Source organism: Cupriavidus gilardii (assembly GCF_017598945.1).
Lineage (GTDB): Bacteria > Pseudomonadota > Gammaproteobacteria > Burkholderiales > Burkholderiaceae > Cupriavidus > Cupriavidus gilardii_E.
The window spans coordinates 55,940-170,873 of record NZ_JAGFTW010000046.1 but is presented as its reverse complement, the minus strand read 5'-3'; the positions used below and the strand labels follow the sequence as shown (position 1 = coordinate 170,873).

General features: G+C 66.7%; 102 protein-coding genes (2 of these 102 cut by a window edge). 43 read left to right on the top strand and 59 right to left on the bottom strand.

All coding sequences use genetic code 11. From position 1 onward, the window contains the following. From J5T34_RS17855 to J5T34_RS17830, 6 genes are all read right to left on the bottom strand, one after another. Positions 1-584, bottom strand: the beginning of a protein-coding gene (locus J5T34_RS17855; protein ID WP_208581339.1) for a 4-aminobutyrate--2-oxoglutarate transaminase. It extends 679 nt beyond the left edge of the window; only the first 584 of its 1,263 coding nucleotides appear in the window; its start codon is at positions 582-584; the stop codon falls past the left edge of the window. Positions 585-687: 103 nt separating this feature from the next. Further along, complete coding sequence (locus J5T34_RS17850) at positions 688-2,352, bottom strand: ABC transporter ATP-binding protein (RefSeq protein ID WP_208581337.1); 1,665 nt, start codon at positions 2,350-2,352, stop codon at positions 688-690. 11 nt (positions 2,353-2,363) lie between these two features. After that, on the bottom strand, positions 2,364-3,203 hold the full coding sequence (locus tag J5T34_RS17845; RefSeq protein ID WP_208581335.1) for an ABC transporter permease: 840 nt from the start codon (positions 3,201-3,203) through the stop codon (positions 2,364-2,366). Further along, positions 3,200-4,204: an ABC transporter permease gene (locus J5T34_RS17840; RefSeq protein ID WP_208581333.1), complete on the bottom strand. Its 1,005-nt coding sequence runs from the start codon at positions 4,202-4,204 to the stop codon at positions 3,200-3,202. Before J5T34_RS17840 ends, J5T34_RS17845 begins: the two co-directional genes overlap by 4 nt. An 88-nt stretch (positions 4,205-4,292) precedes the next feature. After that, on the bottom strand, positions 4,293-5,897 hold the full coding sequence (locus tag J5T34_RS17835) for an ABC transporter substrate-binding protein (protein ID WP_208581330.1): 1,605 nt from the start codon (positions 5,895-5,897) through the stop codon (positions 4,293-4,295). Between the two features lie 76 nt (positions 5,898-5,973). Beyond that, positions 5,974-7,320 (bottom strand): ArgE/DapE family deacylase, encoded by a 1,347-nt coding sequence (locus tag J5T34_RS17830; RefSeq protein ID WP_208581329.1) that lies wholly within the window; start codon positions 7,318-7,320, stop codon positions 5,974-5,976. A gap of 134 nt (positions 7,321-7,454) precedes the next feature. On the opposite strand from J5T34_RS17830, the gene J5T34_RS17825 reads away from it, so the two are divergent. Both J5T34_RS17825 and J5T34_RS17820 read left to right on the top strand, forming a co-directional pair. Further along, the gene (locus J5T34_RS17825; protein ID WP_208581327.1) at positions 7,455-9,050 is read left to right on the top strand and encodes a PLP-dependent aminotransferase family protein; all 1,596 of its coding nucleotides are present in this window, start codon (positions 7,455-7,457) and stop codon (positions 9,048-9,050) included. Positions 9,051-9,134: 84 nt separating this feature from the next. After that, positions 9,135-10,565 carry an FAD-binding oxidoreductase gene (locus J5T34_RS17820; protein WP_208581325.1) on the top strand — a complete coding sequence of 477 codons (1,431 nt, stop codon included), beginning with the start codon at positions 9,135-9,137 and terminating at the stop codon, positions 10,563-10,565. Positions 10,566-10,619: 54 nt separating this feature from the next. Here the strand turns inward: J5T34_RS17820 and J5T34_RS17815 are convergent, their stop codons facing one another. The 3 genes from J5T34_RS17815 to J5T34_RS17805 all read right to left on the bottom strand — a co-directional run bounded on the left by J5T34_RS17815 (position 10,620) and on the right by J5T34_RS17805 (position 14,859). Then, positions 10,620-12,104, bottom strand: coding sequence for an MDR family MFS transporter (locus J5T34_RS17815; RefSeq protein ID WP_208581323.1), 1,485 nt, complete (start codon positions 12,102-12,104; stop codon positions 10,620-10,622). Between the two features lie 314 nt (positions 12,105-12,418). Continuing rightward, on the bottom strand, positions 12,419-12,919 hold the full coding sequence (locus J5T34_RS17810) for a helix-turn-helix transcriptional regulator (RefSeq protein ID WP_208581321.1): 501 nt from the start codon (positions 12,917-12,919) through the stop codon (positions 12,419-12,421). A 119-nt stretch (positions 12,920-13,038) separates the two neighbouring features. Continuing rightward, complete coding sequence (locus J5T34_RS17805; protein WP_208581318.1) at positions 13,039-14,859, bottom strand: methyl-accepting chemotaxis protein; 1,821 nt, start codon at positions 14,857-14,859, stop codon at positions 13,039-13,041. Between the two features lie 945 nt (positions 14,860-15,804). Here J5T34_RS17805 and J5T34_RS17800 point away from each other — a divergent pair. The 7 genes from J5T34_RS17800 (at position 15,805) to J5T34_RS17770 (ending at position 21,659) form a co-directional block, all read left to right on the top strand. Continuing rightward, positions 15,805-16,134: an RNA chaperone Hfq gene (locus tag J5T34_RS17800; RefSeq protein ID WP_208581316.1), complete on the top strand. Its 330-nt coding sequence runs from the start codon at positions 15,805-15,807 to the stop codon at positions 16,132-16,134. A 200-nt stretch (positions 16,135-16,334) separates the two neighbouring features. Next, the gene (locus J5T34_RS17795; protein ID WP_208581314.1) at positions 16,335-17,525 is read left to right on the top strand and encodes a FliC/FljB family flagellin; all 1,191 of its coding nucleotides are present in this window, start codon (positions 16,335-16,337) and stop codon (positions 17,523-17,525) included. Between the two features lie 134 nt (positions 17,526-17,659). After that, positions 17,660-19,108, top strand: coding sequence for a flagellar filament capping protein FliD (gene fliD, locus J5T34_RS17790; RefSeq protein ID WP_208581312.1), 1,449 nt, complete (start codon positions 17,660-17,662; stop codon positions 19,106-19,108). Between the two features lie 21 nt (positions 19,109-19,129). Then, positions 19,130-19,588, top strand: a complete 459-nt coding sequence (gene fliS / locus J5T34_RS17785) for a flagellar export chaperone FliS (protein WP_208581310.1) — start codon at positions 19,130-19,132, stop codon at positions 19,586-19,588. Positions 19,589-19,590: 2 nt separating this feature from the next. Beyond that, entirely contained in the window at positions 19,591-19,923 is a 333-nt protein-coding gene (locus J5T34_RS17780; RefSeq protein ID WP_208581308.1) for a flagellar protein FliT, read from the top strand. Positions 19,924-19,992: 69 nt separating this feature from the next. After that, positions 19,993-21,375 (top strand): flagellar hook-length control protein FliK, encoded by a 1,383-nt coding sequence (locus tag J5T34_RS17775; RefSeq protein ID WP_208581306.1) that lies wholly within the window; start codon positions 19,993-19,995, stop codon positions 21,373-21,375. Continuing rightward, positions 21,372-21,659 carry an EscU/YscU/HrcU family type III secretion system export apparatus switch protein gene (locus tag J5T34_RS17770; protein ID WP_208581304.1) on the top strand — a complete coding sequence of 96 codons (288 nt, stop codon included), beginning with the start codon at positions 21,372-21,374 and terminating at the stop codon, positions 21,657-21,659. Before J5T34_RS17775 ends, J5T34_RS17770 begins: the two co-directional genes overlap by 4 nt. Before the next feature lie 72 nt (positions 21,660-21,731). Here the strand turns inward: J5T34_RS17770 and fliE are convergent, their stop codons facing one another. After that, positions 21,732-22,052, bottom strand: coding sequence for a flagellar hook-basal body complex protein FliE (gene fliE / locus J5T34_RS17765; RefSeq protein ID WP_208581302.1), 321 nt, complete (start codon positions 22,050-22,052; stop codon positions 21,732-21,734). 472 nt (positions 22,053-22,524) lie between these two features. Between fliE and fliF the strand changes: the two genes are divergently transcribed. The 8 genes from fliF (at position 22,525) to J5T34_RS17725 (ending at position 32,683) form a co-directional block, all read left to right on the top strand. Next, complete coding sequence (gene fliF / locus J5T34_RS17760) at positions 22,525-24,258, top strand: flagellar basal-body MS-ring/collar protein FliF (protein ID WP_208581300.1); 1,734 nt, start codon at positions 22,525-22,527, stop codon at positions 24,256-24,258. Next, a complete protein-coding gene (fliG, locus tag J5T34_RS17755; protein WP_208581298.1) occupies positions 24,248-25,240 on the top strand; it encodes a flagellar motor switch protein FliG in 993 nt (330 codons plus the stop codon). Before fliF ends, fliG begins: the two co-directional genes overlap by 11 nt. Beyond that, positions 25,233-26,177 carry a flagellar assembly protein FliH gene (gene fliH / locus J5T34_RS17750; protein ID WP_208581296.1) on the top strand — a complete coding sequence of 315 codons (945 nt, stop codon included), beginning with the start codon at positions 25,233-25,235 and terminating at the stop codon, positions 26,175-26,177. The genes fliG and fliH overlap by 8 nt, the downstream gene beginning before the upstream one ends. Next, positions 26,170-27,645: a flagellar protein export ATPase FliI gene (fliI, locus tag J5T34_RS17745; RefSeq protein WP_244259028.1), complete on the top strand. Its 1,476-nt coding sequence runs from the start codon at positions 26,170-26,172 to the stop codon at positions 27,643-27,645. The genes fliH and fliI overlap by 8 nt, the downstream gene beginning before the upstream one ends. Continuing rightward, positions 27,638-28,096 (top strand): flagellar export protein FliJ, encoded by a 459-nt coding sequence (fliJ, locus tag J5T34_RS17740; RefSeq protein ID WP_174106380.1) that lies wholly within the window; start codon positions 27,638-27,640, stop codon positions 28,094-28,096. Before fliI ends, fliJ begins: the two co-directional genes overlap by 8 nt. 15 nt (positions 28,097-28,111) lie before the next feature. Then, positions 28,112-29,572 carry a flagellar hook-length control protein FliK gene (locus J5T34_RS17735; protein ID WP_208581294.1) on the top strand — a complete coding sequence of 487 codons (1,461 nt, stop codon included), beginning with the start codon at positions 28,112-28,114 and terminating at the stop codon, positions 29,570-29,572. A 306-nt stretch (positions 29,573-29,878) separates the two neighbouring features. Further along, positions 29,879-30,544 (top strand): DNA oxidative demethylase AlkB, encoded by a 666-nt coding sequence (gene alkB / locus J5T34_RS17730; RefSeq protein WP_208581292.1) that lies wholly within the window; start codon positions 29,879-29,881, stop codon positions 30,542-30,544. A 288-nt stretch (positions 30,545-30,832) separates the two neighbouring features. Further along, positions 30,833-32,683, top strand: a complete 1,851-nt coding sequence (locus J5T34_RS17725) for a PhoX family protein (protein WP_208581290.1) — start codon at positions 30,833-30,835, stop codon at positions 32,681-32,683. A gap of 95 nt (positions 32,684-32,778) precedes the next feature. Here the strand turns inward: J5T34_RS17725 and J5T34_RS17720 are convergent, their stop codons facing one another. Both J5T34_RS17720 and J5T34_RS17715 read right to left on the bottom strand, forming a co-directional pair. Then, a complete protein-coding gene (locus J5T34_RS17720) occupies positions 32,779-34,986 on the bottom strand; it encodes an FUSC family protein (RefSeq protein WP_208581288.1) in 2,208 nt (735 codons plus the stop codon). 406 nt (positions 34,987-35,392) lie between these two features. Next, positions 35,393-36,088 (bottom strand): aspartate/glutamate racemase family protein, encoded by a 696-nt coding sequence (locus tag J5T34_RS17715; protein WP_208581286.1) that lies wholly within the window; start codon positions 36,086-36,088, stop codon positions 35,393-35,395. A 203-nt stretch (positions 36,089-36,291) separates the two neighbouring features. Between J5T34_RS17715 and argH the strand changes: the two genes are divergently transcribed. Continuing rightward, positions 36,292-37,830, top strand: a complete 1,539-nt coding sequence (argH, locus tag J5T34_RS17710) for an argininosuccinate lyase (protein WP_208581284.1) — start codon at positions 36,292-36,294, stop codon at positions 37,828-37,830. 74 nt (positions 37,831-37,904) lie between these two features. Here the strand turns inward: argH and J5T34_RS17705 are convergent, their stop codons facing one another. The 4 genes from J5T34_RS17705 to J5T34_RS17690 all read right to left on the bottom strand — a co-directional run bounded on the left by J5T34_RS17705 (position 37,905) and on the right by J5T34_RS17690 (position 41,409). Further along, complete coding sequence (locus J5T34_RS17705; protein WP_208581282.1) at positions 37,905-38,099, bottom strand: DUF1059 domain-containing protein; 195 nt, start codon at positions 38,097-38,099, stop codon at positions 37,905-37,907. A gap of 189 nt (positions 38,100-38,288) precedes the next feature. Next, positions 38,289-38,933 (bottom strand): 3-isopropylmalate dehydratase small subunit, encoded by a 645-nt coding sequence (gene leuD, locus J5T34_RS17700; RefSeq protein WP_208581280.1) that lies wholly within the window; start codon positions 38,931-38,933, stop codon positions 38,289-38,291. Continuing rightward, complete coding sequence (gene leuC, locus J5T34_RS17695; RefSeq protein ID WP_208581278.1) at positions 38,926-40,362, bottom strand: 3-isopropylmalate dehydratase large subunit; 1,437 nt, start codon at positions 40,360-40,362, stop codon at positions 38,926-38,928. Before leuC ends, leuD begins: the two co-directional genes overlap by 8 nt. 72 nt (positions 40,363-40,434) lie before the next feature. Beyond that, on the bottom strand, positions 40,435-41,409 hold the full coding sequence (locus J5T34_RS17690; protein ID WP_208581276.1) for a tripartite tricarboxylate transporter substrate binding protein: 975 nt from the start codon (positions 41,407-41,409) through the stop codon (positions 40,435-40,437). A gap of 163 nt (positions 41,410-41,572) precedes the next feature. Here J5T34_RS17690 and J5T34_RS17685 point away from each other — a divergent pair, with 163 nt between their 5' ends. Next, positions 41,573-42,499 (top strand): LysR family transcriptional regulator, encoded by a 927-nt coding sequence (locus J5T34_RS17685; protein ID WP_208581274.1) that lies wholly within the window; start codon positions 41,573-41,575, stop codon positions 42,497-42,499. A 40-nt stretch (positions 42,500-42,539) separates the two neighbouring features. Here the strand turns inward: J5T34_RS17685 and J5T34_RS17680 are convergent, their stop codons facing one another. The 4 genes from J5T34_RS17680 to J5T34_RS17665 all read right to left on the bottom strand — a co-directional run bounded on the left by J5T34_RS17680 (position 42,540) and on the right by J5T34_RS17665 (position 48,261). Beyond that, positions 42,540-44,000: an MFS transporter gene (locus J5T34_RS17680; RefSeq protein WP_432207680.1), complete on the bottom strand. Its 1,461-nt coding sequence runs from the start codon at positions 43,998-44,000 to the stop codon at positions 42,540-42,542. Further along, on the bottom strand, positions 43,997-44,827 hold the full coding sequence (locus tag J5T34_RS17675) for a ParB-like protein (RefSeq protein ID WP_208581272.1): 831 nt from the start codon (positions 44,825-44,827) through the stop codon (positions 43,997-43,999). The genes J5T34_RS17680 and J5T34_RS17675 overlap by 4 nt, the downstream gene beginning before the upstream one ends. Positions 44,828-45,060: 233 nt before the next feature. Continuing rightward, positions 45,061-46,200 (bottom strand): MBL fold metallo-hydrolase, encoded by a 1,140-nt coding sequence (locus tag J5T34_RS17670; RefSeq protein WP_208581270.1) that lies wholly within the window; start codon positions 46,198-46,200, stop codon positions 45,061-45,063. A 6-nt stretch (positions 46,201-46,206) separates the two neighbouring features. Next, positions 46,207-48,261, bottom strand: a complete 2,055-nt coding sequence (locus J5T34_RS17665; protein WP_208581268.1) for a S8 family peptidase — start codon at positions 48,259-48,261, stop codon at positions 46,207-46,209. A 114-nt stretch (positions 48,262-48,375) separates the two neighbouring features. Here J5T34_RS17665 and J5T34_RS17660 point away from each other — a divergent pair, with 114 nt between their 5' ends. Together J5T34_RS17660 and J5T34_RS17655 are read left to right on the top strand one after the other, a co-directional pair. Then, complete coding sequence (locus tag J5T34_RS17660) at positions 48,376-48,978, top strand: uracil-DNA glycosylase family protein (protein WP_208581266.1); 603 nt, start codon at positions 48,376-48,378, stop codon at positions 48,976-48,978. Positions 48,979-49,244: 266 nt separating this feature from the next. Beyond that, complete coding sequence (locus tag J5T34_RS17655; protein WP_208581264.1) at positions 49,245-49,769, top strand: YtxH domain-containing protein; 525 nt, start codon at positions 49,245-49,247, stop codon at positions 49,767-49,769. 94 nt (positions 49,770-49,863) lie between these two features. On the opposite strand, the gene J5T34_RS17650 is transcribed toward J5T34_RS17655, so the two are convergent. Next, complete coding sequence (locus J5T34_RS17650) at positions 49,864-50,835, bottom strand: Bug family tripartite tricarboxylate transporter substrate binding protein (RefSeq protein WP_208581262.1); 972 nt, start codon at positions 50,833-50,835, stop codon at positions 49,864-49,866. A gap of 416 nt (positions 50,836-51,251) precedes the next feature. Between J5T34_RS17650 and J5T34_RS17645 the strand changes: the two genes are divergently transcribed. Together J5T34_RS17645 and J5T34_RS17640 are read left to right on the top strand one after the other, a co-directional pair. Then, complete coding sequence (locus J5T34_RS17645) at positions 51,252-53,102, top strand: CocE/NonD family hydrolase (RefSeq protein WP_208581260.1); 1,851 nt, start codon at positions 51,252-51,254, stop codon at positions 53,100-53,102. A gap of 111 nt (positions 53,103-53,213) precedes the next feature. After that, on the top strand, positions 53,214-54,140 hold the full coding sequence (locus tag J5T34_RS17640) for a LysR substrate-binding domain-containing protein (RefSeq protein ID WP_208581257.1): 927 nt from the start codon (positions 53,214-53,216) through the stop codon (positions 54,138-54,140). A 95-nt stretch (positions 54,141-54,235) separates the two neighbouring features. Here the strand turns inward: J5T34_RS17640 and J5T34_RS24130 are convergent, their stop codons facing one another. Further along, complete coding sequence (locus J5T34_RS24130) at positions 54,236-55,126, bottom strand: nuclear transport factor 2 family protein (protein ID WP_347880666.1); 891 nt, start codon at positions 55,124-55,126, stop codon at positions 54,236-54,238. A gap of 154 nt (positions 55,127-55,280) precedes the next feature. Here J5T34_RS24130 and J5T34_RS17625 point away from each other — a divergent pair, with 154 nt between their 5' ends. Further along, the gene (locus J5T34_RS17625; RefSeq protein WP_208581254.1) at positions 55,281-56,183 is read left to right on the top strand and encodes a LysR family transcriptional regulator; all 903 of its coding nucleotides are present in this window, start codon (positions 55,281-55,283) and stop codon (positions 56,181-56,183) included. Positions 56,184-56,200: 17 nt separating this feature from the next. Here the strand turns inward: J5T34_RS17625 and J5T34_RS17620 are convergent, their stop codons facing one another. The 4 genes from J5T34_RS17620 to J5T34_RS17605 form a co-directional block, all read right to left on the bottom strand. Next, the gene (locus J5T34_RS17620) at positions 56,201-56,872 is read right to left on the bottom strand and encodes an alpha/beta hydrolase (protein ID WP_208581483.1); all 672 of its coding nucleotides are present in this window, start codon (positions 56,870-56,872) and stop codon (positions 56,201-56,203) included. Between the two features lie 154 nt (positions 56,873-57,026). Beyond that, on the bottom strand, positions 57,027-57,584 hold the full coding sequence (locus J5T34_RS17615) for a phosphotransferase-like protein (RefSeq protein WP_208581251.1): 558 nt from the start codon (positions 57,582-57,584) through the stop codon (positions 57,027-57,029). Positions 57,585-57,605: 21 nt separating this feature from the next. Then, positions 57,606-58,358, bottom strand: a complete 753-nt coding sequence (locus J5T34_RS17610; protein ID WP_208581249.1) for a hypothetical protein — start codon at positions 58,356-58,358, stop codon at positions 57,606-57,608. Between the two features lie 49 nt (positions 58,359-58,407). Then, positions 58,408-59,313, bottom strand: a complete 906-nt coding sequence (locus J5T34_RS17605) for a LysR family transcriptional regulator (RefSeq protein ID WP_208581247.1) — start codon at positions 59,311-59,313, stop codon at positions 58,408-58,410. Positions 59,314-59,447: 134 nt separating this feature from the next. On the opposite strand from J5T34_RS17605, the gene J5T34_RS17600 reads away from it, so the two are divergent. The 8 genes from J5T34_RS17600 to J5T34_RS17565 all read left to right on the top strand — a co-directional run bounded on the left by J5T34_RS17600 (position 59,448) and on the right by J5T34_RS17565 (position 66,846). Then, positions 59,448-60,446, top strand: coding sequence for a 2Fe-2S iron-sulfur cluster-binding protein (locus J5T34_RS17600; RefSeq protein WP_208581245.1), 999 nt, complete (start codon positions 59,448-59,450; stop codon positions 60,444-60,446). A 56-nt stretch (positions 60,447-60,502) separates the two neighbouring features. Beyond that, positions 60,503-61,756, top strand: a complete 1,254-nt coding sequence (locus J5T34_RS17595) for an aromatic ring-hydroxylating dioxygenase subunit alpha (RefSeq protein WP_208581242.1) — start codon at positions 60,503-60,505, stop codon at positions 61,754-61,756. Positions 61,757-61,758: 2 nt separating this feature from the next. Continuing rightward, on the top strand, positions 61,759-62,229 hold the full coding sequence (locus J5T34_RS17590; RefSeq protein ID WP_208581241.1) for an aromatic-ring-hydroxylating dioxygenase subunit beta: 471 nt from the start codon (positions 61,759-61,761) through the stop codon (positions 62,227-62,229). Positions 62,230-62,243: 14 nt separating this feature from the next. Beyond that, complete coding sequence (locus tag J5T34_RS17585; protein ID WP_208581239.1) at positions 62,244-62,591, top strand: non-heme iron oxygenase ferredoxin subunit; 348 nt, start codon at positions 62,244-62,246, stop codon at positions 62,589-62,591. A 109-nt stretch (positions 62,592-62,700) separates the two neighbouring features. After that, a complete protein-coding gene (locus J5T34_RS17580; RefSeq protein ID WP_432207682.1) occupies positions 62,701-63,384 on the top strand; it encodes a GntR family transcriptional regulator in 684 nt (227 codons plus the stop codon). A gap of 33 nt (positions 63,385-63,417) precedes the next feature. Further along, a complete protein-coding gene (locus J5T34_RS17575) occupies positions 63,418-64,095 on the top strand; it encodes a DUF2848 domain-containing protein (RefSeq protein ID WP_208581237.1) in 678 nt (225 codons plus the stop codon). Continuing rightward, positions 64,092-65,414, top strand: coding sequence for an amidase (locus tag J5T34_RS17570; RefSeq protein WP_208581235.1), 1,323 nt, complete (start codon positions 64,092-64,094; stop codon positions 65,412-65,414). The genes J5T34_RS17575 and J5T34_RS17570 overlap by 4 nt, the downstream gene beginning before the upstream one ends. Positions 65,415-65,508: 94 nt before the next feature. Continuing rightward, positions 65,509-66,846 carry an MFS transporter gene (locus J5T34_RS17565; RefSeq protein ID WP_208581233.1) on the top strand — a complete coding sequence of 446 codons (1,338 nt, stop codon included), beginning with the start codon at positions 65,509-65,511 and terminating at the stop codon, positions 66,844-66,846. Position 66,847: 1 nt separating this feature from the next. On the opposite strand, the gene J5T34_RS17560 is transcribed toward J5T34_RS17565, so the two are convergent. After that, positions 66,848-67,738: an AraC family transcriptional regulator gene (locus J5T34_RS17560; protein ID WP_208581230.1), complete on the bottom strand. Its 891-nt coding sequence runs from the start codon at positions 67,736-67,738 to the stop codon at positions 66,848-66,850. 93 nt (positions 67,739-67,831) lie between these two features. Between J5T34_RS17560 and J5T34_RS17555 the strand changes: the two genes are divergently transcribed. The 3 genes from J5T34_RS17555 to J5T34_RS17545 all read left to right on the top strand — a co-directional run bounded on the left by J5T34_RS17555 (position 67,832) and on the right by J5T34_RS17545 (position 69,829). Continuing rightward, the gene (locus tag J5T34_RS17555) at positions 67,832-68,377 is read left to right on the top strand and encodes a carboxymuconolactone decarboxylase family protein (RefSeq protein ID WP_208581479.1); all 546 of its coding nucleotides are present in this window, start codon (positions 67,832-67,834) and stop codon (positions 68,375-68,377) included. A 76-nt stretch (positions 68,378-68,453) separates the two neighbouring features. Continuing rightward, positions 68,454-69,158 carry a glutamine amidotransferase gene (locus tag J5T34_RS17550; RefSeq protein WP_208581229.1) on the top strand — a complete coding sequence of 235 codons (705 nt, stop codon included), beginning with the start codon at positions 68,454-68,456 and terminating at the stop codon, positions 69,156-69,158. A 380-nt stretch (positions 69,159-69,538) separates the two neighbouring features. Continuing rightward, positions 69,539-69,829, top strand: a complete 291-nt coding sequence (locus J5T34_RS17545; RefSeq protein WP_208581226.1) for an antibiotic biosynthesis monooxygenase family protein — start codon at positions 69,539-69,541, stop codon at positions 69,827-69,829. A 263-nt stretch (positions 69,830-70,092) separates the two neighbouring features. On the opposite strand, the gene J5T34_RS17540 is transcribed toward J5T34_RS17545, so the two are convergent. Both J5T34_RS17540 and J5T34_RS17535 read right to left on the bottom strand, forming a co-directional pair. Continuing rightward, positions 70,093-71,409, bottom strand: coding sequence for a hypothetical protein (locus J5T34_RS17540; protein ID WP_208581224.1), 1,317 nt, complete (start codon positions 71,407-71,409; stop codon positions 70,093-70,095). Positions 71,410-71,762: 353 nt separating this feature from the next. Beyond that, positions 71,763-72,200, bottom strand: a complete 438-nt coding sequence (locus J5T34_RS17535) for a bis(5'-nucleosyl)-tetraphosphatase (RefSeq protein WP_208581222.1) — start codon at positions 72,198-72,200, stop codon at positions 71,763-71,765. A gap of 262 nt (positions 72,201-72,462) precedes the next feature. Here J5T34_RS17535 and J5T34_RS17530 point away from each other — a divergent pair, with 262 nt between their 5' ends. Next, positions 72,463-72,723, top strand: a complete 261-nt coding sequence (locus tag J5T34_RS17530) for a hypothetical protein (RefSeq protein ID WP_208581220.1) — start codon at positions 72,463-72,465, stop codon at positions 72,721-72,723. An 80-nt stretch (positions 72,724-72,803) separates the two neighbouring features. Here the strand turns inward: J5T34_RS17530 and J5T34_RS17525 are convergent, their stop codons facing one another. The 4 genes from J5T34_RS17525 to pcaB form a co-directional block, all read right to left on the bottom strand. Further along, a complete protein-coding gene (locus tag J5T34_RS17525) occupies positions 72,804-75,440 on the bottom strand; it encodes a beta-glucosidase (protein WP_208581218.1) in 2,637 nt (878 codons plus the stop codon). A 599-nt stretch (positions 75,441-76,039) separates the two neighbouring features. Next, entirely contained in the window at positions 76,040-77,434 is a 1,395-nt protein-coding gene (locus J5T34_RS17520) for a class II fumarate hydratase (protein WP_208581216.1), read from the bottom strand. A 5-nt stretch (positions 77,435-77,439) separates the two neighbouring features. Further along, positions 77,440-78,426, bottom strand: coding sequence for a tripartite tricarboxylate transporter substrate-binding protein (locus tag J5T34_RS17515; RefSeq protein WP_208581214.1), 987 nt, complete (start codon positions 78,424-78,426; stop codon positions 77,440-77,442). 127 nt (positions 78,427-78,553) lie between these two features. Then, the gene (gene pcaB, locus J5T34_RS17510; RefSeq protein WP_208581212.1) at positions 78,554-79,927 is read right to left on the bottom strand and encodes a 3-carboxy-cis,cis-muconate cycloisomerase; all 1,374 of its coding nucleotides are present in this window, start codon (positions 79,925-79,927) and stop codon (positions 78,554-78,556) included. A 142-nt stretch (positions 79,928-80,069) separates the two neighbouring features. Between pcaB and J5T34_RS17505 the strand changes: the two genes are divergently transcribed. Next, the gene (locus J5T34_RS17505; RefSeq protein WP_208581210.1) at positions 80,070-80,804 is read left to right on the top strand and encodes a GntR family transcriptional regulator; all 735 of its coding nucleotides are present in this window, start codon (positions 80,070-80,072) and stop codon (positions 80,802-80,804) included. 183 nt (positions 80,805-80,987) lie between these two features. Here J5T34_RS17505 and flgL read toward each other — a convergent pair whose 3' ends face one another. The 11 genes from flgL to flgB form a co-directional block, all read right to left on the bottom strand. Beyond that, positions 80,988-82,214, bottom strand: coding sequence for a flagellar hook-associated protein FlgL (gene flgL, locus J5T34_RS17500; RefSeq protein WP_208581208.1), 1,227 nt, complete (start codon positions 82,212-82,214; stop codon positions 80,988-80,990). 34 nt (positions 82,215-82,248) lie between these two features. After that, on the bottom strand, positions 82,249-84,144 hold the full coding sequence (gene flgK / locus J5T34_RS17495; RefSeq protein ID WP_208581206.1) for a flagellar hook-associated protein FlgK: 1,896 nt from the start codon (positions 84,142-84,144) through the stop codon (positions 82,249-82,251). 303 nt (positions 84,145-84,447) lie between these two features. Beyond that, positions 84,448-85,455 (bottom strand): flagellar assembly peptidoglycan hydrolase FlgJ, encoded by a 1,008-nt coding sequence (gene flgJ, locus J5T34_RS17490; RefSeq protein WP_208581204.1) that lies wholly within the window; start codon positions 85,453-85,455, stop codon positions 84,448-84,450. A gap of 17 nt (positions 85,456-85,472) precedes the next feature. Next, positions 85,473-86,654: a flagellar basal body P-ring protein FlgI gene (locus tag J5T34_RS17485; protein WP_244259027.1), complete on the bottom strand. Its 1,182-nt coding sequence runs from the start codon at positions 86,652-86,654 to the stop codon at positions 85,473-85,475. 8 nt (positions 86,655-86,662) lie between these two features. Then, complete coding sequence (gene flgH / locus J5T34_RS17480; protein WP_174106467.1) at positions 86,663-87,352, bottom strand: flagellar basal body L-ring protein FlgH; 690 nt, start codon at positions 87,350-87,352, stop codon at positions 86,663-86,665. Positions 87,353-87,363: 11 nt separating this feature from the next. Next, a complete protein-coding gene (flgG, locus tag J5T34_RS17475) occupies positions 87,364-88,149 on the bottom strand; it encodes a flagellar basal-body rod protein FlgG (RefSeq protein ID WP_023264122.1) in 786 nt (261 codons plus the stop codon). 61 nt (positions 88,150-88,210) lie between these two features. Next, entirely contained in the window at positions 88,211-88,954 is a 744-nt protein-coding gene (gene flgF / locus J5T34_RS17470) for a flagellar basal-body rod protein FlgF (RefSeq protein WP_208581201.1), read from the bottom strand. 44 nt (positions 88,955-88,998) lie between these two features. Beyond that, positions 88,999-90,216: a flagellar hook protein FlgE gene (gene flgE, locus J5T34_RS17465; RefSeq protein WP_208581199.1), complete on the bottom strand. Its 1,218-nt coding sequence runs from the start codon at positions 90,214-90,216 to the stop codon at positions 88,999-89,001. A gap of 92 nt (positions 90,217-90,308) precedes the next feature. Beyond that, entirely contained in the window at positions 90,309-90,971 is a 663-nt protein-coding gene (gene flgD, locus J5T34_RS17460; RefSeq protein ID WP_208581197.1) for a flagellar hook assembly protein FlgD, read from the bottom strand. Between the two features lie 34 nt (positions 90,972-91,005). Then, the gene (gene flgC / locus J5T34_RS17455; RefSeq protein WP_006579133.1) at positions 91,006-91,413 is read right to left on the bottom strand and encodes a flagellar basal body rod protein FlgC; all 408 of its coding nucleotides are present in this window, start codon (positions 91,411-91,413) and stop codon (positions 91,006-91,008) included. A gap of 7 nt (positions 91,414-91,420) precedes the next feature. Continuing rightward, the gene (gene flgB, locus J5T34_RS17450; RefSeq protein ID WP_208581195.1) at positions 91,421-91,828 is read right to left on the bottom strand and encodes a flagellar basal body rod protein FlgB; all 408 of its coding nucleotides are present in this window, start codon (positions 91,826-91,828) and stop codon (positions 91,421-91,423) included. A gap of 363 nt (positions 91,829-92,191) precedes the next feature. Between flgB and flgA the strand changes: the two genes are divergently transcribed. From flgA to J5T34_RS17435, 3 genes are all read left to right on the top strand, one after another. Next, positions 92,192-92,899 carry a flagellar basal body P-ring formation chaperone FlgA gene (gene flgA, locus J5T34_RS17445; protein ID WP_208581193.1) on the top strand — a complete coding sequence of 236 codons (708 nt, stop codon included), beginning with the start codon at positions 92,192-92,194 and terminating at the stop codon, positions 92,897-92,899. Positions 92,900-92,990: 91 nt separating this feature from the next. Then, positions 92,991-93,299, top strand: a complete 309-nt coding sequence (gene flgM, locus J5T34_RS17440; protein WP_208581191.1) for a flagellar biosynthesis anti-sigma factor FlgM — start codon at positions 92,991-92,993, stop codon at positions 93,297-93,299. A 49-nt stretch (positions 93,300-93,348) separates the two neighbouring features. After that, positions 93,349-93,807 (top strand): flagellar protein FlgN, encoded by a 459-nt coding sequence (locus J5T34_RS17435; RefSeq protein WP_208581189.1) that lies wholly within the window; start codon positions 93,349-93,351, stop codon positions 93,805-93,807. Between the two features lie 440 nt (positions 93,808-94,247). Here J5T34_RS17435 and J5T34_RS17430 read toward each other — a convergent pair whose 3' ends face one another. From J5T34_RS17430 to flhF, 6 genes are all read right to left on the bottom strand, one after another. Continuing rightward, on the bottom strand, positions 94,248-95,228 hold the full coding sequence (locus tag J5T34_RS17430; RefSeq protein WP_244259025.1) for a lysylphosphatidylglycerol synthase domain-containing protein: 981 nt from the start codon (positions 95,226-95,228) through the stop codon (positions 94,248-94,250). A gap of 113 nt (positions 95,229-95,341) precedes the next feature. After that, positions 95,342-96,559 (bottom strand): cardiolipin synthase ClsB, encoded by a 1,218-nt coding sequence (gene clsB / locus J5T34_RS17425; protein ID WP_208581187.1) that lies wholly within the window; start codon positions 96,557-96,559, stop codon positions 95,342-95,344. A 141-nt stretch (positions 96,560-96,700) separates the two neighbouring features. Then, entirely contained in the window at positions 96,701-97,162 is a 462-nt protein-coding gene (locus J5T34_RS17420) for a flagellar protein FlhE (protein WP_244259024.1), read from the bottom strand. After that, positions 97,162-97,878, bottom strand: a complete 717-nt coding sequence (locus J5T34_RS17415) for an RNA polymerase sigma factor FliA (protein ID WP_208581185.1) — start codon at positions 97,876-97,878, stop codon at positions 97,162-97,164. The genes J5T34_RS17420 and J5T34_RS17415 overlap by 1 nt, the downstream gene beginning before the upstream one ends. 19 nt (positions 97,879-97,897) lie before the next feature. Next, positions 97,898-98,752, bottom strand: coding sequence for a MinD/ParA family ATP-binding protein (locus tag J5T34_RS17410; RefSeq protein ID WP_432207679.1), 855 nt, complete (start codon positions 98,750-98,752; stop codon positions 97,898-97,900). Between the two features lies 1 nt (position 98,753). Then, a complete protein-coding gene (gene flhF, locus J5T34_RS17405; RefSeq protein ID WP_208581182.1) occupies positions 98,754-101,261 on the bottom strand; it encodes a flagellar biosynthesis protein FlhF in 2,508 nt (835 codons plus the stop codon). A gap of 273 nt (positions 101,262-101,534) precedes the next feature. On the opposite strand from flhF, the gene J5T34_RS17400 reads away from it, so the two are divergent. Both J5T34_RS17400 and J5T34_RS17395 read left to right on the top strand, forming a co-directional pair. Then, positions 101,535-102,269 (top strand): hypothetical protein, encoded by a 735-nt coding sequence (locus tag J5T34_RS17400; RefSeq protein ID WP_208581180.1) that lies wholly within the window; start codon positions 101,535-101,537, stop codon positions 102,267-102,269. A gap of 39 nt (positions 102,270-102,308) precedes the next feature. Next, complete coding sequence (locus J5T34_RS17395) at positions 102,309-104,015, top strand: hypothetical protein (protein ID WP_208581177.1); 1,707 nt, start codon at positions 102,309-102,311, stop codon at positions 104,013-104,015. A 71-nt stretch (positions 104,016-104,086) separates the two neighbouring features. Here J5T34_RS17395 and flhA read toward each other — a convergent pair whose 3' ends face one another. Together flhA and flhB are read right to left on the bottom strand one after the other, a co-directional pair. Further along, positions 104,087-106,174: a flagellar biosynthesis protein FlhA gene (gene flhA, locus J5T34_RS17390; RefSeq protein ID WP_208581175.1), complete on the bottom strand. Its 2,088-nt coding sequence runs from the start codon at positions 106,172-106,174 to the stop codon at positions 104,087-104,089. Continuing rightward, a complete protein-coding gene (gene flhB / locus J5T34_RS17385) occupies positions 106,171-107,313 on the bottom strand; it encodes a flagellar biosynthesis protein FlhB (protein ID WP_208581173.1) in 1,143 nt (380 codons plus the stop codon). Before flhB ends, flhA begins: the two co-directional genes overlap by 4 nt. A gap of 22 nt (positions 107,314-107,335) precedes the next feature. On the opposite strand from flhB, the gene J5T34_RS17380 reads away from it, so the two are divergent. After that, the gene (locus J5T34_RS17380; protein WP_208581171.1) at positions 107,336-109,780 is read left to right on the top strand and encodes a hypothetical protein; all 2,445 of its coding nucleotides are present in this window, start codon (positions 107,336-107,338) and stop codon (positions 109,778-109,780) included. Between the two features lie 85 nt (positions 109,781-109,865). On the opposite strand, the gene cheZ is transcribed toward J5T34_RS17380, so the two are convergent. The 7 genes from cheZ to cheA form a co-directional block, all read right to left on the bottom strand. After that, on the bottom strand, positions 109,866-110,504 hold the full coding sequence (gene cheZ, locus J5T34_RS17375) for a protein phosphatase CheZ (RefSeq protein ID WP_208581169.1): 639 nt from the start codon (positions 110,502-110,504) through the stop codon (positions 109,866-109,868). Between the two features lie 10 nt (positions 110,505-110,514). Beyond that, positions 110,515-110,910 carry a chemotaxis response regulator CheY gene (gene cheY / locus J5T34_RS17370; protein WP_006577576.1) on the bottom strand — a complete coding sequence of 132 codons (396 nt, stop codon included), beginning with the start codon at positions 110,908-110,910 and terminating at the stop codon, positions 110,515-110,517. A gap of 81 nt (positions 110,911-110,991) precedes the next feature. Next, a complete protein-coding gene (locus tag J5T34_RS17365) occupies positions 110,992-112,068 on the bottom strand; it encodes a protein-glutamate methylesterase/protein-glutamine glutaminase (RefSeq protein WP_208581166.1) in 1,077 nt (358 codons plus the stop codon). Positions 112,069-112,089: 21 nt separating this feature from the next. Beyond that, positions 112,090-112,737, bottom strand: coding sequence for a chemoreceptor glutamine deamidase CheD (cheD, locus tag J5T34_RS17360; protein ID WP_208581164.1), 648 nt, complete (start codon positions 112,735-112,737; stop codon positions 112,090-112,092). After that, entirely contained in the window at positions 112,737-113,636 is a 900-nt protein-coding gene (locus tag J5T34_RS17355; protein WP_208581162.1) for a CheR family methyltransferase, read from the bottom strand. Before J5T34_RS17355 ends, cheD begins: the two co-directional genes overlap by 1 nt. A 93-nt stretch (positions 113,637-113,729) precedes the next feature. After that, positions 113,730-114,224, bottom strand: a complete 495-nt coding sequence (locus J5T34_RS17350) for a chemotaxis protein CheW (RefSeq protein ID WP_053824406.1) — start codon at positions 114,222-114,224, stop codon at positions 113,730-113,732. 72 nt (positions 114,225-114,296) lie between these two features. Then, on the bottom strand, positions 114,297-114,934 hold the end of the coding sequence (gene cheA / locus J5T34_RS17345; protein WP_208581160.1) for a chemotaxis protein CheA. 1,393 nt of this gene lie beyond the right edge of the window; the window shows 638 of its 2,031 coding nt (coding positions 1,394-2,031); its start codon lies beyond the right edge, outside the window; the stop codon is at positions 114,297-114,299.

Here is a 114,934-nt window from a genome sequence, read left to right as displayed (position 1 = left end):
TCGACGTCGGCCTTGAACAGGACCTGCAGCGCCTTCAGCGAGTCCTCGACCGACACGCCGTGCAGCTCGCACGGATACGGCGCGTGGTAGACCTCGCCCGGGAAGGGGCCGAAGCCGACCTTGTACGGCACGACCTTGCCGGTCAACGCCATGCCCATCATCGTGCGGCCGTGAAAGCCGCCGGAAAACGCGATCACCGCGGGCCGCCCAGTGGCGGCACGCGCGATCTTGATGGCGTTCTCGACCGCCTCGGCGCCGGTGGTGAAGAACGCGGTCTTCTTGGCCCACTGGCCCGGCGCGCGCTGGTTGATCTTCTCGGCCAGCTCGATATAGCTGGCGTAGGGCACGATCTGGTAGGCCGTATGCGTGAAGCGTTCGAGCTGCTTCTGCACCGCCGCCACCAGTTTTGGGTGCCGGTGACCGGTGTTCAGTACCGCGATGCCGGCGGCGAAGTCGATATAGCGCCGGCCTTCGACATCCCAGATCTCCGAATTCTCGGCCCGTTCGGCGTAGAAATTGCACATCACGCCCACGCCCCGGGGCGTGGCGGCATCCTTGCGGCGGACCAGTTCGGCATTCTTCATCGTGTTCTCCATGGGCTTCGGGTTATGCGCGCGGACGGCGTCGGTTTCGCGATGGCTGTCGCTGTTGCTGTCGCGGTCACCGGCCGGCCGGGCCAATGCGTGGTCATGCGGCGGCGCGGATCGCCTTGGGATCCCACTCCTTGCCGGGGATCGCGGCGATCAGGCGCTGCGTGTAGTCGTGGCGGGGCGCGTCGAAGATCTGGGCCGGCGGCCCCGACTCGACCACCTTGCCCTTGTGCATCACGATCACGTGGTGGCAGATCTGCGCCGCCACACGCAGGTCGTGGGTGATGAAGATCAGGCCGATATCGAGCCGCTTCTGCAGCGTGGCGAGCAGCTCCAGCACCTGGGCCTGCACCGAGACATCGAGCGCAGACACCGACTCGTCGGCCACCAGCAGCTTCGGCTCGAGCGCCAGCGCACGGGCGATGCCGATGCGCTGGCGCTGCCCGCCGGAAAACTGGTTCGGATAGCGGTCGAAGGCCGACGACTCCAGGCCCACCAGCTGCAGCAGCTCGCGCGCCCGGGCCTCCGCCCGCGGGCGGGGCACGCCGCTGGCGACCGGCCCGTCGCTGATGATGCGTCCCACGGTATGGCGCGGATTGAGCGAGGCGAACGGATCCTGGAAGATCATCTGCACGTCCTTGCGCAGCGGACGGAAGCGTCGTTCCGACAGCCTGGCAATGTCCTGGCCCTGGAACACCAGCTCGCCGCCGTCGATGTCGGTCAGCCGCAGCAGGCATTTGCCGATGGTCGACTTGCCCGAGCCGGACTCGCCGACGATGCCCAGCGTCTCGCCGCGCCGCACGGTGAAGCTGACGCCGTCGACCGCATGCACCACGCGCTTGCGCGAAAACAGCCCGCCGCCCGATACATAGGTCTTGCGCAGGTCGCGCACCTCCAGCACCGTCTCGGCGGCCTGACCCTCCGATTCGCCGCAGCGGCCGTGCGGCACCGCGCCGATCAGCCGGCGCGTATAGGGATGCTGCGGGTGATTCAGCACCTGCTGCGCGGTGCCCATCTCGACCAGCACGCCCTTCTCCATCACCGCGACGCGGTCGGCGATCTCCGCCACCACCCCGAAATCATGGGTGACGAACATCACCCCCATGCCCTTCTCGGCCTGGATGCGCTTGATCAGCGCCAGGATCTGCGCCTGTGTGGTGACGTCCAGCGCGGTGGTCGGCTCGTCGGCAATCAGCAGCGCGGGCTCCAACGCCAGCGCCATTGCGATCACCACGCGCTGGCGCTGGCCGCCGGACAGACGGAACGGGTAGCTGTGTACCAGCGTGGCCGGATCGGGCAGGCCGACGAACTCGAGCAGCTCCAGCACGCGGCGCATGCGCGCCTCGCCCGGATAGGCCTGATGCACGCGCATGACCTCCGCGATCTGGTCGCCCACGGTCATCACCGGGTTCAGCGCGGACAGCGGCTCCTGGAACACCATCGCCATGTCCTTGCCGCGCATCGACAGCAAGGTGGTTTCGTCCTGCATCAGCAGGTCCTTGCCCTGGAACAGGATGCGGCCGCTCTGCGGCTTCAGGTACGACGGCAGCAAACCCATGATCGCGTTGGCGCTCATCGACTTGCCCGAGCCCGACTCGCCGACGATGCACAGGATCTCGCCGGCATGCAGGTCGTAGGAGATATCGCGTACCGCATAGGGCCGGTCGCCGCCGGCGGGCAATGCGATGGTCAGATCGCGGATCGACAGCAGCGGCGCGGCGGCCGGATGGTGCTGGGCGTGCGGCATGGATTGAACAGGCATGGCGCGCTCCCTCATTCGCCGCGGCGGCGCAGCTGCGGATTCATGGCGTCGTTCAAGCCTTCTCCGATCAGGTTGATGGACAGCACCGTCAGCAGGATCGCCACGCCGGGCCACACGCTCATCCACCATGCCTCGCGGATCATCGTGCGGGCGGCGCCGATCATGAAGCCCCAGCTCATCATGTTGCGATCGCCCAGGCCGAGGAAGGACAGCGCCGATTCGGTCAGGATGGCCGTGGCGACCATGAACGAGGCCGACACGATGATCGGCGACATCGCATTGGGCAGGATCTGCGTGGCGATGATGCGCAGCGGCTTCTGGCCGATCACCACCGCGGCCTGCACGAACTCGCGCTGCTTCAGCGACAGGAATTCGCTGCGCACCAGGCGCGCCACCGGCGGCCAGGACACCACCGAGATCGCGCCGACGATCGAATAGATCGACGGATTGAAGATGGCGACGATCACGACCGCCATCGCCAGCTGCGGAATGGTCTGGAAGAACTCGGTGAAGCGCATCAGCGCGTCGTCGATGCGGCCGCCGCAGTAGCCCGCCACCGCGCCGATCAGGATGCCGAACAGCAGCGCGACCGCGGTGGAGATCACGCCGACCAGCAGCGACACGCGCGCGCCGTACAGCATGCCGGCGGTGATGTCGCGGCCCAGCATGTCGGTGCCGAACGGATAGGCAGGATCGGCGAACGGCTGCATCAGCGGATCGGCCACCATCAGCCACGGCGATTCCTCGTACAGCACCGGCGCGAACAGCGCGAAGGCGATCACGGCGAGCAGCACCAGGGCGCCGATCACCGCGCCGTAGTTGCAGCAATAGCGTTGCAGGAAGGCTTTCATGCGGTGGCTCCCTTGCCGCCGACCGAGATGCGCGGGTCGATGAAGCGATACAGCACGTCGGTCAGCAGATTGAAGAAGACGACCAGCGCCGAGGTCACGAAGAAGATGCCCAGCAGCAGCTGGTAGTCGCGCTGCAGCAGCGCGTCGAACATCAGCCGGCCGATGCCGGGCCACGAGAACACGGTCTCGGTCAGCACCGCGCCGCCGGCCATCTGGCCGAGCTGGATGCCGGCAAAGGTGATCACCGGCAGCAGCGCGTTGCGCAGCACGTGCACGCGGATCACGCGGTTGGCGGGCACGCCCTTGGCACGCGCGGTCTTCACGTAGTCCATGCCCATCACCTCCAGCATCGAGGCGCGGGTCAGGCGCACGTAGACGGCCATGAAGAAGCAGCCCAGCGAGATCGTCGGCAGGATCATGTGCAGCGCCACGTCCTTGACGCGCGCCATGCCGGTGTAGCCGGCGCCGATGGTCTCCATGCCGAACGCCGGCAGCCAGCCCAGCACCACCGAGAACAGAATGATCGCCATCAGCGACAGCCAGAACAGCGGCGTCGCGTACAGCAGCAGCGCGCCGGACATCACCGCGCTGTCGATCCAGCGGCGGCGGTTCTCGTAGCGGGTGCGCGCGGCGATCACACCGAGCAGCACGCCCAGCACGATCGAGAAGACGAAGGCCCCGCTCATCAGCAGGAAGGTGGCCGGAAGCCGGTCGACGATCAGATCCAGCACCGGCAGATGGTTGCGGTAGGAGTAGCCCAGATCGAGCTGCGCCACGCCTTTCAGATAGATGCCCAACTGCGTCAGCAGCGGCTTGTCGAGGCCGAACTGCTCGCGCAGCTGGCCGACGAAGGCGGCGTCGCCGGCGCCGGCCTCGCCCGCCATCACGGTGGCGGGGTCGCCTGGCGCCAGACGGATCAGGAAGAAATTGATGATGACCACGCCGAGCACGACCACGATGGCCTTGCCAAGACGCGATATCAGGAAGGAAAGAAAATTCACGGCAGGCTCCACGACTTCGTGGTGGCGGTCACCCTCTCCCCTGCCCCTCTCCCGCCAGCGGGAGAGGGGAAAAGACGGGGACGGCGGCTTAGTTCTTCTCGATCGAGACGTTGTCGAACGACTCGTTCAGGCCGATCGCCGTGGTCACCAGGTTCTTCACGTTCTTGCGATAGAGCGTGGGGAACTCCAGCTCGAACAGGTTGGCGTTGGCGACGTCGTTGACCAGGATCCGCTGCACCTCGCTATAGAGCTTCTGGCGCTCGGCCGGATCCATGGTGGCGCCCGCCTTGGCCCACAGTTCGTCCGCCTTCGGGTTGTTGTAGCCCTGCACGTTGGCGAACGGCGTGCCCTTGACGATATTGCGCGCCACGTACAGCCGTTCGACGCCCAGCGCCGGATCGCCGTACTGGTAGGTGTAGGTCGTGGTCAGGTCGAAGTCCCAGTTGCTGACGCGCGCCGCCCAGGTGCCGGCATCGGCCGACTCGATGCTGACCTTGAAGCCGAGTTGCTCCAGCATCTGCTTGGTGTACTCGTCCAGCCGATCCCAGTTCGCGCCGTACGAGGTGGCCAGGATCTTGACCGGGTACTGGCCGACGTTGACGCCGGATTCCTTGATCAGCTCGCGCGCCTTCTTCAGGTTGAAGTCCATGTTCGGCATGTTCTTGTCGAAGAACAGCGTGGTCGACGCGAACGGGCTGACCGCCGGCTTGCCCATGCCGAAGAAGATGTTGTTGACGATCATCTTGCGGTTCAGCGCATGCATGACCGCCTGCCGCACCTTGACGTTGTCGAACGGCGGCTTGCGCTGGTTCATCAGCATGCTGGCCATCGGCGAGAACAGTTCCCAGCCCTTGGTGGTGTACTCGACGTTGGGCAGCGCGCGCAGGCGCTTGACGTCGACGTTGTCGACATCGCCGCCGCGCAGCACCTGCACGTCGCCCTTCTCGAACGCCACCGCGCGCGAGGCCGAATCCGGAATCACGTAGAAGACCAGCTCGTCCAGATACGGCTTGCCCTTCTTCCAGTAGTTGGCGTTCTTCGCCAGCTTGATGTACGCGCCCTTCTTCCACTCCTTGAATACGAAGGGGCCGGTGCCGACCGGCTTCTGGTTGGCCGGGTTGTTGCGGTAGTCGGTGCCCTCGTACAGATGCTTGGGCATCATCGGCATGGTGCCGGTCTCGAACATCGAGATGAACGGCGGGAACGGCTCCTTGAGCTTGATCTCGACGGTGGTGTCGTTGACCGCGCGGATCGACGCCATGTACTTGTTCAGCACCGCGCGCGTGCGCACATGGACCTCGCGCAGCAGCTTGTCGATCGAGAACACCACGTCGGCCGAGGTGAACGGCTTGCCGTCGTGCCACTTGACGCCGCTCTGCAGCTCGAAGGTGTAGGTCAGGCCGTCGGGCGAGATCTTCCACGACTTGGCGAGCTCCGGCTGCGGCTTCAGGTCCGGCGTGTAGGTCAGCAGGCCCTGATAGATCTTGCCCGCAATGTACTGCGTCGGCGCCTGCGAATTGAGGGCGCTGACCAGGATCGGCGGCTCGGGCTGCACGATGCCGGACAGCGTGCCGCCGGTGGTCTGGGCGGCGGCGTTGCCCGCCGGCAGGGCGAGCGGCAACAGGGTCAGGCCTGCCGCCGCGATCGCCAGCGAAGCCAGGCGCTGTTGAAAGCGCGTCGTAACTCGTTTCATCGGCTCGTTTCCTTGTCGTTGTGAACAGCGGGTACAGATGGCACTGCGGAGGCACTGCGGAAACACTACGGAAGCACTAAGGACGGCTTGCTGCGGGCGCTGCGTTCTTGCGGTCGATCGGCTCGACGCCGCACCAGTCGTGCATGAACTGCGCGAGCGTCGTCGCTACACGCACCATGCTGTCGAGCGACACCGACTCGTCGATGCCGTGAATATTGCGGGCCACCGGTCCGTAGCACGTCACCGGGGTATCGAGCATCAGGCGGAAATGGCGCGCATCGGTAGTGGCGGTGGTCGCCTCGCGCTTGACCGGCTCGCCATGCACCTTGCGATGGGCCTCGGCCAGCGCCTGCATGCTCGGCACGTCCAGATCGAACTCGCAGCCCGGCGCATGGAAGCCCTCGTAGCGGATGGCGAGTTCGAGATTGCTGGCCAGCCGCGCGACGGTGGCGCGGATGCGCGCCTCGACGATGGCCTTGGTCTCGTCGATGTCCATATGCGGATAGAAGCCGATGCGCACGCCCAGCGTGCAGGTGCACGGCACCGACGAATTCCATTCGCCGCCGTGGATCTGTCCGAGGTTGAAGTTGATCGGATGCGCGTGGTCGCGATACACCGGCGGGCGGTTCTCCGGCCGGTTCCATTCGGCCTCGAGCTCGCGCAGGTCTTCCATCACGGCAACACCGGCCTCGACCGGATTGACGCCCGACGTCATATAGGCCGCGTGGGCCGGCTTTCCCGTCAGTTCGATGAACATCCAGTAGACGCCGACCTGCGCGCTCATCAGCCCCTCGCCCAGCGGCTCGGGAATGATCACGGTATCGAAGGCCGCCAGCTTGCCGGCGCCGACCGCGCTGCGCAGCGCGGCCACGGTGGCCAGCGCGCCGTTGCCGGTGTTCTCTTCCTCGAGCACCGCGTTGAAGCCGACCGCGCCGGCCGGCTGCACGCCCAACGCTCGCAACGCCTTGAACGCGGCCAGCGCGCAGACCATGCCGGCCTTCATATCGCCGGAGCCGCGTCCATAGAGCCAGCCGTCCTCGACCACCGGCGTGTACGGCGGATTGCGCCACATCGATTCGGGGCCGGTCGGTACCACGTCGAGATGCCCGTTGAACAGCACCGAGCGTCCGCCCTTCGATGCGGGCCGATGCGTGGCCAGCAGGTTGTAGCGGCCACCGTCCGGGCAGCACGGCGGCGAGAACAGCGGCAGATGCCTGATCGCGTCGGCGCGCAGCTCGATCCGTTCCGATGCGAGTCCCAGTTCGCGCAAGGCCCCCTCGATGAAGTCGGCCGCGGGTTGCTCCTGTCCCGAAGGGCTTGCCGCCGCAACGAAACCGGACAGCGTCTCGACCATATAGGGCAACAGCGAACGCACGGCACCGGCGATGTCGGTGGTGCTGAGTTGGCTTGCCGAATCTTGCATGAGGGCTCCTTTGGAACGCCGGGCTGCGGGCGCCCGATGAGAAAACTGCTTGCACCGGCACGCGATGGGTGGGAAATTAGCGCACAGTTGGCACCATAGATAGGTCCATATTTGCCGTTTTTGCTGGAGCCATTTTGAAAGCGTCCATTCTTTCCGAGCTGTTGCTGCAACGGCTGGAACGGCCGACCGACGGCCTCGCCGACAAGGCCGGTACGCATATGAACCGGCAGGTCTATCAGATCATTCGTCAGGAAATCCTTGCAGGGACTATCCCCGCTGGCTGCAAGCTGCCGGCGTCGCGGATGCTGGCCAAGGAAGTGGGGGTGTCGCGCAACACCGTGCTCTATGCCTACGAGCAGCTGCTGGCCGAGGGCTATGTCACGGCATCGACGGGAAGTGGCACCTTTGTGTCGCACACCTTTCCCGACCATAGTGCGTTGAACAAGGTTGGAGGCGCCAATGGCACCATCACCGTGCCTGCAGCGCAGCAAAACCCGAACCGCTTTGCGCTTTCGCGGCGCGGCCAGCATCTGGTGTCGCATGCCGGTGCGTCCGATCGCCAATGGGGTGCATTCATGGCCGGCGTGCCCGACGTCTCGCTGTTCCCGCGCGCGGTCTGGACCCGCCTGCTGAACAAACATTGGCGCGAACCGCGCCCCGAGTTGCTGACGTACGCGCACAACGGCGGCCATATGCCGCTGCGCCGCGTCCTGGCCGAGCATCTCCGCCTGGCGCGCGGCGTACGGTGCGATCCCGAACAGATCATCATGACGACCGGCATCCATCAGGCCATCGACCTGATCGCCCGCCTGCTGGCGGACCCCGGCGACAAGGCGTGGATGGAGGATCCGGGCTACTGGGGCACGCGCAGCCTGTTGGCCAACTCGGGCGTGGAGCCGATCCCGGTGCCGGTCGACGGCGAGGGCATCGCGCCCGATGCGGCCACGCTGCAGAACCCGCCGCGCTTCATCTTCGCCACGCCGTCGCACCAGTACCCGCTCGGCACCGTGATGAGCCTGTCGCGCCGGCGCATGCTGCTCGAGTACGCGCGCCAGCGCGGCGTCTGGATCGTCGAGGACGACTACGACAGCGAATTCCGCTTCGAGGGCCGCCCGCTCGCCTCGCTGCAAGGGCTCGACGAGCACGATCGCGTGATCTACATGGGCACCTTCTCCAAGACCCTGTTTCCCGGCATCCGCATGGGCTTCATGGTGTTGCCCAAACCGCTGGCCCCGCATTTCGCGACCGGGTTGTCGGAGCTGTTCCGCGAGGGACAGCTGATCCAGCAGGCGGTGCTGGCCGACTTCATCGAGGAAGGCCACTACGCCACTCATATCCGGCGCGTGCGGCTGCGTTATGCGCAGCGGCAGAGCCTGCTGCGCGAGGCGATCGCCGAGCGTTTCGGCGCGGACTGGCCCACCTCCACGCACGAGGCGGGGCTGCATCTGGTCATGCATCTGCCGCCGGGCGCCGACGACCTCGGCATCAGCATGGCGGCACGCACGCAGGGCCTGAGCGCGCGGCCGCTGTCGCGCTACTACAGCGACGAGACGCAAGCGCGCCAGGGCCTGCTGATGGGTTATGCCTGCGTGCCCGAGGAAGAGATCGGGCCGGCGTTCCGCAAGCTGGCCGAGGTCATCGAACCGGCGATGGAGCATCTGGCCCGCACGCAGGCGCCGCGACGCGAGTCGACGGTGAAGATCAATCGCGAGGCGTGGAGCGGCGCGTGATCGCGCTGCCGAATGCTTGCGCCCTGCTTGTACCCTTCTTTTCTATCCACCCGATCCATTACGAGACCCTTGATGGCGAGCCCAATGACGCAAACCCAATCCGCGGCCGCGAGCCGCGACGCCCCGCTGTCCGAACTGGCCGCGGTGCTCGACCCCGCCGGCCTGCAAACCGGTGACGCCATCGAGACGCGCTTTCGCAAGGACTGGTACGCCCCGCTCGATCCGAATCCGCCGATCGCAGTGGCGAGGCCGCGCAATACCGCCGAGGTGTCCGCCGTGCTGGCGATCTGCCATCGCCATCGCCAGCCGGTGGTGCCGCAGGGCGGATTGACCGGACTGGCCGGCGCCGCGACGCCCGCGGGGGGCGAACTGGTGCTGTCGCTGGAACGGATGCGCGGTGTCGAGGAGATCGATGAACAGGCCGGCACCATGACCGTGATGGCGGGCACCACGCTGCAGGCCGCACAGGAAGCCGCGCGGGCAGCGGACTGGCTGCTGCCGGTGGACCTGGGCGCGCGCGGCAGCTGCCAGATCGGCGGCAATATCGCCACCAATGCCGGCGGCAATCGCGTGATCCGCTACGGCATGATGCGCGATCAGGTGCTGGGCCTCGAGGCGGTGCTGGCGGACGGCACCGTGCTGACGTCGCTGAACAAGATGCTGAAGAACAATGCGGGCTACGACCTGCGCCAGCTGTTCATCGGCAGCGAAGGCACGCTCGGCGTGATCACGCGCGCGGTGCTCAAGCTCGCGCCGCTGCCCGCCAGCACGCAGACCGCGTTGTGCGCGCTATCGCGCTACGAAGACGTGGTGCAGTTGCTCCGCCATGCGCAGCGCAAGCTGGCCGGCAGGTTGTCGGCGTTCGAGGTGATGTGGGCCGACTTCTACGAACTGGTCACCACACGCGTGTCCGGCGTGCGTGCGCCGCTGCCCGCGGGTCATCCCTTCTACGTGCTGCTGGATCTGCAGGGCGACGACGCGGGACAGGACGCGCCCGCCTTCGAGGCGATGCTGGAAACTGCCATGGATGCGGGCCTGATCCAGGACGCCGCGGTCGCGGCCAGCGACAAGGAAGCGCAGAGCTTCTGGCAGCTGCGCGACGCCGTGGCCGAGTTTCCGGTGATGTGGGCGCCCAACGCCGCCTTCGACGTCAGTCTGCCGATCGGCAAGATCGGCGAGTTTGCGCAGGCCCTGCGCCGCGCCGTGCTGGACCGATGGGCGGATGCCGAGCTGGTGAATTTCGGGCATGTCGGCGACAGCAATCTGCATGTCAGCGTCTATCTGCCCAATGTCGCGCTGGCCGACTTCCCCGAGCACGAGATCAGCGAGGTGGTCTATCGCGTCGTGCAGGACTTTGGCGGCAGCATCTCGGCCGAGCACGGCATCGGCACGCACAAGAAGCCGTTTCTGGGTTGCTCGCGCACGCCGGAGGAGCTGGCGGTCATGCGCCTGCTGAAGCGGACGCTCGATCCGCACCATATCCTGTGCCCGGGCCGGGTGGTGGATCTGGATTGAACGGCCGAGGGCGCGCCCCATGCAATGCCATGGCGCGCCCCGATGTTTCGACCGCTATTCGACGCTCGCCGCGGCCTTGACCGGGCTGCCGCGCAGCGTCGCCTCGCGCAGCCGCACGACGAGCAGCGGCGCCAGCAGCGATACCGCCGCGCTCGCCAGGAACAGCGCGCGGAAAGCGCGTTCGGCGGTCTGGCGCACCACCGCCGCCTCGGCGCCCTCGCCGAGCGACAGCACCTCGCGGAACAGATGCATCAGCACGTCCTCGCCGCCGGGCAGCGGACTGACCGCCATGCCGCTATGGCGCAGCAGCGCGATCAGCACGGTGGTCAGCACCGCAACGCCGACCGCGCCGCCCAGCATCCGCGAGAACGCCGTCAGCGCGGTGGCAACGCCGACCTGCTGCGGCGGCACCGCGTTCTGCGTCGCCACCAGCGCGCTCGGCAGCTGCAGGCCGATGGCCAGACCCAGCGCGACCATCACGACCGCGGTCAGGACCACCGCGCGCGGATCGACGAAGGCCAGCGCTGCGATCACCAGCGGCGCGGCCGCGGCGCCGATCAGCTGCAAGGGCTTGTAGCGGCCGCTCCAGGTCATCAGCCGGCCCGCGATAAAGGCACCGAACGGAATCGCCAGCGTCAGCGGCACCAGGCGCAGCGCCGCGCTGTCGGCCTGCGCGCCGCCCACCACCTGAAAGCGCAGCGGCAACAGCACCGACATCGCGATCAACTGGAAAAAGCACAGGAACAGCGTGATGCAGCAGATCGCCACCGTCGGCACGCGCAGCATCGCCAACGGAATCACCGGATCGGCCGCGCGACGCTCCTGCCAGAAGAACAGCAGCAATGCCACCGCGCCGGCCGCCAGCAAGCCGAGCGAGTCGGCGCGCCAGACATCGTGCCCCTGACCCAGGCGCGTCAGGAACACCAGCACGCCGGTCAGGCCGCCGCCAAACAGCAACGCACCGAGATAGTCGATCGGATGCTTGCGGCCGCCGCCGGCCGGCAGATGACGCAGCGCCCGGCGCACGGTCACCAGCGCCAACAGCGCCAGCGGCAGATTGATCCAGAAAATCCAGCGCCATGACAGGTAGTGCGCCAGATAACCGCCGATCACCGGTCCCGCCATGCTGGCCACCGCCCACACGCCGCTGACATAACCCTGATAGCGGCCGCGTTCGCGCAGCGGCACCACGTCGGCAATGGCGGCCTGCGACACCGAGATCAGACCGCCGCCGCCCAGCCCCTGCAGGATGCGCGCGACGATCAGCTGCGGCATCGTCTGCGCCAGCGCGCAGGCAATCGACGCCAGCAGGAACAGCACGATCGCGAACGACAGCACCGAGCGCCGGCCGAGCACGTCGGACAGCTTGCCGTAGATCGGCGTGGCCACGGTCGAGGCAATCAGATAGGCCGACACGACCCAGGCCATCACGTCGAATCCGTTCAGCCGCAAGGCGATCTCGGGCAAGACCACGGCCACGATGGACTGTTCGAGCGCCCCGAGCAGGATCGCCAGCATCAGGCCGAAGATGACCTGCATCACGGGCACCGGGGGCGTCCCGGTCGGCTCGCCGGGTTGGATGGGCTCAGGCGGAAGCGGTGACGCGGCGGGCGACGCCGGCGAACCGGCGGCAGCCGCAACGGAAGCAGCCGCGCCGGCAAGGCGCTGGCCAGAAAAAAGGGGAGCGGTCATCGGGCGGGCAACGAGAAACAAGACAGCCGGTGCACGACCACGCTGGCCGGACCGGCTTTTCTAATGAAGGACAGACGGCTATTGTAGGCGGTTGCTTAAAAGTGTGCCTTTCGGCGCGCTTTTACCCGCCCTTGCGGCCCTTGGTGCTGTCCCGCGAAGTTTCACGGTCTTGCCCATAGGCCGCCCCGCGTTGCCATCAGCGCGCGTGCCATCTGGCGCAAGTTTTTCCAGACCTCACGGGGCTTTCGATCGTGGCGCGAGGCCACTTCCGCCACCATCTTTGTCACCAGCTGCAGCGGCGCCTCGTCGAGGATTTGTGCGACCTGGGGCTGCAGTTCGTCGGGGACCTGGCCGGTGATCAAGGCATGCTCCAATGCCATTGGCGTCAGCTCGCCCGAATAACTGGTGTTTGCGCCTTTCGCGGCCATCCATACCGCGCGAGCGGGCCGACCGCGCTTCTGTTCTGGATCCGTGAGTTCCAACGACAGGCCGATGATTTCCACGAGAGGGCCGAGCGTGCCCAGGGTGACGTTGACGTGGCCGTGCTCGATGCCGTTCAACGTCTGTCGCGACAGTCCCGCCATATCGGCCAATTGCTGCTGGGTAAGACCCAGCTCTATCCGCTTGCGACGAATGGCATGGCCGAATAAAGCGACATTCATTTGGCGCCCTCCAATTGTGTCAAGTATAGACGACAAACTTGGGCGCCAAATTCTTGCGTCCGTCGCGCCGGCGGAGGGTCGCGCACCGCTGGGGCGCCTGCCTCGCGCCCCAACTCGTTTTAGAAGCTCTGCCAGTCATCCCCGCCGGCGCCCGGCGCTGCCGCGGTGGCCAGCGCGGCGGGCCGCACCGGCGCGCTACGAGACTTCGCGACGCTCGCGGCAACATGATCGGCACGAGAACCCGTAGCGGCGACCTTGCCAGTCGCGGCCGTCGCGCGCGGCGAGGCTGGGGCAGCCCGCTGCGCAGCCTTGGCCGTCAGCGCTGGCACGGCAAGCACCGGTTCCCGGGCCGATTCGGTGGCGCGCGGCAACGCGGCTGGCGAAGCCTCGACGCGGAACTTCGCCGCGTCCTGCACCAGCCCGGCGGCCTGCTGTTGCAGGCTTTCGGCGGCCGCGGCAGCCTGCTCGACCAGTGCCGCGTTCTGCTGCGTCACGCTTTCCATCTGCGCGATCGCGCGGTTCACCTGCTCGATGCCGGTCGACTGCTCGGCGCTGGCGGCGGAGATCTCGCCCATGATGTCCGTCACGCGGCGGACCGCTTCCACGATGCCGTCCATGGTGCCGCCGGCCTGTTCGACCTGGCGGGCGCCGACTTCCACCTGCTCGACCGAGCGGTTGATCAGCTCGCCGATCTCCTTGGCCGCCGCCGCGCTGCGTTGGGCGAGGCTGCGCACCTCGGCCGCCACCACGCTGAAGCCGCGTCCCTGCTCGCCGGCGCGCGCAGCTTCGACCGCGGCGTTCAGCGCCAGGATATTGGTCTGGAAGGCGATGCCCTCGATCACACCGATGATTTCGGCAACCTTGGACGACGACTGCGAAATGCCCTGCATCGTCTCCACCACGCTGCGCACGGTACGTCCGCCCTCGGCCGCCACGGCCGAGGCATTGACCGCGAGCTGGTTGGCCTGGCGGGCGTTGTCGGCGTTCTGGCGCACGGTCGAGGTCAGCTGCTCCATCGAGGCGGCGGTCTGCTCCAGCGAGGCAGCCTGTTCCTCGGTACGTTGCGACAGATCGGTGTTGCCCTTGGCAATCTCGCGCGTGGCGCCGTCGATCGCCCCCGAAGCGCTCTGAATGCCGCGCACCAGTACGGACAGTTCCGCGAAGGCGCGCTGCATCGCCTTCAGCATCCGGCCCATCTCGTCATTGCCGTTGGCGCGGATCGCAAAGGCCAGGTCGCCCTGTGCCAGCGCCTCCGCCGCCGCCAACGCCTGCCGCGCCGGCCCGGTGATCGAGCGCGTGATCGCCACGGCGAGTCCGACCGCCAGCAGGGCCGACACCGCGCCCAGCGCGAGCAGCAGATTGCGCGTGAACAGATAGTCGGCCTGGGCCTGCTGCACCGCCTCGACGGCCATCTTGCGGCCCGAGGCGATCAGCGTGTCCAGGCGCTCGAAATACGCCGCCTGCGCGGCCGGCAGCGTGACGATCAGCCCGGCACGCGCGGCGACGAACTCGCCCGCCTGCAGCTGCGTCAGCAATTGGTCGAGCTGGGTGTTATAGGCGGCGCGATGCTTGCCCAGTTCGTCGAAGACCTGTTTGAGCGCGGCATTGTCGGAGGCAGCGATCAGCTTCGACAGGTCGTCGAGCGTGGCGCTCATCTGCTTGCGGCGCTCGTTGACGCGGCCGACGTTCTGCTGGACCACGGCCGGATCCTCGGTCAACACCGCGTCCCGGACCATGATGCCGATGGCCTGCGCCCCCTCCTTGACGCCGTCCAGCTCCATCACCTTGAGCAGGCGCTGCTCGACGGTCGCCCGCATCGACGCGTTCATATCGCCAAGCGCGAGCAGGCCGAAGCCTGCCACCACGGCCAGCAGCGCAACCATCGCGGCAAAGGCCCCCGCCAGGCGCGCGCCAATGCCGAAATGCTTCCATCCTCCCATACCGCCCCCTTTCCTCTCGTAGTCGACGCCCGCGCGCATGCGCGGCGGTGCATCGCTAACGGCAGAAAGGGATGCTTTCTTGATGGGAGCGGATGGGCTGGGTGCCGGGTGTCGGCCGGAAATGTCCAGGGGACGAGATGGCAGGCATTGGTGCCACGCCCAAACGGAAAACAAGGGGCAAAAAACCCGTCAACTCCACCGATCGCCACGGCCGGGACAGGTGTTCAATTGACGCCGAGCATCCGGTATTCCGCCTGAGGCGGCGAGACGTCCGGCATTGCACAGGACGCGGGCACAAAAAAAGAAGCCCACGCGCGGGGTGCTCGTAGGCTTTCCAGGACTGCTAGAGCCGATTGGCTCGTGGCCGACTATAGCGGTGCTTAGATGAGGTGTAAATACAGTTTCCATCAGGGTAAATGCCGATAGTGACGCCTACTTTGTTTTATGAATAAAACAAGACAGGGACGTTGCAATACGCGACAAGATGTGCCGAGGTGAGTACGTACTCGGATGGAAACTGGCGTTTCATGTGGCGCAGGCCATCGCCGGCGCATCGGAAGCCACTTTACGCTTTGAACCGCTAGGTATATCGGCATTTGTACGCAAGCGCTTAATTAGAGGTTTACTTCTAGGCACTTGCCGAGGCTCCTTCGAACCCCGAGTTGTAAAAATTTGTTACTCTCCGGGCCGAAGTATTCCCCTTCTCTCCTGGCAGCACCGCCAGTCCGACCGTCGAGGCACAACATCCGCGAACCACAAGCGCCACGGCCGCAAGGACACGCGATGACTTCCCCCGCGCCGGTACCGAGAGCGAATGTTTCATCCCTCGCCATGATCAGGCTCTCGCCAACACGGATACCGTCACGCCGCATCCGCGCTGGTTCGTGCTCGATCCCCGTACCGTTGCCTGCCGACAGAACCCAATCGGGCTCGACCGGAGAAGTCGTGAAGTATCAGGAAATCAGAAGCATTCGCCCGGGCCGTCAGCTGCAGGACCGACAACTGGCGTTTCACCGCGCCAGCCGCCATCCGGTGGTCCTCCATCTGACCAGCGGCGTGCGCCTGCACGGGATCGTGGTCGGCGCGGACGCTTATATGGTGTTGCTCGGCGTGGCCCCGGGCGACCCGGCGCCCCAGATCGTCTACAAGCATGCGATCGCCGCGATCACCCCGGACAGTGCCGACGGACAACCGATCGAATTGCCCCGCGACGAGGTGCCGCCCGAGTTTGTCCGCCTCTTTACCCCCCGCACCCGGACCCGGCGGCGCGCCTGAGCCCCGCCGGCAGCCCCCACAAGCCTGCCCGCAGCCTTGCAATGACAGCTTTCCGCACCGCCGCCTGAAGATCACTCTAAACCTTTCGGCAGCCCGGTCGATAACCTTGGCAACGGAGGCACTTCACGCCCTGCAGTGCAGGCAGCCAACGTTACGGCACCCGCCGGAATGCGTAAAACATTGCAAATAGGAGTCGTACCATGGCGCAAGTCATTAATACCAACTCGTTGTCTCTGATGACTCAGAACAACCTGAACACGTCGCAATCGGCGCTGAACACCGCGATCCAGCGCCTGTCCTCGGGCCTGCGTATCAACAGCGCCAAGGACGACGCGGCTGGTCAAGCGATTGCCAACCGCTTCACCGCCAACATCCGCGGCCTGACGCAAGCTCAGCGCAATGCCAACGACGGCATCTCGCTGGCGCAGACGACCGAAGGCGCGCTGACGGAAGTCAACAACAACCTGCAGCGTATCCGTGAACTGTCGGTGCAAGCCGCCACGGGTTCGAACTCGAGCTCCGACCTGCAGTCGATCCAGGACGAAATCAAGCAGCGTCTGGAAGAAATCAACCGTGTCTCGGAACAGACCCAGTTCAACGGCGTCAAGGTTCTGGCCAAGGACACCAAGATGAACATCCAGGTCGGCGCGAACGACGGCGAAATCATCGCCATCGACCTGAAGGAAATCACCGCCAAGACCCTGGGTCTGGACGGCTTCAACGTGTCGGGCCCGAAGGGCACGCCGGCCGCTCTGGTCGCCGCCGACTACCAAGCCGCCTACGGCGCCACGACGCAAGTCACCGGTACCGCTGTGAGCGAAGCCAACGCTGGCGACCTGGCCTCGCGCCTGGGCGTCGCTGCCGGCAGCGTGGCCCTGGCCGCCACGGCCGAGAAGGACGACAACGGCAACTGGTTCGCCACCGTGACGATCACGGCCGCCGACGCGACCGAAGTCAGCACGCTGAAGGCCAAGGGCTTCGAAGTCGAAGCGACCGTGGCGAAGGAGTTCTACATCGCTCTGGACCCGCAATCGGCTGACCTGTCGACCCCGACCTCGGCTGCTTTCGCGATCGACACCGCCAACATCCAACTGGCCAGCATCACCTCGGGCGCGAGCTCGAACCCGCTGGCCAAGCTGGACGCAGCCCTGGCGGACGTCGACACGCTGCGCAGCTCGCTGGGTGCGGTGCAAAACCGTTTCGACTCGGTGATCTCGAATCTGGGCACCACGGTGACCAACCTGTCGGCTTCGCGTTCGCGCATCCAGGACGCTGACTACGCAACGGAAGTGTCGAACATGACCCGCGCGCAGATCCTGCAGCAAGCTGGCACCTCGGTGCTGGCGCAAGCCAACCAGACCACGCAAAACGTGCTGTCGCTGCTGCGTTAATTCGCAACGGCGCGGAAGCCCGGGCCGCAAGGCCCGGTTTTCCGCTGGGAATGCTTCGCAGGCAGTTCGCTGCCTGCAAAGCGTTTCTTGGGACGCGTTGACGTAGACAAGCTGAACAACAAAGGCAAAAGACTATGGCTACCATCTCCAACATCGGTGTCGGCTCCGGACTCGAACTCGGCTCGCTGCTCGAGAAACTCGAGGCCGCGGAAAAGACGCCGCTGAAGCTGCTCGAAACCCAGGCGTCCAGCTACCAAGCCAAGCTTTCCGCCTACGGCACGCTCAGCAGCGTGCTGTCCGCCTACCAGAGCGCCGCCAAGAAGCTGGCCGATGCCGCCACCTTCGGCGCCGCCAAGGCGGTGGCCGGTTCCACCGACATCATGACCGCCGCGGCAGGCTCCAACGCCGTGCCGGGCACCTACTCGGTCAACGTCACCAGCCTCGCACAGGCGCAATCGCTGGTCGGCACCAACGTCGCCAGCCAGACCACCGCGATCGGCACCGGCAAGATCACTTTCGAGTTCGGCGAGCGCCAGGGCTACAACGAAGGCACCGGCGGCTACACCGATCCGCTGGGCTTCACCGCCGATGCCGCGCGCACCAAGACGGTGGAGATCAAGCCGGGCCAGAACACGCTGCAGGGCATCCGCGACGCGATCAATCAGGCCAACGTCGGCGTGACCGCCAGCATCGTCAATGACGGCAGCGGCACGCCCTATCGCCTGGTGCTGACGTCGAACACGACTGGCGAAAAGTCCAGCATGCGGATTACCGCGGACAGCCCCGAACTGAGCAATCTGGTCGGCTTCGATCCGACCCAGGCGGCGCAACCGAGCGGCATGCAGGAGACGGTGCGCGCCACCAACGCCAAGCTGGAGATCAACGGCATCGACGTGGTCAGCCAGAGCAATACCGTTGCCGATGCGGCTCAGGGCGTCACGCTGACGCTGAACAAGACCGGCACCACCAGCCTGACCGTGACGCGCGACACCGACGCGATCAAGGCCGCGATCCAGGGCTTCGTCACCGCGTACAACAACATCCAGAACACGGCCAAGTCGCTGACCGCGTTCGACACGACCACCGGCAGCAGCGCCGCACTGAACGGCGACAGCACGCTGCGCTCGATCCAGACCAATCTGCGCAGCATGCTCAACGTGCCGCAGCCCGACGGCAAGGGCGGCACGATCACGCTGTCGGAAATCGGCGTCTCGTTCACCAAGGACGGCACGCTGCAGGTCGACGACAAGAAGCTGACCAAGGCGATCGGCGAGAACCTCGGCGGCGTGACCTCGATGTTCTCGCACACCACCGGCACCGGCGGCTACGGCAAGCAGATCACCGATGCCATCGACGACCTGAACGAAACCAACGGGGCGATCAAGATCGCTACCGATGGCCTGACCGAGAGCCTGAAGGACCTGGAAGACCGCTACGCGCAGGTCGAGGACCGCGTCAACACGACCATCGAACGCTACCGCGCGCAGTTCACCCAGCTGGACCTGCTGGTCAGCAAGCTCAATCAGACCCGCAGCTACCTGACCGAGCAATTCGCCGCGCTGGCCAACCAGACCAAGAAGTAACCAACGGCAAGGATCGCCATCATGTATGCGCGCCAAGCAATCAACGCTTATGCCCGGGTCGGCGTGCAGACCGGGGCGATGAGCGCCAGCCCGCACAAGCTGATCGCCATGCTGTACGACGGCGCGCGCTCGGCCATCGCACGGGCCAAGTTCCATCTCGATGCGGGCGACGTGCAGGCGCGCGGCCAGGCCATCTCGAAGGCGATCGACATCGTCGACAACGGCCTGCGCGCGGTGCTGGACCACGACACCGGCGGCGAGATCGCCGCCAACCTCGAAGCGCTGTACGACTACATGACCCGCCGCCTGCTGCTGGCCAATGTGCGCAGCGACGTCACGCTGCTCAACGAGGTCGACGCGCTGCTGGAAAACCTCGCCACCGCATGGGCGCAGATCGGCGAACCGGAAGCGGGCGACCATGCCGTGCAATCGGCGGCTCCGGCCCAGTCGGAAGCCGTTGCCGTAGCGCAGGAGAACTGATCATGCACGCCGTGTCTCCCACCGTGCTGAACTACGAGGAACTGCTGGTTCTGTCCGAGCAGATGCTCGAAGCCGCCGAGGCGGAAAACTGGACCGCGTTCAACGATGTGCAGACGGTCTACCTGGCCGTGGTGGACCGCCTGCGCGAGCTCGAGCACAACGTTCCGGTCTCGGCCGAAGAACGGATGCGCCGCCACGCGCTGCTCGACCGGATTCTGGCCTACGACGCCCGCATCCGCGACCTGATGCTGCCGCACCTGGCGCGCCTGGGCCAATTGCTGGGCGATTCGCGCCGCCGCCAGAACCTTTCGCACGCCTATCGCACGCTTGCCTGAGCCCATGCCGGGTCCCGCTGGCCGTCGCCGGCGAGCCGGTGACCCAGCGGACCATCCGGAACCCTCCCCATGACCGCGATCCATTTGCCGCCCGGTTCGCCGTCAGGGCAAAGCCTCGATGCCAACACGCTGCGCGCGCAGGTCTCGGCCAACAAGCTCGCCGCGCTGATTCCGACGACCAGTCCCGGCGGCGCCACGGTCCGGCAGTCCGACGGGACCTCCACCGGCGCGGTCGAACTGCCGGTGCGAACCGGTCCACAGAGCCAGGCTCCCGGCACCACGCCGGTCGGTTCCACTCGCGAAACCCTCAGCTTTGCCGCCCGCACCATCCTTACCTTGCTGGCCCAGGGCTCGGCAGCGCCGCTGCGCAGCGCCGGTCCGCTGTTGGCGGTACCGCCCACGCGCCTGCCCGAGGGAACCGCGCACGTGCGGCAGGCGCTGATGCACCTGGTGCAGGACAGCGGGTTGTTCTACGAATCGCATCTGGCGCAATGGATTGCCGGCGCACGGGGGTTGGCAAGTCTCGCCCGCGAGCCGCAGGCCGGAATCGGCCGGAATCCCTATCTCGGCGCCGGCGGCGCAGCGCATGGCAGTGCCGCTTCGGGTCAGGCACCCGCGACCGGGGCCTACGGACCGCAACCGGGCGCTCCGATGCGTCCTTCGGCCACCGCCCCCCTTCCGAACCTGCCCTCCGCATCGCCGTCCGACGCCCAGGCCCTGAGCAACGCGATCCAGGCCCTCGCCGCGGCCGAGCCCTCGCAAGCGGTGCTCGACGCCGCGTTGAATGCGGCCCGCTCCGCGGCCGGCACGGGCCCGGATGGTGCCGCCGAAGAACCCGCCGCGACGCCGGGCGACACCGGCGCCCGCACCGGCGACGCACCGCGCGGCGGCGAAACATCGCGCGCGCTGCAGGCAGCTGCGCAGGCTTACCAGGCCGCCGCCAACGACGCCGCGCGCCAGGCTGGCTCGCAGACGCCGAGCGCGGGCAGCGACGACGCACCGGCGCGGCCCGACGCGACGGCCAATATGGCGAAGACCGAAGCCGCGCCCGCCATCCATCCGAATACGGAAGGCATCGTGCGCCAGCAACTCGAACTGCTGGCCACCCAGCAGTTTCGCTGGGCCGGCGAAGCGTGGCCCGGTACGCCGATGCAATGGGATATCGCCGAACGCCAGCAGGAACATGGGTCCTCCGGCGAGCACGGCGACAGCGCGGACGAACGCACGTGGTCCAGTCGCCTGGTGCTGGAGTTGCCGCAATTGGGAACGGTGGAAGCCCGTCTGACCCTGACGCCTACGGGTCTGGAAACCCGCCTGGCCGTGCAGGAAGACCGCATCGCAAGGATGCTGGACGACGCGCAGGATCGCCTGCGCAATAACTTGGGCGCCCGCGGCATCGACCTGCTGCACTTCTCGATCCGGCGCGACACCGACGCGGAGGGCGCAGCATGAGCCAGCAGGACTCGCCCCGCGGCGCCGCCGTCGCACTGTCCTACCAGAAAAACGACGCGGCCCCCCGCGTGGTCGCCAAGGGCTACGGCCTGATCGCCGACTCGATCATCGCGCAGGCGCGCGAGGCCGGCGTCTATGTCCACGACTCGCCGACGCTGGTCAACCTGCTGATGCAGGTCGACCTGGACAGCCAGATTCCGCCGCAGCTCTATACGGCGGTGGCCGAACTGCTAGCGTGGCTGCATCGGCTGGAGGCGGATACGGGGATCGTGCGGATCGAGTAGCGACCGCCGAAGGCCAGATTCGGAATGCAAAAAGGCGACCGCAAGGGTCGCCTTCGCGGATAAGCGCGACGCTTACACCGCCATATTCATCACTTCCTGATACGCCATCGCCAGCCGGTTGCGCACCTGCACGCCCGTCTGGAACGAAATGCTGGCCTTCTGCATTTCAATCATCACGTCGTTCAGCGCAACGCCCGGCTTGCCGAGCTCGAACGCCTCGGCCAGGCCGTAGGCGCGTTCCTGGGCGCCGCTGATCTTTTGCAGCGAGCGCTGCAGTTCGCCGGCGAAGCCGGAAGCGGCGGCCGGAGCGGCCTGGGAAGTCGTGCCCGACGCGCTCTGCGCCAGGCCGCGCAGCTGCTGCAGCATGCCTTCGATGGAAGCAATCGAACTCATCGGTCTGTCTTTTCCGTGATTGGCGAGGTGCCGAAACGAGGTCGGCTCCCCTGAATTGGTCGAACGTTGGGTCGGCCGGGCGGGCATGCGCGCGCAATACGGGCGCCCTTTCCCATCCAGCAGCCGAAGCGTACCCGCCGCGTCCCGCCCGGAATAGGGGGAAATCGGACCGAAAAGCCTCCCTATTCCCCGGATTGTCTGTGCGCCCGGTGACCGATCATCGCTACCGTGCCGGGTCTGGCGGGCTGTCGCCTTGCCGCTCCCCATCCGCATCCCTGGTTTGCTGCCAGCGAATGCATTAACGACACCGGCGCCCCTTTGTTTAACTATCGCGGAGAGTACGCGTGTTTTGTCTGCTGCGTGATCTGAGCCATGCCGACACCGGCCACCGCCAGGGCGGCGCACTGCGCCCCCGGCAAGGTTCGCCCCTGCCCGGCCGGCTCGGCGGGTCGGCCAACACGGAGGCCCGCGCATGAATGCCGCAGCCGTGCTGGGCAACCGCTCGGAATTGATCGAGCGCTTCAAGGGCAATCCGCGCCTGCCGCTGATGCTCGGCGGCGCCGCGCTGGCCGCCGCGATCGCCGTCGGCGTGCTGTGGTCGCGCAGCCCCGACTACAAGGTCCTGTACAGCAACCTGTCCGAACGCGACGGCGGCGCGGTGATCGCGTCGCTGCAGCAGATGAACGTGCCGTACAAGTTCGCCGAGGGCGGCGGTGCGGTGATGGTGCCGGCCGACAAGGTCCATGAGATGCGGCTGCGGCTGGCGTCGCAAGGCCTGCCCAAGAGCGGCAATGCCGGCATGGAGCTGATGGACAACCAGAAGTTCGGCATCAGCCAGTTCGCCGAACAGGTCAACTACCAGCGCGGGCTCGAAGGCGAGCTCGCGCGCTCGATCGAATCGATCGCCGCGGTGCAATCGGCCCGCGTGCATCTGGCCATTCCGAAGCCGACGCTGTTCGTGCGCGAGCGCCAGAAGCCGACCGCCTCGATCGTGCTGACGCTGCATCCCGGCCGCGCCATCGACGAGGGTCAGGTCGCGGCGATCAGCCATCTGGTGTCCTCGAGCGTGCCGGAGCTGACGCCGAAGTCGATTTCGATCGTCGACCAGCATGGCAACCTGCTGTCCGGCAACGGCAGCAACGAGCGCATGCTCGATGCCACGCAGCTCAAGTATGTGCAGACGCTCGAGCGCACCTATGTGCAGCGCGTCGAGTCGATCCTCGCGCCCATCGTCGGCCAGGGCAATGTGAAGGCGCAGGTCACCGCCGACGTCGACTTCAATATCGTCGAGCACACCGACGAATCGTTCAAGCCGAACCAGGACCCGACCCGCGCGGCGATCCGCAGCCAGCAGACCAGCGAATCGAGCCAGCAAGGCGGCTCGCCGGTCGGCGGCGTGCCGGGCGCGCTGTCGAACCAGCCGCCGCTGCAGGCCGCCGCGCCGGTGGTCACGCAGCAGCCGGGACAGCAAGGACAACAGGGTCAACAAGGACAGCCGGGCCAGCAAGGCCAGGCCGGTCAGCAGGCCCAGGGCCAGCAGGCCGGCACCGCCAATACGCAGGCCGCGCTCGCCGGCGCGCAGGCGGGCCCGAGCAGCAACCGCCGCGACTCGACCACGAACTACGAGCTCGACCGCACCGTGCGCCATGTGCAGCAGGCCCCGGGCGGCATCCGCCGTCTGTCGGTGGCGGTGGTGGTCAACCATCGCCAGGTGGCGGGCGCGAACGGCAAGATCACCAGCGAACCGCTGACGGCCGCGCAGTTGGCGCAGATCGAGAACCTCGCCAAGGAGGCGATGGGCTTCTCGCCGGCGCGCGGCGACTCCCTCAACGTGGTCAACAGCCCGTTCACCTCCGGCGACGAGATCAAGCCCGAACTGCCGCTGTGGAAGCAACCCGAAATGATCGAGCTGGCCAAGACCGCCGCGCAATACCTGCTGCTGGCACTGCTGGCCCTGTTCGTGTGGTTCAAGGTGGCACGGCCGATCCTGCGCAAGTACACCGCGCCGCCGCTGCCGCCGCCCGCGGAGACCAACACGGCCGAGTCGGTGCTGCTGCCGGTCGAGGAGCAGCAGCCGGATCCGGAAGTGCTGCGCCTGACCGCCAAATACGAAAGCGATCTCGCCCTGGTGCGCGACGCCGCGCAACGCGACCCGCGTCTGGTCGCCAGTGTGATCAAGAACTGGATGTCTAGCGATGAACGGTGAGGGCTTGCAGAAGAGCGCCATCCTGATGATGTCGCTCGGTGAGGATGCGGCGGCCGAGGTGTTCAAGCACCTGTCGCCGCGCGAAGTGCAGACGCTGGGCTCGGCCATGGCGTCGCTGAACGCCGTCACGCGAGAAGAAATGGCGGCCGTGCTGGCCGAGTTCCGCAGCGAGACCGAGCAGTTCCTGGCGCTGTCGGTCGACTCGAGCACCTTCATCAAGAGCGTCCTGAACAAGGCGCTGGGCGAGGAACGCGCGCTGTCGGTGATCGAGGACATCCTGGAGTCGCGCGATCCGGGCAGCGGCATCGACTCGCTGAACTGGATGGACGCGAACTCGGTGGCCGAGCTGATCCGCGACGAGCATCCGCAGATCATCGCCACCATCCTGATCCATCTGGACCGGCAAAAGGCCTCCGAGGTGCTGGCGCTGTTCACCGACCGCCTGCGCAACGACGTGGTGCTGCGGATTGCCACCTTCGGCGGCGTGCAGCCGGGCGCGCTGCAGGAACTGACCGACGTGCTGACCAAGCTGCTGGCGGGCCAGAGCCTGAAGCGCAGCCGCATGGGCGGCATCCGCACTGCGGCCGAGATCATCAACCTGATGAACACCACGCACGAGGAGGCGGTGATCGCCGGCGTGCGCCAGCACGACAGCGACCTCGCGCAGAAGATCATCGACGAGATGTTCCTGTTCGAAAACCTGCTGGAAGTCGACGATCGCGGCATCCAGCGCGTGCTGAAGGAAATCGCCACCGAGTCGCTGATCGTCGCGCTCAAGGGCGCGCCGCAGGAACTGCGCGACAAGTTCATCCGCAACATGTCGACCCGTGCGGGCGAGATGCTGCGCGAGGACCTGGAAGCGCTGGGCCCGGTGCGCGTGTCGCAGGTCGAGGCCGAGCAGAAGAGCATTCTGCAGGTGGTAAGACGCCTGGCCGACGCCGGCGAGATCCAGATCGGAGCCGGCGACGATGCCTATGTCTAACCCTTACGCGCGGCAGGCGCTGGGCCACCCTCTCGGCGGCCCGCTCGACGGCGATCGCGCCGACGAACGCGACGACGGCTTCGGCGCGCGCTACGAGCCGCGCGGACAGGCCCGCCCCGCGGCGCCTTCCGCGCCCGCTGCGTCCAGCACGCCGTCCGCGGGTCTGAACCTGCGTGGCGGCCGCGACAGCGCCGGCTTCGAGTCCTTCGATGCGTTCGGCACCGACGCGCCGCCGCTTGCCGGCGGCCAACGGAGCGCCAAGGGCAACGACAACAACGGCTGGCGCCGCTGGAAGATGTCGGCCTTCGACGCGCCGCCGCCTCCGCCGCCCGCGTTCGAAGCCGAACCGGACGAGCCGGCGCCGCCGCCGATCGACTTCGCCGCACTCGACGCGATGCGCGAAGGCGCCCGCAAGGAAGGCTATGCGCAGGGCTACACGCAAGGCCAGACGCAAGGCTATGGCGACGGCCATCGCGAAGGCTATGCGCGCGGCCTCGAAACCGCGCGTCAGGAGGCCGCCCGTCTGCAGGAGCTGGCCACCACCTTCGCCGGCGCGCTGCGCCACATCGACGACGAAGTCGGCCAGACGCTGATCGCATTGGCGCTCGACGTCGCCCGCAAGCTGGTGCAGGACACCGTCGCCCACAACCCGGCCGTGCTGTTGCCTGCCGTCCGCGAGCTGCTGGCCAACGAACCGGCGCTGTCCGGCGCGCCCTGCCTGCTGCTCAATCCCGACGATGTCGAGCTGGTGCAGACGCATCTGGCCGGCGAGCTCGAAGCGGCCGGCTGGTCGGTGCGCCCCGATGCGACGGTGGCACGCGGCGGCTGCATTGCCAGCGCCGCCAGCGGCGAACTGGATGCGACGCTGGCCACGCGCTGGAGCCGTGTCGTCAAGGCGCTCGGCCGCAACGATCCCTGGGAAGCGCCCGATGCGTGAGCCCGTTTCCGCGCCGGCGGGGAATTCCGCCGCGACCGCCTCGACCGTAGCCCCGGAGCTGCATGGGCAGCGCTGGCGCGACGCGCTGTCCGGCGCCGCCGCCAATGTCGCGGCGCTCGACAGCAAGCGCAGTTGCGGCCGGCTGACCCGCGCCGCCGGGCTGGTGCTCGAAGCGGTGGGCCTGCGCATGCCGGTCGGCAGCGACTGCCTGATCGAAATTCCCGGCCATGCCGGCGCGCCCGGCCAGGGCCCGCGCATGGCGGAAGCCGAAGTGGTCGGCTTCGGCGCCGACCGCCTCTATCTGATGCCGCAATCGGACGTGGTCGGCCTGGTGCCCGGCGCACGCGTCTATCCGCTCGAGCCGTCGCCGCTGCCCAGCGGCGACAGCGCGCCACGCGAGCCCGGCTCGAAGCGCCTGCCGGTCGGCGAAGGCCTGCTCGGCCGCGTGCTCGACGCCGCAGGCCGGCCGCTGGACGGCCTCGGGCCCTTGCAGGCCGCGCGCGAAGTGCCGCTGGCCGGATCGCAGATCAATCCGCTGTCGCGCGCCCCGATCGATACCGTGCTGGACGTCGGCGTGCGGGCGATCAACGGCATGCTGACGGTCGGCCGCGGCCAGCGCATGGGCCTGTTCGCCGGCTCGGGCGTCGGCAAGAGCGTGCTGCTCGGCATGATGGCCCGCTATACCAGCGCCGAAGTGATCGTGGTCGGCCTGATCGGCGAACGCGGCCGCGAGGTCAAGGATTTCATCGAGAACATCCTCGGCGAGGAAGGCCGCGCCCGCTCGGTGGTGGTGGCCGCGCCCGCCGACACCTCGCCGCTGCTGCGCATGCAGGGCGCCGCCTATGCGACGCGCCTGGCCGAGTATTTCCGCGACCAGGGCCGCCATGTGCTGCTGATCATGGATTCGCTGACGCGCTATGCGATGGCCCAGCGCGAGATCGCGCTGGCCATCGGCGAGCCGCCGGCAACCAAGGGCTACCCCCCTTCGGTGTTCGCCAAGCTGCCGACGCTGGTCGAGCGCGCCGGCAACGGCGCCGAGGGCGGCGGCTCGATCACGGCTTTCTATACCGTGCTGGCCGAAGGCGACGACCAGCAGGACCCGATCGCCGATTCGGCGCGCGCGATCCTCGACGGCCATATCGTGCTGTCGCGCAGCCTGGCCGAGGCCGGCCACTATCCGGCGATCGACGTCGAAGCCTCGATCAGCCGTGCGATGACCGCATTGATCTCGCCGGAGCAATTCGGCTCGGTACGCCGCTTCAAGCAATTGATGTCGCGCTACCAGCGCAACCGCGATCTGATCAGCGTGGGCGCCTACGTGCCGGGCGCCGATCCCGAGCTCGATCTGGCGATCCGCCTGCATCCGCGCATGGAAGCCTTCCTGCAGCAGGACATTCACGAGCGCGCCGGCTACGGCGAATCGATCGATCAACTGCATCTGCTCTTCGACAGGAGCGCAAATGGCTAAGACCTCCCCGTTGAACACGCTGGCCGATCTGGCCCAGAACGACACCGACACGGCCGCGCGCGAGCTCGGGCGTCTCCAGGGCCAGCGCACGCAGGCCGAGCAGCAGCTCGCCGCGCTGACCCAGTACCGCCAGGAATATCGCGCGCGCATGCAGGCGCTGATGCAGAACGGCATGCCGTCGGCGCGCTGGCACGACTTCTCGCAGTTCCTCGATTCGCTCGACGCGGCGATCCGCCAGCAGACCGAGACGCTGGCCAAGGCCGAATCGCAATTGCTGGCCGGCCGCGCCAACTGGCAGAAGCAGAAGCAGCGCCTGAACTCGTTCGACACGCTGATCGCCCGCGCGGAGTCGCGCGAGCAGCAGATTGCGGCCCGCCGCGAACAGCGCACCACCGACGAATACGCCGCCCGCGTGGCCAGCCAGCAGATCCGCAGCGGACACAACCAATAAGCCAGCAAGCACCAGATGATCGACATCAGCCAAATCGTCAGCGGCGGCCCCGCGTCCGCCAACGCCCCGCGTAATACGCAGCCCACTTCCGGCGCCAGCGAGTTCGGCGATGCGCTGACGCGTGCGCGCCAGACGCAGGCCGGCGAAGCGAGCGCCGCCAGCCAGCAGCAACCGGCTGCCAAGAGCGGCAAGGCAAGCGACAGCGCTGGCAAGAACCCGGCGGAAGCCGGCAAGAAGGCCGAGCCGGCCAGTGCCGACGTCGATGCCGGCAAGACGCAGACGAATGCCGGCAAGATCGATGGCACGGCCGACGGTCGGAAGGACAGCACCGATCTGGCCGACAACGAGGCCAGCACCAACGATAGCGCTGGAGCCGCGGCCGCTGCCGCGCTGCTGGCGGCGATGCTGCCGGCCGCGCCTGCGGCTGCTGCTGCGGTCGCAGCCGCGGTTAGCGGCTCGGGCCCGGCGGTTGGTGCCGCGATGCCTGCCGCGCCGACGGCTGACATCGCCGGCCAGCTGCCGGCCACGGCCGCCGCGCCAGACACGGCATCATCGCTGGCACAGGACACGCTGAACACCATCGCATCGCAACGCGCGGCGCTGGCAACGACCACGGTGGCGCCGGACACCACCCTGGCCAAGCCCGCCACGCCGACGGATGCAGAGACCGACGCCGGCAAGCCCGCCATGTCGCTCGATGCGACCGCCAAGGCCGCGCTGAGCGCCGCGCAGTTGCAAGCGGCGACCGACACCGGCGGCGCGCATGGCGGCGCAGCCGGCGGCCGCGACGGTGCCGCCAGCCAGTTCGCCGCTGCTGCGCAGCAGCCCGCTGCGGCGGCCAATAGTACGACCGTGTCGCCGACGGCCGCGTTGCAAGCTGCCCTGCAGGCCGCCGCGGCTGCGGCCAAGGCGCCGGGCGAAGACAGCAGCGCGGTCGCCGCGCCGATCGAGGCCGCCACGCCGCTGCCGCACGGCACCGCGACCACGCTGGGCGCGCAATCCGGTGCGCAACCGGCGGTCACGCTGCCGCTCGCGCCGCGCCTCGGCGATCCGCAGTGGCCGCAGGCACTGGGCCAGCAGATGGTCCGCCTGACCACGCAAGGCAACCACACCGCCGAGCTGCAACTGAATCCGCCCGACCTCGGTCCGCTGAAGGTCGTGCTCAATGTGGTCAACGACCAGGCCCAGGCCCAGTTCGTCTCGCCGCACGCCAGCGTGCGCGCAGCGGTCGAAGCCGCGCTGCCGCAACTGCGCCATGCGATGGCCGACAGCGGCATCCAGCTCGGCCAGACCTCGGTCGGCGCCGAGCAGTTCGCCGGCCAGCCGGGACAGGGCCAGCAGCAGGCCCCGCAACACCGCGGCCAGGGCTTCGCGCAGGGCGTGCCGGAATTCCAGCAGCCTGGCGCGACGCAGACCGCCACGGCACCAGCCACGCCGCGCCGCGTGGCGCTGGGTGAAGTTGATACGTTCGCCTGATCGCCGAAAAGGACCCACGGTGTTCTCCCTCTCCCGCTTGCGGGAGAGGGCCGGGGAGAGGGGGTTGTGGGGTCGGTATTGCCGACGCGGGTCGCAGAACCACCGCCGTTTGCCCTCTCCCCCAACCCCTCTCCCGCACGCGGGAGAGGGGAGCAAACCAACGGCGGTTGATACGTTCGCCCGATCCGCAAAATGGACCCGCTGTGTTCTCCCTCTCCCGCAAGCGGGAGAGGGGAGCAAACCGACGGCAGCTCGACCACCGGCGTATCATTTCTCTCCCCATGAATCGATACGCGCGGCACCCCCATGACCTTCGACCTGTTCGACAACCTGCCCGAGCCTGACAGCCGGAGTGGGAACGATAGCGAAGCCATCGGGCCGGGTGCCGTGGTGTTGCGCGGCTTTGCGCTGTCGCGCGCATCGGCGCTGCGCGAGGCGATCGAACAAATCCAGACCGAAGCTCCCTTCCGTCATCTGATCACGCCCGGCGGCTTTCGCATGTCGGTGGCAATGACCAATTGCGGAACGCTCGGCTGGGTGTCGGACGAGCGTGGCTATCGCTATGACCCGATCGACCCGGACAGCGGCCGCCCCTGGCCCGCGATGCCGGCCGTCTTCACCGAACTCGCATGCGAGGCCGCCGCGGCTGCCGGCTATCCCGACTTCGCACCCGACGCCTGCCTGATCAACCGCTATACGCCCGGTACCCGGCTGTCGCTGCATCAGGACCGCAACGAGCGCGATCTGCGCGCGCCGATCGTTTCCGTCTCGCTGGGCCTGCCCGCGGTATTCCTGTTCGGCGGATCGAAACGCGCCGACCGTCCCGCGCGCGTGCGCATGGCGCACGGCGATATCGCCGTCTGGGGCGGCCCGAGCCGGCTCTTCTATCACGGCATCGCGCCGCTGGCTGACGGCAGTCACCCGCTGATCGGCCCGCGTCGCCTGAATCTGACCTTCCGCAAGGCCGGTTGAATCGCATCAACATGACATCGTGATGACGCTTCGATGAAGTGTCGATGAACCCTTCATCGATCGTCGATGCGCCGCGCCTTCGCGTGCACTTGATGCCAATGCATCAGACATCTTTTCATCGCGACGTCACGGACCGCCCCTAGCATCCACCTCGCCGTCAATCTGCATTTGCCGCTGCATTCATCGCATTGGCACGATGCGGCCGCTGAATGACCTGCGAATCGGTCCTCGATCTGGCCGCGATGCGATGCCCGGCAATTCAATCCAACAAAGGGAGGTCCCCCCGTCATGTCTTACATCACCGATAAGGCGCGCGAGCCGCGCCGCGCGGCTGAAGGCTACATCACCGTTTCCGGCCAGTCGCTCGAAGAGATCGTCGCCGCCAACCCGGCCCGTCGCAAGGTGCTGCGCGGCGGCCTGAGCCTGTCGCTGCTGTCGGTCTTCGGTTCGACCAGCCTGCTGGCCGCCTGCGGTGGCGACGACGATCCCGCACCGGCTCCGGCGCCGGCACCCGCCCCTGGCCCGACCCCGAGCCAGCCGCTGGACTACAGCATCGGCTTCAACCCGGTGGCGGACAAGATCACCGCCGATACGGTGACGCTGCCGGACAACTACTCGTACGAGGTGCTGTTCTCCGCCGGCGACCCGGTCGAAATCGGCTCGGTTGGCTATAGCGGCTCGTTCCAGAGCTCAGCCGAAACCGAGCGTCAGGCCGGCGGCAACCACGACGGCATGCACTTCTTCGCGATCCCCGGTGTCGACCCGCAAAAGGGCGGCCTGCTGGCGATCAATCACGAAGCGATGGATTCGGCCATCCTGTTCCCGGGCAGCTACAACGCCGCCACCGCCACGCCCGAACAGAAGCGCCTGGCGCTGTCGTCGGTCGGCGTGTCGATCATCGAGGTCGAATTCGTCGACGGCAAGTGGCGCGTCAAGCGCGACTCGCGCTACAACAAGCGCTATACCGGCAACACCCTCTACCGAGTCAGCGGCCCTGCAGCCGGCGCGCTGGGCGGCAGCGTGGTCGGCACGCTGAACAACTGCTCGAGCGGCGAAACGCCGTGGGGCACCTACCTGACCTGCGAGGAAACCACCGACAACTACCTCGACCCGACCAACCCCGAAGAGGGTTACGGCTGGGTGGTCGAGATCGACCCGCTGAACGAGCTGGGCGCGCCGACCAAGCGCACCGCGATGGGCCGCTTCGACCACGAGAACACCGCCTACATGACCGACGCCAACAATCGCGTCGCGTTCTACATGGGCGACGATGGCACCCCGGGCTGCATCTACAAGTTCATCCCGAGCAATGCATTCGATCCGAACAACCGCGCCGCCAACGCCAACCTGCTGGACCAGGGCACGCTGTACGTCGCCAAGTTCAACGGCGACGGCTCGGGCCAGTGGGTCGAGCTGACGCACGGCAAGAACGGCCTGGTCACCGGTGCCAGCGATCCGGGCAACTACACGCAATCGACCACGCCGCCGGCCCCGACCCTCGTCGACTTCAACTCGCAGGCCGACGTGCTGATCAAGACCAAGGCCGCTGCCCGCGTTGCCGGCGGCACGCTGATGGACCGCCCGGAGTGGATCACGGTCGCGCTGGACAAGACCGTGTACTGCACGCTGACCAACAACGGCAGCCGCCGCGTCACCGATCCGGCCAACCCGCGCGCCACCAACCCGCACGGCCACATCATCCGCTGGAAGGAACAGGGCGACTCGCCGCTGGCGACCACCTTCACCTGGGAGATCTTCCTGCTGGCCGGCGATCCGTCGCTGTCCGCGGAGAACCTGAAGGGCAATATCGTCGGCGATACGTTCTCGAGCCCGGACGGCATCCGCGTCGATCCGAAGGGCCGCCTGTGGGTGCAGACCGATGCCGGCACCGGCAGCAGCACGACCGACATCTTCGGTGCCAACTCGATGCACTACGTCGACCAGCAGACCCGCGAGTGCAAGCGCTTCCTGGTGGGCCCGCATGGCTGCGAAATCACCGGTATCGCCTACACGCCGGACCTGACGACGTTCTTCATCAACATCCAGCACCCGAACGGCGCATGGCCTAGCGCCAGCCTGCCGGCACGCTCGTCGACCATCGTGGTGCGCCACAAGGACGGCAAGCCGATCGGCGCGTAAGCGCAAGCCCACCGCCCGATGCCGGCCCCGCGCCGGCAATCTGCAAAGCCCGACGGCACCTCGCCGTCGGGCTTTTTTCTTGGCGGGAGATTCCGTCAGCCTGCTGCCAGAACGCGGCGCCAGCGACCGGTGCGCGCAGGAGCCATGGTCGCGATCCTCAGCACGCCGGCATGCGCCTGCGCCGCATAGCGGTGGGCCAGCATCGCCTGTTCCAGCAGAAAGCGGTCGCGCCACTGCGGCGCGGTTTGATGCGTGGTGTCGAAAGGCATGGCCTCGCCATTCTTGACGGCATCGGCCATTGCACCCTCGCCCGGCCGCGCCGCCAGCGTCGCCAGTTCGTCCTGCAGATGGGCAAGCCTTCGCCGCGTGTCCGCGCTCGCCGGCACCGGGGCTTCGCTGCCGACCGCCTCCGCGCGAATCACGCCGGCCAATGCGGCCATCCGCCGCACGGTCACATGCAGCCGCGCGAATTCGGCGACGATGGCCGGACCCAGATCGGCGCCGGCTTGCTCGAGCGCCTGCTCGGCACGCGCGGAGGCACGGCCAGCGGCAACGCGCAGCGCTTCCAGCCGGGGCTCCGATCGTTCGAGTTCGGCATCGGACAATGCCTGCGCAATGGCGGCGCGCAGATAGATCGCATGGATGGAGACCGCTTCCCGCGCCCGCCGACGTGCCCGCGACAGTTCGGCGCGCGGGGCCAGGACCAGGTAGCTCGCCAGCGCGATCAGACAGCCAAACGCCGTATCGGCACCGCGCAGCATCGCGACATGGCTGCTGTCTGACGCGGGTTCGCCGACCCACGAGAACAGGATCACCGCGGGCGTCAGCATCAACGCGAATAACCCGGGGCTGCCGGCAAGGCGGGCCACGTAGGCAGCGGACAGTGACACCGCGCTGATCGCCAGCGCGACCGGAGCGGCGGGATGCAGCAGCCCCACCAGGCAGGCCAGCAGCGCGCCGCCAAGCGAGCCGGCGAAGCGCTGCAGCGAGATGCGGCGCGTGGTTTGCAACTGCGGGCTCAGCACCATGATCACGGTGACCGCGACCCAGTAGCCATGATCGAGCTGCCAGATCAAACCGGGCAGCAGGCTGAGGCCACCGGCGAATGCCAGCCGTGCCGCGTGGCGCGTGACACGGGCATCGCGCGCGCCCAGCTCTGCCAGCGTCGCCTGCCACTCTCGCAGGCCGACCCATAACGAGCGGCGCGACCAATGGAAGGACGCGCGCCATGCGGCAAAGTCCGGGAAGCGCGCCAGCGAGGCCAGCGCCGCGTGATACAGCGGCGGCGCACTGGCGTTGGCCACTTGGCCATGCAGGCGCTTCAGCTGCAGATACATCGAACGCGTCAGCGCCGGCAAATCGGCCGCATGGCGCGCCAGTCCCTGCTCTGCCTGCTGGCGCAGATCGCTGACGCAGCGTTGCAGATGGCGAAGCGGCAAGCGCTCGTGACCCCGCCTGCCGCGCAGATCGGACGCAACGATCAGCAGCGCGAACACCGCCTCGGCCATCGCGATCAGATAGCGGTAGTGCAGCAGCGTGGCCGGATCGAACCAGGCGCGCTGCGTCGCCACCACCTCTCGTGCCTGCTCGATCCGCTCGCGAACGCGCCGCTTGCCGACATCGGTCTGCTCGTCCGCGGGCGCATTGACATTGCCGTCGTCGGCAAGCGGGGCCGCTTCCGCAAGCGTGCGGGCCAGCGTTTCCAGCGCGACGAAGATCGCCACCATCTGTGGGCGCGGCCGCGTATCCCGTGCCGATGGCAACAGCGCCAGCGAGACCACGCACGCGAACACACCGCCAAACAGATAGTTCCGGCCCAGTTCCAATGCCCATACGGCGGCGTTGGCCTCGCCAACGGGCTGCAGGCAGGCAGCGATCAGGACCACGTAGAGCAACTTTGCCGACAACGCAGCCGAGGCGCCTCGCAGTTCGACCATGCCGGCGGCGAGGCCTGACGACAGCACCACCAGCACCGCAACGATCGGGTTACCTGCCAGGAGCCCGCCCACCGCGCTGGCAAGCGCGCCGCCGACGCCAACCGCGGCAAGCGGAGCCAACCGGTCTCGCGCGGTGCCGCCCGGATCGGCGAGGCAGGTCCAGATCGAAGCGGTCGCCGACCATAGCAGGCCCTGATCGCCTCCCAGCCAGCCCATCGTCGCCAGGGCCAGAAAGGAAGCGCCATAGACCGCGCCGCGGCGGTACAGGCCAGCGTCGCGCGCTTTGGCCGCGGTCTCGCTGACACTGGCCAGGGTCGACGCGAACAGGGCGGAAAGAAAACGAATCGGAGCAGATACAGCGCGCATCGGTGGGCGGGAGTCGACGTTTCGGTCACTCTATGGGATGCGATGTTGCAACGCAATATATTGCGACCGCAGACGGCGTTTTCGCAAGGCTGGTGCGAGATTGCCGCCTCATGGTGCGGGCCATTCGCCGGCGTGGTGCACAACCGCATTGGGAAGCGCCCTTTCTCGCTGCGCTTCCTTCGATATGCAGAAAACGCCGAGGAATCGGCCTGTGACGCCGAGTCGCATCGCGATCGCGACAGGCGAAAAAAAACCGCGCGAAGTTTCGCGCGGCTGGAATCCACCGAGGTGGTGGAGGAGACAGACGTGACTATATACCATCTGCTGCGACGCAACAAGCCGGGATCCGTTACCCTGCATCGGCATGCGGGATTTGTGGCATGGACGCCACAGTGGCGCGGCGAATCTACTCCGGCTGCACCGCGCGGCGCAACGCCGCGCGGGCAAGCAGGCGCGTCGAGTCCAGCGTCGGCAGCGGCGAATTGGCATCGCAGATGATCAGCGGAATTTCCGTGCAGCCAAGCACCACCGCATCGCACCCCTGTGCCTTCAAGCCCGCGATCACGCCCTGAAAGTACGAGACGGTTTCCGGCCGGATGATGCCGAGCACCAGTTCCTCCATGATCAGGCGGCCAATTTCCGCTCGCTCCTCCAGACCCGGACGCACCGCCTCGATACCGCGCGCCGCGAGCTTTTCCGGATAGACCTCGCTGTCGACGAGCCAACGCGTACCAGTCACGCCCACCTTGCGATAGCCCCGCTGCGCCGCCTCATTCGCAGCGACCTCGGCGATATGCAGCCATGGCAGCGGCGAAGCGGCCGCGACATGGTCGAACGCCTGATGGATCGTGTTGTCCGGGCAGATCAGAAAATCCGCACCGGCCCGCGCCAGCTTGTTGGCGGAATTCAGCATCAGGTCGCCCACACCGCGCAGATCGCCGCGATCGAGGCAAGCGACATAGTCCGCCAGCGACGGCGTATGCATCGAAATTTCGGGGTGGCCGTGCGGTCCGAGAAACTGCGCACCTTCGGCGCAAATCGTCCGGTAGCACAGCGCGGCGCCCTCGGCGGAGCAGGCGACGATGCCGATATGTTTTGGCATGGCTCGATTTTCCTTGCGATGGTGGGATGACTGGCTGAAATGCGGGCCATTGTAGCCACGACCACGTGTGCTCGGCGCAAAGGCCGGCGGCGACGGTATATCAAAAACGTATTAGCGGAACGCATATTGTGATTTGACGATATGGACCGCCGATTTCCATACTGGCCCGCAACGCCATTCCAAACGCAAAGAACTCGGGCCATATGGACACGAACGCAACCGATGCCACCAACAACGGCGCTTCCAAGGTCAGTCGCCGCCTGCAGCAGGCGACCGCTCCCGAAGTCTGCGAACTGATCTACCTGCCGCGCCTGAACCGCGATTTCGGCAGCGGCTTCCCTTATCTGACCGACATCAATCAGGCCCATCTGCTGATGCTGCATGCCGCCGGCCTGGTGCCAAGCGCGATGGCGGCGCGGCTTGCGCGGGCGCTGGAGGAAATCGAACGCGCGGGCGCCGACGCGGTGCCGCTCGATCCGGCGCGCGAAGATGCTTACTTCAACTACGAGGCGCAGTTGATGCAGACCGCCGGCGCCGACGCTGGCGGCCGCCTGCATGTGGCACGCAGCCGCAACGATATCCTCGCCACGCTCGACCGGCTGCGCGCACGCGATGCCGGGTTGGCGCTGCTCGAAGCGATCCAGGCCTTGCGCACGACCACGCTGACGATGGCGGAGCGGCATGTCGACACGGTGATGCCGGGCTATACGCATCTGCAGGCAGCGCAGCCGATCACCTACGGCTACTACCTGGTGGGTCTGGCCGATGCCTTTGCACGCGATGCCGAACGGCTGCTGCGCGCGCTGGATACGCTGGACGCTTGCCCGCTAGGCGCCGGCGCGCTGGCCGGCACCGCGTTTCCGATCCAGCGCGACGAAACCGCGCGGCTGCTGGGCTTTTCGCGCTGCGTCGCCAACGGTCTCGACGCGGTGGCCTCGCGCGATTTCGCCTGGGAAATGATGTCGGCAATGACGATTGCCGCGGTCGGCTGGAGCCGCATCGCACAGGATTACTTCGTCTGGGCGACACCGGAGTTCGGCCTGATCGACTTCCCGGACAGTGTCGCCGGGACGTCGAGCATCATGCCCCAGAAAAAGAACCCGGTCGTGCTCGAGTACCTGAAGGGCAAGGCGGCACATCTGACCGGCCTGCTGACCGCCGCGCTGTCGACCGTCAAGGGCACCAATTTCTCGCATACCGGCGACGGCAACCGCGAAAGCATGCGCGGCTTCTGGGAATGCGCCGACGAATGCGTGCGCAGCGCCAGGCTGCTGACGCTGGTGATCCGCTCGGCCACTCCATTGCGCGACAACATGCTGCTGCGCGCTCGCCGCGATTTCTCGGCGGCCACCGATCTTGCGGATGCGCTGGTGCGCGAGGCCGATCTGTCGTTCCGCGAGGCGCACCACATCGTCGGCGCCGTGGTACGCCAGGCGCTGGATGCGCAGCTGCCGGCGGACCGCATTACCAGCGAGATGGTCGACGTCGCCGCGCGCCAACAGATCGGCCGCCCGATCGGCCTGAGCGAAGAGGCGGTGCAGCGCTGCCTGGACCCGGTGCAAGGCGTGCGCGCCCGCATGGCGGTCGGTGGCCCGTCGCCCGCGCTGGTGCGTACGCGGCTCGTCACGATGCAGACCGAACTCGAGGCGGCCGGCGCCGATCTGGAAGCCCGGCGCGCCGCCGTTGCCCGCGCCCGCGAGACGCTCAAGCGCGAGAACGCCGCGCTCGCCGCCACCGCCTGAAAACGAGACCGCCGGCCCAGGGGCCGGCGGAAGGTCATGGCACGGTGTTCTGGCTGCCGGAAGTCATCCCGGCATTACTGCGGCGGCGAGCCCTCCTTGAAGGCCGCCCTGATCTGCTCGCGCAATTGCGGCGAATCCTGATGCTGGTGGACCGTCACCGCATGCTGCACAGCGGCCTCGAGCAATTCATCCTCGCTGTCGGCGCTGATCGCCACGGTGCACCTGATGTCGCTGGGGATCTCCCGGCAATCGATATATTTGCGTCCCATCGCTGCCTCCTGACGCTGCCTATCCGGGATGGCGGAGAAGCTCTCCGCCGGACGCCCGCCGGCTGACTCTGGTTGGCGCCGGCAGGCTCCATCCAGTATAGAAGCCGCGATGCGTTTCGCAGCCGGGGCCGCAGGTGCAACCAGTTCAGCCAAGGCCCGCGTGCCACATCCGATACCGGACAGCCACGCTTATGTCGTGCCGAGGCGGCGACGTGTCGCGGCGGCGATATCCCGGGTCCACGGTTCGCTTGCCCAGCGCTGCGCGGCGAAAGCTTCGATCCGGTCGCGATACGCCAGCGACAGGCCGATGATGTCGAGCCCTTTCAGGAACATCTCGCGATGACGGGCCGACAGCGTAAAGCCGGCATCGAACCCCTCGGCGTGCACGCGCATCGACTCGATATCGATACCGACCGGGCCACCGTCGGAGCGCTCGACGATCTCCATCAGTGCAGCGACCTGCTCGGGCGGCAGCATCACCAGCAGCAGCCGGTTGTTCATCGCGTTCGAATAGAAGATCTCGCCGAAGCTCGGCGCGATGACCGCGCGGATGCCGTATTGCTGCAAACCCCAGACCGCATGCTCGCGGCTGGAGCCGCAGCCGAAGTTCGAGCCGCCGATCAGGATCGACGTGCCGGCATAGTGCGGGCGATTCAGCACGAAGTCCGAGCGCGGCTGGCCTTGCGTGTCGAAGCGCAGGTCATAAAGCAGGCCCTGGGCCAGCCCGGATTTGTCGATGCCGCGCAGAAACTGCTTCGGCATGATCTGGTCGGTGTCGAGGTTCTCGATGCGAATCGCCGCGGCCTTGCCGTCGATGCGAAGCGGTTCAGTCATGGCGATGCTCCTGCTCCAGTGCGCGGACGTCGGTGATCCGGCCGGTGACGGCGGCGGCGGCTGCCATCGCCGGGCTCATCAGATGGGTGATCGCCCCCCTGCCCTGCCGGCCTTCGAAATTGCGATTGGTGGTCGAGGCGCAGCGCACACCGGCCTCCAGCACGTCGTCGTTCATCGCCAGGCACATCGAGCATCCGGGCTGCCGCCATTCGAAGCCGGCGTCGATCAGCAGCGCGGCGATGCCCTCGGCCTCGGCCTGCGCCTTGACCGCGCCGGAGCCGGGCACCACCATCGCGCGCACACCGTCGGCCACGCGGCGGCCGCGCACCACCTGCGCCACCGCCCGCAAATCCTCGATGCGGGCATTGGTGCAGGAGCCGATGAAAACGTGTTGGATCGGCGTGCCGGCGATCGGCGCACGCGGCTCCAGGCGCGTGTAGGCGAGCGCCTGTTCGGTGCTGCGCCGTGCAGGACCCTCCGGCTGCTCCAGCGGATCGGGGATACGTCCGCCGACGGGCACCACCTGGTCGGGGCTGGTGCCCCAGGTGACATGCGGCGCCACGTCGCTGGCATCGAAGCGGTGTTCGACGTCGAACGCGGCTTCGGCATCGCTGCGCAGCATCTCCCAGGCGGCCAGCGCCTGCGATCGCATCTCGCCAGCGATATCGGGCGCACGGTCCAGTACGTAGTCGATCGCCGTCGCGTCGGGCGCAATCAGCGCGCCGCGCGCGCCGGCCTCGACCGCCATATTGCAGAGCGTGAAGCGCGCCTCGACGCTCAGCGATTCGATCGCGCTGCCGCAGAACTCGACCACATAACCGCGCGCGCCCTGCGCGCCGATCCGGCCGATGATCATCAGCACCAGATCCTTGGCCGTGGTGCCGTCCGGCAGCGTGCCGTCGACGCAGATCCGCATGTCCTTGGCCAGCCGGTAGACCAGCGTCTGCGAGGCCAGCACGTGCTCGACCTCCGAGGTGCCGATGCCGAAGCCGAGCGCACCGAGCGCGCCATAGGTCGTGGTATGGCTGTCGCCGCAGATCACCACCATGCCCGGACGGATCATGCCGTGCTCGGGCGCGACCACATGCTCGATGCCCTGCAGCCGGTCGTTGGTATCGAACAGCGCAATCCCGTGCCGGTCGCAGTTCGCCTTCAGGTTGCTCGCCTGCAGGGCCGACGCCGGATCGGCAATCACGCGGATCGCCCCCGGTGGGGTGGCCGGATGCGTCGGGATGATATGGCTGACGACGGCGACGTTCTGCCCGGGCATCAGTACCGGGCGGCCCTGCTCGTGCAGGCCGGCGAATGCCTGCGGGCTGGTGTACTCGTTCATCAGATGCAGATCGCAGAACAGCAGGACGTTGTCGTCGTCGAGCCTGGCGACCGTATGCGAATCGACCAGCTTGCGATATAGCGTGCGGGGAATCATGCAGGGTTCCGATTGAGGCGATTTGTCATGCCGCGACGTTCGCGCGGCATGACGTGGAGAAGAATCGCGGCGTTATTCCGCGGAGATGCCGCGCTCCTTGATCAGCTTCGCCCACAGCGGCATTTCCTTGGCCAGGCGGGCGCGCGCCTGCTCCGGCGTGGTCGGCATCGGGTCAAAGCCTTCGCGCACCATGCGGGCCTTCAGCGCCGGCGCGTTCAACGCGGTATTGAGCGCGGCGTTCAGCCTGGAGATCACCGGCTGCGGCGTGCCGGCCGGCGCGAACACCATGAACCAGGTCTCGAAGGCATAGTCCGGCAGCCCTGCTTCGGCGATGGTCGGCACATCCGGCATCAGCGGCGAGCGCTTGGGGCCGGTCACTCCGATCGCGCGTAGCTTGCCGGCCTGCACCTGCTGCTGCGCGGCCGACAGCACCGGGAAGCTCATGTTGACCTGGCCCGCGATGGTATCCATCAGCGCCGGGCCGCCGCCGCGATACGGGATATGGTCGATCGGCACGTTCGCCACGCTCTTGAACAGCTCTGCCGCCATATGGAAGGTGCTGCCCGGACCCGCCGATCCATAGGTGTACTTGCCGGGCTGCGCCTTGAGCATCGACAGCAGTCCCTTCAGATCCTTGGCCGGCAACTGGTTGTTGACCACCAGCACGTGCTGCGAGCTCGCCACCATGCCGATCGGCGCGAGGTCCTTCTGCGTGTCGTACGGCATCTTGGCGAACAGCGACGGATTGATCGCCAGCGACACGGTTTGCAGGCCGATCGTGTAGCCGTCCCCGGCCGCCTTGGCGACCGCGTCGACGCCGATATTGCCGCCCGCGCCGCCCTTGTTTTCGATCACGATGGTGCCGCCAAGCGCCCTGGCCCATTCGTCCGCGACCAGACGCGCCGCGATATCGGCGCTGCCGCCGGGCGCGTAGGGCACCACCAGCTTGATCGACCGCTCCGGATAGCCCTGCGCGTACGCGCCCGCGGCGCCGACCGTGCTACCGAAAGCCAGCACAAGGCCGGCGCATATGCGTTGCAGTTTCATCGTTGTCTCCATCCACTCAGGGGTCGGTGGTGATTGGTTTCGTTATTGGTTTCGTTGTGGAAGGCATCGTATCATTGATGAAAACCACCATAATTTCCGCTTGGATCATGCTTGATTAACCGTGATTCACGAATCGGCGCTCCTTGCAGCAGGTAGACCTTCCATGGACGGCTTTTCCGATCTGGCGTTTTTTGCCACCGTCAACAAGCACGGCAGCCTGGCCGCGGCCGCGCAGCAATTGGGTGTGACACCCCCCGCCGTCAGCAAGCGGCTGGCCGCGCTGGAGCGGCGTCTTGGCGTGCGCCTGCTGCAACGGACCACGCGGCGGCTCAGCCTGACGCCCGAGGGCGAGACCTATCTGGTCGAAGGCGCGCGCGTACTGGCCGAGCTCGAGGCGTTGGAGCGAACCGTGGCGGGCAGCGGTGCGACGCCGCACGGCCTGCTGCGGATCAGCGCGACGCTCGGCTTCGGCCGCCGGCATATCGCCCCGGCGCTATCGGCGTTTGCGCGGCTGCAGCCGCGCGTCGAGGTGCAGCTGCACCTGAGCGACCGTCCGGTCAATCTGGTCGAGCAAGGCTTCGATGCGTCGATCCGCTTTGGCGAGTTGCCCGATGCCCGGCTGACCGCGCGCCTGCTGGCCAACAATCGCCGCCTGCTGTGCGCGACCCCCGCGTATCTGAAGGCCGCCGGCGCACCGGCCACGCCGCAGGATCTGACGCGCCATCAATGCATCTTCATTCGCGAGAGCGACGAAACCTTCGGCACCTGGCATCTGCGCAGCGGCACGCGGCAGGAGACCGTCAAGGTGCGCGGTCCGCTGAGCACCAACGACGGCGAATCGGCGCTCGGCTGGGCGCGCGAGGGACATGGCATCCTGGTGCGTTCGGAGTGGGATGTGGCGGGGCTGTTGCGCAGCGGAGAGCTGCAACCGGTGCTGAAGGAATGGAGCCTGCCGAACGCCGATATCTATATCGTGTTCCCGACGCGCAGCCATCTGTCGGCGAAGACCCGTGCGTTGGTCGATTTCCTGCTGCAGCGCTTTGCCGCGCACCGGCGGGCCGACAGCGGCGAATCGCACAACGGGTGGTAGCGGTCTGCGCAACGACGCTTTCCATCGCGCTCAGTCGCGCTCAATCGCGATACGGACGCAGCGGCTCGGCCACGGCTTCCAGCGGCTTGCGTTCGGCATTGACCGCGTATCGCCAGGCCAGCAGACCGGCGACGATGACCAACGCGGCACCGATCGCATAACCGATCGCCACGGCGCCGCGGCTGCCACTCTCGACCAGCGCGCCGAACAGCGCCGGCGCGGCAAACCCGCCGGCACCCGTGCCGATCGCGAAAAAGATCGAAATGGCCAGTGCCCGTATTTCGAGCGGAAAGACCTCGCTGACGGTCAGATAGGCGGAGCTGGCCGCGGCCGAAGCGAGAAAGAACACCGCCGACCAGCACAGCGCCAATCCGCGTGCCTCGACCCAGCCCTGCACGAAGGCCCAGCCGGTCAGCGCCAGCCCCACGCCCGACAGGCAATAGGTCAGGCCGATCATCCGGCGCCGACCGACCTGGTCGAACAGCGGACCCAGGATCAATGGACCGAGCACGTTGCCAAGCGCGAACGGGAACAGATAGAGCGCCACGCGACCGTCCGGCACGGCGTAGAAGCGGGTCAGCACCAGCGCGTAGGTGAAGAAGATCGCGTTGTAGAAGAACGCCTGGGAGATCATCAGGGCCAGCGCCACCACCGTCCGGGCACGATAGCGATGCAGCATCACGTGGGCGACCTCGCGCCATGGCGTCGCCTCCGCCTTCGTGCGCGGCATCGCCCTGAGCACGGTGTCGTCCCGAACGGTGTGCGGCGATTGACCGTAGACCTCGGCCTCGATCCGCTCGACGATGCGCAGCGCTTCTTCCGGGCGGCCGTGCGTCAGCAGCCAGCGCGGGCTCTCCGGCACATCGCGCCGCACCAGCAGGATCGCCACGGCCAGGATCGCGCCGAGCGCGAAGCCCGCGCGCCAGCCGAGCTCCGGGCCGAGCACGCGAGGATCGAGCAAGACCAGGCTTAAACCGGCGCCGAGCGCCGCGCCAAGCCAGAAGCTGCCATTGATTGCCAGACTGACGCGGCCACGCACGCGCGCCGGCACCAATTCGTCGATCGCCGAATTGATCGCCGCGTATTCGCCGCCGATGCCAAGACCGGTGACGAAGCGGCATAGCGCGAAGACCGCGAAATTCGGCGAGAAGGCGGTCGCCAGCGTCGCGCCCATATAGACCGCCAGGGTCAGCAGAAATAGCCGCTTGCGCCCGAGGCGATCGGTCAGGCGGCCGAAGATCAGCGCACCGAGCACCGCGCCAGCGATATAGACGGAGCCCGACCAGCCGAATTGCGAGGCCGACAGCCCCAGCGTATCGGGCCGCTGCAACACCCCGCCCAGCGAGCCGACCAGCGTCACCTCCAGCCCGTCGAGCACCCATGCGACGCCTAGCGCAATGACCACGCGCCAGTGCCAGCGCGACCAAGGCAACCCATCGAGGCGCTCGGGCAAGCCCGCTGCCGGCGCGATCTTGCTCGCCTGCGCGCCCGCCGTCATCATGCCTTTCCGTCGGACTGGCCGGCCTTGCCGGATTTGCCCGACTTCGCGCCCTTGCCCTTGCCGGCGGTCCTTGCATTCGCCTTGCCGCGCGGCTTGTCGCCCTCCCTGTCGTCGAGATGGCCGGGCAGGCCGCGCGCCTTGCTGCTGCGCGCCAGCTTCACCGCATGCGCGAGCGCCAGCGCGAAACCGGGTACCGTGTCGAGCCGCCCATCGATATGGCGGCGAAAAAAATCGGCCCAGCGGAAATCGGGATACGCCTGCTTGACCTTGTCGTAGCCCCCGGCCAGCTGCGCGAACGCTTCCAGACTGCGGTACGGGTCGTCGCGCATCTCGGCCAGCGAATGCGGCAGGGCGGCGAGCCCCTGCCGCTCCCCGTATTGATCGTAGGGATGGACCAGATGCCGCGCCTCCATCTCGAGCCAGAAGCGATCCGGCGGCAGGCCGCTCCAGTTGTGCTTGATCACCGCGGGCACGGATTCGATGCCCAGTTCGTACCAGGCCCGAGCCCAGTGATGATGGTCGATGACGTAGAACGCGGGGCCAGGGCCGATCACGACATGGATGCGATGCCGCTCCATCAGTTCGATCTGCTTGCGGCCCTGATGGCGCAGGGTCACGTCCATCTTGCTTTGCACGTGATACAGGCCGACCGTCATCTGCGTGGGTCGCAATTGCCTGACCGGCAGCGTGACACGGGCGCCTTTGCGCCAGGTTTCGCCGGTGAGCGCTTCGGCCGGCGGCGCCGATATGGCACCGCCCGCCGCCGTCTTGTCGTCGGCCGGATCCAAAGATTCGCGCAACCGGGCGGGCTCGCCGATGCGTTTCATTGCCTTGCCTCCCTTGCGACCGTCTTGCCGTGGCTTCATGCGGGCCTTTGGTGGTTCGCTGATGACGGACGGATGGCAAGAAGCGTGCCGTGTCGATAACCGATTGACGTGCCGGCAAATTCACTGCAGAACGCGCGAGGAGGTGGCTCACGCTTGGGGAAGGGTCAAGCTCTGGCCTCGCCGGCCGGCGTCGCCAATTGTAAAAGCTGCAATACCAAAATGTCCCTGAGGAATCACCGGGCCTGCGCCTCCAACAGATCGACGCACAGCGACAACGCCCCGGCCTCCCTATATCGCAGGTGCCCCTCCAACGCCGGCACCATCCGGATTGCCTCGGCGATATTCGCTTCCAGAGCCGCAAACCCGGTGTTGCTCTGGTTGGTCAGCCACACGCGGTAATCGCCTCTTCCCGTCTCGCCGATCCACGCGAGCACCGCCGCCGACGGATTGCCGTAGCGGCCATCGGCCGAAATCACGTAGTGGTCCGCCGTCACCCGGCTGAAGAAGACCGGCTCGTGGTTGCGATCGCTGCCGTGATGCGCGACCTTCAGCAGATCGAAATGGACCTGCCCCTTTTCGTCGAGGTAGCCCGCGTTATGCAGCCCGGCAAGCGTATGGTCGCCCCGCGCATCGCCTGTGAGCAGCAGGCGCGCGGTACGGCCCCACGGCGCCTTGGCCTCGATCACCATCACCAAGCTCGACAGATTGAAGACGGAGCTGTCGAGATAGGCCACCGTTTCGGCCGTCGTCGGTGCCGCCTTGCGTGCCCAGTCGTCGGCCAGTCTGCGCAGATGCGCGGCATCCGGTGCGATCAGCACAACATTGAGATTCGGGTCCACATCCAGCACAACGCCCTTGCCGTCCGCCACGAGCACCGATCCGGCTCCGCCATTGACGACGAAGCGCCGCGCCCGAACGGCATCGCGAAGGCTCTGTCCCTCCGCAACGCTTGCCTCGACCGCCGCCAACGCCGCCGAGCGCACCGGCATCCGCTGCGCCCACAGCACTGCGGTCTGCATCGGCAGCGCCCCGGCCTTGGTATCCTCGAAACTGTTGAACCAGTAGCTCCAGCACGCGGCCGGCGGATCGTTCCTGTCCTCGATCATGTCGAGCACGCCGCGGATATGGTCGCTATCCAGATGCGTGACGAACGCATGCTCGATGGGCAGCGGCCACACGCCCCGCTCCCGGGCAAGTTGCGCCAGTCGCGGACGCACCGTTGCCTTGTAGACGCCAAGCGCTCCGCCGTCGATCAGGATCGACTTCGGCCGCGCGCGCGTGCCGTAGTGCAACAGCAATGCATCCCCATGGCGCGCGTTCATCGCCTCCAGGATCAGCACTTCGTTCGCGGCGAATTCTGCGCGGGAACGCATGCTGCGTCAGACCGACTGCAGCGCGCGCAGTGCGTCGACCAAGCCATGACCCTGGAAGACCCGGTCCCGCCCCAGATCGAGTGCAGAACCGCACAGGATCGTCTTGACGCGCAAGGGCTGGCCGATCAGCTCCGTATAGCGGGACAACAGCAGAGCGGCCACGCCGGACACGTGGGGCGCTGCCATGCTGGTGCCATCCTTGGACGCCAGCCCTACCCCCGGCACGGTTGATATCACCCTCTCACCCGGAGCGACCAGATCGGGCTTGTTGCGCCCATCGCCGGTCGGGCCATGGCTTGAGAAATACGAGATCCCATACTGATACGGGTCCGTCCGATGGGTAGCCCCCACGGTGATCACGGACGGGCTGTTGCCCGGATCGGTAATGCTCTGCCCGCGATACGCGCCGCCGAGGTGACGACTGGCATGGTCGCGGTCATAGCCCTCGTTGCCGGCCGCCGCAACCACCACCACGCCAGTGCCGGCCAGACGCTCACACTCGAGGCACACCGGCGTGCTGCCACACGCGTAGCTGCGCACATCGTGACGCAACGACAGACTCAGGTTGACGCCGTGGACGACCTGTCGATCCTTGCTCTGGTTGAGGAAGCGAACATATTGGAGCGCGGCCAGGATGGCAAACTCATCAGCGCCCTGTTCCAACGCCGGGCCCGTGGAATCGAAGACCCGAAGGTCCAGCAGCGTGATTTGCGGGCACACGCCGACTACATCGCCATCTGCAAGTTCGATGGGCACAGCCATTGGCGGCCGGCTCTTACTCATTCCCGTCAACGCTTCGTACCCATTGCGGCGCCAGTTCGCACCAATGATTCCGGCAACGTGGGTGCCATGATCATCGGCTGGCATACGGTACGCCGTTCGCTCATGTCGGATCTCCAGCAACGGCTCGATCATCCGCCAATCGAGCATCTGCCCGTCGCTCAACGTCTGCGCAATGCGCGCGACGCGCTGACGCAAGTCCTGAGGCGTGAGGACTCCGGCCAGGCTTGCGGCGAGCGCATCGGTCACGCGACCGCTGGTGACCGCCGCGAAGCGAGTGAAGTCCAGCGTGCGCGCCACGCGAGAGACTGCGGCATCGATATGCTGTGCGTCGTCGACATGCCGTCGTTCCAGCAAGTCGAGACAGGCAAAGGCGGGGTGAGTTGCATCGATGCCCGAATCGACCACGGCCCAGCAAATGCCCTGACCGCTCACGTCGAAGAGACGAATCGCGGCATCCGCCTTCACCGTCTTGCGAGAGGCCATCACCGCATGGGTCGCCGGCCTGTTCAGCGCCACCCGCCAAAGCGGGATGCGAAGGGCCGGCGCAGCGCGCGAATCGGGTGCCATCGACCGTATCAAGCAATCGGACGCCACCGCCAGCACACGCTCACAGCGACGCGCCATCCACTGCTCTACTTCGCCGGGAGCGGATGCGACCGGTTCGACCTGATCCAGCAAGGACAGCGCGACATACAACCCGCACACATTGATAAGCCGCTTGACGGCATCGCGCGATGGCGCATCCAACTTTGCAAAGACCGGCTGCTCCACTGCGTCCAGCCCGATTTTGGTGAATTGGCGCGAGGTCGCCTCATCGACGAGTGCCTTGCCAATCGCGGACGTCAGCCAGGCCGCGAAACTTGGCGCGCGCAGCACCTTGATCACGCGAGCCGCCACATCAGCTCCCTTCCTTCTTTCGCCCTGACGCAAGGGTTGAGCGATCTGCCGGGCCCACCACTCCGTCAACGGCAACAGCTGGAGCAGGGATTCGAGCCGCGCATGCACCAACACATAGCACTCGTTCGACGCCACAAACTGCCCGTGTGAGTCCGAAGGGCTCAAGCCCGGCAATTGCTCCAGCACGGCTCGGCGAAGGTCGGCGACCGTCACAGCAATATGCGGGGTCAGGAGCAAGGCGCGGGGTTGCGAGAAGCCCCCTTCGCAATAGGCAAGCCAGACCTCGGCGTTAATCGGTACCTCGCTGGTGTAGCGGTCGGGTGCCGGCGCACAAGCCGCGTAGATCAACTGATAGGCAATCTGCTGCGCGTAAGCGTTCATCGGCGACAAGGGACGGGGCGATAGGCCCCGATGGATTTGGGGGCCCCCATTGCACCGCCGCACATTAGCAGTGCGCTGTAGACTTCTTCCCGTCAGTATCGAAGTCCGGCCAATATGACGTCACATCGCATCACCAATCTCGACGCCCTCCTTACCCAAGTGAGAAGCTGCCGCGCCTGCGAACCCGATCTGCCGCTCGGCGCCCGCCCGGTGCTGCAGGCGTCGCCGCAATCGCGCATCCTGATCGTCGGGCAGGCGCCCGGAACAAAGGTCCACGAGACCGGCATTCCCTGGAACGACGCCAGCGGCAAGCGTCTGCGCGAATGGCTGGGCGTCGATGCCGAGACGTTCTACGACCCGACGCGATTCGCCATCGTGCCGATGGGCCTGTGCTATCCGGGCCGCGCCGCGAGCGGGGACAAGCCGCCGCGGCCGGAGTGTGCGCCGATGTGGATGGACCAGATTCTGGCGCGACTGAAGCACATCGAATTGACGCTACTGGTCGGCCTCTATGCGCAACGCTATTTTTTGGGCACCGGCAACAAGCCGTCGCTGACCGATACCGTGATGGCATGGCGCGAATATGCGCCGCGATACGTTCCGCTGCCGCATCCCTCGCCCCGCAATGTCGCGTGGTTCAAGCGAAACCCCTGGTTCGGCGAGGACGTGGTGCCGATGTTGAGGGCGAGAGTCGCGACGGTGTTGAAGATGGCGTGAGGCGCGAAGCGGCGGAAGGCCTGCGTTCGATCGGCAAGGCGTCGGTCACGGAGGACGTCTGCAACACTGGCTTCCCGGTCGAGCAATTTTCACCAATGCCCGAGGCAACCGCACTGGCTCATTGCCGGCTCCCGAAGCCGCTTTCGCCGCACCACGCCGGCCTTCCCGCCACACCCCGCCACTGGCACAACTGATGCTCCCCGCCTAAAGCGCGTTCCGCCGCGGCGCCGCGGCGGCCGTGACGCGATTGTCCGAAGGAGGCACAAATGAACGACGGAATGCACGAGGACCTGCGGGAAAGCATGCAACGCGAAACGCGCGGGGGCATGCCGAGCCTGATGCAATGCGTGGTCGCGGCCGCGGTCGGCGCGGCCATCATGTACCTGTTCGATCCCCAGTCGGGCCGCCGCCGCCGCGCGCTGCTGCGCGACAAGGCCGAGGCGAGCCGCCATGACATGCAGGATCTGGCCGAGAAACAGGCGAAACGGATCACGGACCGCATGCAGGGCATCGCCGCCAAGGTCCGCAACGCGACCGGCCTGGCCAGGCGCACGGCCGACGACGACACCATCGCCGAGCGGGTCCGCGCCGAACTGGGCCGCCTGGTCGGCCACCCTGGCGCTGTCGACGTGGCCGTGGTCGGTGGGCGGGTATGGTTGAGCGGACACATCCTGGCGTCCGAGCACGAGGCACTGCTTGCCGCCGTGCGGGGCGTTACCGGCGTGCAGGACGTCGACGACCGCCTGACCGTGCACGAAGAAGCGGGCAACGTGCCGGAGCTGCAGAGCTAGCTTGCGATACCGCAGAAGTTCCTGTCGTTCCCTGCGCAGGCGGGAGCGACAGGCTGCCGCTACCTCCGCTGGCTCGGCGCCCGCAGGCCGTCCATCACGAGTTCTGAATGCCGCGCCGCTTGATGAACTCGCCCCAGACCTTGGCGTCGGTGACGGCGCGCTGCTTGATCGCCTCGGCCGAGCCCGCCAGCGGCTCCAGATAGAGCGAGGCCAGCTTGCTCTTGATCTGCGGGTCGGACAGGAACGCCTGCACCGAGGCATTCAGGCGAGCCACGACCTTGGCGTCCATATTGGCTGGCCCCAGCAAGGCAAACCAGCCCGGCATCACGGGCACGTCCAGCCCCGCCTCCTTCACGGTCGGCACATTGGGCAATTCCTTGGCGCGCTTCTGGCCGACGATCGCCACCGGCACCACATTGCCGCCGGTGATCTGCGGCAGCGCGGAACCGACCACGCTCACCATGGCATCGACTTCGCCGGCGATCACGCCGGTCAGCGCCGGGCCGGAGCCCTTGTAAGCGGCGTGCGTCAGCTTGATGCCCGCCTTGTCGGCCAGCATCTCCATCGCCAGATGCGTGGAATTGCCGACCCCGGCGCTGCTGAAGGTCAGGCCGCCCGGCCTGGCTTTTGCCTTGTCGATGAACTGCGCGATCGACGTGATGCCGCTGGCCTTGCTGGTCACCAGCACGAACGGCGTATCGACCACCGGCGCAATAAAGGTGAAGTCCTTCTGCGGATCGTACGGGAGCGACTTGTACAGATGCTGATTGAAGCTGACCTGCGACACACCGGTCAGCAGCAACGTGTAGCCGTCGGCCGGCTGCTTGGCCACGAACGAGGTGCCGATGATGCCGTTGGCGCCGGCGCGATTGTCGACCACCACAGACTGGCCCAGATCCTGGCTCAATTTTTCGCCGAGCATCCGCGCCACCACGTCGCCGCCCGAGCCGGCGGACTGCGGCACGACCAGGCGAATCGGTCGGTTGGGATAGGCGTCCTGCGCAATCGCGGCGCCGGACAGCGTCATCAGGGCCGCCATCGCGGCGCCCATCAAGGAACGGTACATCTGCAGTTCTCCCCAATCATGCGAATTGAAATGGTGTCGATGGCTGGATGGCACCGTTGCGCCGCTGCCTTGGATAAGCGCCACGCGCCACCATCGATCCGGCTCGTAGAGCGATGGTAAGAATTCACGCGGGTGGCAACCAATACGGAATCTTGATGCCGCCATAGGTCGTGCCTATGGCCGCATACCGGACGCCCCGTTCAGGGGCACCGCGGATCGACACGGTGCAGGCCGTGCGTTTTTGAATCGGCATGGGCCCTGCTTTGGCGCATCGCGGGCGGCGACCGCCCGCTTTGGCGTGCGTCAGCGCGGCATGCCATAGGCCCGCCCTATGTCCGCATCGGCATTTCGTCTTTCCGCGGCGCGGGGGCGGCTGCTTACCATTGCCGCAAGCCAACCGACCCAACGCAAGATTCATGTCCGATATCGACCACCGCGGCAATGCCTGGACAACACCGGCCAGCGCCTATCTCGAAACGCGTCCCTCGCACTTTGCCGTTCCGGACGCCCCGCTGTCGTGTTATGTGACGATGCGCGACGGGTGCAAACTCGCCGTCGATGTGTTCGTGCCGCAGCCGCTGGAGGCCGAACACTCGACGCTCGGCGACGACGCGCCGGCCCGCTATCCGACCATCGTCATCTTCACGCCCTATTTCCGCCGCTTCCGGCTGCGCGAGCCGGGCGCGGAGCCGAGCCCGAATACCGCCAAATACCGCGACGCCTTCGTGCCGAAGGGCTATGCCGTGGTGGTGGTGGACGTACGCGGCACCGGCGCGAGCTTCGGCACACGCGATGCGCTGCGCTCGCCCACCGAGCGCGACGATTACTTCGAAATCGCCGAATGGATCGTGGCGCAGCCCTGGTCCAATGGCCGCATCGGTTCGACCGGCATCTCGTATCTCGGCGCGGCCGCCTGCTTCCTGGCCAGCACGGGCCATCCCGCCGTCAAGGCTATCGCCCCGCTGTTCGCTGTCTCCGACATCTACAGCGAACAGCTGTACCCCGGCGGGTTGCTGTCGAAGGTCTGGGTGCAGGCCTATGACGAACTGATGGTCGCGCTCGATCAGGACGACCGCGCGCTGCTGGCCCGCTATCCCTACTTCAACGATCCGCGCTTCGATGGGCCCGAGCGTGTCGACGCCGATCAGGACGGCAGCCTGGTGCAGGAGGCCATCGAGCAGCATCGCAGCAACTTCGCGCTGGCGGACCTGGCGCCGGAGTTTGCCTTCCGCGATGGCGCCACGCAGCACGATCCCGCGCTGGATTCGGGCAGCTGCAGCCCCTATCGCTATCTCGACGGCATTGCACAGGACGTCGCGGTGTATTCGGTCTCGGGCTGGTACGACGGCGGCGGCTACGCGAATGGCGCGATCACGCGCTTCCTGTCGTTGCCGAGGCACGACAGCCGGCTGCTGCTGGGACCCTGGGACCACGGCGCGCGCACCAATATCTCGCCGTGGCGCAGCCACGCCGCGTCGGACTTCCCGCTGCTGGCCGAGGTATTGCGGTTTTTCGATCATCATCTGATGCAGTTGCCTACCGGCCTCGAGCAGGAAGCGCGGGTCCACTACTACAGCGTGCACGACGAGCAATGGCATGCCGCCACGACGTGGCCGCCGGTGCACGACACGCAGCGGCTGTATCTGGCCGATGCGGCCGGTCTGTCGACGACCTGCCCGCCGGCAGAATCGGACCGCGAAACGCAGGTCAGCTTCAACTGGTCCACCGGCCGTCAAACGCGGTATGAGCGGCTGGGCGCGGCCAATATCGAGGACTACTACCCGGACTGGAGCGAGCGGCAGCAGGACCTGCTCGCCTTCGATGGCGAGGTGCTGACGGCGCCGCTGTCGATCGCCGGCCATGTCGTGCTGAACATCGGCCTGGCCAGCTCGCAGCCCGATGCCGCGCTGCATGTCTTCCTGTCCGAGGTCGAGGCTTCCGGGCAGGTGCGCTATATCACCGAAGGCATGCTGCGTGCGCTGCATCGCAAGACCGCGCCGTGCCCGCCGGAATACCGCACGACGTGGCCCTACCGCACGTTCGCGGCAGCCGATGCCGTGCGTCTGGTGCCGGGGCAAACCGAGCGCATGCACTTCGCGATGCTGCCCGTCGCCTGGACGCTGGCCGCCGGAAGCCGGCTGCGCCTGTCGATCGCCGGCGCGGACCGCGGCCACTTTCCGCAGGTGCCGCACGGCCGCCCGCCGCGGCTGTCGATCCGGCTCGGCGGCGAACTGGCTTCGTATCTCGATCTGCCGGTTCGCGGCTAGTCTGGCGGCCGGAGCGGGCTGCGAGGGCGGGGTCGGGTCGGGATGCTACATTGCCGGCTTGCCCCGCGACCGCTCGGCGTAGGGCTCTCTCATGCCACCGCCTCGCCGAATATGGACCTGAAGCAGCTGCGCTATTTCGCGCGCATCGTCGAACTGGAGAGCATCACCGCCGCGGCCGATGCGCTCCACATCGCTCAGCCCTCGCTGAGCCAGCACGTCGCTAACCTGGAAGCCGAGCTCGATGCCCGATTGCTGGTGCGCGGCCCCTCGGGCACGAGGCCAACCGAGACCGGCCATATCCTCTACCGCCACGCCAAGATGGTGCTGCGGCAGATGGAAGAGGCCAAGGCCGCGGTACAACACGGCCGCGACGTGCCGTGCGGCCATGTCACCGTGGGCCTGCCGACCAGCACCTCGCGCGTACTTGCACTGCCGCTGCTGCGGCATGTGACCGAACACTTCCCCGACATCACGCTGGAAATCGTAGAAGGCTCCAGCGCCGATCTGGCCGAATCGCTGGCGCTGCAGAAGCTCGATCTCGCCGTGGCGATGGACGTGCAGCAACGCCCGAACATGCAGTCGACCCCGCTGCTCGACGAGCAGCTGATGCTGGTCGGACGGCCGATTCCCGGGCATCCGCACGCCATCACGCTGGCGCAGGCCGCGGCGCTGCCGCTGCTGTTGTCGAGCTTTCCCAATTCGGTGCGCGTGCTGTGGGATCGCGCGCTGGTCAGCGCGGGATTGCAATGCCGCCTGGTCGCGGAGACCAGCGCGGTATCGGTGCTGCTGTCGGCAGTGCGTGAGGGATTGGGCTGGACCATCCTGCCTTGGTCCGCGCTGGCCGGCGACCAGGACGACCAGCTCGCGGCGATGTCGATTGCCGACGCGACGCTGGAGCGCCGCGTCAGCCTGTGCCTGTCGTCGTCGGCGAGCCTGAGCCTGGCGTGCCGCAGCGTCGAGGCCGCGCTGCAGACCATCGTGGCCGAGATGGTCGCGAGCGGGCAGTGGAAGAGTGTCAGGCTGATCCAGCCGGCGTAGCCGAGGACTAGCCGGCGGTTTGGATCACGACCTTGCCGCACACGTGTTGCGTCATGCCTTTCTTCATCGCTTCGGCAGTGAAGTAGTCGCTTTCCTCAGATGCTCCTGGCAGCGACACCGACGATCGGTGCGTCGAGCGCCAGTGCCGCGCGCACGGGGTCGAAATACTCGCGCAGATGCGCAATCGCGCCATCGCGAGCCGTGAGAAACACCACGTATTCCTGTTCGTAAGTCCGGCCGGTAGCGTCGATGTGTCCTTCGGCACGGACACGGGCCACAGCGTGCTGCGCGCTTGCGGCTGACAGGATCTCGACATCGAGGAAGCGGAACTGAGAAACGGCGCCTGCGAACCAGTCGGCATGACGGATGACCGCCTCTCGGCCTTCCAGCTTCGCGGGGTGACCCAGACTCGGCGCGTACGGAAGTTCCCAGACGATGTCTTCGGCAAGCAGCTCGCGCCATTGCGCCGGATTGCCGACCAGGGTCTCGATATGTTGCTGCAGTAGTTCTGTGGCGTTCTTCATGATGTGCTCCGGATCGTGGGTTGGCTTGTCGTTCAATTGGCGGCGACCGCGATGCTGCCCTTCCCGCGTTGGGCGTCGATGCTGTATGCCCCTGCCCCGAATGCCACGACTTGCACAAGGCCGCCGGCCATCGCGAGGTTTTTCAGGAAATGGAACATCTGGTTTTGATCGGCCAGTGCATGGTGGAAAAGCACGGCCGTGGCTATCGCATAAAGCGCCAGCAATGCTGCCACCGCCCTGGGTGCGAAAACCGACGATCAACAACGCGCCGGCCAACAACTCGAGGGCGAGCGCACCGGCATAACCCAACGCGGGCGCCGGCAGGCCCAGCGATCCGATATACGCAATGGTCGCCGCCGGGGCCATCAACTTCCCGAATCCGCTGATCAGGAAAATGGTGGCCATCGCGATGCGGCCGATAAGGGGAAGGAAGGACTGCGAGGCAAATTGGTTCGAGTTCATGATCAATGGATTCCTGTGTCTTTTAACTGTGTCTTTTAGCTGTGTCTTGAATCAGCATCGCGGGGATCGCGATGACCTGACCCGAAGATTAGGGACTTGACACCCATTCAGGAAGACTATATTTCTCGATGCAATCCATCTACGGATTAGATATATGCTCGACGGTGTCTCCCTGGACCAATTGCGCACCTTTATCGCGGCCGCCGACGAAGGAAGCTTCTCCGCTGCGGGTCGCAAGCTGCGACGCGCACAGTCGGTGGTCAGCCACACGCTGGCGAATCTGGAAGGGCAGATCAATGTGCAGCTGTTCGATCGGTCCGGCCGCTATCCGCGCCTGACCGAACAGGGCGCCGCACTGCTGGCGCAGGCACGCGTCGTCGTCAGCGGCATGGACGGATTCAAGTCCAAGGCAAGGGCCATGGCCGACGGTCTCGAACCCGAGCTATCAGTGGTGGTGGACGTGATGTATCCAATGGAGTCGCTGACCGCGGCGGTAGGCGAATTCCGCGAAGTCTTTCCCCATACGCCGCTACGCCTGTATGTCGAAGCGTTGGGCGCGGTAATGCGGCCGGTGATCGAGCGCGTTTGCCGGCTCGGCATCAGCGGTTCGATGCCGGCGGTACCGGAAACGCTTGAGGGAGAAAAGCTGCTCGATGTGCCGATGGTCACGGTCGTGTCGCCCGACCACCCATTGGCTTCGCGAAAACGCCTGATTCGTACGAGCGAACTGGCCGACCATGTGCAGCTGGTACTCACCGATCGCACGACGCTGACCGATGGCGCGACATTCGGCGTGTTTTCGCCGCTGACGTGGCGCCTGGCCGACCTGGGCGCCAAACACGCCTTTCTGCGCGCCGGCTTCGGCTGGGGGCATATGCCCGCGGCAATGGTGCAGGACGATCTGGCGCAGGGGCGCCTGATTGCGCTACGGTTGCAGAGCTTTCAACCCCGTACGCCGCCGATCGCCATGTTCGCGGTCTATCGGAAGGACACGCCGCCCGGACCGGCGGCGAGATGGTTTCTGGACCGGCTCAAGGACGGCACAACGCGTGGGTGACACAGCGCGGCGACTGATCACGCCTGTGCGGACAACGTCGGACGTTCCAAATAGCTGGCGACCTGGCGCCTGAGCACGGGCAGCTTGCCGGTAAAGAAATGATCGGCGCCGGGCACCACGACCACCGGCAACTGCTGTGGGCGGGCCCAATCGAAAATGGCGGAAAGCGCCACCCGCTCGTCATTCTCCCCATGGATCACCAGCGCATTGGGTTGCACCGACGGCGTGTCATAGGTGCGGTGGTTCGCGACGGGGCCGGACGGCATGCCGGTCAGAATCAGATGATCGAGGTTGGTGCCGCGCTCGGCGAGCTGCACCGATGCCAGCGCGGCAACGAAGGCGCCGAACGAGAATCCCGCCAGCGCCAGCGGCAGATCCGGATATTGCTCGCGAAGGTAGTCGACCACCGCCAGCATGTCGCTCGTTTCGCCGACACCGCCATCGTGCTCGCCCTGCGTCGCGCCCACGCCGCGGAAGTTGGGTCTCACCGCCAGAAATCCGTGAGCGTTCAGTTCCCGGGCCAACTGGTGCGGCACCTTGTGGTCCGCCGTGCCGCCTTGCATGGGATGAGGGTGGCCGACGACGGCAATGCCCTGTACGGCATCCTTCGGGGCGTCGATCAGCAATTCGATATCGCCTGCCTCGCCACGAATCAGCGTGCGGGTCGTCATTCCTGGAGTGATGGTCATTGCCATGATATGTCTTCGATCCGTTCTTTCGGCGCGGCGTGCGTCCGCTCCGCAATGAGCGAATGGTAAGGCAATTGAGAAATGCAGGGCTTACCGGCGTTCGGCCCCGGACTTGAAGCTGCATCAGGATGATGGTGTTCGCAGGCGCTGTGCTCTAGTGCTCGCCAGCTCTGGTTGCCGCTGCGTGGCGCAATACGTAGTCGGCAGTCTGCTCCACCGTCATGGCCGAGGTGTCGAGCCACAAGCCGATGCGCGGCGTGTGCTGCAAGCCCGCAGCCAATGAGGCTGGCGTCCAGTCACCGGCATAGGCGGTCTTACGCCGTTCGGCATCGCGCCTTGCCACCACGTTCAACTCAGGGTTGAGCACGAGTACGCCGCGCGACCAGCGCGACAGTCGGGTGTACACCTCGTTCAGGTACTCGCCCAATATCACGTCCTGATAAATGACCGTGAAGCCCGCATCCGCATAGGCTTCGCAGGCGTCGCATGCTAGGCGGTAACGCAGCGTGAGCTGTTGCAGCGCCTCTTGTGACAGTTCGGGCGTGATTTCGGCTCGGCCATTCACGATCATCTTGCGAAACGTGTCGCCGCGCAGGTGAACGGACTTTGGCAGGCGTTCCGCGATGGCCTGCGCGACCGAGGATTTGCCGGCGGCCATCAGGCCGGTGATGATCAGGATTGGGGGCACGCCAGCAATGGAATGGGGTTTCATCGAAATTTGTTCAAAGACGACTCAAGGCATTGGGCAGTCCGGTGAATCGGCTACAGGTACGCGCTCCAGCTCCACGTAGCCATCTCGATCAACAACCCGATTCAGCGAAAGCTCGCAGCGCCCCCCCACCACCGTCCAGTCGACCTCGTAGTCTTCCATGTTGCGAGGCGTAAATGACAAGGTACGAACACAGGCAGAACCGTACCGCTTAGCCCCACCCTTTGCATGATGGAAGCCATTAATTCCCATCCTTAAGCTTGTCGGCTTCCCTGGGGGAAGCACATACTCGCGAAAGTACGCTGTCGAGAAGGGGCCGCTCATCTTTTCTATGTGATGACTGCTGGGCGTTTCAGCGATGCCTAGGGAGGTATTCGTCGGCATACCAAGCGTTGATGCCAACGCCTCGCCAAGGCCTCCCGATACTCTTTGCCCTCCGCCATTTCTTATACAAGCACTACCGATGTGCAGCTCGGCGAATACGCCGTTCTGCCCAAAAATGCGGATTCGACTTTGCCCCTCTGGCTGAAGCGTCGACCGATATACCAGGCGCTGTTCGACTTCCGCAGGCGGTGGTTCCAGCGGTGCGCCGGATAGCAGCCGTTCGAGCACTTCTTTTTTACAATTGGCCGTCGGAGTTTGAAAGCCGCAGATGCGCCCATTTCCGATGGTACACCCCGTCATTAGGAAAGCGCATGCAAGCATTGCTTGACGCAACGTCGCGCCTGTCATTGGTCGATAACGTTTACGTTTGACTAGCCTCAAGAACAGCATCACCGATTCTCCTCAGGCGTCAACACCGTGTCCGCTTATCCATCACGCCGCCTCACCCCTCCGCAAACAACTCAAAAATCAAATCCCGCAACCACTGATTTCCTGGATCACGGTGATACCGCCCATGCCAGAACAGATTGATCTGGATATCCGGAAGATCGACCGGATGGCGGATGAATTTGAGTCCGAAATACGCCGCGCTTCGCTCGGCGAACTTTTCGGTGACGGTCGCAACCAGGTCCGTGGTGGCGACGATATCGGCGAGCGCGACGAAATGCGGCACGCGCAGGCGGATGTTACGACGTACGCCAAGCTTGGCCAGGATTTCGTCGACCCGGGCGTGGCCCGTTCCAGCCGCGGTCACCACCACATGGTCGGCGCGCTCGAAGTCCTGTCTTCGCACGGTGCGCTTGTCCAGCGCATGGCCCGCTCGGAACATGCAGACATAGCGCTGGCGGAATAGCCGGCGCTGATAGAACCCCGACGGCAGCTCGGGCAGATGGCCCAACGCGAGATCGACCTGCCCCACGCTCATTGCCTCGGCGAGATCGATCGCGGTATTGCGTACGGTTGCAATCGAGACGCCCGGCGCCCTCTCGCGCAGCGCGCTCATCAGCTTCGGAATGAAATGCACTTCGCCGATATCGGTCATCGCCAGCTGGAACCGGCGATCGCTGCGCAGCGGGTCGAAGGCGACCTTGCGGTTCAGGGCTGACTGCAGCGCGTCCAGTGCATAGGCAACTGGTTCGGCGAGGTCCTCGGCCACCGGTGTCGGCAGCATTCCCTTGGCGCTGCGCACGAACAGCTGGTCGTCGAAGATCCGCCGCAAGCGTGCCAGCGCATTGCTGACGGCCGGTTGCGTCAGGCCCAATTCGCGAGCGGTTCCCGACACAGTACGCAGCCGCAGCAGGTGCTCGAACACCACGAGCAGATTCAGATCGACGTCCTGCAATCGCATGTCTCCTCCCTGTCCCTTATCACCTTCGTGAATGGGTCATATAAACGGGATTCTATTGGTTTATCGGTGTCGATGTCCGATGATGGGCGCGAACAGAACGACAACAACGAAGACAACAACGAACGGGAGACGATATGGAAGTGCGCGTCCTTCCCCACGGGCAGCGCCTGGACGTGCCGCAGGGCCAAAATCTTCTGAGGGCGTTGCAGCAGCATGGCGTACCGATCTCGTACAGCTGCATGGCGGGCCGCTGCGGCACCTGCCGCTGCCGTCTGGTCGCGGGCGATGTGCGGGAAGGCGGCGATGACAACTCCCGCAATCGCCTCGACGTCGACCAGCAAAGCGGCCGCCCTCTGCTGGCCTGCCAATCGGTGGTGATGGGCCCCTGCACCATCGAGATCCCCGAGCCGGACGAGGTAGTCGTCCATCCCGCTCGCATTCTGAAGGGCACGGTCACGGCATTGGCGGACCTGACGCACGACATCAAGCTCGTCCGACTCGCGCCCGCCAAGCCGCTGTCGTTCTCTCCCGGCCAATACGCGATGCTCCAATTCACGCCCGACCATATCCGTCCCTATTCGATGGCAGGGCTCGCCGACGATAGCGAGCTCGAATTCCATGTACGCCTGGTCCCCGGCGGCCGTGTCACCGGCTACATCCGCGAACAGCTGAAGATTGGCGACACCGTTCGTATCAGCGGACCGCTCGGGACCTCGTATCTGCGCACGCGCAACGACGATCCGATTATTTGCATCGCCGGCGGTACGGGCCTGGCGCCGGTGCTCGCCATCGTGCGCGGCGCGATCGCAGCCGGGATGGCAAACCCGATCCACCTGTACTTCGGCATTCGCTCCCCGCGCGATGCCTACGGGCTCGACTGGCTGAACGAACTGACGCAGCGGTATCCGCGTCTGCGCATCGACGTCGTATCGACTTTGCCGGGTCACGACCGCGATCTGCGCACCGGGCTGGTCACGGAGGCGGTCGCGCAGGACCACGGCGAACTGACGGGCTGGCGCGCGTATCTGTGCGGCGCACCGCCAATGGTCGAAGCCGCGACCGCGTTGCTGCGCGATCGCGGCGTGCGGGACGACCATATCTATGCAGACGCCTTCTACGCTTCGAACGCCTGATGGACTAATTGGCAGGCCGGCGACGGCCAACGATTTAACGATAAGCAGGAGACAGCATGGACACTCACACCGCAGGCAGCGACGCGATATGGCCAGACGACGGCATCAGCCGCATCCCATTTCGCGTCTATACCGACCAGCAGCTCTATCAGCGCGAACTGGAACGCTGCTTCTATCGGGGCCATTGGAACTATGTCGCGCTGGAAGCGGAGATTCCCAACGCCGGCGATTTCAAGCGCACCGCGATTGGCGAGCGTTCCGTCATCGTAATACGCGACGCAGACGGCGACATCAATGTGGTCGAAAACGTCTGCGCGCATCGCGGCATGAAGTTCTGCCGCGAACGCAGCGGCAACCGCAAGGACTTCCACTGTCCCTATCACCAGTGGAACTACGACCTGAAGGGCAATCTGCAGGGCGTGCCGTTTCGCCGCGGCGTCAAGCAGGACGGCAAGGTCAACGGCGGCATGCCCGCGGATTTCCGGCCGGAGGAACACGGGCTGACCAGGCTGAAGGTGGCGACACGCGGCGGCGTCGTATTCGCGTCGTTCGATCACGACGTCGAATCGTTGGAGAGCTATCTCGGCCCGGACATCCTCGGCTACTTCGACCGTCTATTCAACGGGCGCAAGCTCAAACTGCTCGGCTACAACAAGCAGCGCATCCCGGGCAACTGGAAGCTGATGCAGGAAAACATCAAGGACCCGTATCACCCCGGCCTGCTGCATACGTGGTTCGTGACCTTCGGCCTCTGGCGCGCGGACAACAAGGCGCGGCTCGTGATGGACCCGCAATTCCGCCATGCGGCGATGGTGTCGACGCGCGGGCAGGGCGGCAAGAGCGAGGTCACCTCCGGTGTGGCGAGCTTCAAGGACCAGATGGCCTTGCAGGACGACCGGCTGCTGGACATCGTGCACGAGCCCTGGTGGGGCGAACCCACGGCGGTGATGATGACGATCTTTCCGAGCGTGATCTTTCAGCAGCAGGTCAATTCGGTATCCACGCGGCATATCCAGCCGCGTGGCCCCGATGCGTTCGACTTCGTCTGGACGCACTTCGGTTTCGAGGACGACGACGAGACCATGACACACCGGCGATTACGCCAGGCCAACCTGTTCGGCCCCGCCGGCTTTGTCTCGGCCGACGACGGCGAGGCCATCGAATGCTCGCAGGAAGGCTTCACGCAGAAGCCCTGGCACCGCGTGCTCGCCGAGCTCGGCGGGCGCACCGCAGAGAACACCGACCACATGGTGACCGAGACGCTGATTCGCGGCATGTACGCCTACTGGCGCAAAGTGATGGAGGTCTGAAGATGGAATTCGCCGACTACCACGCCCTGCTGACCTTGTACGCCGACTACGCCAGCGTCGTCGACAACGGCGACTGGGACCGCTGGCCCGAGTTCTTCACCGACGACTGCATCTACAAGGTCCAGCCGCGAGAAAACCATGAGCGCGGTCTGCCGCTGGCGACGCTGTCGTTCGAGAGCAAGGCCATGCTGCGGGACCGCATCTATGGCATTCGCGAGACGCTGTTTCACGACCCCTATTACCAGCGCCACATCGTCGGCGCGCCGTTGGTGCGCAGCGATGACGGCGAACGCATCGTGTCGGAGGCCAACTACGCGGTATTGCGCACCAAGCCCGATCAGCTGACCGATGTATTGAACGCGGGCCGCTATCTCGACACCGTGGTGCGCACGCCAGACGGCCTGCGTTTCGCCTCGCGACTATGCATATTCGACAGCGAGATGATTCCCAACTCGCTGATCTATCCGATCTGAATCTGGAGCGAGCCATGACCGAAACCTGGACCGAAGCGGCACCGCTTGCCAGCGTGCCGCAGGACGACGTGATCGCCGTCGAAGTCGCCGGGCGCGAGATTGCGCTGTACTGCGTCGATGGTGAAATCTATGCCACCGACAACCTCTGCACGCATGGACACGCGCGGCTGTGCGACGGGTTCCTCGACGGACACGAGATCGAATGCCCGTTGCATCAGGGCAAGTTCGACGTGCGGACCGGCGCGGCGGTGTGCGCGCCGGTGACCGAGGGCGTTCGCAGCTATCCGGTGCGGATCGAGGGAGGGAAGGTCTTCGTCGACCTTGGCGCCGACCTTGCCGCCTGGAGCGAGGCATCGGGCTAGCGGCGGCTCCGCGTAAACCCTGATAAATTCGGCTCTTGTTCTCTGTGAAATATCACACTAGTATCACTCCAACTTCAGAGACAACGAGAACCGGACCGTGGCGACATCCATCCGACTGGTAGGGACCGACGACGACAGCGGCAAGCAGACCGCCTCCCAAACGGGGGCGGCCATGCGCGAGCTGGCCTATACGGAAATCAAGCGCCGCATCATTTCGTGCGAATTCCGGCCCGGCGAGCCACTGAACGAGGCACAGGTTGCGACCATGCTGGGGCTGGGCCGCACCCCGGTCCATCAGGCGCTGCATCGGCTGGAGGTCGAAGGGCTGGTGTCGATCATGCCGCGCAAGGGCGTGCTGGTGACGCCGCTGTCGCTGAACGAAGTGCTGGACATGATCGAGGTTCGCGCCACCAACGAGGTGCTGTGCGCCACGCTGGCCTGCGAACGGGGCCACGACAGCGATTTCAAGGCCATGCGCGACATCGTCGACCGCTCGCCCCCGCTGATCGCCGGACGCGACATCCCCGCGCTGGCGTCGTTGGACCTCAAATTCCACACGGCGATGTCCGCCGCCTCGCGCAATCGGGTATTGGCCGAGCTGTTGCGGGGCCTGCACGAGAAGCAGGCGCGCTTCTGGTTCCTGTCGCTGTCCGACCCGCAGCATCTCGAGAACGTCTACCAGGAGCACCTGGAGATCGTCGATGCGCTGGAGCGCAGGGATGTGCCGGCGGTGCGGGAAGCGGTCCGCACGCATATCGACGAATTCCGGAAGAACATCATCCGGACGCTGTAACCCCCTCTTTTCTCCCAATCAAGGTAGTACGCAATGCCGACACTGCATTTCCAAGTCGCCGGCGGGGGCGAACTCGCCCTCGACATTCAACGTCTGATCATTGCCGGCTGGACCGGCCGCGATCTCGAGGCCGTCCAGCACCATATCGAAGAGCTGCAGGCCATCGGCGTGAAGCCGCCCGCCAGCGTGCCGACCTTCTATCCGCTGGCGGCGTCGCTGCTGACCACCGCAGACGTCATCGAGGTACCGCGCGACGACTCCTCCGGCGAAATCGAAGTGGTGCTGCTGCAGGCGGACGATGGCCTGTACGTCGGCGTCGGGTCGGACCACACCGACCGCAAGGTCGAGGCGTATGACGTGACGGTGTCCAAGCAGATGTGCGACAAGCCGGTCGGCACGCAGGTCTGGCGCTTCGACGAAGTGGCCGACCACTGGGACAGCCTCGAGATGCGCTGCTGGCGCGTGCGCGACGGCGAACGCGCGCTGTATCAGGAGGGCAAGGTCACTCGCCTGCTCGATCCGCGCGATTTGATCCAGCGTCTGACCGGCGAGTCGTCGCTGCCGTCCGGCACCGCGATGTTCTGCGGCACCCAGGCGGTGATCGGCGAGCTGGGGCATGGCGAGGCCTTCGAGGTCGAACTGCACGACCCGGTGCGCAACCGCACGCTGCGCCATGCGTATCGCGTGCAAACCCTCGCGGTGGCCGAATGAGCGAGTCGACCATTGCCGCGCTGGCGGCCCGGCTGGCCGCCGGACAGATCACCAGTGTCGCGCTGACCGAGCAGGCGCTGGCACGCATCGACAGCCATCGCGGCGCGGGCGGTGCGGCCTTTGTCGAGGTGGACGAAGCCGGCGCGCTGGCCGCGGCGCGGGCCGCAGACCAGGCGCGCGCCGCCGGTCTGGTGGCCTCGCCTCTCGCCGGCTTGCCGGTGTCGATCAAGGACCTGTTCGACGTGCGGGGCCAGGTGACCCGCGCCGGCTCGCGCGTGCTCGACTGCAATGCGCCGGCGACGACGGATTCGCCGGCCGTGGCGCGCCTGCGGGCCGCCGGTGCGGTGCTGATCGGTCGCACCAATATGAGCGAGTTCGCGTTTTCGGGACTCGGCCTGAACCCGCACTACGGCACGCCGCGCTCGCCCTTCGATGCCGAGCGGATCGTCGGGGGCTCCACCTCGGGCGGCGCGGTCAGCGTGGCCGAGGGCATGGCGGTGGCCGCACTGGGCACCGATACCGGGGGGTCGATCCGCATTCCGTCGGCCTTCTGTGGCCTGACCGGCTTCAAGCCGACCGCGCGCCGCGTGCCGCTCGATGGCGCCGTCCCGCTGTCGACGTCGCTGGATTCCGCCGGCCCGCTGGCCCGGTCGGTTGCCTGCTGCGCCGCCATGGATGCCGTGCTCAGCGGCGAGACGCTCGACGCGCGTCCGACTTCGCTGTCGGGGCTGCGCCTGTACGTGACGCGCGATTTCGTTGGCGATGGTCTCGATGCCGAGGTCGCCCAGGCATTCGACGACATGCTGTCGCGGCTGTCGGCGCAAGGCGCGCGCATCGTGCCCTTCGACTTCCCGGAGCTGCGGCGCTTGCCGGACATCAACGCGGGGGGCGGCCTGACCGCGGCCGAGGCGTGGGCCTTGCATCGCGACTGGCTGACGCGCGATGGCGAGCGCTACGACCAGCGGGTGGCGCAGCGGATCCGGCGCGGCGCGCAGCAGAGCGCGGCGGACTACATCACGCTGCTGGCCGAGCGCCGCACGATGCAACAGCACGCCGTCGAGCGGCTGCGCGATGCCGATGCGTGGCTGATGCCCACCGTTGCGATGCGACCGCCGCGGCTCGATGCGCTCGAGCGCGACGACGACTTCTTCGCGACCAACGCGCTGGTGCTGCGTAATCCGAGCGTGATCAATTTCCTGGACGGCTGCGCGGTGTCACTGCCGCTCGCGCAGGGGATCGGCCTGAGCGTTTGCGGCCTGCACGGCAAGGACGCGCGCGTGCTGCAGGTCGCCGGCTCGATCGAGCCGCTGCTGCGCTGACGCCGGCCTGCCGACGCTTACCCAGCACAGCGACCGTCCGAGGGCTGCGCCAATGCAGCGCAGCCCCGCCCACCACACCCAAGGAGCAACACCGATGTCTTCCGTGATCAGCAGCGCCGCGGGCGCCCTGGACAACGCGCAACCAGCCGAGGTCGCGCGGCAATGCGAAGTGGCATATCGCAAGATTGCCATCCGCCTGATTCCCTTCCTGGTCTTCCTGTTCATCCTCGCCTGGATCGACCGGGTCAACGTGGGCTTCGCCAAGCTGCAGATGCTGCAGGACCTGCAATTCAGCGAAGCGGTGTACGGCTTCGGCGCCGGCATCTTCTTTCTCGGCTATTTCCTGTTCGAGGTGCCGAGCAACCTGTTGCTCGAGAAGATCGGCGCGCGCAAGACGCTGGCCCGCATCACGATCCTGTGGGGGCTGGCCTCGATGGCGATGATCTTCGTCACGACGCCGATGCAGTTCTACGCGCTGCGGTTCCTGCTCGGCGTGTTCGAGGCGGGGTTCTTCCCGGGCGTCGTGCTGTACCTGACGTACTGGTTCCCGGCGGCACGCCGCGCGCGCATCAACGGTCTGTTCATGACGTCGTTCGCCATCGCCGGCGTGATCGGCGGCCCGCTGGCCGGCTTCATCATGACGACGATGGATGGTGTCGACGGGCTGGCCAACTGGCAATGGCTGTTCGTGCTCGAAGGTATTCCGTCGGTGCTCGCCGGCATCGCGGTGATGATGTACCTGCCGGAAAAGCCCGCGAACGCGCGTTGGCTGTCCGACACGGAGAAGCAACTGGTCACGCGCACCATCGAGGCCGAGAATCGCGATCCGGCCAAGCACTCGACGCTGAAGTCCGCGTTCGTCAATTCCCGCGTCTGGATCTGCGCCGCGATCTATTTCTGCGTTGTTAGCGGCAACGCCACCATCGCGTTCTGGTCGCCGTCGATCATCAAGGAACTGGGCGTGCAGGGCAATCTGCGCATCGGTCTGGTGTCGGCGATCCCGTTTATCGCGGGCACCATCGCGATGGTCCTCAACGGCATTCACTCGGACCGCAGCCGCGAACGCCGGATGCACTGCGCGATGGCGACGTTGCTTGCCGCCGTCGGGCTGACGTTGACCGGACTGTGGCTGCACAGCGCCATGCTGGCCCTGGTGGCGTTGACGCTCGCGTCGATCGGCATCCTGGCCGCATTCCCCGTGTTCTGGTCCCTGCCTTCCGCCTTCCTTGCCGGCACCGCGGCCGCAGGCGGCATCGCGCTGATCAACTCGATCGGCAACCTGGCGGGCTTCGTGGCGCCGTACATGATCGGCTGGTTCAAGACCAATACCGGTCAGCTGTCGTCGGGACTGTACTTCGTTGCGTTCCTGGAGGCGTGTGCGACCGTGCTGGTGCTCGCAGCCATACGGGGCCGTGCGGCCGTGGCCCGCTGACTCAGGACTCAGCCAGCCACTTGCGCGGCGACATGCCCATCCGCTGCCGGAACGACTTCGAGAAAGACGACGCGCTGGCAAAGCCGAGCTCCGTGGCGATCAGGTTCACCGGTCGCCCGGACCGCATCATCGATACGCCGAGACTGAGCCGCCAGTCCGTCAGATAAGCCGCCGGGGTGGTACCGGTCGCGTCCTTGAACGCAGCGGCAAACGCGCTGCGGGACATGCACGCTGTCGAGGCCATTTTCGCTAGCGACCAGTCTTCATACGGCGACCGATGCAGGGCGACCAGCGCCTTCGCCAGGCGCGGGTCGGACAGCCCCATGATCAGACCGCTGGTCACGCCCACTTCGGCGGGATGGTCGATGATCCATCGCAGCAGCTGGATCAGCACGACTTCGAACAATCGATCGGCCAGTACGCGCGAGCCGCAGCGGACGTGGTCCGCCTCGGCAAACAACAGGTCCAGCGCGGGCCGCAGCCCCTGCACCGCATCCAGCGGCACCCTCACCAGCGATGGCAGCGACTGCACGATCGGATTGCGTTCGCCGCCATCGAAGTCCAGCGTGGCGCAGGTGAAATCCGAACCGTCCTCGGGCGGATTAACGAACTGATGGTGCAAGGGTCGGGGATAGAGCAGCAGCGTCGGTTCAGCCAGGTGCAGACGCGGCATCGCGGTGTCGCCGGCGCGGTGCCGCACCTCCATCTCGCCTCGGCGCAGCACGTGCAGGAAGGCACGTCCCGGCAGCGGTTCGAAGGTGGATCGCCCGCAGAGCTTGCCCGTATGAAACAGCTTGGTGCGGACACGGAAACGGTCCAGCAACGCGGTCAGCCGGTCTACGGGGTCAGTCGCCGACGGCGCGGCGATTTCGGATGGATTGACATGTTTCATGGACGTTATTGCACCCTGCGTCCAGCCATTCTACCTACCATTCCATCCAACCGCTCCCATTCGGACGGCTTCTTCCACTTCAAGGAGTTCGATATGTCCCGCGTCCCGCTGATCGATCCCAACCACACCACCGCTGATCGCCAGGAGCTATTGGCGCAGATCCATGGCGCGTTCGGTGCCACGCCCAATATGTTCAAGGCCGTGGCCAATTCCCCCGCTGCGCTGAAAAGCATGTGGGGCAGCTTCGGCGCGCTCGGCGGCGGCGTTATTCCGGCGCGGCTTGGCGAGCAGATTGCCGTGGCCGTAGCAAACCGGAATGCCTGCGAATACTGCCTCGCGGCTCACACCGCGCTGGGCTGCAAGGCAGGCGCCAGCGCCGAAGACATGTCGGCCGCGCAGGGCGGCGAATCCAACGATCCCAAGACCGCCGCGGCGCTGCGTTTCGCGCTGAAAGTCGTCGAGGCGCGCGGGCAGGTCAGCGATGCCGATGTGCGGGCGGTTCGTGAGGCAGGCTTCAGCGACGAGGAAATCGTCGAGATCCTTGCCCACGTGGCGCTGAATCTGTTCACCAACTACGTCAATGTGGCATTCGCCGTGCCGGTGGACTTTCCGGCGGTGAAGCTGCGCGCCGCGGCGTAAGCGGGCTAGCCAGAGCGGCAGGACGGCGAGACACCTATCCGCCCTGCCGACGTTGCTTGCATGGAGAAAAAACCGCATGAATCGCACGGCATTGGCAATCCGCCATGTTGCCTTTGAAGACCTCGGCATCCTCGAGCCGCTTTTGATCGAACGCGGCTATGCAGTGCGCTATCTGGAGGCCGGCGTCGACGAGATCGATCAGGCGGCAATCACGGCGACGGACCTGCTGGTGGTACTCGGCGGCCCGATCGGCGTGTATGACACCGAGCGCTACCCCTTTCTCGCAGCGGAGAAGGCCGCCATTGCTGCACGCCTGAAGCAGGACAAGCCGACCCTGGGCATCTGCCTCGGCGCGCAATTGATGGCGGAAGCGCTGGGCGCGACGGTCGCCGCGACAGGCAAGGTGGAAATCGGCTACGGCGCACTGACGTTGAGCGACGAAGGCCGCGCTTCGCCGCTGCGGCATCTCGGCGCCATTCCGGTCCTTCATTGGCATGGCGACCAATTTTCGATACCGGAAGGGGCATCGCGCTTGGCTGAAACGCAGGGATTCCCTAATCAAGCGTTCGCGCCTGGGCCGCGCATTCTCGGACTTCAATTCCATCTGGAAGCCGATCATCGCCAAATCGAACGATGGCTGATCGGGCATGCCCATGAACTCACCGCCAATGGACTGGAGCTCGCGGCGATCCGCGAAGATGCCGTACGCCATGGCCCGCGGCTCGAGCATGCGGCCCGCGCCGTCATCGCCGAATGGCTCGATCGCCTGACAACAGGATGAACGCCGATTTCAGCGGGGCCGATTGCAGTCTTATCGCGTAACACTGACGCCAGCGTCCACGGTGCCGTACATCGTGATGCCGGATTGCGGGTCGCCGGAGGTGCCGGTGCTGGTGCTGGTGCAGCCGGCCATCGCTCCGAGCAGGAAAACCAGACTCACTGCCCTAAAAAACCCTTTTCTCATGACATTGTCCGTATCGGTCCGAATCCAGCTTGGACGACATCGGGATGCGCGAGGTTCCTGGCATGCAGCGACATCGGCAGTCATCGGCCGTCATCGGCTAACTGCGCCGATTTGCGAAGCCTCGATCTGCAGGGGTAGACTGGCCCGGCATGCTGTCGCAAAGGCAGCCCTATTAATCCAACGGCAAACGACCGACCATGATCCACGAAATTGCACAGATCACCATCAAGCCCGGCATGGAAGCCCAATTCGAAGCCAACGTGGCGAAGGCAAAGCCGCTGTTCCTGCGTTCCAAAGGCTGCCACGGTTTGAACCTGCAGCGCTCGATCGAAGAGCCTTCGCAATACGTGCTGGTGGTGGCCTGGGAAACCGTGGAAGACCATATGGTCCATTTCCGCGAATCGCCGGAATTCCAGGAATGGCGCAAGCTGGTCAGCGACTGCTTTGCCGCACCGCCCGCGGTGCATCACGTGAACACGGTGCTTTGATCGTGAGGCCTATAGCCATAGGCTATATGGCTATGGGCTGCGGGTCAGAAAGACCGGGGTCCGCGGGTTTTCTCCCCTCTCCCGCTTGCGGGAGAGGGGCGGGGGAGAGGGTGAGCGGCGGTGGCTCAGCCACCGTAGATCGAAACCACCCCCTCTCCCTAGCCCTCTCCCCCCTGAGGGGGAGAGGGAGAACACCATCGGCCGCGGTCTAGCGTACGTGGCGACGCGCCGGCTGTCGCCACACTATCCGCATTGTCATTGTTTCAACTGGGACTGAATGGCCAGCCTTCCCGTATTCGCGTAAAGCACTGCGCCAGATGCGCGGCCCGTTGCGCGCGACGAGCCCCAGCGACGGTACAGGCGTCCGATATCGGATTCTTCTGGCAACCAGCCTTGATCGATTGGATCTCGGCCCGCAGCAGTTCGTGATCCTCGTACGCGCATGGCTGACCGCCTGCGACACCTCGCTCGTCCTCGTCGAACCGCTGGAAGCCTCGACTGAACAACGGCCAGGACATGCGATGCTGCGGGATCTGCACCGCTGCGATGCGACCCTGCAGGCCGGGCATTGCATTCAACGCTGCAGCGGACACCAGCCGCGCATCGATGAAGGATATGAAATCCAGGGCGCACGATTGCGACCGTGCGTCGAACGACTCCGGAACGAGCGACAGTACGACGGAACGCACGTGTGGTCGGCGAAACCATATCTCCGTGGCGATCATGCTGATGACGGAGAACTTCGCGCCGGGTGCCTCGCCGATCTTCAGGCTGACGAGACGCGAAGACCCTTCGTGGGCCCTCGCCGAAAAAACGACCTCCGAAACCTCGGGCGGCACCTCGGCATGCATGCGCAGATGACACGCATTTTCGTCCTTTGCCCAGTCCGGATCGAAGTACGGCAGACCATTGAGCCGCGCCGTGCGCGCCAATACGGTCAATGGGTAGATCTTCCCGCCGATCTGCAGCGTTGCGGCGGACCGTTCATCGATACCATCGAGCGACCGGTGGGCGGCGACTGCGGTCAGCGCGGCGTGAATCGGAGCCAGGCGGTCGTTGGGCAAGATCCCTCCCATGACGATCTCCAACGTCGCGGCATCGAATCGATACCTTGCGGGCATCACGGCGCGATTCGAATAGCCGCCGCTCCGACGCTTGCCGGAGCGGTAGACGAACGTTCGCCCGCCGTCACGCAGCACCGGCTCCAGCGCCGTCACCACCGCGGCGCGATCCGCAGGCGTGTCATGCGTCAGCCGCACCGAGACGCGGGTAGCGGGGTAGCCGATCAATGCCGTCAGGTCGCGCTGCAGCTGCGATTCCTTCGGGAATAGGACAAACACCGCCACCGCCAAGGCGACGATCACCGCGATCGTCACCCATCGCCAGGGGGCATTGAACGCGTTGCCCGGCAGTGGTTCCGCAGCCAGTGCATGGCGATGTTGACGGGCCCTGGCACGCGGGGCTCGTGCACGTCGCCAGCCTGCGACCATCAGCCTGCCGACCTGATGGACGACTCCGCCGCCCACCAGTGGCACGAAGAGAATGGCAAGAATGAAGAGAAGCGCGTGCAGCAGCGACATGGCGGATCACTCGAACCGGAAACCCCTTCGTTGTACTGCTCCGGTGTGTGGCGGCGAACAATTCAAACTAGCGTGGAAGTCGGCGAATATCTGGTAGATGCCTGAATCGATGCGGCATTCGCAAATAGCGGCTCCAATTCGGACTCCAGCCGAATTGGGCCATATCAAAACGATCAGGAGAATATCACCGCCATCAGGCAAAACGAATTCGTGATCGACGACGCTCGCAGCGATGCGGTCGACCGGATCGGTACGGAACAAACGGATGGCACTACAGCCCAAAAAAAGATCGAGTCAACCGAATCATGTCGACGACGACATGTCGTGGGACTGCCGTCATGCCAGGTGTTTGCTTACGGCCGCTGTTTTTCGGCACTTGCCTCTACCACGCTCTGCGCCCATCGCAAAATCGGCCCGAAGCGCGGCGGCAGCAGTTCCAGCGCCGCGGCAAAGGGCACCCAGCGAAACTCATGATGTTCCGGCCGGCCCAGTTCGGCGCTGACCGAAAGGCTGACCTCCCCTTCTGCCGACAAGGCAATGTAGAAGCGCGCGATCTTCCCCCTGGAGTACGGCTCGGTCTCCCGGAAGTCATCGCCCCAAGGCAGCGTCAGAGCCGATAAACCGGTCTCCTCGGCCGTCTCGCGCAGTGCCGTCTCCAACGGCTGCTCTCCAGGGTCGGGCGTCCCCTTCGGAAGGTCCCAGTTGCGGTATGCGCGCAGGACCAGGCAGCGCCACTGGCCACCAGATTGACGCACCACGACCAACCCTGCCGAACGCTTCGGGACTGTCATCTTCACCTCGCTTGACCGCCCCGAGACTGTAACTGATCGGCTGATGCCTGCATTGCCCCTTCACCGGCCGCGGTTGGCGACGTCGCGAGCAACGGTCAACGCCTGACGCGAGCAGCACGTTATCGGACTGTCGGTCCCGATTTCGGTCATCGAAGCGGGACGGAGCGCATCGGCGCGCCGTTGCGCTTCACGCGACATTCGAAAGCCGACGCTGTCGGCCGTTTCGTTCTGCTGTTCTCCCTTCGATCAAGGAGAAAACGTCATGCGTATCCCGTCCATCGGCAAACTGGCGGTTCTCGCCACCGCGATGTCCTTCCTGGTGTCCGGCGCTGCCCTGGCTCAAGGCGCGGCCCCGGCGACACCAGCGACGCCGGCCAGCCCTGCCACACCGGCAAAGCCAGCGGAGCCGGCTGCGGCGAAAGACAATACGGCGAAGACCACGAAGGCCAAGGCGAAGCACAAGCGCTCGCACGATGCCGCGCACAAGGCCAAGGCTCATCGCAAGGAGAAGGCGGCCGGCTGATTGGAAACGCGCGATTTCGCGCTTTACCAGGCCGTTGAAATGCCCACCGGCCGCATCGGCCGGTGGGCTGCCGAGCGGCATCAGGGATGCACCGGCCCCAATTGCACCAGCGTCGGGTCCGGCAGCGGATTGCTGGCGCGCGGCGTCACCACCGACGGCAGGATATTGAACAGCTGGCCGCGCAGCCGGATATCCTGCGACGAGGCGCCGACGAGGACATCGACCGCGCCGGCCTCCGATACCCACGCATTGCGCGCCGGATCGAAGTACGACAGCGAGCGCTGGTCGAGGTACACCGTGACCCGCTGCGTCTGCCCCGGTTGCAGGAAGACCTTGGTAAAGCCCTTGAGCTCCTTGACGGGCCTTGGCACAGCAGAGCCGCGTTGGCTCACATAGACCTGCGCCGCTTCGGCACCAGCCATCTGGCCCGCGTTGGTGATGTCGAACGACACGGCGATGCGGCCCTGCCCCGCGGCAAACCCCGGCGACACGCTCAACGACGAGTAGGTGAAGGTCGTATAGGAGAGACCAAAGCCGAACGGGAACAGCGGCGCCACGTTGCTGCGTTCGAAGCCCCGATAGCCGACGAAGATGTCCTCGGTGTAGGTCATCGCGCGGATATTGAGATCGTTGGAGAACTGCGGATAGTTCGGATAGGTCGGGTTGTCCGCGATGTTCCGCTCGATCGTGATGGGCAGCTTGCCGGAGGGATTGACGTCGCCGAACAGGATCTCGGCCAGCGCTTGCCCGCCATTCGATCCGGGATACCACGCGTGCAGGACGGCGCCGACCTGATCGATCCAGTTGCGCATATCGAGCCCGGTGCCACCGTGCAGCACGGCGATCGTGCGCGGATTGGCGCGCGCCAGATTGCTGATCCATTCGTCCTGGAATTCGGGCAGCGTGAAGGGATGATCGAATCCCTCGCCCTCGTACTCCGCGCTGTTGCCGGCTGCGACCACCACCGCGTCGTAGTTGCGCAGATCCGCCGGCGCCTGCAGCGAAGCCCAGCTCAACTGCGCGCCGAGGAAGCCGCCGAACACGGGGATATAGCCCGGACGGCGCGAATAATCGAACTGCACCGTGTAGGTCTGTCCCGCCTGCAGGTTGATGCGCGCACTCAGCGGCACGGTCGGCGGAATCACGTTGCCGGGAAGCGGCGTTCCCTCGCCGTTGTCCATGATCAGCTGACCGTTGACGTAGAGACGGACGGCGCCATCGGCCCTGGCCTTGAACACATGGGGCCCGGTGATGGTCGGCCGGATCGTCGTTGTCCAGCGCACCGATGACGGGGGCGCCGAGCCGTCGCTGCCATAGCGCGTGGTATAGGCGCTTCCGGGCGGCGTATTGCCCGACGTATCGAGATTGATGACCGGTTCCACGCGCGAGAGCACCGGCGCACCGCTCCAGTCGGCATTGGCAAAGTACTGCGCCTGCGCGCCGGGCTGGCCGGTCGGCGTGGTCCACGCGGAGCGGGCCGGGTCCAGCGTCAGCGCGTCTAGCACCACGATATTCGTGCCCGGACCGGCGATCTGACGCAAGCCGTCGACCTCGCTGATAAAGCGGGAAGCCCTGACATAGGCACTGCCGAACCCGGTCGGCGGCACATCGGTGGCGAGCCGTCCGACCACCGCGATGTTGCGCACCGAGCCGCGTTGCAACGGCAGCAGTTGCCCGCCGTTCTTCAGCAGCACGATGCCTTCGCGCGCCACGTCCAGCGCGGCGCGCTCGGAAAACGGCGGATGCGATTCGCCGGTCGCGGGCGGCACGCTGCCGATAAACCCGTAGGCCACCACGCGTCCAAGAATGCGCCGTACCTTGTCGTCGAGTTGCGCCTGCGTCAGCGAGCCGTTGGCCAGCATCGCGCTCAGCGCCCCCGGCGTGAAATGCAGCGCGGACGGTCGTTCGATATCCACGCCGGCCACGGCTGCGGCCTGGCCATGCTTGAGCGTCGCATAGTCCGTTTCGACGATGCCCTTGAATCCCCATTCATTCTTCAGGACTTGCTGAATTGCATGCTGGCTCTCGCAAACGGGATCGGCGCCATTGAGCCCATTGAATCCGCACATGATCACCGCGACATTGGCATTCTTTACAGCGGATTCGAACGGCACCATGTAAATCTCGCGCAATGCCCGCTCGCTGATGGTTTCCATCAGATTGAAGCGATTGACCTCCTGTTCATTGGCGAGATAGTGCTTCGCGTCGGCCCACACGCCCTGCGACTGAATCGCATTGACCTGAGCGGCGCCCAGCACCGCGCCGAGAAATGGATCTTCACCGGACAGGTACTCGAAGGCCCGGCCGGCAAACGGCGTGCGATACATGTTCAGGCCGGGGCCGGTCACCTGCTGGAAACCGTGATTGCGCGTGTCCAGGCCAAGGCCGACGCCCATTTGTTTGGCGCGATCGACGCTGAATGTCGATGCCAACGCAGGGCCGGCCGGATAGGCGACGCCTTGCGGATCGCTCAGTCGCACGCCAAGGCCGCCGTCCGTCGCACGGATCTGCGGCACGCCCAGCCGCGGCAGCGGTTTGACGTCCCATGCGCCGGTACCGCTGACGTAGTCGAGCTTCTCGGCTTGCGTCATCTGGTTGAGGATCGATTGCACGATCGCATTGACCTGTGCATCGGTGGAAGGCGCTTGCGCCGGAGCGGGATGTGCGGCCAGCAAAGTCGCACCGACGAGCGATATCACTGCAATTCGAGCACCCATCTGTTGCCTCCTTGGCGTGATCACCAAAGGCTGAACATCGACATGCGGGCCGCATATTGCAGACGGTAGTTCGGGCGATCCAAATGAGAAGACGCGTAACGATCTGTTACAGCTTTCGTCTTCTCCGTGGCGTCGATTTGCGACAAGACTGCCCCTACGAAGGCAGAGCCGGGCCGCACTGCCAAGCGTGCCGCACCATGCAGCGATTGCCGAGAATCAGGAGGTGCAAGGTGAAACAGGATTCGATGAACCGCTGCGCCGGCGTAGCGTTCGCCGCAGCGCTGGCAGCCTTTGCGGTGTCGGCTTGCGGTGGCGACGACGACCGCAGGGTCGGTGTGTCGGAAGCCCCTTCGACGCAGACGCAGGGAAGTCCGGCGCCGACGGGCTCTGGCGCAGTAGATCCGTCCTCGCTAGTCTCGCCGGTCAGCAATGCGCCGGTAGGCGAGCAGAAGGTACAGGAAACGCGAAACCCGGCAGGAAGCGATCCGAATCCGCCTCGTCATTGATCGCTTCGGATGAAGAGGCAAGTCAACGGCAAAGCTTGCTTGCCTTCAAGCCAAAAGGGGCTCGTGACCGTTCACCGCTGCACGGGGCAAGGACTACGCGACTCCACGCCCCATCTTCTCCAGGTTCACGAGCCGGTCGTACTCCTCGCCGCTGAGCACCCCCAGGTCGATCGCCGCCTGACGTGGCGACATCCCCATTGACATGGCGTGGCGCACGATCCGTGCTGCCTGGTCGTAGCCGATCACTGGATTGAGCGCGGTGGCGGCCAGAAGCGGACTCTCGAGCTGTCGCGCCATGGTCGCGTGATTCGGCTCCAGTCCCGGAATCACCCGCTGTGCCATCGTACGCGCGCTGTCCGCGAGCAGTCGGATGGACTGGAGCACGTTATGGATCAATACCGGCTTGGCGACGTTCAGCTCGAAATTGCCGCTGGCCGCTGCCATTGTCACCGTCACGTGATTGCCGGCCACCTGCATGCCAACCTGCACCATGACCTCGGCGATCGTCGGGTTGCGTTTGCCCGGCATGATCGACGATGTCAGCCCGTCCTCCGGCATGACGATTTCTCCGATGCCGCAGTTCGGCCCCGAGCTCATCCAGCGCAGATCGTTGGCGATCTTGATGAACGATGCCGCGATCACGTTCAGCGCGCCAGACAGTTCCAGCAAGGCGTCGTGCGCCGCCATGCCTTCGACCTTGCAGGGATTGGGACGAAATGGCTGACCGGTCAGGCGGCTTGCCTCGTCGCAGAATGCCTGCGCAAATCCGTCCGGCGCATTCAGTCCGGTCCCTGCGGCGGTGCCGCCCTGCGGCAACATCAGCAGCCGCGGCATCGTCGATTCGATGCGTGCCACCGCGTGTTCCATCTGCGCGGCGAAGCCTTCGAAGCTGCGGCCCAGCGTCGTCGGCACGGCGTCCATCAGATGCGTGCGGGCCAGCTTCAGGATATCGGCGAAGTCCCTGGCGCGGGCCTGCAGACTGTCTCGTAGTGCCGCCAGTGCCGGTAGCAGCCTGCCTTGCAATTCCAGCACCGCACCAAGGTGCATCACCGTCGGAAAGCTGTCGTTGGACGATTGCGAGCGATTGACGTGATCGTTCGGATGAACGGGCCGCCGGGTCCCCAACGGTTGGCCTAGCCGCTCGTTCGCGCGATTGGCGATGACCTCGTTCGCATTCATATTGGTCTGCGTACCGGACCCCGTCTGCCAGACCGTCAATGGAAAGTGGTCGTCGAAGGCGCCGTGCCGCACCTCGGCGCTCGCGTCGATGATGGCGGCTGCAATGCCGGCATCGAGCGCGCCGCACTGCAGATTGGCCGCGGCCGCCGCCATCTTGTGCAGGCCGAATGCGTGGATCAGACAGGGCGCAAAGCGCTCGCTGCCAATGTCGAACACGGCCAGGGCACGCTGGGTCTGCGCGCCCCAATAGCGGTCGGCCGGGATCTCGACCGGGCCGAAGGCGTCGTATTCCGTGCGGGTCGCCGTCATCGTGGTCAGTCCAGCGAGATATTGGCCTTGGCCGCCAGCACCTTCCAGCGCGCGACTTCCGCTTCGGTGTGCTTGCCCAGCGCGCTAGCCGTGTACTGGTCCTCGCGCAGCATCTGGATTGCCTGCGCCGACAGCCGGTCGGTAAACGCCTTGTCCTTCATCACCTTCAGATAGGCCTGCTGCATCTTTTCCACTGCCGCCGGTGCCGTGCCCTTGGGCGCATAGATGCCATACCAGGTTGCCGCTTCGAAGCCGGGAGCGACCGTCTCGGCAAGCGTCGGCACGTCCTTGAGCTGTGCCACCCGCCTGGCCGACGTGACGGCCAGCGGCCTGACCTTGGCCTCGGTGATTTGCGGCAACGCGGTGTTGGTCTGGTCGAACATGCCATCGACCTGCCCGCCGATGACATCGATCAGCGCCGGACCCGCACCCTTGTACGGCACCAGCGAGACCTTGATGCCGGCGGACGCCGCGAACATCGCCGCGATCAAGTGCGAGGTCGAGCCCATGCCGGCATTGCTGATGAACAGCTTGCCCGGATTCTGTTTGCCATAGTCGACCAGCGCCTTCACATCCTTGGCGGGATGGTCCTTGCGCACCATCAACACCATCGGCGTATCCGGGAAGCGGAAGACCGGGGCGAAGTCCTTGACCGGGTCGTAGGGCAGCTTTTTGTAGAGCGCCGGCGCGGCGCCCATATAGCCCATATGCCCCACCAGCATCGTGTAGCCGTCCGCGGGCGCGCGGGCCGCCTTGCCTGCCCCGATCGTGCCGCCTGCGCCAGGCGTGTTTTCGATGATGATCGACTGGCCGACTTCGCGCGACACGCGGTCGGCAATGGTGCGTGCCAGCGCGTCGGTGGGGCCGCCGGCGGCGAAGGGCACGATCCAGGTAATCGGCCGGGTCGGCCAGTTCTGCGCGTGTACCGACGCCGCGGCAAGCAGCGCGGCGATCGTCATCGAGGCGCGCACGACGGTGGGGATGGCTTTCATGATTTGTCTCCTTGGTAGGCTGCAGCGATCGGACTGCTTCGGCCCGCCGCCGCAATGGATGCGCTGGAATCGTTCGATGCGATCGGTGCGCGTTGACCGGCTTCAGTCCCGTACTGGCGGCGCTGGCTCAGGGGATTTCCGCCGAAAGTGCGACGGCGCGGTCCACCATCTGCGGCGCGAGTCCGAGGTAGTTGGCGGGATCGACCATCTGCTCGATCGCGGCACGGTCGAAGTGCTGCGTGACAGCGGGCAAGGCGAGCAGGGCTTCGGCCAGCGTGCCGCCGGCTTCGTTGACGGTGCGGCAGGCGTCGTAGACGACGTCATGCGCTTGTTGGCGACCGATATGCGGGGCCATCCGCATCATCACGGCTTCGGCCACGATCAGGCCCTTGGAGATGCCGAGGTTGCGGGCCATGCGTGGCGCATCGACGATCAGTCCACCGAGCGCGAACTTTGCCTGGTGCAGCGCGCCGGACGTCAGGATGAAGCTCTCCGGAATCGCGATCCACTCCGCGTGCCACGGACCCGTGGCGCGCTCGAAGTCCTGGACCAGCGCATCGACCATCAGACCGGCGTGCTGACGCACAGCCTTCGACGCCGCGAGCATCAGCTCGCTCGAGATGGGATTGCGCTTCTGCGGCATCGTGCTGCTCGCCCCGCGGCCCTTGACGAAGGGCTCGTAGACTTCGGCAAACTCGGTGGACGCCATGATCATGATGTCCAACGCGATCTTGCCCAGCGAGCCGGTGATCAGCGCGAGCAGATTGACGGCTTCGGCAAAGCCGTCGCGCGCAACGTGCCAGGTCGTCGCGGGTACCCCCAGGCTCAACTCCTCGGCCAGCGCACGCTGCACCTCGAAGCCCTTGTCGCCCAGCGATGCCAGCGTGCCGGCGGCGCCGGCAAATTGCACCACCGCAACCCTGGGGCGCAGTTGGGCCAGGCGCTGCTGGTGCCGGTCGAACATCGCCAGCCAGATCGCGACCTTGTAGCCGAAGGTCACGGGCAGCGCTTGCTGCAGGTGCGTGCGGCCGGCCATCGGGGTATCGCGATACGCCTTGGCGAGATCGGCAAGGATGCCGCGCAGCGCGCGAATGTCAGCGTCGATGCTGTCCAGTGCGTCGCGCACCTGCAGGGCCACGGCCGTGTCCATGATGTCCTGCGTGGTGGCTCCCCAGTGAACGTAACGTCCTGCGTCGCCGCACATCTGCACCAGCTGGTGCACCAGCGGCAGGATGGGATAGCCGACAATATCGGTTTCCTCGCGCATGTGATCGAAGTCGATGCGCTCGATACGCGATTCGCGTGCGATTGTCTCGGCCGCTTCGGCCGGAATCACGCCGACTCTGGCCTCTGCCCTGGCGAGGGCAACCTCGACATCGATGTAGCGCTGTACCAGCGCGCCGTCGGAGAAGATCTCTCGCATCGCCTTCGTTCCGAAAGCATCGCGGAACAGCGCGGAATCGACGACGGTACTGGCAGCGGGGATCCTGGAATTGGGCATGGAGCGACCTCTTGGCATCCTGTTGGTCGTTCGATATGTTCGAACATATAAGCGATATCCGCATTAAATATGTTCGAACATATACCCGGAAATCGGTGTTAACCCTTGGATCACGCTCCGTTGAGTCGGGGACAATGGCGAAATGAGCAGACGAACCGCATCAGAGATCACTCGCGAACTGCTGGATGGCATCAAAGGCGGCCGCTATCCGGTGGGAGCGCTGCTGCCCACCGAGTTCGAGTTGTGCGAGCAATTCCAGGCCAGCCGTTACACGATCCGCGTGGTCTTGCAGGAACTGCAGGAACTGGGGCTGGTATCGCGCCGAAAGAACGTCGGCACACGTGTGGAGGCCGCCGAGCCCAAGGCGGTGTTCAAGCCGACGCTGGCGTCGGTCGAAGACCTGATGCAGTTCGGCGAGCAGCATCGGCGCGTGGTACGGGCCGTTGAGACGGCGACCGCGCCTGCCGAGGTGGCTGCTGCGTTGGGTGGCACGCCCGATTCTCCATGGCTGCGCATTTCGAGCGTGCGATTGGACGACGATGCGAGCGCCACGCCGATGGCGTGGACCGACATCTATATCGATACCGCCTACGAGGACATCGGCGCCATCGTGCGCGATACGCCGGACGTGCTGGTCAGCTCGCTGATCGAGTCACGCCATGGCCGGCATATCGCCGAAATCGAGCAGAGTGTGTGCGCGTCCACGCTGACCGACGAACGCGTGTCCCGCGCGCTGGGCATCGGATTGGGGACGTCGGTGTTGAAGGTCGTGCGCCGCTACTTCGACGAGGCGGGCGACACCTTCGAAGTCTCCGTCACCATCCATCCCGCGGAAACGTTCTCGGTGACAACGCGGATGAGGCGTTCGACGCGATGAGGGCGCGTGGCGGTGGAAGGGTGGCGCAATCGGGATGTCGTGATGGAGGCCGACAGCCGACAGTGCACCGCCGGCTTTCACCGTTGATCCCGACGGCGCTGTCTACTGCTCCCGTCGTGCTATCCGCCCTTACCGCCCTTACCGCCCTTACCGCCCTTACCGCCCTTACCGCCCTTACCGCCCTTACCTCAGATAGTTGAACAGATTCATCCCCTGAACCTGCATGAACGACTGCTGCGCCGCCTGCAGCGCGGTCTGGCGCTGGTAGTACTCGGCGATCGCCGACGCATAGTCCAGATCCTGCAGCCCCGACAGCGTCTGCTCGTAGTTCAGATCGCGGTTGGCGCCGATCGTATCGAGCGCATCGAGCTCCTGCATCCGGGAGCCGACCGAGGCGCGCACCGTCAGCACGTTGTCCAGCGAGTTGCTCATCTTGCGGTTGGCGGTCGCGAGCGCGTTGTCCAGCCGCGCGCGATCGGCTTCGGTGGTCACCGGCTGCTTCAACGCGTCGATGGCGGCCTGGATGTTCGCGAAGATGTCGGTGCCGGCCTGCTTGGCCGGGACCAGCGTCATCGAGTCGCCATTGGCCGGCGCGCCCTTGACGGTGAACGACACGCCGCCGAACTGGATCGCATCGCCGGCGACGTACGGCGTCGCGGGCCCGATGGCCGTGGGAGGCACGACGCTGTTGTCGGTGACGGTGTAGCTGGTATTGCCGGCGCCGTCGACGGCGAAGTCGATCGAGAACGCGTGGCCGTACAGCGGGTCGGTCGGATCAGTCACCGACAGCGCGCCGTACATGGCTGTGCCGGTGTTGCCGCCGTCCGCGGTCATCACGTAGTCGGCCGAGCCGGTAACGCTGAGGAACACATCGCGGCCGTTGTCGCCGGCGGCCATCTGGCGGGCGACGTCGACCTGCAGCAGCTGCGAGCCGGTATCGCCCACGTACTGCACCGTGCCGCCATTGGCCGCGAACGGCGGCGTGCCCGACTTGAAGCCGGCAAACAGGTACTGGCCGTTGCCGTCGTCGGCATTGGCCAGACCCAGCAGCTGATCGTAGTTGCTCTGCAGTTCGGCGGCGATCGAGGCGCGGTCGGCGTTGCTGATGGTGCCATTGCCGCCGGAGACGATCAGCGTCTGCACGTTCTGGATCGTGGTGATCACGCTTTGCAGCGTCTTTTCCTCGAGCGCCAGGTTGATATTGGCCTGGTTGCGCGAGGCGGCGTATTGCTCGTTGACCGCGAGCGATTGCGAGACGCCGAGCGCGCGGGTGGCGGCGATCGGATCGTCGGACGGCGTCAGCACGCGGCGGCCGGTGCCGAGCTGCTGCTGCACGTGCAGCAGCGAGGACTGCTGGCCGTTCATCGCGGACAGGCCAAGCTGATAGAACGTGGAAGTGGCGACACGCATGATGGTTTCCTGGTCTCGGTAGGCGGGCGGCCCGTCAGCGGATATTGATGATGGCGTCGAACAGCGACGAGGCGGTCTGGATCATCTGGGCGCTGGCCTGATAGAGCTGCTGGAAGCGCAGCAGGTTGACGGTCTCTTCGTCCATGTTGACGCCGGACACCGATTGCTGGGCGGTACGCACCTGCGTCGTGATGCTGTTCTGCGAGGTCGAGGCGATATCGATCGACTTGGTACGGCTGCCGATATCGTTGACCAGTTGCGCGTAGGCGTCGTTGAAGCTCGACACGCCGCCGATCGTCTTCTTGGTCTGCAGCTTGGCCAGCACCAGCGCGTTGCCGTTGTCGGACGAGCCGCCGACGTTGGCGCCGATGGTGAAGCTGTCGCCGACCTTGGGCGCGCCGTCGAAGCTGACGGTCACCCCGTCGAACGTATATTCGACCGCGCTGCCGTTGGTGACCGGGCCGGCGTCCGGCGTCACCGGATTGCCGGCAGCGTCGGCAAAGGTGTAGGCCGCGCCGTCGAACGTCGCGACGATCTTCGAGGCGGGCACGTTGAAGCCCTGCGCGACGTTGCTGACCCTGGCGGTGCCGGTGCCGATGTTCGATGCGCTGGTTTCGGCCAGCACCGGCGAGGCGGCGGCGACCTTGGCCGGGTCGGTGATCGTCAGTTCGAACGAGCCCGCGACATTGCGGGTCGGCTGGATCTGGAAGCTGTCACCGGCGCTCATGGTGCCGCCGACCGTGATGCTCAGCCCGTCCGCGGTGAAGGTCGGGCCGGTACCAGTGGCCACCACCTCGTTGTCCGACATCCGCACCAGGCTGTAGCTGGCGCCGTCGAAGCTGACGGTGTAGTCGCTGGTCGTCAGCGCGGTCGCATCGGCAACGGTGGCCGCCACCGTGCCGGTGCCGTTGTTGCGCGCGTTGCCGATCACCGTCGGCGAGCCCAGCGCGAACATGTCGCCGCCGATCTGGCCCTTCAGGTCCATGCCGAGGCGGTGTTGCGCATTGAAGGTCTGGCCGATCGACAGCGAGATGCGACCGATCGCGTTCTGCGCGGCGTCGAGCGTCTCGCGGCGGAACTCCATCAGGCCGCCGATGCTGCCGCCGCTGAACAGCGCGTCATCCATCTCGATGGCGGTGCCATCCGGCAGCGTATAGGCGATGCCCATCCGCGTCGGGTCGGCGGCGGAACGCACGGCCTTCAGGTCGTACGAGTTGGCGCCGACCACCAGCGGCTGCCCATTGCCGACAAACACGTTGTAGCTGCCGCCGTCCTGCGCGACCACCTTGACGCCGACGACCTTGTTCATCTGCGCGACCAGTTCGTCGCGCTGGTCCAGCAGATCGTTGGGCGGCTGGCCGCCGCTGGCGGCGGTCGCCTTGGCGATCTCGCTGTTCAGCGAGGCAAGCTGCCTGGCATAGGCGTTGACCTGCGTGACCGAGCTCTGGATCTCGCTGTTGATGCCTTCCTGCTGGTTCTGGAAGTACGAGGCCGCGGAACGCAGCTGGCCGGCCAGCGACTGGGCGGCGTTCAGCATGTTCTGGCGCACCGCGGTGTCGCCCGGCTTGTCGGCCACGCCCTGCACCGCGGCGAAGAACTTCTGCATCAGCGGTGCGATGCCGCCCTTCTGGTCGGCCAGCAGGCTGTCGATCTGCTTGATCTGTTCCGAGTACGTCGACAGGTGCGCGCTGGACGTTTCGGCGCTGCGCAGCTGGCTGGTCAGGAATTCGTCGTAGACCCGCATCACCGTGGTGGTGGTCGAGCCCTGGCCGAAGAAGCCCTGGCTGGTGTACTGCCCGCCCGACGAGGCGATGATCGTGTTCTGGCGCGTGTAGCCGGCGGTCGCCGCGTTGCTGACGTTATGGCCGATGGTCGTCAGCGCGTTCTGTGCCGTGTTCAGGCCGGACAGGCCGATATGGAAGAGAGACATGCACTAGCCCCGGATTCTGTTGGTCGCCATGGCCGCGCGATGCAGTCGCGACCGTGGCGGTGGATGAGGGTGGTAACGGCAGATTGGGCGGCGGACTTTAGGGTTGGGGCTCGTTTCGGGTGCCGTGGCATGCGAACCGCCGCTTGCCCTCTCCCCCGCCCCTCTCCCGCAAGCGGGAGAGGGGAGAAAACCGGCGGTGTACAAGTCTTCTTGCTTGGCTTGGCCTCGCCTAATGCGTGCTCCCTCTCCCCCGCCCCTCTCCCGCGAGCGGGAGAGGGGGGAAAACCGGTCGCGTACCAGTCGTCAGACCGGCACCTTCCGCATGATCCGAACCAGCTTGGCCCCGTACTCCGGATCGGTGGCATAGCCGGCGCGCTGCAGCCCATGGGCGGCTTCCTCGGCCGAGCCGGCCGATACCACGCCGGCATAGCGCGGGTTGCTGGACAGCAGCCGGGCGTAGTCCGAGAAGGCCTCCTCGTACGAGCCATAGGCGCGGAACTTCGCCTTGATCTTCTGCGGCTGGCCGTCGATGTATTCGGTGGTGGTGATCTCGGCGACCGGGCCTTTCCAGTTCGCGCCCGCCTTGATGCCGAACACGTTGTGGGTAGTGCTGCCGTCCGCATGCGTGATCTCGCGGCGGCCCCAGCCCGATTCGAGCGCGGCCTGGCCCAGGATCAGCCGTGCCGGCACGCCGCTGGCGCGCGAGGCCGCCACTGCGGGCCCGGCCATGCGGCTGACGAAGGCGCTGATATGGGACGGCGTGTCCTCGGGCATCGCAGCGCCGCCCTGCCATGGGACGGTCTGCTGCGTCTGATACTGGCGCAGGCCCGCGGTGGGGTTCCAGTTGCCGCCGGGCACCACGGTGCCGGCGCGCGGCACCTGTTCCTCGTCGCCGCCGGCCGCGGCGGTGCTGCGTCCGTCCAGCAGCGGGCCGATCGTGCCGGCCACCTCGTCCATGCGGCTGGCTGCGGTGGCCTCCGGCGGCAGCGGCTGGCCGCTGGCACGCGCGAGCTGGCGCGCCATCACCTCGGCCAGGCCGATGCCCCTGGACGACAGATGCTGGGCCAGCTGCTGGTCCAGCATCGACATATAGAGCCTGGTCTGCTCGTTGTCGAACAACCCGTCCTGCGGCGTGGCCTCGCGCATGCTCTTGAGCACCATCTGCGTGAAGACGGCCTCGAACTGCTTGGCGGCGGCCTTCAGCGTGTCGGCACTGCCGTCGCGCGCGCTCTGCTTCAGCGCTTCGAACCCCTGCGTGTCGAGCGCGAAGCGCTGCGACAGATCGGCTTGAGCGTGGATCGGTTGGCTCATGCGATGGCCCGTTGCGATCAGATGATTTCGAGCTCGGCGCGCAGCGCGCCCGCCGCCCGCATCGCTTCCAGGATGGTCTGCAGATCGGCCGGCGTCGCGCCCAGCGAGTTCAGGCCGCGCACCACCGCCGACAGCGAGGCGCCGGCGCGCACCAGCTGCAGCGAACCGCCGTCGCGCTTCAGATCGATCTGGGACACCGGCGCGACCACCGTTTCGCCGCCGCTGAACGGCGCGGGCTGGCTGATCACCGGCTGCGTATTGATGACGACCGACAGGTTGCCGTGCGCGATCGCGCAGTCCTGCACGGTGACGTCCTGGTTCATCACGATCGAGCCGGTGCGGGCGTTCAGGATCACCTTGGCCGCGGCGCGGGCCGGCGTGACGTCGATGTTCTCGATGCGCGCCAGCATCGACACGCGCTGCGACGACCCCTGCGGCACGCGCACCTGCACCACGCGCGCGTCGAGCGCGCTGGCCACGCCGCCGCCCAGATTGCGGTTGATCGCGTCGACCACGCGCTCGGCCGTGCCGTAGTCCGAGCTCTTGAGCTCCAGCGTCAGCACGCCGTTGTCGGCCTGGAAGGCAGGCACCGCGCGTTCGACGATGGCGCCGTTGGCGATGCGGCCGACCGCCAGCTGGTTGATCTGCACCTTGCTGCCGTTGGCGGACGCGCCCGCGCCGCCGACCAGCAGGTTGCCCTGCGCGATCGCATAGACCTGGCCGTCGGCGCCCTTGAGCGGCGTCATCAGCAGCGTGCCGCCGCGCAGGCTCTTGGCATTGCCCATCGACGAGACCACCACGTCGAGCTGGCTGCCCGGCTGCGCGAACGGCGGCAGCGTCGCGGTGACCATCACCGCGGCCACGTTCTTGAGCTGCATGTTGCGGCCGGCCGGCAAGGTGATGCCCAGCTGCGACAGCATATTGGTCAGACTCTGCGTGGTGAACGGCGTCTGCATGGTCTGGTCGCCGGTGTTGTCCAGACCGACCACCAGGCCGTAGCCGACCAGCGGGTTGTCGCGCACGCCCTGGATGGTCGCCAGGTTCTTCAGGCGCTCGGCATGGGCTGCCCCTGCCGGCAGAAGCAGGCCAACGGCGAGTGCAAGGGCCAGCGCGAGCAGCGGCAGGAAGCCCGGCGTGGAGATGCCGGAACGGCTAGGGCGGAAACGACCGCAGAGGCAATCAGCCAGGCGCAAAGACATGACGCGATTCAGAACGGTGAAACGTTGAGGAAGAAGCGCTGCAGCCAACCCATGTTCTGCGCTTCGTCGATATAGCCCTTGGCGGTGTATTCGATGCGCGCGTCGGCCACCTGGGTCGACGGCACCGCGTTGTCGCCGGTGATCGTGCGCGGATTGACCACGCCCGAGAAGCGGATGAATTCCGCGCCCTGGTTGATGGCCATCTGCTTCTCGCCGGAGACCACCAGGTTGCCGTTGGCCAGCACCTCGATCACGGTGACCGTGATGGTGCCGTTGAACGTATTGGCCGCGCTGGAACCGCCGCTGGCGCGAATCCCGTTCTCGCCGCTGATATTGGCGTTCTGGCTGGCGCCGAACAGGCCGCCGAGCGCGCGCGGCACCGCGTCGAAGGCCAGCGCCGCATTGCCGGTGCGCGAGGCATTGGTACCCGAGTTCTTCGAGGCGTTGATGTTCTCGCTGATCACGATGGTCAGGATGTCGCCGACATTGCGCGGGCGACGGTCCTCGAACAGCGGGTTGCCGGCGTAGGAGTTCTGATAGATCGAGCCGGTCGGCGCGATCATCGGCCGCTGCTCGGCCCGGGCCGTGGTCGGCATCTGCACCAGCGGCTCGCGCGGCATCAGCGCGCAGCCGGTGGCCAGCAGCGGCCCGAGAATGCAGGCCAGACGGCAGGCCGACCGGCCCAGACGGAACAGCATGGCGTTCATGTTCAACCCAGCTGAGTCAGGCGTTGCAGCATCTGGTCGGACGTCTGTACGGCCTTGCTGTTGATTTCGTAGGCGCGCTGGGTCTGGATCATGCTGACCAGCTCCTCGACCACGTTGACGTTGGACGCTTCGACGTAGTTCTGCTGCAGAATGCCGGCGCCGTTCAGGCCGGGCACGGTCGGGTTCGGTGCGCCCGACGCGTCGGTCTGCACGTACAGGTTCTCGCCCAGGCTTTCCAGACCGGTCGGGTTCATGAAGGTCGCCAATTGCAGCTGGCCGACCTGCACGTTGTTGGCATTGCCCGGCTGCGTGACCGACACGGTGCCGTCGCGGGCGATGGTCAGCGAGGTCGAGTTGGCCGGGATGGCGATGGCGGGCTCGATCACGAAGCCGCTGGCGGTCACCAGCTGGCCGTTCTGATCGACCTGGAACGAGCCGTCGCGGGTGTACGCCGTGGTGCCGTCCGGCAGCGTGACCTGGAAGAAGCCCTGGCCGATGATGGCCACGTCCTTGGCATTGCCGGTCTGCTGCGGATTGCCCTGCGTGTGGATGCGCTCGGTGGCGACCGGACGCACGCCGGTACCGAGCTGCAGGCCGGAAGGCAGCGTGGTCTGGTCCGACGACAGCGCGCCCGGCTGGCGGATGGTCTGGTACATCAGTTCCTCGAACACCGCGCGGCTGCGCTTGAAGCCGGTGGTCGACACGTTGGCCAGGTTGTTCGAGATCACGTCCATCTGCGTCTGCTGCGCATCGAGGCCGGTCTTCGCAATCCAGAGAGAGCGGTTCATGGTGTTCCTTGGGTGGCGGGCACGCGCGGTTGGCGTGCCCTGTCGATTCATTGGTGGGCGCTTAGCGGTTCGACAGCAGCGCATTGGCGCGCTGCTCGTTGGCATCCGCGCCCTGGATCATCTTGATCTGCATCTCGAAGCGGCGCGCGTTGGCGATCATGTCGACCATCGCCTCGACCGGATTGACGTTGCTGCCTTCCAGCGCGCCGGCGATCACGCGCACGGTCTGGTCCGCTTCCAGCGGCGCGGCACCCGGCCGCAGCCGGAACAGGCCGTCGTCGCCGCGGGCGATCGCATCGGGCGGCGGATTGACCAGCCGCAGCCGGCCCACCTGCGCGAGTCCGTTGGCGGTCTCGCCGGGGCCGCGCGCGGTGATGGTGCCGTCGTTGCCGATCGTCACCGTCGAGCCGGGCGGCACCGCGATCGGGCCGCCATCGCCGAGCACCTGCAGGCCGTTCGAAGTCAGCAGCTGGCCGTCCGGGCCCACCTGCAGCGAACCGGCGCGGGTATAGCCTTCCGCGCCGTCGCGCCCCTGCACCGCCAGCCAGCCGTTGCCCTTGATCGCGATATCGAGCGGACGCTCGGTATAGGTCAGGGGCCCGGCCTTCATGTCGGCGCCGGGCGTGCTGGCCAGCGTGAAGGCGCGGGTGGGCGTCTCCTGCCCGACCACCGGCACCGCGCGGAACATGTTGACCTGCGCGCGAAAGCCCGTGGTCGACACGTTGGCCAGGTTGTTGGCCACCGCGGCCTGCTGGTCCAGCGTCTGTTTGGCGCCCGACAGGGCGGTGTAGATCAGGCGATCCATCTGCGATTCCTATCCAATGCTTGCTGCTGCCGCTACCGTGCCGATCAGATGTTGACCAGCGTCTGCAGCACCTGGTCCTGTGCCTGGATGGTCTGCGCGTTGGCCTGGTAGTTGCGCTGGGCGATGATCAGGTTGACCAGCTGACCCGACAGGTCGACGTTCGAGGCTTCCACCGCGTTCGATTGCAGCTGACCCATGCTGCCGCCCGGCGTGCCGAGCAGCGCCTGGCCCGAAGCGCCGGTGGCGCTCCAGACGTTGTCGCCCTCGGGCTTGAGCCCTTCGACGTTGCCGAAGGAGGCCATCACGACCTGGCCCAGCGACTGCGTCTGCTCGTTCGAATAGCTGCCGCGGATGGTGCCGTCGGCTTCGATCGAGAAGCCCAGCAGCGCGCCCGAGGTATAGCCGTTCTGCACGATCGACTTCGGATCGTTGTCGTCGCCGAACTGGGTGGTGCCGGCCAGATCCAGCTGGATGTTCATCGCGGCGGCGCCGCCGGCGGCCGGCACGGTGACCGGAATCGTCGCGCCCGGCGCCGGCGTGACCAGCGCGCCGTTCAGGTCGAAGCGCATCGCGTTCGGGCCGGACAGCTGCGTGCCGGTGGCGTCGGTCACGTAGACCTGCCAGTCGGTGCCGGTCGCATCGGTCGCACCCTTGCGGAAGTAGGCCGTGACCTGCTGCGCGTTGCCCAGCGAGTCGAACACCTCGATGGTGCTGCTGTAGTTGAACATCGCAGCGGCGGGCGGGTTGCCGGCCGACGTGGCAAACGGCACGGTCGGCGCGGTGCCGCGCGAATCCAGGTTGTATTGCGCGGTGATACGGTCGGTGGCCTTCGGCGCCATCTGCGCGCTCGACACCACCAGCGGTTGCGGCTGCACGCCGCCGCCCGGCTGCACGCCCGCCGGATAGCCGGTCAGCTGCAGGCCCTGCGCGTTGGTGATGCGGCCATCGTCGGTGCGCTGGAACTGGCCGTTGCGCGAGAAGAAGACCGAGCCGTCGGCGCCGACCATGCGGAAGAAGCCGTTGCCGCCGGTGATCGCCACGTCCAGCGCGCGGCCGCTCGCCTCGATATTGCCCTGCGTGAACGACTGCACCACCGAGTTCACGCGCGTGCCCAGGCCCACCTTCGAGCCGGCATAGACATCGGCGAACTGCGCGGTGGACTGCTTGAAGCCGACGGTGTTCGCGTTGGCGATGTTGTTGCCGATCACGTCCAGATTCTGTGCCGCGGCATTGATGCCGCTGACTCCTTGACCGAAACCCATGATTTCCCCTTGTTACGCGTCGTACGAAGTTGCCCGCGCCGGCGCCCGTGGCACCGCCGCGCTGGCGTTCTGTTGAATGCCGATGATTCGGATTAAAGGATCTTGCGAACGTCGTCGACCAGCGCGGTATGACCGCCGCCGATGTCGACCAGCACACCATTGGCGTCGCCGCTGATGGCCTGCACCTTGCCGTAGACCAGCGCCACCGGCTGCACGCTCTTGCCGTCCGCGGTCGCGCTGACCTTGAACGTGTATTCGCCGTCCGGCACGGCGGCGCCGGCGTTGTTCTTGCCGTCCCAGCTGACGTCGTGCACGCCCGCGGTCTGGCCCTTCATGTCGATGGTGCGCACCACGTTGCCGTCCTTGTCGAGCACGTCGACGGTGACCGCGTCGGCGGTGGCGGGCAGATCGATGCCGAACTGGCTCGGCTTGCCGCCGGCCACGTCCACTTCCTTGCCGGGCACCATCACCGTGCGGCCGATCAGCGCAGCCGAATCCATCGCGCGGCTGGCGCTGACCTGCGACAGCAGTTGGGCCAGCGTCGCGTTCATCGTCTGCATGCCGCTGACCGTGCTGATCTGCGCGAGCTGCGAGGTCAGCTGCGCGTTGTCCATCGGCTTGAGCGGGTCCTGATTGTTCATCTGCGTGACGAGCATCTTCAGGAAGTTGTTCTGCAGGTCCGCGGCGCTGGACGCGCTGTTGGCCAGCTGGTTGGCAGCGCTGCTGTTGTTGCCGACGGGTGGCGTGGTGGTCATCGTTGGTCCCGTTGTTTCCGTTGATATGGCGGAATCACTGACCGATGGTCAGCGTCTTGAGCATCATGTTCTTGGCGGAGTTCAACACCTCGACGTTGGCCTGATAGGACCGCGACGCCGAGATCATGTTGACCATCTCCTCCACCGGATTGACGTTGGGCATCACCACATAGCCGTCGGCATTGGCCAGCGGATGGGTGGGGTTGTGCACCATGCGGGGCGGCGAGGGGTCTTCCATCACGCCGCGCACCTGCACGCCGCCGATGTCGGCCTGGCCGGGCGTCGGCGCGAGACCGAACACGACCTGCTTGGCGCGATACGGCTGGCCGTTGGGCGCCACCGCGCTGTCCGCGTTGGCCAGGTTCGAGGCCGTGACGTTCATGCGCTGCGACTGCGCGGCCATTGCCGAGCCCGTCACGTCGAAGATGTTCATTGCCGGCATGGTTTCCTCACGACTGGATGGCGGACAACATGCCCTTGATCTTCGCGTTCATCACCGTCAGGCCGAACTCGTACTTGACCGAGTTGTCGGCGAACGCAACGCGCTCGGTGTCCATCTCGACGGTGTTGCCGTCGATGCTCGATTGCATCGGAATGCGGTACGCCAGTTCGAAATCGCTGGCGGCCGAGGCCTGGCCCGGCAGATGGCGCGTCGACGTGGTCGACAGCGACACGCCGTTGGCCTGCCGCCCGCGCTCGACCGATTCGGACAGCTGGCTGGCAAAGTCGAAGTCGCGGGCCTTGAATCCCGGCGTATCGGCATTGGCGATATTGGCGGCGATCACCGATTGCCGCTGATTGCGCAGGTTCAACGCTTCCTGCTGGAAACGGAACGCCGCATCGAGTCTGTCGATCATGTCCGTATCTCGCTATCTCTCGCTATCGAGGAACGTGTGACGAAACCACGCGCCCCTGCATCGGCATGGGCGTGAGGGCGGCCGGGGATGGGCCCGGCCTTCTTTACGGGTGCCATCTTAGGTGCCGGCTGGCCAGTGCAATCGGATGAATAGGACGGGGAAATCTGCGCATTTCGGGCGCAGGCCGCGCAGGCGGCTGCCTACAATGAGGTCTCGTTGCCGGGCCTGTTGCGGCTACACGCACCTGCACGCGCGCGGGCCCGCGCCCGGCTTCCTGCTTTCTCTTTCCGTTCCGCCTGCTGGGATCACGCCATGTTTTGCTCGCACCGCTGCTCGCACCGATCGGCGCCTGCCCGCCTCGCCATGCTGGCGCTCTGGGCCGCGCTCTCATGCACTGCCGCGCTGGCGGGGACCGCCACGTCGCCGGCCGCGCAGCCTTCCATGCCCTCGCCGTTTACCGACGATCCGGTGCGCGTCGCGGTCGAGCAATTCCTGCTGCGCGAGACGGCCGGGCTGCCGGGCAAGGCCAGCATCCAGGTGGTGCCCCCATCGGGCGGACGCGCGCGCGAATGCGTGTCGCCGCAGCCGTTCCTGCCGGGCGGCGCGGCCGCCTGGGGCCGCGTCTCGGTCGGCGTGCGCTGCGGCGGGGAGCGGCCGTGGACCCGGTATGTCCAGGCGCGCGTGTCGGTGGTGGCCGATTACTATGTCGCCGCGCATGCGCTGGCTCCCGGCCAGCCGATCGGCCCGGCCGATCTGGAACAGCGTCAGGGCGATCTGGCCGGCCTGCCGCGCGCGGTGGTCACCGACCCGGCTCAGCTCGAAGGCGCCGTCACGGCCAACCGGATCGCCGCCGGCTCGCCGCTGCGGATGGACATGGTGAGGAAGGCGATTGCGGTCAAGCAGGGTCAGATGGTGGCCGTGACCATCGAAGGCGAGGCCTTCCAGATCCGCAGCGAGGGCAAGATCCTGGCCGACGCCGCGCCGGGCAACACCGTGCAGGTCCGGCTCAAGAGCGGACAGGTGGTCAACGGGCTGGTCCGCGACGCCGATACGGTGGTCCTGCAGCAATAGCCCCGGACTTCGTTACAGCGTGTCACAATTCGCGTCCTAAAGTTTGGCGACGCCGCACCGTTAAGCTGAGCAAACCCAGCAAGGACATCCCGTGAAGATCCACCAATCGACTCTGCCGCGCACCGGCGAAGGTGCTGCTGAAAGCACTGGACGCACCGCGTCGAGCCCCGTGCCGGGCGCCGCACCGGCCGCGGGCGGCCTGACCATGAGCCCCCTGGGCAGCCAGGTCCGCGATATCGGCTCCCGTCTGGCCAATGAGGCCGACGGCGATATCGATCACGCCAAGGTGGAGGAAATCCGCCAGGCCATCGCCGAAGGGCGCCTGAAGATGGACCCGAGCAAGATCGCCGACGGTCTGCTGGCCACGCTGCGCGAACTGACGCAGGACAACGGCCGCTGATCGGGGCCAGGCAACCGATTCCCTACCGACTTCCATCGCTTTCGTGCCCATGAGCCAAGCCCTGATCGCCAGCATGCAGCAGGAAACGCAAGCCATCGCGGCCTTCGTCGACGCCCTGCAGCAGGAACGGACCGCGATTCGCACTGGCGATTTCCAGTCGCTGGGCGAGCTCGTACAGAGCAAGCATCAGCTGGCGCAGCAGATCGCTCAGCTGGGCACGGCGCGCCAGGCACAGATGGCCGCGCTCGGCATCCGCGTCGGCAACGGCCGGCAACTGGTGGGATTGCATGTCGACGAAGGCGTCGCCACGGCCTGGCGCACGCTGGTGCTGACCGCGCGCGCCGCAGCCGAAGCCAATACGCTGAACGGCGCCGTGGTGTCGGCGCATCTGGAATACACCCAGGGAGCACTGCAGACGCTGCGCCAGCGCGGCGACACGGCGACCGTCTACGGCCGCAATGGCCTCGCGCAAGCGGGTCCGCGCGGCGTCAGCCTGGCCAGCGGCTGACGTTTGCTCCCTCTCCCTCGCCGATTGCGTGCTCCCTCTCCCCCTCATGGGGGAGAGGGTTCGGGAGAGGGGGTGATTTCAAACGGCGGCGACATAACGACCGCCGCCTGCCCTCTCCCCCGCCCCTCTCCCGCAAGCGGGAGAGGGGAGAAAACCCGCGACGTGCAAGTCTTCTCGCTTGGCTTGCCCTCCCCGATTGCGTGCTCCCTCTCCCCCTCAGGGGGAGAGGGTTGGGGAGAGGGGAGAAAACCCGCGACGTCCGAGTCTTCCCGCTTGGCTTGTCCCTCACCGAATGCGTGCCCCCTCTCCCCCTCACGGGGGAGAGGGCTGGGGAGAGGGAGGTGGTTTCAAACGGCGACGACATCGCGACCGCCGCCTGCCCCTCTCCCCCGCCCCTCTCCCGCAAGCGGGAGAGGGGAGAAAAGCCCCAGCAAGTTCAATTACGCGGTCGGCTCGACCGTGCTGGCGCGCCGGCCGCGCGCCTCCAGCAGGAAATAGCCGATCATCGCCGGCAACATCGGCAGCAGGTAGTACATCGCCCGATAGGCCAGCAGCGCCGCCAGCAAGGCATGGTGCGGGACGCGGTCGCCCAGCAGCACCACGAACACCGTCTCGAGCACGCCCAGGCCGGCCGGGATATGCGCGACCGCGCCGGCGATACTGCCGATCAGCACCACGCCCAGCACCACCAGCAGCGGCACCGACGACGGCAGCAGCGTCTGGATGATGGCGGAGATCGTCAGCCAGTTCGTAATCGACAGCGCGCACTGCATCACCGCGAAGCGCAGCGGCGGCAGATGGAAGGCATGGCCGCGTACGGTCCAGCGGCGGCGCCGCGCCTTCGCACACGCAAGCAAATAGGCGGCGACCACGGCGAGCAATGCAAAGCCCGCGATCTGCAGCAGCGTCGCATTCAGCCCCCATTCGACCGGCAGCACCACCGTCCGCGCGGCCAGCACCGCGCCGAGCAGGGCCAGATAGCCGATCCAGTTGCTGACCACGCCGATCGTGTAGACCGAGGCGATCTGCGCGCCCGACAGTCCGGCGCCTGAATACAGGCGGTAACGAATGCCGAGCCCGCCGACCAGCGCGCCCAGGTTCAGATTGAAGGCATAGCTGACGAAGGCAATCACCAGCACGCGGGGCGACGACAGCCGATGCCGCGCATACCAGCGGCCCAGCAGATCGAAGGCGGAATGCCAGAAGTAGCTGAGCATCACCAGCAGCGCGGCCGGCGTCAGCGTGCGGAAGTCGTATTCCTGCAGCGTGACCCAGACCTCGGCCCACTCGACCTCGGCCAGCTTCCTGACCACCAGCACCACCACCAGCGCGACGAAGACGATGCCCAGTACGCGGCGCACCTGCGCCCAGCGGCTGCGCCGCCGTGTTCCCGTGGGATGCGTCGCCTGTCTTGCCGTCATCCGGTTGCCGTCATCGATTTGCCGTCGTGGGGTCGCCGTCATCTATCTGCCGTCATCCAATTGCAGTCATCCAATCGCGGTCATCCAATCGCCATCGTCGAACTTGCCGTCCTCTATTCCCCGCTGGCGCCCCGCTTCAGCACCGGAAATCGCCAGGGCCGGCGCGGCGGCTCGGCCGTGGCGACCACCAGCTTCGGCGTGTGGGCCGGCAGCCAGCCCGCCCAGGCCGGGAAGCGGCGCAGGAAGTGGAACATCAAGGTGGTCGCAGCCAGCTGCAGCGGCGCGCGCGGGGTCTCGCGGTTCGGCGGGATCTCGCGGCAGGCATTCGCCATCAGCGTGTCGAGGTTCGCGCGCAGCTCGCGGGCAAATCCGGTGTCGCGGATCACCAGATTGGCTTCGAGATTCAGCGACAGGCTCAGCGGGTCGAGGTTGCTCGAACCCACCGTCGACCAGTCGCGGTCGATCACGGCGACCTTGCCGTGCAGCGGCCGCTCGCAATATTCGAAGATGCGCACGCCGGCGTCCTGCAGGTGGGCGTACAGCATGTCCGCCATCCGCTTGACCCACAGCATGTCCGGGTTGCCCTGCAGAATCAGCCGCACGTCGACGCCGCGCTGCGCCGCCTCGCAGATCGCATGCAACAGACGGTAGCCCGGCAGGAAGTAGGCGTTGGCGATCACGATCTGATGCCGTGCGGCGCGGATCGCCTGCAGGTACTCCCATTCGATATCGGTCGGATGCGCGTCGTTGTCGCGCGTGACCAGCCAGGCTGCCATGGTGCCGGCCGGGGGCGCGGGCGGTACCGCGGGCACGTCGACATCGCCCGGCGGCAGCGTCTGCACGAGGAAGCGATGCACCTCGTGGGCGGCCGGTCCTTCCACCTCGACCGCGTAGTCCTGCTTGGCTTGCGGACCGTGGTCGGTCAGATGCTGCGCCGAGAAGTTGATGCCACCGATGAAGGCGATGCGTCCGTCGATCGCGACCAGCTTGCGATGCAGCCGGCGGAACAGATTGGTCCGCACGCCCAGCAGCCGCCGGCGCGGCGCGAAGATATGGAAGCGCACGCCGGCCGCGACCATGCCGGAGACGAACTCCGGCGGCAGATCGGGCGAACCGTAGCCGTCGACGGTGATCGCCACATGCACGCCGCGCGCGGCGGCCGCGATCAGTGCCTCGCGCAGCGCCACGCCGACGCGATCGTCGAACAGGATGAAGGTTTCCAGCAGCACGCTGGTCTGCGCGGCGGCGATCGCGGCGAACACACGCGGGAAATATTCGTCGCCGTTTTCCAGCAGGCGGATGCGATTACCGCTGGTTCGGTTGGGGCTCATTTGGATGTCTCGCTGCCATATTCTCGTTTGGCAACAAGCACATTCAATGCCACCCGTTCCCGGGCGGCAAGACCACCGCAAATCACATCGTTACAACGGCGACTTTCGGGTCACCTTGACGCACATGGCGACCGTTGCCATTCAGCGATAGCTGACCGTGACCTGGCTGGCCTGGCCTTGCAGCACGGGCGTCAGCGGCCCCTGTCCCGGGATGCGGAACGCAAACACGAAGCCCTTGTCGGCATCGTCGCCGCGGAAGGCATCGGTCTTGCCTTCGGGCCCCGGCAGCAGCACGCAGCGATTGGCATTACAGAGATAGGCTTGCAGATTTGGCGGTGGCACCCGGGCAAAACGGTAACGCCAGCGCACCGCGGTGATCACCCCTTCCGATTGCGTCAGATAGCCGCTGGGTAGGATAGGCGCCGACAAGGCGCGCACGCCGCGGCCATGCAGCGCCGGCGCCGGCACCGACGCGGTCCAGGCATGGCGGGAGTCGCCGCCGAAGTTGGTGTGGATCAGCGGCGAGGCGTCCACGGCGGGCGCGATCGCGGCCGCCGTCATCGACAGCAGCACGGCGATCGGGCGTGAGACGCGGCCAGACATCACAGCAGCCCGCGCAACTGGCTGCGCAGCCGGTTGATGGCCTGACTGCGGATCTGGCACACGCGCGACTCGGTGACCTCGAGCACCGCGCCGATCTCGCGCAGGTTCAACTCCTGGTCGTAGCACAGCGACAGCACCAGCTTCTCGCGCTCGGGCAAGCGCTCGATCGCGCGGATCAGCGCGCCGCGCATGCCGCTCTCCATCAGCAGCGTCAGCGGATTGCCGTCCTCGCTGACGGTCAGATGGCGATCGAGGAAATCCTCCTCGCCGGAGCGCTCGAAGTCCTCGTAGTGCAGCAGCTGGCAGCCATAGACCTCGTTGAGCATGCTCTGGTATTCGTCCAGCGGCATCTCCAGCTCTTCGGCGACCTCCGAGTCCAGCGGCGCGCGGCCGAGCTTCTGCTCCAGCGCGCGCACGGTCCGTTCGATCCGTCGCGTCGATTGGCGCAGACTGCGCGACTGCCAGTCGTTGGCGCGAACCTCGTCGAGCATCGCACCGCGGATGCGCTGGCTCGCGTAGGTCTCGAAGCGCGCGCCGTGCGTGTCTTCGTAGCGGCGCGCGGCGTCGAGCAGGCCGATCATGCCGGCCTGGATCAGGTCGTCCAGTTGCACGCTGGCCGGCAGCTTGGCCGCCAGTTGCAGCGCGATGCGCCGTACCAGCGGCGCATGGGTCTGGACGGTGTCGGTCTGTTCGAGCTTTCCCTGGATCGTGTACATGGTGGAATTCTCGTGAGGGCTAGCAGGCCATCGCCGATGCGGGCGGCACAGCGCTTGGGGAAGCGTTTCTGGCAGCGGTCGCTGCGCCGGTGGCAGGCATCGGTTCGGGATCGGATGGAAGGGGCCAGCCAGCGATGCTGGCGGCAAGTCGGCGCAGCATCGCGGTGGCTGGCGCACCGGGGAACGCATCGACCACGCCGCGCGCCAGCGCCGTGCTGCGCGCCACCAGCGGGTCGGCCGGCAGCACGCCGGCGCAGCGCGCCTGCACGCCCAGGTATTGGCCGGCCGTGCGCGCCAGATTGCCGGCGATCGCGACCGCCGACGCTTCGCTGGCGGCGCCGTTGACGACCAGTTCGAACTGCCGGCAGGCGTAGCGGTGATGCAGCCGCTTGATGCAGGCGTAGGCCGCGGTCAGCGATTCGCGCTCGGGCCGCATCACCACCACCAGGTTGTGCGCCGCGCCGGAGAAGCGCGACAGCGCCCCATCGGCGCCGACACGCGCATCGCTGACGACGGTGCGAAAGCCCTGCAGCGCCTGCAGCGGACCCCAGGCCAACGGGTCGCCTGGCAGCAGCGCGGGCATGCCGGGTTCGCGGCGTCCCAGCGCGGCGTCGACCGCGATGGCGCCGCCCAGCACCTGGGCCAGCGTGCCGGCAGGCGAGGCGCCGGCAAGGCGCGTTGCGCGCGCGTGCGACAGGTCTTCATCGACCAGCAGCACATGCTCGCCCTGCATCGCCAGCGCATGCGCCAGGCCCAGTGCAACCGTGGTCGCACCGGCACCCGGCTCGCAACCGAGCACGGCAATGCGGCGCGTGGCGCGCGGCGCCAGCATGCGGCGCAGGCTTTCGGCCTGATCGACGGCAAGCATGTTCAACTCAGTCTCCGAGCGCGGCCAGATCGAACTTCGCGGACGCGTTCGCGGGCAAGCCGGCGGCCGTCTGCGTCATTCGCTGCGCGAGATGCTGGGCGGATTCCGGCAGGGCCGGCGTCGCCAAGACGGGGTCCGTCGCGATTTGCGGGACCGGGATCGTGTCCACCGCGCCGTTCCTTTCGTTGGCCACGGCAGTCGGCGCCGCGGCGGCGTTGCGGCCGGGGAAGTTCTCCAGCACGTCGAGCAAGGCCAGCAGCCGGCCTAGTCCTTCCAGCAGTGCGGCGGCGCCCGGCACCGCATCCTTGGCGGCGGCACGGCCGGCCAGACCGGCGAGGCAATCGATCGCCGCTGCGTCCGGCGCATGGGCCAGCCGCAAGGCGGTCATGCCGGCTTGCAGCGCCACCAGTGCGTCGACGTCGAAGACTTGCGGCGACGTACCGGCCGGACGGCCGAGATGGTCCAGCGCATGGCGCAGCGTGCGGCATTGCAGCGCCGCGGCCTCGCCCCAGCGCGCCCACTGGGCAAGCTGTGCGCCGGCACCGGCGAGCGCCGGATCGGCCAGCAGATAGTCGACGGCCAGCGTCTGGCCGCCGGCTCGCTCGATCGTGCGCACCACCAGCAGCACGGCGTCGATGCCCCCCTCGGTGGCGGCGCTGCGCGCCGCGCGCGCCTGTCCTTCGACCACGCGCACCCGGGTCTGCGCGATCCATTGCACCGCGTCGCGGTCGCGCCAGCGCAGTTCGGCCTGCGCGTGAAAGGTCAGCGTGTCGGCCAGCGCGTCGAGCTTCCATGCCGTGCCATCGCACAGCACGCGGGTGCTCTTGCGCGCCGAGGCCAGCCAGCGTTCGCCGCTCGACTGCCAGCGTTGCAGCGCGGCGCCGGCCGGCATCGTGTCGAGCAAATGCACGACGGTGCGGCGCGCGGCCAGCGCGGCACGCCAGTCGGCCATCTCTTCATCCCAGCCGCCAGCCTGCGCCGTGCGCACCAGCGGCGTGACGGTGGCCATCAACGGCATGCCGTCGCGATCGCCGAGCCACAGCGTGTGCTGCCAGGGCTGCGGCGCGCGGCGGCCCGGCACTGCGCATGGCAGCGTGATCGAGGCGGACAGCACGAAGTGTTGGCAATGGCGGCTGGCGTCCTGGCAGACGGCATCGCGGACCTGGCGCACCAGCGGACGCAGTTCGGTGCGGGCACCACGGCCCGACCACAGCTCGCGCAGCAGCGCAAATCCATAGGGGCCGTCGCGCAGCGCGTTGACGCAGGCGCCCACGGCATGGCCGCTGTCGGCAATCGTGCGGAGCACGTCGTGCGCTTCGTTGCGGGCGCCCTGGCCTGCATCGGGCGCATCGTCGCCGCCTTGTGCGGCCAGTGAGCGACGCGCGGCCTGCGCATCGGCGAACACGGAACCGCGGCGCGGCATCAGGAAGGCGCGCTCGACCAGCGCCTCGCCGCGCGCCAGTTCCAGATGCTCGGGCACGCGCTGGCCGGTCGAGGCATAGAACACCGGCAGCCGATGCCGGATCACGACGTCGAGCACCGAACCGAGATGGGTCGCTTCGTCCAGCTTGCTGATGATGCAGCCGTCGATGCCGGCGCCCGGCGCGGCGTCGTGGCGGTAGGCATGCACCACCTCGTTGAGCGTATCGCCGTGGCTGGCGCCGTTGAGCAGCAGCACGCGCTGCACCGGCGCGGGCACGCCGGCCAGCATCGCGATCTGCTCGGACAGATTGCGGTCGCGCTGGCTCATGCCGACGGTATCGATGATGACCAGATGCTTCTGCGACAGTGCGCCGAGCGCGAAGCGCAGGTCGGCGGCGTCCTTGACCGCGTGCACGGGCACGCCAAGGATGTCGCCATAGATCCGCAGTTGTTCGTGTGCGCCGATACGGAAGGTGTCGGTGGTCAGCAGCGCCAGCTTGTCCGCGCCGTGCTTCAGCACGAAGCGCGCGGCCAGCTTGGCGGTGGTGGTGGTCTTGCCGACGCCGGTCGGGCCGACCAGCGCCAGCACGCCGCCCTGGCCGAACAGCGCATCTTCGTCGGCCAGTACCGGCACCTTGCTGGCGATCTCCTGGCGGATCCAGCCCATCGCCGCGGGGCGATCGTAGCCGGCCGGCAGCCGCGCCAGCAGCGTGCGCGCCAGTTGCGCGGAAAAGCCGGCGCCGACCAGCCATTCGAACAGCGATTCGCGCAGCGGATCGGCAGCGGCGGCCGGCACGGCAGGGACCGCGATGCCCGACAGCTGCCGCTCGATCAGCGCGCGCATCGATTGCAGTTCGCCCCGGATGCCGTCGATGTCCTCGGCGGCCGCGACCTGGACCGGCTCGCGCACAGGCGGGTAGAACTGCGGCGCGCTGTCGGAGATCGCACCCAGATCGGTATCGCGCATCGCCACGATTTCCACGCCGCCGTCGACGGTGCGGTTGGACAGCACCACGGCGTCCGGCCCCATGGCTTCACGCACCTGGCGCAGGGCTTCGCGGCCGTTGGCCGCCACAAATTTGGCTACGCTCATGTCTTGCGACCCTTGAGTCAGTGGGTTCCCGCGGCAACGCCGGTCATGGCAACGATTCCGATATTCCGGTGCTCCGGCTCTGTGGGCCGGAACAACGTCTGCGCGGCGGCTTTGTGCCCGCCGGCAAGGCAAGCGGTTCGATCGAGGTGAAAGGGCGGCCGGCGCGCGCCGCTCGGCGAAGCGGCAGCCTGCCCCTTCGACGTCTCGATTATCCGAGCGGGGGCCTGGCGCTATTAGGAGGAATAGGCGGAGGATTGCGGCGCTATTTGGGCAATGACGCCGCTGCTGTCGGGCCGGGATGCGGCCGAACGGGTCGTGATGGGATTAACGGCAGCGCGATGCGATTCTTTCGGCCCCTGCGGCCGCCGGGATGGCTTGAGATGCTTCTCGTTTTCGTCGAAGACGATGTTTTTGGAAGCGGCGGGCGTTTTTTCCCGACAAACTGCGCGCTTTTCGATTCACCGCTACCACGCCGTGCCGGCACCGCAATGCGCCCGCAGCGCACCGCCTCCCTTGCCAGCGTACGGCCAATCCTGTCGAGCCTTCATCATGCCTCTCAGTATGTCTTCCTCCGCGACTACCGCGCCTTCTGGTCCGATGCCGCGCAGCACGATCCCATCCCAAGCCGGGCAGCCCAGCATTGCACCGACGGCACAGCACCGTGCGGTCCTGCAACTAAGCCTGCTTCCCAACGAGATCATGGTTCACATCGCGGGCTATTTGCACCCGAACGATGCGCTTGCCTTCAGCCGCAGCTCCCCGGCGATCTTCGAGGCATTGCGCCGCGACGTCGTCGATCCAGTGCGACTGGGCGCGCGAATCCGCTGGATCAACGGCCCGAGCGCGCTGCACGCGGCGATACTGGATGTCCTGGCCGCGCCTGCGCAACGGCGGCGCGCGCTGTTCGATGCCCTCGCCCAGCGCACCGAAGCCATGCACGTGCAGTTTCAGGAAGCGTCACGCCAGCTATTGGCGCCCTACCTCGCTGCGCCCGCCAGGCCGTGGTGAGATGCACTGTACGAGCCGGCGGATCCCGCGCGCGCGCGCATGGGCAAACCTGAAGGCCACGGCGAACTGGTGACCAGGGTGCTGGCGGCCCCGCCGCAGGCGCGGGTGCGCCTGCTTCTCTCGTGGTTCGGCACCAAGGACACGCCCGCTCCTCCGGTCAGCGAATGGGCTCGTATCGTGGCCGCCTTGCCAACGAACAGGCGCGGCCAGGTGCTCGAGCGGATGGCGGACAACATGCCGGACGGCGAGAACGAATACGACCAGGCTCAGGCCATCGTGCTCGGGGCGGTGCGAGAGTCGACCGGTCCTCACGGTGAGCTGCCGGCGGATCACGCGGACGTGCTGGAGAGACTTGCGGAGCAGCTGGTCTGGGGCGCCCATCGGTCGGACGCGGCCCGACTGGGGAAGTCCTGGTATACGATCTTCTCGCTTTCACGCAGGCTTCCCCTGCAGTCACAGCCGAAAGTCTTCGCCCAACTCACCGAGTTCGTCCATCGCGAAGATGCCGATGTCGCAAACGTTGACCGACTTCATCCGCGCTGGCCGCTGTTCATCGACTACGTGCGCTCGCACTTTCCGGGGGGCGACATTGTCATGATTCTCGGCAAGCTTGCCGAGGATAACGCCGAAATCGAGGACGACCGCCTGGAAGAACCCGTCCGGAATGCGATCCTGCAGGCCGCCGCAACCTTGCCCGGCGAATGCCGCGCAGCCCTGATAGCACAGGTCATACGGCATGGCCCGTACTACCTGCCCGAAACCGTCGCGCTGTGGGAGGACGCGTTTCTCGCGTCCAATTCCGTTTCGGACGCGAATGCAGCGACCGTGTACGGCGATCTCGCCAATGGCATCTACCACCTGCCCGAAGCCATCCAGAACGCCCACTGGCATGCGCTGGCGGAGCGGGTGGAGACGACCGTGAACCCCGGCGCCATGCTGCCGGTCTTGCTGGCCATCACCGAACACAACCCGGCATTTCTAGGGCCCGAGTGGCTCGCCGGGCTCACCCGGATCGGGACACGATTGCCCGTGCAGGACCGCAGCGCCTTTTTTGCGAGGATGGTGAATGCGATGCGTCCCTTCACGCCTCCGACATGGCGCGCGCAGATCACCGAGCTGGACGATCTGCCGCGGCAGGCTCGCCTGCCGCTCGCCAGGAAGTTGGCCGAGCTGCTGTTCCACTACCCGGCGGACGGCTCCTTTGACCTTGCATCCGACGACGTTGCCGCGGACCCGACTGGGCCGCTTTGCGCCAGGATGCCGCGCACGCTCACGGACGCCCTCGACACGCTCGCGGAGATACTGACCCTGCTTCCCCTCGCGGACCGCGGCACCGTGCTGCTGGCCTTTTCGCGCATGCATAACCGCCATAGCCAACAACCGCTGCCGTGGAGCCTCCCGCGCGTGCAGTGGTTGCTCGCAGAAGTCTTGAAGCTGGTACCGCTGCAGCACCAAGGCGTTGGTGTGGTGGCCAACGTGCTCAGCGTGGTGGCACATCGATGCCCCAACGAAGCGCACGCCCGCGCCCTGCTGCCGCGATTGGAAGACGCCGTGAGGGCGTTGCCCGCCGACGCGCGCGCCTCTCCAACGTTCATGCTCGGCTTCCTGATACAGCGCCTGCTGCAGAACGACAAGCCAGCGCACGATCGCTGGACCGCGTCCCTGGCGGCCCTGCCCGAGGGGGACAGGGAAGCCGCCATTGCAAGTGGCAGGGGTGCCCGCAAACGAAAGGGAGCACCGGAGTAATCGCCGTATGCGCAGCGCGCCCTGATCGCGCCACGGCGCCCGCGCAGATGCAGGACCTGCTCTGAACGGCCTCAGCCCGCCCCGCCGATCATCGCGGTAATGCGGATATTGCGGTTGTCCGGCACCTCCGCATGCGACAGCACCCGCAGCTGCGGCATGGTTCGCCGCAGGAAGCGGGACAGCAGCGGCCGCAGCGCATGCGGGACCAGCAGCACCGGATCGAGTCCCATCTGCTCCTGACGCGCCACCGCGCCCTGCGCCTGCTGCAGCAGCGCATCGGCCAGGCCCGGCTCGATGCTCCCGCCCGAGTTCAACGCCTGCGACAGCACGCGCTCCAGGCCGGCGTCCAGGCCGATCACCTGCAGGTCCGCGCCGTTGGGGAACCACTGCTGCGTGATCGCCCGGCCCAGCGCCATGCGCACCAGCGCGGTCAGCTCGTTGGGATCGCTGATCTTCGGCGCATGTTCGGCGATCACATCCAGGATGGTGCGCATGTCGCGGATCGGCACGCTTTCGTCCAGCAGGTTCTGCAGCACCTTCTGCAGCGCCGTCAGCGTGATGGTCTTGGGCACCAGGTCCTCGGTCAGCTTCGGCGACTCCTTGGCGATGCGGTCCAGCAGCTGCTGCACTTCCTGGCGGCCCAGCAGCTCCGCCGCGTGCTGATGGATCAGATGGTTCAAATGCGTGGCAACCACGGTGCTGGCGTCGACCACGGTATAGCCGAGCGCCTGCGCCTGTTCCTTGATGCCGCTGTCGATCCAGACCGCCGGCAGGCCGAAGGCCGGATCGCGCGTCGGCGTGCCGGGCAGCGTGCCGCTGACCTGGCCAGGGTCGATCGCCATCCATTGGCCCGGCACGGCCTCGCCGTAACCGATCTCGACGCCCTTGAGCGTGATGCGGTAGGCGTTGGGCTTCAGTTCCAGGTTGTCGCGGATATGGACCACCGGCACCAGGAAGCCGACCTCCTGCGCGACCTTCTTGCGGATGCTCTTGATCCGGCCGAGCAGCTCGCCGTTCTGCGCGCGGTCGACCAGCGGAATCAGCCGGTAGCCGACTTCCATGCCGAGCGGATCGACGAGCGTGACGTCGTCCCAGGTGGCCTCGGTGTTCTCGTTGGCCAGCGCCGGCGCCCGCTCTTCCCGCTTGGCGGTCTGCTTGGCGGCCAGCTTGCGCTTGCTGACATAGGTGCCGAACCAGATCAGGCCCCCGGCCAGCAGCAGAAAAGCGATATGCGGCATGCCGGGAATGATGCCCAGCAGGCCGATGATGCCGCCGGTGATGTACAGCACGCGCGGATCGGAGAACAGCTGGCCGGTCAGCTGCTCGCCGACGTCCTGCTCGTTCGACACGCGCGAGACGATGACGCCCGCGGCGGTCGAGATGACCAGCGCCGGAATCTGCGCGACCAGGCCGTCGCCGATGGTCAGCAGCGTGTAGTTGCGCACCGCGGTCGAGAAGTCCAGGTCGTGCTGGACCATGCCGACCACCATGCCGGCAAAGACGTTGATGAACATGATCAGCAGGCCGGCGATCGCGTCGCCGCGCACGAACTTGCTGGCACCGTCCATCGCGCCGTAGAAGTCCGATTCCTGGGCGACCTCGGCGCGGCGCTTGCGCGCGCCTTCCTCGTTGATCAGGCCGGCGTTCAGGTCCGCGTCGATCGCCATCTGCTTGCCCGGCATCGCGTCCAGCATGAAGCGCGCGCCAACCTCGGCGATCCGGCCAGCGCCCTTGGTGATCACCATGAAGTTGATCACCACCAGGATCGCGAACACCACGATGCCGACCGCGAAGTTGCCGCCGACCAGGAAGTGGCCGAACGCCTCGATCACCTTGCCGGCGGCGTCAGGGCCGGTATGGCCCTCGAGCAGCACCACGCGCGTGGAGGCGACGTTCAGCGACAGCCGCAGCAGCGTGGAGAACAGCAGCACGGCCGGAAAGGCCGCGAAATCCAGCGGGCGCTGCGTGTACATGCCGACCAGCAGCACCATGATCGACAGCGCGATATTGAAGGTGAACAGCAGATCGAGCAGGAACGGCGGCAGCGGCAGCACCATCATGCCGAGGATCATCACGATCAGCAGCGGCCCGGCCAGTGCCTTCATCTGGCCGGCGGACTGCCCCGCAGGCAGTCGGAACAGCGAATTCAGTGCATTCATGCGCGGCTTTCCGGTACGGCAAGTTCATCGGGCACCGGCAGGCCGGTCGGGGCCTCGGGCAGCGGCCCGTTGGCGTGGTGCCAGTGTTTCAGTTGGAAGACCCAGGCCAGCACCTCCGCGACGGCGGTGTACAGCCCGGACGGGATCTCGTGGCCCAGCTCGACATGCCGGTGCAGCGCGCGCGCCAGCGGCGGCGCGGACAGGATCGGCACGCGATGCTCGGCGGCCAGTTCGCGAATGCGCGCGGCCACTTCCTCGGTGCCCTTGGCGACCACGCGGGGGGCGCCCATGCGGCCCTCTTCGTAGCGCAGCGCCACGGCGAAATGGGTGGGGTTGGTGACCACCACGTCGGCCTTCGGCACTTCGGCCATCATCCGGCGCCGCGCCATCTGGCGTTGCAGCTGACGGATGCGGCCCTTGACGTGCGGGTTGCCCTCGCTTTCCTTGTGCTCCTGCTTGACCTCTTCCTTGGTCATGCGCAGCTTCTTGAAGTAATCGAAGAACTGCCAGGGCACGTCGATCGCCGCGACCAGCAGCAGCGAGCCGGCGGCCAGCGCACAGCACAGCAGCACCAGCTCGAGCAGGCGCAGCAGCGCCTCGTGGATCGGTGCGTTCATCAGCGCCACCGCATCGGGCAGATGGCGCCACAGCACCCAGAAGCCCACGCCGCCTACCAGCAGCGACTTGGCGACGGCCTTGGTCAGCTCGACCAGCGACTGCATCGAGAACAGCCGTCCCAGTCCCTTGAACGGGGACAGCCGCGAGAAATCGGGCATCAGCGACTTGGTCGAGAACAGCCAGCCGCCCAGCACCATCGGTGCCAGCAGCGCCGCGACGGCAAACAGCAGCAGCAGGGGCAGCACGCCCAGCAGCGATTCCCACACCAGTTGCGCAAAGCTGGCCAGCATGCGGGCCGGATCGTGCGCCACCGCGGGCTCGAAGGACAGCGCCGCGCGCATCACGGTATCGAGCTTGCGCCCCAGCATGCCGCCCAGACCCCACAGCCCGGCGACGCCGGCCATCAGCATCACGAAGGTGCCGAGCTCGCGCGAACGCACCACCTGCCCCTCCTCGCGCGCCTTTTCCAGGCGCCGGGGTGAGGCGGGTTCGGTTTTTTCGAGATCGCTTTCTTCGGACATGGCCGCTCCGTGGCGAAGCGGCATGCTGCCCTTCGACCGGGTCGATTATCGGAGCGGGGGTGCCGGAGTATTAGGGGGAATAGGCGGGGGATTGCGGCGCTATTTGGGCGATGGCAGAGCCCTGCCGGCAACGTGGGGAGCCCACCCTGACGAGCCAGGCATGCCCGGCCGGACCGGGACCGGCCCCACTGGCCAACCTTCCAATCGGATCTGCAGGAGCCAGCCGATTTGCGCAAGCGGCGCGTCCGCGCTTGCCAAATTCTTTCGGCTTGCTTCCTCACCGCCTTGCTTCCTCACCGCCTTGCTCCTCACCGCCCGCTTCCTCACGATTCCCTGCCCCTCGATCCTGGAGGACACCATGCCGTTCGATTTCGTCATCTCGTCGTCCGGCGCGGCGATCGCCGCCGCGTCGCGACATCCCGCCCCACCCGCTTCCGATGGCGTTGCCGTGCCGCCGGAAGCGGGCCGCATCCGGCTCGACACGCTGCCCCAGTGCGTGCTCGTGCAAGTCGCGGCGCGCCTCGACGCCGGCGCCACGGTCGCGCTGTGCCGTGCCTCGAAGCGCCTGCATGCGGCGCTGGAACGCGACTTCGCCGCGCCGATCCGGCTTGCCGAGCGTCTGCCGTGGATCGTGGCCAATGGCGCCTTACAGCGATGGCTGCGCGACGCCCAGCAGATCGCTCCGGCGCAACTTCACCGGTTGCCGGTGATGGCGCAGCTCCAGCACCTCCATCCGGAGCTGCGCCAGCGGGCGCTCGGCGCGATGCTGTCGAAGCTGTCCATCACGCCACCGGGGCAGCGTGCGGACAGCTTCGACGCAGTGCTGGCGCTGGCGCGCGCGGGTCGCGTGGGCCCGTTGACGGACTGGATCCGGTCGGCACCCGGCGGCGAGTTCCGCCTGCGGGGTATGGCCGATTGGCTGGAGCTCGCAATGACCCTGCCTGCGGGCGGGTGCACGGCAACGCTCGATGCGCTCGCCATCCGGCTCGCGCGCGAGAACGTCGGCCAGTGGCGCGGCTTGCTCGATGCCATGCAGGCCCGGGCCCGCACCGTGCGCGGCTCCGATCAGCGCGCCGCGCTGCTGACCGCGCTGGCGCGGGCGCTCGCGCGGCCGTTCGTCGATATCGGCGGCATGCCGTGGCGCGCCGGGCTGTGGCACGGCACGCTGCACGAGTGCGGCTCGCTGCCGCTCGCGATGCGGCCGCCGATCTGGCTCGAACTCGCCAAAGGCGCCGCATACGAACTCTGCGCCGCCGCCGACGGCGATGTTGCCGCGGAGCCGGCCGATACCTGCTGGCGCGGCATCCTTGACGTCATCGCGCATCAGATGACCCCGGCACAGCGCAGCGAGGCGATGGCCGCCATGCTCGACGCCGTGGACGGGCATGACGAACTCGTCGACGACGTGGCGCCGCTGATCGCGCTGATGGCGGCGGCAAGCCGGCTGCTGCCCGACCCGCTGGCCGTGCCGGTGCTGACCCGTGCCGTCGAGCAGGCGCATCGCATCGGCTCCAGCGAGGTCTTCCGGTCGATATGGATCGCGGTATTCGACGCATCCCAGGGTCTCGAGCCCGCGCTGCAGCAGCGCGTGCTGGCTGCGCTCGGCCGGCGGCTTGGGTATGCGGACGGCATGGTCGAGCGCTGGCTCGCGCTGACCGAGCGCGTGGCGGCGCTGCCCCCGGCGCTGCGGTGCCGGCCCCTGCTGGACGTGCTCCACAGCGAAATGAATCCGGAGTTGCCGGCCGCGATCACGGTGCCGCGTCTGATGACGCTGCTCGGCGGTCTCGATGACGACGACCGCCCGACGCTGCTGGCGGCCATGATGCACGTGTACAACGACGACCTGCCCTCGTGGCGCGCGATGGTCCATGCCGCGGTCGAGCTGCCGTTGCGCCGACGGCTCGGGCCCTTTATCGCGATCGCACAGAAGCTGGCGACCGGTTGTGCACTGCCCGAGGCGGGCACCCCGCTCGCTGCGCGCCCCCAGGAAGTGTCGTTTGCCACCTGGCCGACCGCCGAGCCGCAGGCGCGGCGCCAGTTCACCGAGCTGCTTGGCATGCTGACCTGGGCCGACCGCGGTGCCGTATTGCTGTCGCTGGCACCTTGCGCGCACTTCGACAGGATGGTCTGGCTGATCGAGGAAGGCATGCAGCTGCCGCGCAGCGGGCGGCACGAAGTCCGGCTGTTGACGACGCTGGCCGAACGGGCCACCCGGCTGACCGACATCAGGGACGCCGTCCGGATCCTGCCGGCGCTGGCTGGCGCCATCTGCACCTTGCAGCCCGATCAGTGCGCCTCGGCGGCGTACTGGCTCGCCGACGCCTGCGTAAAGCACAACCTGACGGGCTTGTTCGACCCGGTGCGCGAGCGCTTTGCCGGCGTGCTGCCGAGCGAGGACAGTCGGCCGAGCCCGATGGCGCGCGACGTTCTCAAACGGAAGGCGCCGGACCCGGACATCGACGGCTGATGCGACGGCTGCCTTTTTTGAAATGCCCCGGCCGGACCTGTGCCGCTATGGTGGCCAGGCGTTCCATCACGTTCCCGGACAGATTTCAGAAACCCAGGCTCGCCAGCAGGTCGTCCACCTGCGATTGGTCCGCCACGACGTCGTGCTTGCCTTCCGGATTGACCTGCGGTCCGTTCATCAGGGTCGTCGGGCCGCTTTCGACACGGCGCTCGGCCGGGACATTGTCGATCAGCATCTGCAGCAGTTCCTGCTCCAGCGTCTGGATCATGTCCATCATCTTCTTGATGACCTGGCCGGTCAGATCCTGGAAGTCCTGCGCCATCATGATGTCAAGCAGGTAGCTGCCGGTGGCGCGGGCCTGTGCCGGCACATCGGTCAGGAACGCCCGGGTGTCCAGCACCAGCTCGCGCGCATCGGCCAGCTCGACCGGTCGCGCAAACCAGTCCTCCCAGCGCTTGTCGAGCGCCTCGGCCTGCTTCTCGAGCCCTGCCTGAATCGGCTGCGCCAGCTCGACCGCATTGAGCGTGCGTTCGGCCGCCTTCTCGGTCATGTTGGCGATGTAGCTGAGCCGGTCGCGGGCATCGGGAATGGCCTGGGCCGCGCGCTCGATCTCCTTGTCCAGGCCCAGCTCGCGCATGCTGTCGCGCAGCATGCGAGTCAGGCTGCCGATACGCTGGATGATCTGCTCGGCGGACTCGATATTGATATTCGACGTGGTGGACATAACGGCTGCCTCAAGCCCCTTCCTTGGCGATCTTCTCGAAGATCTTGGTGATCTTCTCGTCCAGCGTCGCCGCCGTAAACGGCTTGACCACGTAGCCGTTGGCGCCCGCCTGCGCGGCCGCGATGATGTTTTCCTTCTTGGCCTCGGCGGTCACCATCAGCACCGGCGTCTTGGCGATCGCCGGATCGGCGCGAATGCCCTGCAGCATGGTCAGGCCGTCCATATTGGGCATGTTCCAGTCCGAGACCACGAACTGGAAGCTGCCGTCCTTGACCTTCTCCAGGCCCGCGGCGCCGTCCTCGGCTTCCTCGACGTTGGCGAAACCCAGCTCCTTGAGCAGGTTGCGAATGATGCGGCGCATGGTCGGAAAGTCGTCGACCACCAGGATCTTCATGTTCTTGTCCACTCTACGGCTCCAATACGGTTGTGGATGATTGCGTCTATCCGGACGCGCCGCGCAGGCATGCCGCGACGCACCCGCGTTCTGTCAAACTCGCTGCGCGCGCGCACCGAAGGTCGCCAGCCGCGCCATCACGCGCTGGCTGATGGCCGGCAGCGGCACCACCTCGTGCACCCCGCCCGCGGCGATCGCCTCCTTCGGCATGCCGAACACGATGCAGCTCTGCTCGTCCTGCGCCAGGTTGTAGGCGCCGGCCTCGTGCATCCGCAGCATGCCGCGCGCGCCGTCGCGGCCCATGCCGGTCAGGATCACGCCGATGGCGTTCTTGCCGGCATGCACGGCGGCCGAGTCGAACAGCACGTCGACCGACGGCCGATGCCGGTTGACCGGCGGGTCCTGCGACAGGTGGGCGACATAGTTGGCGCCGCTGCGCGCCAGCAGCAGATGCTGGTCGCCCGGTGCGATATAGGCGTAGCCGGGCAGCACGCGCTCGCCGTGTTCGGCCTCCTTGACCGTGATGCGGCACAGGCCGTCGAGCCGCTGCGCGAACGAGCGCGTAAAGCCGGCCGGCATATGCTGGACGATCAGCACCGCGGGGGCATCCGGCGGCAGCGGCATCAGAAATTCCTTGATGGCCTCGGTGCCGCCGGTCGAAGCGCCGACGATGATCAGCTTCTCGGTCGACAGCAGCGGCGTGCGCAGCATCGGCGCCGGTGCGGCCGGCTGGGCGCCCGGCGCGGCGGCAGGCCGCAGGCGCGCCCGCGAGGCGGCGCGCAGCTTGTCGGCGATGGTGTCGGTGTACTCCAGCAGGCCGTCGCGGATGCCGAGCTTGGGCTTGGTGATGAAGTCGACCGCGCCCAGTTCCAGCGCGCGCATCGTGATCTCGGACCCGCGCTCGGTCAGCGACGACACCATCAGCACCGGCATCGGCCGCAGCCGCATCAGCCGCTCGAGGAAATCGAGCCCGTCCATACGCGGCATTTCGACGTCCAGCGTCAGCACATCGGGGTTCAGGCGCTTGATCATCTCGCGCGCGACCAGCGGGTCCGGCGCAGTGCCGACCACTTCCATGTCGGGCTGGCTGTTGATGATCTCCGTCATCAGGCTGCGGATCAGCGCGGAGTCGTCCACGCAAAGCACCTTGATCTTGGCGGCGGCGGTCATGTCGAAACGGGTCCTTCGAATTCAGGAAACGGTGGAAGCGGCGCCGCGCCGCCCGAACAGCTCGACGCCGCCGCGTACCGGCGTCGACGAAATGGCGCGCGCCAGCGCGCGTTCGCTGCGTTCGACGACCGCCTGGTCGTCCTGGCGCGTCAGCCGGCGCACCAGCGCCAGGCCCGTCTGCGGGAAATAGCTGACCCGGCGCGCGTGCGGTCCGCGCAGGTCCTGCGCCGCGACCCGGATCTCTTCGGTCTTCAGATAGCGCAGCACGAACTCGGCGTTGCGGTCGCCGATGTTCAGCGTGGTCATGTTGGCCAGCACCGCGCCGCCGCCGAAGACCTTGGCCTCGAGCCGCTCCCGCCGCGCGCCCATCTTCAGCAGCTCGTTGATCAGCACCTCCAGCGCATAGCAGCCGTAGCGCATGGACGCGGACAGCACGCGATCGGGCCCGGCGTTCTCGTCGTCCGGCAGCATGAAGTGGTTCATGCCGCCGACGCCTGCCTTCTCGTCGCGGATGCACGCGGCCACGCAGGAGCCGAGCACCGTGGTCAGCACCACGTCGTCGCGCGTGACGTAATACTCGTTGGGCAGCAGCTTGATGGCCTGCTTGCCGAACTCGCGGTCGAAGTAGGTGCGGGTGGCGATCGCCTCCGGCAGGTGCGGCGTCTGCATCAGGCGGCTCCGGCCCTGGCAGCGCCGGGCGCCAGCTCGTAGACGGTCTGTCCGCGCAGCTGGAACGCGCGCGTCACGTAGGAGAAATTCTCCGAGTGGCCGGCGAACAGCAGGCCATGCGGCTTGAGCAGCGGGACGAAGCGCTCCAGGATGCGGCCCTGGGTCGGCTTGTCGAAATAGATCATCACGTTGCGGCAGAAGATCGCATCGAAGCGCTCGCGAATGCCCCAGTCCGGGGCCAGCAGGTTCAGCGACTCGAACGCGATCGTCGACGCCAGCTCGGGCTTGACCTTGACCTGGCCGGCCCGCTGCCCGGTGCCTTTCAGGAAGAAGCGCTTGAGCCGTTCCTGCGACAGCCGCGCAACCTGGTCGGCCGAATAGACGCCGGTACGGGCCTTGGCCAGGACCTGCGTGTCGATGTCGGTGGCCAGTACGGTGGCCGCGCGCTCGCCGAGCGCCTCGGCCAGCGTGATCGCGATCGAATACGGCTCCTCGCCGGTCGACGCCGCCGCGCACCAGACCGAATACGGCCGGCCGATCCGCTTGGCATGCTCGGCCAGCAGCGGAAAGTGGTGCGCCTCGCGGAAGAACGAGGTCAGATTGGTGGTCAGCGCGTTGGTGAAGAACTCCCACTCGCCCGAGTACTCGTCGGCTTCGAGCAGCGCCAGATAGCTGGCGAAGTCGTTCAGCTGCAGCGCGCGCAGGCGCCGCGCCAGCCGGCTGTAGACCATCTCGCGCTTCTGCGCGCCCAGCGAAATGCCGGCGCGCCGGTGGATCAGCGCCCGCACCTTGTCGAAGTCGCGGTCGGTCAGCAGGAAGTCGCGCGCGTCGTCCCGCAGGGCGGCGGGCGGCATGGCGGAGGCCGCGGCGCGGGGAGCTGGGGTTCGATGCGGCGTCATGTCTGCGGGTGGGTCGACGTGGGTGGCGACGGGGGTCGTGATGAGGCGAAGCGTTGGCGAAGGCGAGCGGCGGCTGGGGGCGCCCGCCCGCGCTCAGGCGGTCTCGCCCTCGATCAGTTCCATCTCGGGGCTGGTCATCATCCGTTCGATGTCGAGCAGGATCAGCATGCGTCCTTCGACGGTCGCCAGACCGGTCAGATGCTCGGTCGACACCGACACGCCGAACTCCGGCGCCGGCTTGATCGCCTCGCCGGTCAGCGTCAGCACGTCCGACACGCCGTCGACCACGATGCCGACCACACGGCCGGCGATGTTCAGGATGATGACGACCGTCTGGTGGTCGTACTTGACGTTGCCGAGGCGGAACTTCATGCGCAGGTCGACGATCGGCACGATCACGCCGCGCAGATTGGTCACGCCCTTGATGAAGTCCGGCGCATTGGCGATCCGCGTCACGCCGTCGTAGCTGCGGATCTCCTGCACCTTCAGGATGTCGATGCCGTATTCCTCGGAGCCGAGCGTGAACACCAGGAATTCCTGGCCCGCCGCCTCGCTTCCGGGGGTATCGCTATGTCCGATGCCGGCCATGATGTGTTGCTCCTTGTTGATTCCTTGTCGTCCCCGCCTTCGCGGAGACGACGGCGGTGGTACGCGTTGCCCTTACGCCAGCGCCGGCTCGTGGCGCCGCACGCCGGTGCGCTGCAGCGCGGCCACGTCGACGATCAGCGCCACGCTGCCGTCGCCGAGAATGGTCGCCGCCGAAATGCCGGGCACCTTGCGGTAGTTGGTCTCCAGGTTCTTCAGCACGACCTGGTGCTGGCCGATCAGCTGGTCGACCAGCAGCGCGAAACGCTTGCCCTCGGCCTGCAGGATGATGGCGATGCCCTGGGTCGGCTCCTGGACCGCGTTCTCGACGTTGAAGACGCGATGCAGCTCCAGCAGCGGCAGGTATTCGCCGCGCACGTGCATCACCCGCTCGGTATTGGCGGCGGTGCGCACGTCGTCGGCCTTGGGCTGCAGCGACTCCATCACGCAGTTCAGCGGCAGGATGAAGGTTTCCTCGCCGACCTTGACCGACATGCCGTCGAGGATCGCCAGCGTCAGCGGCAGCACGATGCGGGTGGTGGTGCCGTTGCCGGGGCGAGAGCTGATTTCGACGTGCCCGCCCATCTCCTGGATGTTGCGCTTGACCACGTCCATGCCGACGCCGCGGCCGGACAGATCGGTGACCGCCTCGGCGGTGGAGAAGCCCGGCGCGAAGATCAGCTGCCACACCTCCTCGTCGCTCATGCTTTCGG

Coding starts and splice junctions, on each gene's coding strand:
- fliG (WP_208581298.1), top strand. CDS start 24,248: ATGAACGGTGAGGGCTTGCAGAAGAGCGCCATCCTGATGATGTCGCTC.
- J5T34_RS17435 (WP_208581189.1), top strand. CDS start 93,349: ATGAGCCAAGCCCTGATCGCCAGCATGCAGCAGGAAACGCAAGCCATC.
- pcaB (WP_208581212.1), bottom strand. CDS start 79,927: ATGCCCAATTCCAGGATCCCCGCTGCCAGTACCGTCGTCGATTCCGCG.
- flgB (WP_208581195.1), bottom strand. CDS start 91,828: ATGATCGACAGACTCGATGCGGCGTTCCGTTTCCAGCAGGAAGCGTTG.
- J5T34_RS17725 (WP_208581290.1), top strand. CDS start 30,833: ATGTCTTACATCACCGATAAGGCGCGCGAGCCGCGCCGCGCGGCTGAA.
- flgF (WP_208581201.1), bottom strand. CDS start 88,954: ATGGATCGCCTGATCTACACCGCCCTGTCGGGCGCCAAACAGACGCTG.
- J5T34_RS17380 (WP_208581171.1), top strand. CDS start 107,336: ATGCTGCCCTTCGACCGGGTCGATTATCGGAGCGGGGGTGCCGGAGTA.
- J5T34_RS17670 (WP_208581270.1), bottom strand. CDS start 46,200: ATGCGTTCCCGCGCAGAATTCGCCGCGAACGAAGTGCTGATCCTGGAG.
- flgL (WP_208581208.1), bottom strand. CDS start 82,214: ATGCGTGTCGCCACTTCCACGTTCTATCAGCTTGGCCTGTCCGCGATG.
- J5T34_RS17680 (WP_432207680.1), bottom strand. CDS start 44,000: ATGATGACGGCGGGCGCGCAGGCGAGCAAGATCGCGCCGGCAGCGGGC.
- flgA (WP_208581193.1), top strand. CDS start 92,192: ATGCTGGCGCTCTGGGCCGCGCTCTCATGCACTGCCGCGCTGGCGGGG.
- flgH (WP_174106467.1), bottom strand. CDS start 87,352: ATGCTGTTCCGTCTGGGCCGGTCGGCCTGCCGTCTGGCCTGCATTCTC.
- J5T34_RS17775 (WP_208581306.1), top strand. CDS start 19,993: ATGACCGCGATCCATTTGCCGCCCGGTTCGCCGTCAGGGCAAAGCCTC.
- J5T34_RS17560 (WP_208581230.1), bottom strand. CDS start 67,738: ATGAAACATGTCAATCCATCCGAAATCGCCGCGCCGTCGGCGACTGAC.
- argH (WP_208581284.1), top strand. CDS start 36,292: ATGGACACGAACGCAACCGATGCCACCAACAACGGCGCTTCCAAGGTC.
- J5T34_RS17400 (WP_208581180.1), top strand. CDS start 101,535: ATGACGCCGCTGCTGTCGGGCCGGGATGCGGCCGAACGGGTCGTGATG.
- J5T34_RS17570 (WP_208581235.1), top strand. CDS start 64,092: ATGAGCGAGTCGACCATTGCCGCGCTGGCGGCCCGGCTGGCCGCCGGA.
- J5T34_RS17555 (WP_208581479.1), top strand. CDS start 67,832: ATGTCCCGCGTCCCGCTGATCGATCCCAACCACACCACCGCTGATCGC.
- J5T34_RS17535 (WP_208581222.1), bottom strand. CDS start 72,200: ATGACAGTCCCGAAGCGTTCGGCAGGGTTGGTCGTGGTGCGTCAATCT.
- fliI (WP_244259028.1), top strand. CDS start 26,170: ATGCGTGAGCCCGTTTCCGCGCCGGCGGGGAATTCCGCCGCGACCGCC.
- J5T34_RS17795 (WP_208581314.1), top strand. CDS start 16,335: ATGGCGCAAGTCATTAATACCAACTCGTTGTCTCTGATGACTCAGAAC.
- J5T34_RS17590 (WP_208581241.1), top strand. CDS start 61,759: ATGGAATTCGCCGACTACCACGCCCTGCTGACCTTGTACGCCGACTAC.
- flgJ (WP_208581204.1), bottom strand. CDS start 85,455: ATGAGCCAACCGATCCACGCTCAAGCCGATCTGTCGCAGCGCTTCGCG.
- J5T34_RS17550 (WP_208581229.1), top strand. CDS start 68,454: ATGAATCGCACGGCATTGGCAATCCGCCATGTTGCCTTTGAAGACCTC.
- J5T34_RS17485 (WP_244259027.1), bottom strand. CDS start 86,654: ATGTCTTTGCGCCTGGCTGATTGCCTCTGCGGTCGTTTCCGCCCTAGC.
- J5T34_RS17595 (WP_208581242.1), top strand. CDS start 60,503: ATGGACACTCACACCGCAGGCAGCGACGCGATATGGCCAGACGACGGC.
- J5T34_RS17690 (WP_208581276.1), bottom strand. CDS start 41,409: ATGAAACTGCAACGCATATGCGCCGGCCTTGTGCTGGCTTTCGGTAGC.
- J5T34_RS17540 (WP_208581224.1), bottom strand. CDS start 71,409: ATGTCGCTGCTGCACGCGCTTCTCTTCATTCTTGCCATTCTCTTCGTG.
- fliE (WP_208581302.1), bottom strand. CDS start 22,052: ATGAGTTCGATTGCTTCCATCGAAGGCATGCTGCAGCAGCTGCGCGGC.
- J5T34_RS17810 (WP_208581321.1), bottom strand. CDS start 12,919: ATGAATGTCGCTTTATTCGGCCATGCCATTCGTCGCAAGCGGATAGAG.
- J5T34_RS17600 (WP_208581245.1), top strand. CDS start 59,448: ATGGAAGTGCGCGTCCTTCCCCACGGGCAGCGCCTGGACGTGCCGCAG.
- flgG (WP_023264122.1), bottom strand. CDS start 88,149: ATGAACCGCTCTCTCTGGATTGCGAAGACCGGCCTCGATGCGCAGCAG.
- flhA (WP_208581175.1), bottom strand. CDS start 106,174: ATGAATGCACTGAATTCGCTGTTCCGACTGCCTGCGGGGCAGTCCGCC.
- J5T34_RS17665 (WP_208581268.1), bottom strand. CDS start 48,261: ATGAACGCTTACGCGCAGCAGATTGCCTATCAGTTGATCTACGCGGCT.
- J5T34_RS17545 (WP_208581226.1), top strand. CDS start 69,539: ATGATCCACGAAATTGCACAGATCACCATCAAGCCCGGCATGGAAGCC.
- J5T34_RS17505 (WP_208581210.1), top strand. CDS start 80,070: ATGAGCAGACGAACCGCATCAGAGATCACTCGCGAACTGCTGGATGGC.
- J5T34_RS17530 (WP_208581220.1), top strand. CDS start 72,463: ATGCGTATCCCGTCCATCGGCAAACTGGCGGTTCTCGCCACCGCGATG.
- J5T34_RS17355 (WP_208581162.1), bottom strand. CDS start 113,636: ATGACGCCGCATCGAACCCCAGCTCCCCGCGCCGCGGCCTCCGCCATG.
- clsB (WP_208581187.1), bottom strand. CDS start 96,559: ATGAGCCCCAACCGAACCAGCGGTAATCGCATCCGCCTGCTGGAAAAC.
- J5T34_RS17835 (WP_208581330.1), bottom strand. CDS start 5,897: ATGAAACGAGTTACGACGCGCTTTCAACAGCGCCTGGCTTCGCTGGCG.
- J5T34_RS17565 (WP_208581233.1), top strand. CDS start 65,509: ATGTCTTCCGTGATCAGCAGCGCCGCGGGCGCCCTGGACAACGCGCAA.
- J5T34_RS17430 (WP_244259025.1), bottom strand. CDS start 95,228: ATGACGGCAAGACAGGCGACGCATCCCACGGGAACACGGCGGCGCAGC.
- J5T34_RS17625 (WP_208581254.1), top strand. CDS start 55,281: ATGCTCGACGGTGTCTCCCTGGACCAATTGCGCACCTTTATCGCGGCC.
- J5T34_RS24130 (WP_347880666.1), bottom strand. CDS start 55,126: ATGAACTCGAACCAATTTGCCTCGCAGTCCTTCCTTCCCCTTATCGGC.
- J5T34_RS17605 (WP_208581247.1), bottom strand. CDS start 59,313: ATGCGATTGCAGGACGTCGATCTGAATCTGCTCGTGGTGTTCGAGCAC.
- J5T34_RS17525 (WP_208581218.1), bottom strand. CDS start 75,440: ATGGGTGCTCGAATTGCAGTGATATCGCTCGTCGGTGCGACTTTGCTG.
- J5T34_RS17660 (WP_208581266.1), top strand. CDS start 48,376: ATGACGTCACATCGCATCACCAATCTCGACGCCCTCCTTACCCAAGTG.
- J5T34_RS17805 (WP_208581318.1), bottom strand. CDS start 14,859: ATGGGAGGATGGAAGCATTTCGGCATTGGCGCGCGCCTGGCGGGGGCC.
- J5T34_RS17640 (WP_208581257.1), top strand. CDS start 53,214: ATGGACCTGAAGCAGCTGCGCTATTTCGCGCGCATCGTCGAACTGGAG.
- J5T34_RS17770 (WP_208581304.1), top strand. CDS start 21,372: ATGAGCCAGCAGGACTCGCCCCGCGGCGCCGCCGTCGCACTGTCCTAC.
- J5T34_RS17585 (WP_208581239.1), top strand. CDS start 62,244: ATGACCGAAACCTGGACCGAAGCGGCACCGCTTGCCAGCGTGCCGCAG.
- J5T34_RS17655 (WP_208581264.1), top strand. CDS start 49,245: ATGAACGACGGAATGCACGAGGACCTGCGGGAAAGCATGCAACGCGAA.
- fliD (WP_208581312.1), top strand. CDS start 17,660: ATGGCTACCATCTCCAACATCGGTGTCGGCTCCGGACTCGAACTCGGC.
- fliS (WP_208581310.1), top strand. CDS start 19,130: ATGTATGCGCGCCAAGCAATCAACGCTTATGCCCGGGTCGGCGTGCAG.
- flhF (WP_208581182.1), bottom strand. CDS start 101,261: ATGAGCGTAGCCAAATTTGTGGCGGCCAACGGCCGCGAAGCCCTGCGC.
- J5T34_RS17650 (WP_208581262.1), bottom strand. CDS start 50,835: ATGTACCGTTCCTTGATGGGCGCCGCGATGGCGGCCCTGATGACGCTG.
- fliH (WP_208581296.1), top strand. CDS start 25,233: ATGTCTAACCCTTACGCGCGGCAGGCGCTGGGCCACCCTCTCGGCGGC.
- J5T34_RS17420 (WP_244259024.1), bottom strand. CDS start 97,162: ATGTCTGGCCGCGTCTCACGCCCGATCGCCGTGCTGCTGTCGATGACG.
- J5T34_RS17815 (WP_208581323.1), bottom strand. CDS start 12,104: ATGCAGGTCATCTTCGGCCTGATGCTGGCGATCCTGCTCGGGGCGCTC.
- flhB (WP_208581173.1), bottom strand. CDS start 107,313: ATGTCCGAAGAAAGCGATCTCGAAAAAACCGAACCCGCCTCACCCCGG.
- leuD (WP_208581280.1), bottom strand. CDS start 38,933: ATGACTGAACCGCTTCGCATCGACGGCAAGGCCGCGGCGATTCGCATC.
- J5T34_RS17735 (WP_208581294.1), top strand. CDS start 28,112: ATGATCGACATCAGCCAAATCGTCAGCGGCGGCCCCGCGTCCGCCAAC.
- J5T34_RS17515 (WP_208581214.1), bottom strand. CDS start 78,426: ATGAAAGCCATCCCCACCGTCGTGCGCGCCTCGATGACGATCGCCGCG.
- J5T34_RS17685 (WP_208581274.1), top strand. CDS start 41,573: ATGGACGGCTTTTCCGATCTGGCGTTTTTTGCCACCGTCAACAAGCAC.
- cheD (WP_208581164.1), bottom strand. CDS start 112,737: ATGCAGACGCCGCACCTGCCGGAGGCGATCGCCACCCGCACCTACTTC.
- alkB (WP_208581292.1), top strand. CDS start 29,879: ATGACCTTCGACCTGTTCGACAACCTGCCCGAGCCTGACAGCCGGAGT.
- J5T34_RS17520 (WP_208581216.1), bottom strand. CDS start 77,434: ATGACGGCGACCCGCACGGAATACGACGCCTTCGGCCCGGTCGAGATC.
- flgK (WP_208581206.1), bottom strand. CDS start 84,144: ATGTCTCTCTTCCATATCGGCCTGTCCGGCCTGAACACGGCACAGAAC.
- J5T34_RS17780 (WP_208581308.1), top strand. CDS start 19,591: ATGCACGCCGTGTCTCCCACCGTGCTGAACTACGAGGAACTGCTGGTT.
- J5T34_RS17615 (WP_208581251.1), bottom strand. CDS start 57,584: ATGAAACCCCATTCCATTGCTGGCGTGCCCCCAATCCTGATCATCACC.
- J5T34_RS17365 (WP_208581166.1), bottom strand. CDS start 112,068: ATGACCGCCGCCGCCAAGATCAAGGTGCTTTGCGTGGACGACTCCGCG.
- flgE (WP_208581199.1), bottom strand. CDS start 90,216: ATGGGTTTCGGTCAAGGAGTCAGCGGCATCAATGCCGCGGCACAGAAT.
- J5T34_RS17705 (WP_208581282.1), bottom strand. CDS start 38,099: ATGGGACGCAAATATATCGATTGCCGGGAGATCCCCAGCGACATCAGG.
- J5T34_RS17645 (WP_208581260.1), top strand. CDS start 51,252: ATGTCCGATATCGACCACCGCGGCAATGCCTGGACAACACCGGCCAGC.
- J5T34_RS17715 (WP_208581286.1), bottom strand. CDS start 36,088: ATGCCAAAACATATCGGCATCGTCGCCTGCTCCGCCGAGGGCGCCGCG.
- J5T34_RS17820 (WP_208581325.1), top strand. CDS start 9,135: ATGACGCAAACCCAATCCGCGGCCGCGAGCCGCGACGCCCCGCTGTCC.
- fliJ (WP_174106380.1), top strand. CDS start 27,638: ATGGCTAAGACCTCCCCGTTGAACACGCTGGCCGATCTGGCCCAGAAC.
- J5T34_RS17395 (WP_208581177.1), top strand. CDS start 102,309: ATGGGCAAACCTGAAGGCCACGGCGAACTGGTGACCAGGGTGCTGGCG.
- J5T34_RS17675 (WP_208581272.1), bottom strand. CDS start 44,827: ATGAAACGCATCGGCGAGCCCGCCCGGTTGCGCGAATCTTTGGATCCG.
- flgD (WP_208581197.1), bottom strand. CDS start 90,971: ATGACCACCACGCCACCCGTCGGCAACAACAGCAGCGCTGCCAACCAG.
- flgC (WP_006579133.1), bottom strand. CDS start 91,413: ATGCCGGCAATGAACATCTTCGACGTGACGGGCTCGGCAATGGCCGCG.
- J5T34_RS17845 (WP_208581335.1), bottom strand. CDS start 3,203: ATGAAAGCCTTCCTGCAACGCTATTGCTGCAACTACGGCGCGGTGATC.
- J5T34_RS17620 (WP_208581483.1), bottom strand. CDS start 56,872: ATGACCATCACTCCAGGAATGACGACCCGCACGCTGATTCGTGGCGAG.
- J5T34_RS17575 (WP_208581237.1), top strand. CDS start 63,418: ATGCCGACACTGCATTTCCAAGTCGCCGGCGGGGGCGAACTCGCCCTC.
- J5T34_RS17720 (WP_208581288.1), bottom strand. CDS start 34,986: ATGCGCGCTGTATCTGCTCCGATTCGTTTTCTTTCCGCCCTGTTCGCG.
- leuC (WP_208581278.1), bottom strand. CDS start 40,362: ATGATTCCCCGCACGCTATATCGCAAGCTGGTCGATTCGCATACGGTC.
- cheZ (WP_208581169.1), bottom strand. CDS start 110,504: ATGTCCACCACGTCGAATATCAATATCGAGTCCGCCGAGCAGATCATC.
- J5T34_RS17415 (WP_208581185.1), bottom strand. CDS start 97,878: ATGTACACGATCCAGGGAAAGCTCGAACAGACCGACACCGTCCAGACC.
- fliF (WP_208581300.1), top strand. CDS start 22,525: ATGAATGCCGCAGCCGTGCTGGGCAACCGCTCGGAATTGATCGAGCGC.
- J5T34_RS17850 (WP_208581337.1), bottom strand. CDS start 2,352: ATGCCTGTTCAATCCATGCCGCACGCCCAGCACCATCCGGCCGCCGCG.
- J5T34_RS17830 (WP_208581329.1), bottom strand. CDS start 7,320: ATGCAAGATTCGGCAAGCCAACTCAGCACCACCGACATCGCCGGTGCC.
- J5T34_RS17350 (WP_053824406.1), bottom strand. CDS start 114,224: ATGGCCGGCATCGGACATAGCGATACCCCCGGAAGCGAGGCGGCGGGC.